The 114814-nt window shown below is 53.0% G+C and carries 105 protein-coding genes, 1 tRNA gene and 1 pseudogene (1 of these 107 running past the window's edge); 61 read left to right on the forward strand and 46 right to left on the reverse strand.

Translation table 11 applies throughout. The features are described from left to right. The 4 genes from ACZ52Z_RS20225 to ACZ52Z_RS20240 all read right to left on the reverse strand — a co-directional run. Positions 1-788 carry the 5' end (the start) of an SdrD B-like domain-containing protein gene (locus tag ACZ52Z_RS20225; protein ID WP_464268576.1) on the reverse strand. Its footprint begins 10717 nt before the window's first position, so the window shows 788 of its 11505 coding nt (coding positions 1-788); its start codon is at positions 786-788; its stop codon lies off the left edge, out of view. Positions 789-967: 179 nt separating this feature from the next. Then, positions 968-3256, reverse strand: coding sequence for a CHASE2 domain-containing protein (locus ACZ52Z_RS20230; RefSeq protein ID WP_464268577.1), 2289 nt, complete (start codon positions 3254-3256; stop codon positions 968-970). 18 nt (positions 3257-3274) lie between these two features. After that, complete coding sequence (locus tag ACZ52Z_RS20235; RefSeq protein WP_464268578.1) at positions 3275-4972, reverse strand: FecR family protein; 1698 nt, start codon at positions 4970-4972, stop codon at positions 3275-3277. Positions 4973-4975: 3 nt separating this feature from the next. Further along, complete coding sequence (locus ACZ52Z_RS20240; protein ID WP_464268579.1) at positions 4976-5701, reverse strand: response regulator transcription factor; 726 nt, start codon at positions 5699-5701, stop codon at positions 4976-4978. 299 nt (positions 5702-6000) lie between these two features. Between ACZ52Z_RS20240 and ACZ52Z_RS20245 the strand changes: the two genes are divergently transcribed. The 7 genes from ACZ52Z_RS20245 (at position 6001) to ACZ52Z_RS20275 (ending at position 14118) form a co-directional block, all read left to right on the forward strand. Continuing rightward, the gene (locus tag ACZ52Z_RS20245; protein ID WP_464268580.1) at positions 6001-7263 is read left to right on the forward strand and encodes a glycosyltransferase; all 1263 of its coding nucleotides are present in this window, start codon (positions 6001-6003) and stop codon (positions 7261-7263) included. A 66-nt stretch (positions 7264-7329) separates the two neighbouring features. Further along, positions 7330-9081, forward strand: coding sequence for a sugar phosphorylase (locus ACZ52Z_RS20250; RefSeq protein WP_464268581.1), 1752 nt, complete (start codon positions 7330-7332; stop codon positions 9079-9081). A 37-nt stretch (positions 9082-9118) separates the two neighbouring features. Then, entirely contained in the window at positions 9119-9502 is a 384-nt protein-coding gene (locus ACZ52Z_RS20255; RefSeq protein ID WP_464268582.1) for a phosphomannose isomerase type II C-terminal cupin domain, read from the forward strand. Further along, entirely contained in the window at positions 9499-10662 is a 1164-nt protein-coding gene (locus tag ACZ52Z_RS20260) for a zinc-binding metallopeptidase family protein (RefSeq protein ID WP_464268583.1), read from the forward strand. The genes ACZ52Z_RS20255 and ACZ52Z_RS20260 overlap by 4 nt, the downstream gene beginning before the upstream one ends. After that, a complete protein-coding gene (locus ACZ52Z_RS20265; protein ID WP_464268584.1) occupies positions 10649-11635 on the forward strand; it encodes a glucosyl-3-phosphoglycerate synthase in 987 nt (328 codons plus the stop codon). The genes ACZ52Z_RS20260 and ACZ52Z_RS20265 overlap by 14 nt, the downstream gene beginning before the upstream one ends. 146 nt (positions 11636-11781) lie before the next feature. Next, positions 11782-13239, forward strand: a complete 1458-nt coding sequence (locus ACZ52Z_RS20270; RefSeq protein ID WP_464268585.1) for a glycosyltransferase family 4 protein — start codon at positions 11782-11784, stop codon at positions 13237-13239. Between the two features lie 3 nt (positions 13240-13242). Continuing rightward, positions 13243-14118 (forward strand): HAD family hydrolase, encoded by an 876-nt coding sequence (locus ACZ52Z_RS20275; RefSeq protein WP_464268586.1) that lies wholly within the window; start codon positions 13243-13245, stop codon positions 14116-14118. On the opposite strand, the gene ACZ52Z_RS20280 is transcribed toward ACZ52Z_RS20275, so the two are convergent. The 10 genes from ACZ52Z_RS20280 to ACZ52Z_RS20325 all read right to left on the reverse strand — a co-directional run bounded on the left by ACZ52Z_RS20280 (position 14094) and on the right by ACZ52Z_RS20325 (position 21520). Beyond that, the gene (locus ACZ52Z_RS20280) at positions 14094-14975 is read right to left on the reverse strand and encodes a cytochrome b N-terminal domain-containing protein (protein WP_464268587.1); all 882 of its coding nucleotides are present in this window, start codon (positions 14973-14975) and stop codon (positions 14094-14096) included. The genes ACZ52Z_RS20275 and ACZ52Z_RS20280 overlap by 25 nt on opposite strands. Further along, complete coding sequence (locus ACZ52Z_RS20285; protein ID WP_464268588.1) at positions 14972-15424, reverse strand: QcrA and Rieske domain-containing protein; 453 nt, start codon at positions 15422-15424, stop codon at positions 14972-14974. Before ACZ52Z_RS20285 ends, ACZ52Z_RS20280 begins: the two co-directional genes overlap by 4 nt. Then, positions 15421-15951 carry a pantetheine-phosphate adenylyltransferase gene (gene coaD / locus ACZ52Z_RS20290; RefSeq protein ID WP_464268589.1) on the reverse strand — a complete coding sequence of 177 codons (531 nt, stop codon included), beginning with the start codon at positions 15949-15951 and terminating at the stop codon, positions 15421-15423. Before coaD ends, ACZ52Z_RS20285 begins: the two co-directional genes overlap by 4 nt. Continuing rightward, entirely contained in the window at positions 15948-16547 is a 600-nt protein-coding gene (gene rsmD, locus ACZ52Z_RS20295; RefSeq protein ID WP_464268590.1) for a 16S rRNA (guanine(966)-N(2))-methyltransferase RsmD, read from the reverse strand. Before rsmD ends, coaD begins: the two co-directional genes overlap by 4 nt. 111 nt (positions 16548-16658) lie before the next feature. Then, on the reverse strand, positions 16659-17303 hold the full coding sequence (locus tag ACZ52Z_RS20300) for a phosphatidylserine decarboxylase family protein (RefSeq protein ID WP_464268591.1): 645 nt from the start codon (positions 17301-17303) through the stop codon (positions 16659-16661). Between the two features lie 40 nt (positions 17304-17343). Next, a complete protein-coding gene (ilvN, locus tag ACZ52Z_RS20305; protein ID WP_464268592.1) occupies positions 17344-17829 on the reverse strand; it encodes an acetolactate synthase small subunit in 486 nt (161 codons plus the stop codon). 84 nt (positions 17830-17913) lie between these two features. After that, a complete protein-coding gene (ilvB, locus tag ACZ52Z_RS20310) occupies positions 17914-19614 on the reverse strand; it encodes a biosynthetic-type acetolactate synthase large subunit (protein ID WP_464268593.1) in 1701 nt (566 codons plus the stop codon). 57 nt (positions 19615-19671) lie between these two features. Beyond that, positions 19672-19884: a hypothetical protein gene (locus ACZ52Z_RS20315; RefSeq protein ID WP_464268594.1), complete on the reverse strand. Its 213-nt coding sequence runs from the start codon at positions 19882-19884 to the stop codon at positions 19672-19674. Between the two features lie 56 nt (positions 19885-19940). Continuing rightward, positions 19941-20510: a tetratricopeptide repeat protein gene (locus ACZ52Z_RS20320; protein ID WP_464268595.1), complete on the reverse strand. Its 570-nt coding sequence runs from the start codon at positions 20508-20510 to the stop codon at positions 19941-19943. Positions 20511-20695: 185 nt separating this feature from the next. Further along, positions 20696-21520: a class I SAM-dependent methyltransferase gene (locus ACZ52Z_RS20325; protein ID WP_464268596.1), complete on the reverse strand. Its 825-nt coding sequence runs from the start codon at positions 21518-21520 to the stop codon at positions 20696-20698. Positions 21521-21603: 83 nt separating this feature from the next. On the opposite strand from ACZ52Z_RS20325, the gene rpmB reads away from it, so the two are divergent. Together rpmB and ACZ52Z_RS20335 are read left to right on the forward strand one after the other, a co-directional pair. Continuing rightward, positions 21604-21798 (forward strand): 50S ribosomal protein L28, encoded by a 195-nt coding sequence (gene rpmB, locus ACZ52Z_RS20330; protein WP_464268597.1) that lies wholly within the window; start codon positions 21604-21606, stop codon positions 21796-21798. A gap of 101 nt (positions 21799-21899) precedes the next feature. After that, the gene (locus ACZ52Z_RS20335) at positions 21900-22154 is read left to right on the forward strand and encodes a hypothetical protein (protein WP_464268598.1); all 255 of its coding nucleotides are present in this window, start codon (positions 21900-21902) and stop codon (positions 22152-22154) included. Between the two features lie 63 nt (positions 22155-22217). On the opposite strand, the gene ACZ52Z_RS20340 is transcribed toward ACZ52Z_RS20335, so the two are convergent. Then, a complete protein-coding gene (locus tag ACZ52Z_RS20340) occupies positions 22218-23045 on the reverse strand; it encodes an SDR family NAD(P)-dependent oxidoreductase (RefSeq protein ID WP_464268599.1) in 828 nt (275 codons plus the stop codon). Between the two features lie 280 nt (positions 23046-23325). On the opposite strand from ACZ52Z_RS20340, the gene ACZ52Z_RS20345 reads away from it, so the two are divergent. Beyond that, a complete protein-coding gene (locus ACZ52Z_RS20345; RefSeq protein ID WP_464268600.1) occupies positions 23326-26196 on the forward strand; it encodes a M16 family metallopeptidase in 2871 nt (956 codons plus the stop codon). 9 nt (positions 26197-26205) lie between these two features. Here ACZ52Z_RS20345 and ACZ52Z_RS20350 read toward each other — a convergent pair whose 3' ends face one another. Both ACZ52Z_RS20350 and ACZ52Z_RS20355 read right to left on the reverse strand, forming a co-directional pair. Further along, on the reverse strand, positions 26206-27132 hold the full coding sequence (locus ACZ52Z_RS20350; RefSeq protein WP_464268601.1) for a universal stress protein: 927 nt from the start codon (positions 27130-27132) through the stop codon (positions 26206-26208). Positions 27133-27440: 308 nt separating this feature from the next. Beyond that, a complete protein-coding gene (locus tag ACZ52Z_RS20355; protein ID WP_464268602.1) occupies positions 27441-28403 on the reverse strand; it encodes a hypothetical protein in 963 nt (320 codons plus the stop codon). A 98-nt stretch (positions 28404-28501) separates the two neighbouring features. Between ACZ52Z_RS20355 and ACZ52Z_RS20360 the strand changes: the two genes are divergently transcribed. Continuing rightward, positions 28502-29677 (forward strand): RtcB family protein, encoded by a 1176-nt coding sequence (locus ACZ52Z_RS20360; RefSeq protein WP_464268603.1) that lies wholly within the window; start codon positions 28502-28504, stop codon positions 29675-29677. Between the two features lie 55 nt (positions 29678-29732). On the opposite strand, the gene sppA is transcribed toward ACZ52Z_RS20360, so the two are convergent. From sppA to ACZ52Z_RS20375, 3 genes are all read right to left on the reverse strand, one after another. Further along, positions 29733-31592 (reverse strand): signal peptide peptidase SppA, encoded by a 1860-nt coding sequence (sppA, locus tag ACZ52Z_RS20365; RefSeq protein ID WP_464268604.1) that lies wholly within the window; start codon positions 31590-31592, stop codon positions 29733-29735. A 125-nt stretch (positions 31593-31717) separates the two neighbouring features. After that, positions 31718-33649: a hybrid sensor histidine kinase/response regulator gene (locus ACZ52Z_RS20370; protein WP_464268605.1), complete on the reverse strand. Its 1932-nt coding sequence runs from the start codon at positions 33647-33649 to the stop codon at positions 31718-31720. A 176-nt stretch (positions 33650-33825) separates the two neighbouring features. Further along, positions 33826-35964, reverse strand: a complete 2139-nt coding sequence (locus tag ACZ52Z_RS20375; protein WP_464268606.1) for an HDOD domain-containing protein — start codon at positions 35962-35964, stop codon at positions 33826-33828. A gap of 340 nt (positions 35965-36304) precedes the next feature. Between ACZ52Z_RS20375 and ACZ52Z_RS20380 the strand changes: the two genes are divergently transcribed. Genes ACZ52Z_RS20380 through ACZ52Z_RS20395 form a run of 4 tightly spaced genes read left to right on the forward strand, consistent with a single transcriptional unit; the run spans position 36305 to position 38844 of the window. Next, on the forward strand, positions 36305-36655 hold the full coding sequence (locus ACZ52Z_RS20380) for a hypothetical protein (RefSeq protein ID WP_464268607.1): 351 nt from the start codon (positions 36305-36307) through the stop codon (positions 36653-36655). 3 nt (positions 36656-36658) lie between these two features. Beyond that, the gene (locus ACZ52Z_RS20385) at positions 36659-37057 is read left to right on the forward strand and encodes a hypothetical protein (protein WP_464268608.1); all 399 of its coding nucleotides are present in this window, start codon (positions 36659-36661) and stop codon (positions 37055-37057) included. A gap of 57 nt (positions 37058-37114) precedes the next feature. Further along, positions 37115-38209, forward strand: coding sequence for an S-methyl-5-thioribose-1-phosphate isomerase (gene mtnA, locus ACZ52Z_RS20390; RefSeq protein ID WP_464268609.1), 1095 nt, complete (start codon positions 37115-37117; stop codon positions 38207-38209). After that, positions 38209-38844: a class II aldolase/adducin family protein gene (locus tag ACZ52Z_RS20395; RefSeq protein ID WP_464268610.1), complete on the forward strand. Its 636-nt coding sequence runs from the start codon at positions 38209-38211 to the stop codon at positions 38842-38844. Before mtnA ends, ACZ52Z_RS20395 begins: the two co-directional genes overlap by 1 nt. 60 nt (positions 38845-38904) lie before the next feature. On the opposite strand, the gene feoB is transcribed toward ACZ52Z_RS20395, so the two are convergent. The 6 genes from feoB to gltX form a co-directional block, all read right to left on the reverse strand. After that, complete coding sequence (gene feoB, locus ACZ52Z_RS20400) at positions 38905-41085, reverse strand: ferrous iron transport protein B (protein ID WP_464268611.1); 2181 nt, start codon at positions 41083-41085, stop codon at positions 38905-38907. 122 nt (positions 41086-41207) lie between these two features. Next, positions 41208-41390 carry a FeoB-associated Cys-rich membrane protein gene (locus tag ACZ52Z_RS20405; protein WP_464268612.1) on the reverse strand — a complete coding sequence of 61 codons (183 nt, stop codon included), beginning with the start codon at positions 41388-41390 and terminating at the stop codon, positions 41208-41210. 39 nt (positions 41391-41429) lie between these two features. Next, on the reverse strand, positions 41430-41756 hold the full coding sequence (locus tag ACZ52Z_RS20410; RefSeq protein ID WP_464268613.1) for a FeoA family protein: 327 nt from the start codon (positions 41754-41756) through the stop codon (positions 41430-41432). Between the two features lie 320 nt (positions 41757-42076). Continuing rightward, positions 42077-42307: a FeoA family protein gene (locus ACZ52Z_RS20415; protein ID WP_464268614.1), complete on the reverse strand. Its 231-nt coding sequence runs from the start codon at positions 42305-42307 to the stop codon at positions 42077-42079. Between the two features lie 40 nt (positions 42308-42347). Then, positions 42348-44042 carry a glutamine--tRNA ligase/YqeY domain fusion protein gene (locus ACZ52Z_RS20420; protein WP_464268615.1) on the reverse strand — a complete coding sequence of 565 codons (1695 nt, stop codon included), beginning with the start codon at positions 44040-44042 and terminating at the stop codon, positions 42348-42350. Further along, entirely contained in the window at positions 44039-45544 is a 1506-nt protein-coding gene (gene gltX, locus ACZ52Z_RS20425) for a glutamate--tRNA ligase (RefSeq protein ID WP_464268616.1), read from the reverse strand. Before gltX ends, ACZ52Z_RS20420 begins: the two co-directional genes overlap by 4 nt. A gap of 626 nt (positions 45545-46170) precedes the next feature. On the opposite strand from gltX, the gene ACZ52Z_RS20430 reads away from it, so the two are divergent. From ACZ52Z_RS20430 to murA, 14 genes are all read left to right on the forward strand, one after another. Continuing rightward, positions 46171-46491: a DUF1844 domain-containing protein gene (locus ACZ52Z_RS20430; protein ID WP_464268617.1), complete on the forward strand. Its 321-nt coding sequence runs from the start codon at positions 46171-46173 to the stop codon at positions 46489-46491. Positions 46492-46518: 27 nt separating this feature from the next. Beyond that, positions 46519-47424 carry a 4-(cytidine 5'-diphospho)-2-C-methyl-D-erythritol kinase gene (gene ispE, locus ACZ52Z_RS20435; protein WP_464268618.1) on the forward strand — a complete coding sequence of 302 codons (906 nt, stop codon included), beginning with the start codon at positions 46519-46521 and terminating at the stop codon, positions 47422-47424. A gap of 31 nt (positions 47425-47455) precedes the next feature. Further along, positions 47456-47530, forward strand: a tRNA-Gln gene (locus ACZ52Z_RS20440). A gap of 87 nt (positions 47531-47617) precedes the next feature. After that, positions 47618-48556, forward strand: coding sequence for a ribose-phosphate pyrophosphokinase (locus ACZ52Z_RS20445; RefSeq protein WP_464268619.1), 939 nt, complete (start codon positions 47618-47620; stop codon positions 48554-48556). Between the two features lie 49 nt (positions 48557-48605). After that, positions 48606-49163 carry a 50S ribosomal protein L25 gene (locus ACZ52Z_RS20450; RefSeq protein WP_464268620.1) on the forward strand — a complete coding sequence of 186 codons (558 nt, stop codon included), beginning with the start codon at positions 48606-48608 and terminating at the stop codon, positions 49161-49163. 77 nt (positions 49164-49240) lie between these two features. Next, positions 49241-49840: an aminoacyl-tRNA hydrolase gene (pth, locus tag ACZ52Z_RS20455; RefSeq protein WP_464268621.1), complete on the forward strand. Its 600-nt coding sequence runs from the start codon at positions 49241-49243 to the stop codon at positions 49838-49840. A gap of 191 nt (positions 49841-50031) precedes the next feature. Beyond that, positions 50032-50511 carry a CarD family transcriptional regulator gene (locus ACZ52Z_RS20460; protein WP_464268622.1) on the forward strand — a complete coding sequence of 160 codons (480 nt, stop codon included), beginning with the start codon at positions 50032-50034 and terminating at the stop codon, positions 50509-50511. A 121-nt stretch (positions 50512-50632) separates the two neighbouring features. After that, the gene (locus ACZ52Z_RS20465) at positions 50633-51514 is read left to right on the forward strand and encodes an RluA family pseudouridine synthase (protein WP_464268623.1); all 882 of its coding nucleotides are present in this window, start codon (positions 50633-50635) and stop codon (positions 51512-51514) included. Next, positions 51511-52113 (forward strand): dephospho-CoA kinase, encoded by a 603-nt coding sequence (coaE, locus tag ACZ52Z_RS20470; protein WP_464268624.1) that lies wholly within the window; start codon positions 51511-51513, stop codon positions 52111-52113. Before ACZ52Z_RS20465 ends, coaE begins: the two co-directional genes overlap by 4 nt. Positions 52114-52518: 405 nt before the next feature. Beyond that, entirely contained in the window at positions 52519-53766 is a 1248-nt protein-coding gene (gene rho / locus ACZ52Z_RS20475; protein WP_464268625.1) for a transcription termination factor Rho, read from the forward strand. Between the two features lie 95 nt (positions 53767-53861). Next, complete coding sequence (gene rpmE / locus ACZ52Z_RS20480) at positions 53862-54071, forward strand: 50S ribosomal protein L31 (RefSeq protein ID WP_464268626.1); 210 nt, start codon at positions 53862-53864, stop codon at positions 54069-54071. Positions 54072-54146: 75 nt separating this feature from the next. Continuing rightward, positions 54147-55217: a peptide chain release factor 1 gene (prfA, locus tag ACZ52Z_RS20485; RefSeq protein WP_464268627.1), complete on the forward strand. Its 1071-nt coding sequence runs from the start codon at positions 54147-54149 to the stop codon at positions 55215-55217. 26 nt (positions 55218-55243) lie between these two features. Further along, positions 55244-56095, forward strand: coding sequence for a peptide chain release factor N(5)-glutamine methyltransferase (prmC, locus tag ACZ52Z_RS20490; RefSeq protein WP_464268628.1), 852 nt, complete (start codon positions 55244-55246; stop codon positions 56093-56095). A gap of 94 nt (positions 56096-56189) precedes the next feature. Further along, the gene (gene murA / locus ACZ52Z_RS20495; RefSeq protein ID WP_464268629.1) at positions 56190-57473 is read left to right on the forward strand and encodes a UDP-N-acetylglucosamine 1-carboxyvinyltransferase; all 1284 of its coding nucleotides are present in this window, start codon (positions 56190-56192) and stop codon (positions 57471-57473) included. Here murA and ACZ52Z_RS20500 read toward each other — a convergent pair. Both ACZ52Z_RS20500 and ACZ52Z_RS20505 read right to left on the reverse strand, forming a co-directional pair. Further along, positions 57463-59169, reverse strand: coding sequence for an ATP-binding protein (locus ACZ52Z_RS20500; RefSeq protein WP_464268630.1), 1707 nt, complete (start codon positions 59167-59169; stop codon positions 57463-57465). The two genes, murA and ACZ52Z_RS20500, sit on opposite strands and share 11 nt — an antisense overlap. Before the next feature lie 69 nt (positions 59170-59238). Continuing rightward, positions 59239-60621, reverse strand: a complete 1383-nt coding sequence (locus ACZ52Z_RS20505) for a sigma-54-dependent transcriptional regulator (protein WP_464268631.1) — start codon at positions 60619-60621, stop codon at positions 59239-59241. 299 nt (positions 60622-60920) lie between these two features. On the opposite strand from ACZ52Z_RS20505, the pseudogene tatC reads away from it, so the two are divergent. The 3 genes and pseudogenes from tatC to ACZ52Z_RS20520 all read left to right on the forward strand — a co-directional run bounded on the left by tatC (position 60921) and on the right by ACZ52Z_RS20520 (position 64335). Next, a pseudogene (gene tatC / locus ACZ52Z_RS20510) lies at positions 60921-61621 on the forward strand (twin-arginine translocase subunit TatC). Between the two features lie 380 nt (positions 61622-62001). Further along, positions 62002-63282, forward strand: coding sequence for a class II fructose-bisphosphate aldolase (locus ACZ52Z_RS20515; RefSeq protein ID WP_464268632.1), 1281 nt, complete (start codon positions 62002-62004; stop codon positions 63280-63282). A gap of 42 nt (positions 63283-63324) precedes the next feature. After that, complete coding sequence (locus ACZ52Z_RS20520) at positions 63325-64335, forward strand: NAD-dependent epimerase (protein ID WP_464268633.1); 1011 nt, start codon at positions 63325-63327, stop codon at positions 64333-64335. 212 nt (positions 64336-64547) lie between these two features. On the opposite strand, the gene dxs is transcribed toward ACZ52Z_RS20520, so the two are convergent. Genes dxs through xseB form a run of 3 tightly spaced genes read right to left on the reverse strand, consistent with a single transcriptional unit; the run spans position 64548 to position 67582 of the window. Next, positions 64548-66455 (reverse strand): 1-deoxy-D-xylulose-5-phosphate synthase, encoded by a 1908-nt coding sequence (gene dxs, locus ACZ52Z_RS20525; protein WP_464268634.1) that lies wholly within the window; start codon positions 66453-66455, stop codon positions 64548-64550. A 10-nt stretch (positions 66456-66465) separates the two neighbouring features. After that, entirely contained in the window at positions 66466-67359 is an 894-nt protein-coding gene (locus ACZ52Z_RS20530) for a polyprenyl synthetase family protein (protein ID WP_464268635.1), read from the reverse strand. Then, a complete protein-coding gene (gene xseB / locus ACZ52Z_RS20535; protein ID WP_464268636.1) occupies positions 67349-67582 on the reverse strand; it encodes an exodeoxyribonuclease VII small subunit in 234 nt (77 codons plus the stop codon). Before xseB ends, ACZ52Z_RS20530 begins: the two co-directional genes overlap by 11 nt. Positions 67583-67704: 122 nt before the next feature. Here xseB and xerA point away from each other — a divergent pair, with 122 nt between their 5' ends. From xerA to ACZ52Z_RS20555, 4 genes are all read left to right on the forward strand, one after another. Further along, positions 67705-68631, forward strand: a complete 927-nt coding sequence (gene xerA / locus ACZ52Z_RS20540; protein ID WP_464268637.1) for a site-specific tyrosine recombinase/integron integrase — start codon at positions 67705-67707, stop codon at positions 68629-68631. 133 nt (positions 68632-68764) lie between these two features. After that, a complete protein-coding gene (hslV, locus tag ACZ52Z_RS20545) occupies positions 68765-69298 on the forward strand; it encodes an ATP-dependent protease subunit HslV (RefSeq protein ID WP_464268638.1) in 534 nt (177 codons plus the stop codon). A gap of 1 nt (position 69299) precedes the next feature. Next, a complete protein-coding gene (gene hslU / locus ACZ52Z_RS20550) occupies positions 69300-70697 on the forward strand; it encodes an ATP-dependent protease ATPase subunit HslU (RefSeq protein ID WP_464268639.1) in 1398 nt (465 codons plus the stop codon). A gap of 14 nt (positions 70698-70711) precedes the next feature. Beyond that, on the forward strand, positions 70712-71260 hold the full coding sequence (locus tag ACZ52Z_RS20555) for a zinc ribbon-containing (seleno)protein DG (protein WP_464268640.1): 549 nt from the start codon (positions 70712-70714) through the stop codon (positions 71258-71260). A gap of 98 nt (positions 71261-71358) precedes the next feature. On the opposite strand, the gene ACZ52Z_RS20560 is transcribed toward ACZ52Z_RS20555, so the two are convergent. After that, the gene (locus ACZ52Z_RS20560) at positions 71359-71637 is read right to left on the reverse strand and encodes an RNA recognition motif domain-containing protein (protein ID WP_464268641.1); all 279 of its coding nucleotides are present in this window, start codon (positions 71635-71637) and stop codon (positions 71359-71361) included. Between the two features lie 95 nt (positions 71638-71732). Beyond that, positions 71733-73445 carry a DEAD/DEAH box helicase gene (locus ACZ52Z_RS20565; RefSeq protein ID WP_464268642.1) on the reverse strand — a complete coding sequence of 571 codons (1713 nt, stop codon included), beginning with the start codon at positions 73443-73445 and terminating at the stop codon, positions 71733-71735. Positions 73446-73496: 51 nt separating this feature from the next. Between ACZ52Z_RS20565 and ACZ52Z_RS20570 the strand changes: the two genes are divergently transcribed. Beyond that, positions 73497-73631, forward strand: a complete 135-nt coding sequence (locus ACZ52Z_RS20570) for a hypothetical protein (RefSeq protein WP_464268643.1) — start codon at positions 73497-73499, stop codon at positions 73629-73631. Positions 73632-73844: 213 nt separating this feature from the next. Here ACZ52Z_RS20570 and dnaE read toward each other — a convergent pair whose 3' ends face one another. From dnaE to ACZ52Z_RS20610, 8 genes are all read right to left on the reverse strand, one after another. Next, positions 73845-77372, reverse strand: coding sequence for a DNA polymerase III subunit alpha (dnaE, locus tag ACZ52Z_RS20575; protein WP_464268644.1), 3528 nt, complete (start codon positions 77370-77372; stop codon positions 73845-73847). Positions 77373-77441: 69 nt separating this feature from the next. Further along, positions 77442-78365 carry a pentapeptide repeat-containing protein gene (locus tag ACZ52Z_RS20580; RefSeq protein WP_464268645.1) on the reverse strand — a complete coding sequence of 308 codons (924 nt, stop codon included), beginning with the start codon at positions 78363-78365 and terminating at the stop codon, positions 77442-77444. A 115-nt stretch (positions 78366-78480) separates the two neighbouring features. Beyond that, positions 78481-79320 carry a motility protein A gene (locus ACZ52Z_RS20585; protein ID WP_464268646.1) on the reverse strand — a complete coding sequence of 280 codons (840 nt, stop codon included), beginning with the start codon at positions 79318-79320 and terminating at the stop codon, positions 78481-78483. A gap of 21 nt (positions 79321-79341) precedes the next feature. Further along, positions 79342-80421, reverse strand: a complete 1080-nt coding sequence (locus ACZ52Z_RS20590) for an OmpA/MotB family protein (protein ID WP_464268647.1) — start codon at positions 80419-80421, stop codon at positions 79342-79344. 88 nt (positions 80422-80509) lie between these two features. Continuing rightward, positions 80510-81412: a sugar phosphate isomerase/epimerase family protein gene (locus ACZ52Z_RS20595; RefSeq protein WP_464268648.1), complete on the reverse strand. Its 903-nt coding sequence runs from the start codon at positions 81410-81412 to the stop codon at positions 80510-80512. A gap of 67 nt (positions 81413-81479) precedes the next feature. Continuing rightward, positions 81480-82286, reverse strand: coding sequence for a 4Fe-4S dicluster domain-containing protein (locus tag ACZ52Z_RS20600; RefSeq protein ID WP_464268649.1), 807 nt, complete (start codon positions 82284-82286; stop codon positions 81480-81482). A 58-nt stretch (positions 82287-82344) separates the two neighbouring features. Then, positions 82345-84561, reverse strand: coding sequence for a molybdopterin-containing oxidoreductase family protein (locus tag ACZ52Z_RS20605; RefSeq protein ID WP_464268650.1), 2217 nt, complete (start codon positions 84559-84561; stop codon positions 82345-82347). After that, positions 84562-85167, reverse strand: a complete 606-nt coding sequence (locus ACZ52Z_RS20610; protein WP_464268651.1) for a TorD/DmsD family molecular chaperone — start codon at positions 85165-85167, stop codon at positions 84562-84564. Positions 85168-86089: 922 nt separating this feature from the next. Here ACZ52Z_RS20610 and ACZ52Z_RS20615 point away from each other — a divergent pair. The 3 genes from ACZ52Z_RS20615 (at position 86090) to ACZ52Z_RS20625 (ending at position 87930) form a co-directional block, all read left to right on the forward strand. Continuing rightward, positions 86090-87181, forward strand: a complete 1092-nt coding sequence (locus ACZ52Z_RS20615) for an MFS transporter (RefSeq protein WP_464268652.1) — start codon at positions 86090-86092, stop codon at positions 87179-87181. After that, on the forward strand, positions 87084-87398 hold the full coding sequence (locus tag ACZ52Z_RS20620) for an MFS transporter (RefSeq protein WP_464268653.1): 315 nt from the start codon (positions 87084-87086) through the stop codon (positions 87396-87398). The genes ACZ52Z_RS20615 and ACZ52Z_RS20620 overlap by 98 nt, the downstream gene beginning before the upstream one ends. A gap of 151 nt (positions 87399-87549) precedes the next feature. Further along, the gene (locus ACZ52Z_RS20625) at positions 87550-87930 is read left to right on the forward strand and encodes a thioesterase family protein (RefSeq protein ID WP_464268654.1); all 381 of its coding nucleotides are present in this window, start codon (positions 87550-87552) and stop codon (positions 87928-87930) included. Positions 87931-88017: 87 nt separating this feature from the next. Here ACZ52Z_RS20625 and ACZ52Z_RS20630 read toward each other — a convergent pair whose 3' ends face one another. Beyond that, the gene (locus ACZ52Z_RS20630; RefSeq protein ID WP_464268655.1) at positions 88018-88566 is read right to left on the reverse strand and encodes a TSCPD domain-containing protein; all 549 of its coding nucleotides are present in this window, start codon (positions 88564-88566) and stop codon (positions 88018-88020) included. Between the two features lie 108 nt (positions 88567-88674). Here ACZ52Z_RS20630 and ACZ52Z_RS20635 point away from each other — a divergent pair, with 108 nt between their 5' ends. The 17 genes from ACZ52Z_RS20635 to ACZ52Z_RS20715 all read left to right on the forward strand — a co-directional run bounded on the left by ACZ52Z_RS20635 (position 88675) and on the right by ACZ52Z_RS20715 (position 103972). Beyond that, positions 88675-89268 (forward strand): TrmH family RNA methyltransferase, encoded by a 594-nt coding sequence (locus ACZ52Z_RS20635; protein WP_464268656.1) that lies wholly within the window; start codon positions 88675-88677, stop codon positions 89266-89268. 333 nt (positions 89269-89601) lie between these two features. Next, positions 89602-92412 (forward strand): isoleucine--tRNA ligase, encoded by a 2811-nt coding sequence (gene ileS / locus ACZ52Z_RS20640; RefSeq protein ID WP_464268657.1) that lies wholly within the window; start codon positions 89602-89604, stop codon positions 92410-92412. Between the two features lie 13 nt (positions 92413-92425). Next, positions 92426-92902 (forward strand): signal peptidase II, encoded by a 477-nt coding sequence (gene lspA / locus ACZ52Z_RS20645; RefSeq protein ID WP_464268658.1) that lies wholly within the window; start codon positions 92426-92428, stop codon positions 92900-92902. A gap of 17 nt (positions 92903-92919) precedes the next feature. After that, positions 92920-93867 (forward strand): ACP S-malonyltransferase, encoded by a 948-nt coding sequence (fabD, locus tag ACZ52Z_RS20650; protein ID WP_464268659.1) that lies wholly within the window; start codon positions 92920-92922, stop codon positions 93865-93867. 137 nt (positions 93868-94004) lie between these two features. Further along, positions 94005-95354, forward strand: coding sequence for a signal recognition particle protein (gene ffh, locus ACZ52Z_RS20655; protein WP_464268660.1), 1350 nt, complete (start codon positions 94005-94007; stop codon positions 95352-95354). Between the two features lie 81 nt (positions 95355-95435). After that, positions 95436-95693, forward strand: coding sequence for a 30S ribosomal protein S16 (gene rpsP, locus ACZ52Z_RS20660; protein WP_464268661.1), 258 nt, complete (start codon positions 95436-95438; stop codon positions 95691-95693). Further along, on the forward strand, positions 95694-95924 hold the full coding sequence (locus ACZ52Z_RS20665) for a KH domain-containing protein (RefSeq protein WP_464268662.1): 231 nt from the start codon (positions 95694-95696) through the stop codon (positions 95922-95924). Positions 95925-95926: 2 nt separating this feature from the next. After that, on the forward strand, positions 95927-96463 hold the full coding sequence (rimM, locus tag ACZ52Z_RS20670; protein ID WP_464268663.1) for a ribosome maturation factor RimM: 537 nt from the start codon (positions 95927-95929) through the stop codon (positions 96461-96463). A gap of 10 nt (positions 96464-96473) precedes the next feature. Further along, complete coding sequence (gene trmD / locus ACZ52Z_RS20675; RefSeq protein WP_464268664.1) at positions 96474-97232, forward strand: tRNA (guanosine(37)-N1)-methyltransferase TrmD; 759 nt, start codon at positions 96474-96476, stop codon at positions 97230-97232. Continuing rightward, on the forward strand, positions 97229-97831 hold the full coding sequence (locus ACZ52Z_RS20680; RefSeq protein ID WP_464268665.1) for an RNA methyltransferase: 603 nt from the start codon (positions 97229-97231) through the stop codon (positions 97829-97831). The genes trmD and ACZ52Z_RS20680 overlap by 4 nt, the downstream gene beginning before the upstream one ends. Positions 97832-97955: 124 nt before the next feature. Continuing rightward, complete coding sequence (gene rplS, locus ACZ52Z_RS20685) at positions 97956-98303, forward strand: 50S ribosomal protein L19 (protein ID WP_464268666.1); 348 nt, start codon at positions 97956-97958, stop codon at positions 98301-98303. A gap of 208 nt (positions 98304-98511) precedes the next feature. Further along, positions 98512-99225 carry a ribonuclease HII gene (locus ACZ52Z_RS20690; protein ID WP_464268667.1) on the forward strand — a complete coding sequence of 238 codons (714 nt, stop codon included), beginning with the start codon at positions 98512-98514 and terminating at the stop codon, positions 99223-99225. A 168-nt stretch (positions 99226-99393) separates the two neighbouring features. Continuing rightward, entirely contained in the window at positions 99394-99783 is a 390-nt protein-coding gene (locus tag ACZ52Z_RS20695; RefSeq protein ID WP_464268668.1) for a YraN family protein, read from the forward strand. Then, the gene (gene pdxA, locus ACZ52Z_RS20700; RefSeq protein WP_464268669.1) at positions 99780-100817 is read left to right on the forward strand and encodes a 4-hydroxythreonine-4-phosphate dehydrogenase PdxA; all 1038 of its coding nucleotides are present in this window, start codon (positions 99780-99782) and stop codon (positions 100815-100817) included. Before ACZ52Z_RS20695 ends, pdxA begins: the two co-directional genes overlap by 4 nt. 2 nt (positions 100818-100819) lie before the next feature. Beyond that, complete coding sequence (gene tmk / locus ACZ52Z_RS20705) at positions 100820-101422, forward strand: dTMP kinase (RefSeq protein ID WP_464268670.1); 603 nt, start codon at positions 100820-100822, stop codon at positions 101420-101422. Further along, the gene (locus ACZ52Z_RS20710) at positions 101415-103163 is read left to right on the forward strand and encodes a tetratricopeptide repeat protein (RefSeq protein WP_464268671.1); all 1749 of its coding nucleotides are present in this window, start codon (positions 101415-101417) and stop codon (positions 103161-103163) included. Before tmk ends, ACZ52Z_RS20710 begins: the two co-directional genes overlap by 8 nt. Beyond that, positions 103160-103972: a hypothetical protein gene (locus tag ACZ52Z_RS20715; protein ID WP_464268672.1), complete on the forward strand. Its 813-nt coding sequence runs from the start codon at positions 103160-103162 to the stop codon at positions 103970-103972. The genes ACZ52Z_RS20710 and ACZ52Z_RS20715 overlap by 4 nt, the downstream gene beginning before the upstream one ends. Positions 103973-103979: 7 nt before the next feature. Here the strand turns inward: ACZ52Z_RS20715 and ACZ52Z_RS20720 are convergent, their stop codons facing one another. After that, entirely contained in the window at positions 103980-104969 is a 990-nt protein-coding gene (locus ACZ52Z_RS20720) for an AMIN domain-containing protein (protein WP_464268673.1), read from the reverse strand. 127 nt (positions 104970-105096) lie between these two features. Between ACZ52Z_RS20720 and ACZ52Z_RS20725 the strand changes: the two genes are divergently transcribed. The 4 genes from ACZ52Z_RS20725 to ACZ52Z_RS20740 all read left to right on the forward strand — a co-directional run bounded on the left by ACZ52Z_RS20725 (position 105097) and on the right by ACZ52Z_RS20740 (position 111513). Further along, entirely contained in the window at positions 105097-107634 is a 2538-nt protein-coding gene (locus ACZ52Z_RS20725; RefSeq protein WP_464268674.1) for a TIGR03960 family B12-binding radical SAM protein, read from the forward strand. Between the two features lie 221 nt (positions 107635-107855). Beyond that, on the forward strand, positions 107856-109199 hold the full coding sequence (locus ACZ52Z_RS20730; RefSeq protein WP_464268675.1) for a TrpB-like pyridoxal phosphate-dependent enzyme: 1344 nt from the start codon (positions 107856-107858) through the stop codon (positions 109197-109199). A 24-nt stretch (positions 109200-109223) separates the two neighbouring features. After that, a complete protein-coding gene (locus ACZ52Z_RS20735; protein ID WP_464268676.1) occupies positions 109224-110480 on the forward strand; it encodes a D-alanyl-D-alanine carboxypeptidase/D-alanyl-D-alanine-endopeptidase in 1257 nt (418 codons plus the stop codon). Positions 110481-110580: 100 nt separating this feature from the next. Continuing rightward, positions 110581-111513 (forward strand): DnaJ C-terminal domain-containing protein, encoded by a 933-nt coding sequence (locus ACZ52Z_RS20740; RefSeq protein WP_464268677.1) that lies wholly within the window; start codon positions 110581-110583, stop codon positions 111511-111513. A gap of 69 nt (positions 111514-111582) precedes the next feature. Here ACZ52Z_RS20740 and ACZ52Z_RS20745 read toward each other — a convergent pair whose 3' ends face one another. The 3 genes from ACZ52Z_RS20745 to ACZ52Z_RS20755 all read right to left on the reverse strand — a co-directional run bounded on the left by ACZ52Z_RS20745 (position 111583) and on the right by ACZ52Z_RS20755 (position 114762). Continuing rightward, positions 111583-112764 carry an aminotransferase-like domain-containing protein gene (locus ACZ52Z_RS20745; protein ID WP_464268678.1) on the reverse strand — a complete coding sequence of 394 codons (1182 nt, stop codon included), beginning with the start codon at positions 112762-112764 and terminating at the stop codon, positions 111583-111585. Between the two features lie 48 nt (positions 112765-112812). Further along, a complete protein-coding gene (locus tag ACZ52Z_RS20750; protein ID WP_464270831.1) occupies positions 112813-113349 on the reverse strand; it encodes a 3-isopropylmalate dehydratase small subunit in 537 nt (178 codons plus the stop codon). A 129-nt stretch (positions 113350-113478) separates the two neighbouring features. After that, a complete protein-coding gene (locus ACZ52Z_RS20755; RefSeq protein ID WP_464268679.1) occupies positions 113479-114762 on the reverse strand; it encodes a 3-isopropylmalate dehydratase large subunit in 1284 nt (427 codons plus the stop codon). Between the last annotated feature and the right edge of the window lie 52 nt (positions 114763-114814).

The following is a 114814-nucleotide window of genomic DNA, read 5'->3' on the forward strand; positions in this document are numbered from 1 at the left end:
GTTCCCCAGGCGCTGATTTCCTCGGCATGGCTGGGTAGGGTAGCCGCGTTAATGACGCTGTCGCCTAAAAAGAGGGTGTTATCTGCCCCATAGGAAAAGATATGCACGCTCTCCAGGTCGGAGTAGTCGGCCAGGGTGGTGGAAATCTGCTCGATCTGGTCCCCATTCCCATCCAGAATGACGACGCTGGTGTTGTGGGCTCTTACGGTTTCGTGTTCGGTGGCGGCTGATTGGTCGTCAGCGTCAAGGTCCTGTTGCAGGCCGTCAACCAGCGTTGCATGGTCGCTGACCGTACTGTCGACGAACACCACCCGGTTGATTTCTTCTGGTTCAGCAGCGGCAGCTGGATCATCTGCTCTTGTCGTGGATTGTGGTTCACTGTCAAGGTTCGCGGCGGGAGATTCAGCCTCAGCAGCTAACTCCGGTGCCTGCGCGGTTGTTGGTTCTATTTCCCCTGTTTCCGGGTCGCTTTCATCGCCACTGCGAACAGCTGGTTGGACGGCATCCTCGCCCTGATCATGGAGGCTGCTGCCCGGGACTTTCAGCTGCTCTTCATCGGGAGTATCACCACTGTTAGTCGTGGATTGCCGGGGGACCTCTTTAACTGTTTGGGGAGGAGCCGTTTCCACAGGGGAGGGCGTGGGCTCTAGGGTTGGCGCCTCGTCAGCGAGCGGGAGCGGGTCAGGATCAACAGGCGCCTCGCTAACCGTTGCTAAGGGGTTGGCATCCAGGAAAATACGTTCTTCAAGCTCTTCAAACAGGAGTTGTTTTTTACGGGGATATTTCATTACAAACCTTCAGGCGTAAGAAGAAAACAGGTGCCATTCCTAGCTGGATGGAGAGGATAAGATTCCCCTTGTAAGGAGGAAGTTTAAACTGGATGCAATTATATGCAAGTAAATATACGGTAAGCTTTGGGTGAATTGTTATGTGATGTCAAATAAGTATCTTTTTTCGTTCGATTGTATCAACTGCTTTTGGGGGTGCTGTGTTTTGGGGGAGTATTTTTTACCGGCAACGCTTTGGGAATCAGCAGGGTGAAGATCGTACCGCCGTTGGTTTCAGGATGGATGGTGACCTGCCCAGAGTGACGTTCTACAACTTCCTTCACTAGGCTCAGGCCGAGGCCAAACCCCTCCTGTGTCGGTTGTTTTTCTCCCCGGTAAAATTTGGTGAAGATGGTGTCTCGAAGTTCCGGTGCGATGCCTGGTCCCTGGTCGGTGACGGCAAAGGCGAAATGGTCGACGAGTTCTTCCAAGGAGACGGTGATGGTCGAAGAACAGGGGCTGAATTTCACAGCATTGTCCAGCAGGTTGATGAGTGCCTGGAGAAGGAGCAGTTCATCACCCACCAGGGGTGAAGTCTTTTTCGGCAGGGTTGTGGTGATGGAGATATCTTTCTTGTCTGCTGCCGGGGTGGCACTGTTGATGGCATCGCCGATAATGGCAAGGGGGTGGAAGGGAAGAGGGTGAATCTGTTGCTTACCGCTTTCGATACGGTTGATATCAAGAAAGGCGACAATAAGCTGATTGAGTCGCTTGGCTTCGGCGCATATTGCCTCGGCATACGGTTGCTGATCCTTTTCCACAATATCTGCCAGCATTTCACCGTAGCCGAGAATGGTCGTCAGGGGGAGTTTGAGTTCGTGAGAGACGATGGAGACAATTTCGCCTTTCACCCGTTCCAGTTCGCGGAGCTTGGTCACATCATGGAGAATGGCCATGATGCCCTGAAAAGGAGGTTCTGTGACGGTAAAGTGATGGATGTCCACCTGAAAATATTGCCTGCCGCTACTGCTCAGGGTGTGTATTTCAGTACGGAGCGGACGATGGGTACCTGGGGCGTTGGGAGTGGCATCGTCTTCGTCTGTCAGGGGGCTGGAGAGGGCAAGGTGGTCGCTAAAGGACTGGTAATCGGGAAGAGATGCGTCGGCGTTTTGCTGCTGCTGCCAAAAGTTGCGGAAGTGAATATTGGCAAAGATAGGGCTGTTGTCGGCTGCATCCCAAAGCACGAGCGGCGGCAACTCGTTGTGAAGCAGGTTGTCAAGAAAAGCGTGCTGCATTCCCAGCGCCCTGGAGGCCTGCTGCAGCTGGTTGATATGCTCTCCTATGCCCAGGGCATCTGGCAGGCTTTGCTGCTGTTCAACGTTAACCCGGTAGTGAGGGGACTGGCTGTAAATCCGCTGCAATCCCTTGTCTAGGCGTTTGTTGAGAAAACGAATTTGCCTGTACATTGCTCCGGCTGTCCAGAGGGCTTGCAGGAGAAGGTGGAAGAGGTAGGCTGAAAAAAGGGCGACCATAAACGACGAAATGTCAATAAACAGCGATGCCCGAAAACAGAAGTAGGCAAGCAGGATGGCGGCGCCTGCTGCCGTCAGAATGACAGAGACATTGAACCGTTCTCCCATGGATTGCCAGAGAGCAGCAATAACGGTGATTAGGCTTGCTGCGAGCAGCAGGGACATTTGCGGAGCAGAGCGAATGAGACTGTCTTCGAGCAGGTTGCTGAGGATGGTGGCTTGAATCTCCACCCCCGGCATTACCCGGGTGCGGCTCAACGGGGTAATGAAGGTGTCGTGCAGCCCGATGGTCTCAGCACCGATCAACACCAGACGATCGGCAAAAAAACCCCGGGGTATTTTCCCCTTTAACACGTCAATGTAGGAGAGAAAGAGAAAGGTTTTTTCCGGACCGTAGTAGTTGATGTACAGCGTTTCGGCATCAGGCGTTGGACCCTGCCAGCCGCTGGCGCGCAGTATGGTCAACGCAAAGGGAAGCTGACCGACGGGGTGGTGCATGTCTATTTTGCGTACCATGCCGTCCCCGTCAAAAAGGGTCTCCACATGGCCGGTTCTCGTGACAGAGCGCAGGCCTGGTGCCGGGAGTAATAATCGGTTGTTCGAGGCGGTGGCCGTGGCGAGTACCACTGGCGGAGCGTGTTTCAATTGCCTGCTGAACCTGAGGTCGTCGTCGGTGGTCTCGGAAAAAAGAAAATCGAAGCCAATGGCCCTGGCCTCAGACAGGCGCTCAAGGAGGCGGGCATGAAACGCTCGGGGAAACGGCCAGGGACCAAGGTGTTGCAGGCTCGGTTCGTCAATGCCGATGATCACCACCTCCTGTGGTGGATGGAGCGGCCCTCGCAGGCGAAACAGCAGGTCCATGGTTGTATTGGTCATCCGGGGCGCAAGTCCGCTGAGGCTGAGGAGCAGAAAACAGCATAAGCCAACGGTCGGAGGGAGGAGGCGCTGGATCAACACGGGAGAACCGATGCGGTGCTAGAGGAACAGGATACCGACCATGACAACACCGATCAGTATCTCTTTCCAGCCGGGAGGCGGTTGTTCCATAGTCAGGCGCTGCGGGGAAGTCCACGGCCCAGGGGGGGCTGAGCCGATAGTCGCTCGCATACGAACAAAGTAGGTGCCAGGCAGAAGGGGCGCTTCCAGGGTGTGGGAGGTCGTAGTAAGGCCCCGTTTTTCCAGGACCAGCTTGCCAAAGGAGCCATCCTCGGCAATCTGCAGATCATAGGCGTTTGCTTCCGCCACTGCGCTCCATTGGAGGGTCGGCGTGGTTGCCGGAGCAATGGTCATGTCCTCCATTGCCGGCTGATCGACCCGTTTCCAGGCGATAGTCGGGGAAAAAAACGAGGTGAATCCATCAGGAGCGATAGCCTGTACGCGGAAAAAATATTTTCCGGCAGGAAGTGGCATGGTCTGCAGCGCAGGGTTCGGTGTCTGCTGTTCATCGATAATATCAGAGAAGGTGGGATCGGTTGCCAGTTGATAGTGATACTGCTCGACCTGTTCGCCCTGTAACCAGCGAATCGTGACCTGTTTCTCCCAAAAAAACTGCCCGGGCTCGGGAGAGGCAATGAGCGGTGCAACGGGGACGGTTCGGACGCGCAAGGGAAAAGGACCTGCTGGAATACTTTCAAAGCCTTCCTGGTCTGTGGCGGTGAGGAAGTAAAAGTAGGCGCCGTCTTTCACACTGTCGAGGATGAAATCCGAGCCTGGCTGGCAAAAAAGTTCTTTGATGGATTCCGTGCCCGCTATGTCCCTGGTTATCCGCATTTTAAACGATGCGGCTTGCGCATGCTCAGGCGCAGGTATGACGGCGGGGAGGCCCCTGAAGACGGGTGGGTGTTGAAGCTGGACAGGAGCCGCGGGAAGAGCGCGCGGGGGTATCGGTTGCCTGCCGGGCTGGATCCTTGTTCCCTGGTTGCGCTGCAGGGTCACTGCCCCGCCGGCCGCTGCGACCGCTACTTTCCCTGCAAGGGTTTCCACGCTGCTGTCTTGGCCGGTTTTGTTCTTTATACGATAGCTGGTACCGCGTATGCCCGTAATCGCGATCGGAGTGCGAGCACGATGGCTGTCGTTGGGGTGCAGGCGTTTTTTAATACGATTGAGAATGCGTCCTCGAGAGAGGGTGAAATCAATTTTTATACTGCTGTCGGCAAGCCTGATCAAATAGTTCAGGCGCAGGGTTGAGTCGGGTTCAACATGCAGGTATCGCTGGTCAGGGAAGACCACATGGGCAAAACCATGGGGGCCGGTTGTCAAGGTTTGGCCTGCAACAAGGACCATCCCCCTGGTAACCGGTTGACTGGTCGTATCCTGCTGGACCCCAACCCCACCGTCGAGTGCAGCAAGAGTTGCCTGGAGCGGTTCATGGCGAAGCAGGCTAAGCGGGACGTCCAGGGACGACTGCTCCCTGATGAGGTAAGGAGGGAGGAGCCCGTTTATTCGGGCAATGGTTTTCCAGTCCGTCCTGCGGTGACAGAAGTCACGGGCGAGGTGAATCAGGTTGGTGCCTTTTTCTACATGGAGTGGTACCAAAACCTCACTGGTTGCAGTACATGTGGTTGCCGGAAAAAGCAGCACAAGGAGCAGGAGAAAGGGGAACATCAACCCCGGCAAGGAGTCGCCGCTCGGTTGAGCTGATCCAGCATTGAAGGCGTAACGAGCGTATCCCATAGATTATCCTGTTACTGACCGGTTGGCTGAGTGGATTTTGTATCCTACCCCTGCAACCGCAGTGATGAGGATGCTTTCCGGGACAGCCTGTTCGAGTTTTTTACGGAGGTTGGCTATATGCATAACCAAGGCCTTGGTTTCAATCTGCGGATCATACCCTAGGACTTCCTGCAGCAGTTCACCATGGGAAATGACCGATCCTTGCCGGGCGGCAAGGTAGGCGAGGAGGTCGAATTCGGTTTTGGTCAGTCGAATCGCGCTGCCGTCTTGATGGGTTACCTCGCGGCCTTGGGGGTCTATCTGCAGTGGTCCGAGGTCCAGCGCTGCCTGGTCATGGTGGGTGCGGCGATTGGATACCCGCCTGAGCTGTGCTGTAATTCGGGCATGCAGCTCCCGCAGACTGAATGGCTTGGTTTGGTAATCGTCGGCCCCAAGTTCGAGTCCCCTGACTTTGTCATCCACCCGGTTCTTGTCGGTGAGAATGATTATTGGGGTCTCGTTGCCCTCGGCCCGTAGGTGCTCCAGAATTGTGAAGCCGTCCTGATGCGGCATGACGATGTCGAGCAGGATTACATCCGGCCGGGTGGTATCAACGCGGGAAGAGGCATTTTTGCCGTCAGCAGCGGTAACCACTTTGGTAAACTGCTTTTCAAAATAGAGCTGCAGCATGACGCGTATATTCGGGTCATCTTCAAAGATCAGCAGCGTGCAATCGGTTTTTTCGTTCATCAGAGGCTCCGGGCAAGTAACGTTACCATGTAAAATTACATTTGATTGTCTGTCTGTACAAGTGCTTTATGCCTGCAGGACGGTGATTCCTTATGCCTAGCTTGCTGAGAAGATAAGCAGCAACTCCTGCGCTTTGCGGTAAAGAAGTGGTAAGCAACAGGCGGGGAAACCAGCGTTCCAGGAGTACGTCTGCTTGACTTAGCGAAGATGATTATATATACTTGATAGCAATATCTTTGAAATTACAACGTTTTGTTGCAGCTCAATAGATGGTCCCTTTATGCCTGGACGGTCAAGCTATGCCAGAACGAATCGGTTTTCTCTCTACCCGTTTTGCCGGAACGGACGGTGTGTCCCTCGAATCTGCCAAGTGGGCTGAAGTGCTGTGGCAGGACGAGCACACCAGTTACTGGTACGGCGGTATTCTTGATCGAAGCCGCGGCGTTTCCATGTGCGTACCGGAAGCCTATTTCGGGCATCCGGAAAATGAGTGGATCAACCAACGTATCTGGGGCCATACCCACCGTGCACCGGAAGTTACCCGACGCATCCATAACCTTGCCGAATACCTCAAGGGAACCCTTTACGAATTTATAAAGGCGTTCGACATCTCGGTTCTGCTGGTGCAGAATGCCCTCACCATTCCCATGCATCTGCCGCTCGGGTTGGCCATCACCGAGTTCTTGGCGGAAACAACCATGCCCGCCATTGCCCACCACCATGATTTTTACTGGGAGCGCAGCCGGTTTCAGGTCAACAATGTTCCTGATTTTCTCGACATGGCCTTTCCCCCCAAAGACATTCTGCTGCAGCACGTCGTCATTAACCAGGCTGCCCGTGAAGAACTGGCGTTACGCAAGGGGATTGCCTCGATGCTGGTGCCCAACGTTTTTGACTTCTGCAACCCTTCCGGTGCGCCGGACGAATACAGCCTGGACGTACGAAGCGCCATTGGCATCGAGCCGGAGGATAAATTGATTCTCCAGCCGACCAGGATTGTTCCTCGAAAGGGCATCGAGCATTCCATTACCCTGGTGAAGCGATTGAATGATTCCCGGTGCAAGCTGGTCATATCCCATGCAGCCGGAGACGAAGGCAACGACTATCCGGAGCAGATCGCTGAACTGGCGGAATCAGAGGGCGTTGATCTGCGTTTTTTCGGTCACCGTGTCGGCGACCGGCGCCACATTAACGGTGATGGAGAGAAGATGTATGTCTTACATGACCTTTATCCGCATGCAGACCTGGTGCTGTATCCATCCATTTATGAGGGTTTTGGTAATGCCCTGCTTGAGGCTTTTTATTTCAAGGTGCCCATTGTGGTGAACCGCTATCCGGTGTGGGTTCGTGATATTGAGCCGAAAGGGTTTCGGGTGCCGATTATGGACGGTTTTGTCAATCGTGCCGTGGTCGCTGAATCCGCGAGGTTGCTGGAGGATTCAGCGTATCGTGAACAGATGGTGACCCACAACTACGAGTTGGCAAAACGGTTTTACGGGTACCCCATCCTGCGATACTGCTTGCAGACATTGATCAGTAATATTGCGTATGGCATCTGGTAGGGCAGCGGTGAGAAAGCTGTAAACAGGGGGGCAGTTCAGAGCAAATCGTTAAGGAGCGAAATGGGTATGTGGCGATTGACCAATGTGTTTAAGGAGGCCCTGCGCAAACGGCTCTGCGCACTGTATGGCGAGCAGCCGGTTGATAGGCTGCTGGAACGCATCGCTCTGATCGCGGGAAGGTACAATTATCTGGAAGAGCGGTGCAGTGATGAGCAGCCCTGCTGGGACCAGCAGAGTTGCGTGTTCATCACCTACGGCGATATGATTCGCTGCGAGGAAGAACCGGGACTGGCCACCCTGGAAAGGTTTGCCCGGGAATACTTGCATGGGTTGGTGACGGTTATTCACCTTCTTCCCTTTTTTCCATCCAGTTCTGATGGCGGGTTTTCGGTGATCAATTACCGGGAGGTGGATCCGGCACTTGGATCGTGGGATAATGTGGAAATGCTTGGTCAGGAGTTTCGTTTGATGGTTGACCTGGTGCTTAACCACGTTTCCAGTCGCTCCAAATGGTTTGAAGATTACCGGGGGGCAATTGCTCCGGCCAGGGACTATTTTATCGAGGTTGATCCGGAGACCGATCTTTCCCAGGTGGTCAGACCGCGTACTTCTCCGCTGTTGACGCCAGTGACAACGGTCAAGGGAGAAAAACACGTCTGGACTACGTTCAGTGAGGATCAGATCGATCTCAACTATGCCAATCCGGATGTATTGCTGGAGATGATGGACATACTGCTGGGGTATATTAACCGGGGCGCCGTTATTGTGCGGCTGGACGCCATAGCCTACCTGTGGAAGGAGATCGGCACCCCCTGTATCAACCATCCCTGTACCCATCAGATAGTAAAGCTGTTGCGTGACCTGTTTGAACATATCACTCCCGGAGCCCTTCTGCTTACGGAGACCAATCTTCCCCATGCGGAAAATGTCAGCTATTTTGGGGATGGTGATGAGGCCCACATGGTCTATCAGTTCAGCCTGGCGCCACTGCTGCTCCATACTATTCATTCCGGGTCCGCCGCCCATTTGACCAGGTGGGCCAGATCATTGTCATCGCCCCCCCCGGGCTGCACCTTTCTTAACTTCACCGCTTCACACGACGGAATAGGGATCCGCCCGCTGGAAGGTCTGCTGGATCCGCAGGAGATCGATCACCTGGTAGCCGTTGTCAAACAATGCGGCGGGTATGTTTCCAGTCGCTCCGGTAAAGGGGGGGAGGAGGTCGTCTATGAGCTGAACATAACTTATTTCGACGCACTTCAGGATCCGGAGCGGAGCGATGACATCCCCTGGCATCTGCATCGGTTTTTTTGTTCTCAGGTAATCATGCTCGGCCTTAGAGGCTTGCCGGCAGTCTATTTTCACTCCCTTGTCGGTGGCAGAAATAATGCAAGAGAGGTCGCGGAGACGGGTATCAAGCGAATGGTGAACCGTGGTCGGTGGAAAGATGACGAACTGCGCCGGCTGTTGAATGACCCGCAGAGCCTGAATGCCATGGTGTATTCGAGGTATGCGGAGTTGCTGCGCCGACGCTCGACCTTGGCGGCCTTTCATCCGGATGCCGTCCAGGAGGTGTTTGATGGGCCGGAGAGCCTGTTCGTGTTGGGGAGAAGAACTCTCTCCGGGTCCCCATTGTTCTGTGTGCACAACGTGACGGGTCGCGCCCAGCTGTTTGATCCGGGAGAGGTTGTTGGGCTGGGGGGGACATCCACCACCTTTCTCGATCACCTTTCGGATCAAACAGTCACAGCTACAGTGGAGCTTGAACCGTATCGCTGTATGTGGCTCGAACCCTTGCCTGAACAGACAACAGGATGAGGGAAAAAGGCGGGAGCCTGCTGCAAAGAGGAAAAATATGGAAAATACCACCACTGCCACCTACCAGCAACTGACCGATCATCGTCCATGGGGAAGTTTTACTCTTCTCTGCGACGAGCAGGACCATAAGGTCAAGCGCATCGTGGTGAAGCCCGGGCAGCGGCTTTCGCTGCAACGGCATCGTCATCGTCGGGAACACTGGCTGATGGTCAGCGGCACTGCGCTGGTTACCCGAAATGACGAGCAGCTCACCCTCACTGCAGGAGAGGCCGTGGATATCGCCTTGGGGGACATCCATCGGGTGCAAAATGAAGGAACCGAAGAGGTGGTCTTTATTGAGGTGCAACTGGGCGATTATTTTGGCGAAGACGATATAGAACGACTTGAGGATGATTATGGCCGGATGCCGGACGTTTCGTGATGAGAGGTGATGGTGGAATCAGACGGCACCTGGCCATGTTGCCGGGACTGGTCCAAGCGCTTGAACCCTACCGGGAGATGCTGCTTGCCAATGTGATTATGATTGGCGAAATTCCGGCGCCTACTTTTGGCGAGGAAGAGCGGGTCAGTTTTATCAAACAGCGGTTTACCGAGTGCGGGCTTCAGAGTTGCTCCAGTGATGAGGTTGGCAACGGTATGGGTATTCTCCCCGGATCCACGGGAGAGGGGACCATTCTGATCAGTGCTCATGCCGATACCCCTTTTGCCGCCGGGGATAATCACACTTTCACCATTGAACCCGGCATCCTGCGCGGACCGGGCGTGGCGGACAACTCTTTGGGACTCGCGGTGCTTGCCACGCTGCCGACGGTCCTGGAAAAATTGCGACTGCCTCTGAAGAGCGACTTACTCCTGCTGGCATCGACCAGGAGTCGTGAGCAGGCAAATCAGCAGGGGATACGTTTCTTTCTCGCCAATACCCTGCTTCCTATCACCACCGGAGTGATACTTGAGGGCGCCCCTCTTGGCCGTCTCAATTACCGTTCCATGGCCTCTCTTGGCGGCAGGATCTCGTGCCATGTTGACCATAAGGCATGTCAACTCAGTGCCATTGAGGTGCTTAACTCACTGATATCAAGCATTCTGTCTATTGCTATGCAAGCCGAGACTAATACGGCTCTGGTTCTGGGCGCGATGCAGGGTGGTGTGACCTATAAGTTGCCAGCCCGAACGGCTGAGCTGAACTTTCAGGTGCGCAGCGATCTCGATGATCAGGTCAGTGCCATGCATGGCAACATCATGGACATACTCGATGAGGCTTCCAGAAAGAAGGGGGTTTTCGCTCATCTTGAGGTAATCGCCCGAACCCGCTCCGGAGGTCTTCATGGTGACCATCCGCTGGTTCTCACGGCCAGGCGAATCATGAGTACCATTGGCATCAGCTGTACGGCCAGTGTCTACTCCTCCACCATTTCGCCCTTTCTTGAGCATGCTATTCCGGCTGTGTGTGTTGGTCTGTCAGATGGAGACAATATCAACTATCCTGATGAATACGTGGAGATAGGTCCTCTGTTAACCGGACTTGCCCAGGTGATCGGGCTATTGCTCTGTATTGATGGAGGAGAGTATGCACAACATTAATGTCTGGCTGGAGAGCAACACTTTTCATCACAGTCAATTTTGGGACCTGTTGCGGCTCATACGAAAAAAGCAGGAGCAGGGGATCACGATTTCCCTGTGTATTCCAACCCTGAATGAAGAAAAGACCATCGGCAAAGAAGTGGTGCTGTTCAAGTCGGAATTACAGGACCGCTACCCGTTGCTTGATGAAATTGCTGTAATCGACTCCGGCTCTACCGACCGGACTCTCGAAGTAGCGGCATCTTTTGGTGCCGATGTCTATTCTGCGGCGGATATTTTGCCCGAACGAGGGTTTAAGCGTGGAAAGGGGGAGAACCTGTGGAAGGCAGTCTATCAGTTGCAGGGGGATATAGTCGTTTATGTGGATGCCGATATAACCAATATCCATCCGCGGTTTGTTTATGGGCTGGTTGCGCCGCTGATTTTCAGGCCAGAGGTGCACTATGTCAAATCCTTTTATGACCGTCCGCTGGCCCTGTCTAAGGACATCCGCGCCTCCGGGGGCGGGCGGGTCACGGAGATATTGGTCAGGCCGCTCTTTTCGCTTTTTTTTCCTGAACTGACAGCTATCATACAGCCCCTTTCAGGAGAATACGCCGTTCGACGCCAGATCCTGGAAAAAATACCGTTTCCCATCGGATACGGCGTTGAAACCTCTCACCTGATAGACGTCTACACCCAATATGGCCTGGAAGCCTTTGCCCAGACCGATCTTGACCGGCGGGTGCACCGGCATCAGGATACCAGGGATCTGGGAAAGATGGCATTCGGGATATTGCAGACATTTATCCGGCGGCTTGAGGCAGCGGGCATGGTGGCTGATCTGTCGCAGTTGACAACCAATCTGCGTCAGTTTCAGGTCCGAAACCATCGGTACGAACAGATTATTCATGAGATTGTTGAAGAGGAGCGCCCGCCGATGGAGCACCTCGCCGCCTACAGGGAAAAATTTGCCTTGGGTGGAGACCGGTGAGCCGGTATTGTTCCTGCTTTCGGGGTGTGAGAACCGGCGTATGTGGACCGTGGATGCAACAGGTGTGGCTGTGCAGGGCTGCTTTCCTCCCGTGGAAGGGGCCTGGCAGGGTTAAGGGCAAATGTGACAGGCGGGACAAGTGAACAATGCGGGTAGCTATCGTCCATTACCATCTCCAGCCTGGAGGCGTCACTCGGATTATTGAGCACTGCCTCAGGGGGCTGGCGGATAAGCCTGTCAAAGTCGTGGTGTTGACTGGCCGGCGGCCTCCATCTTCCTTTGTCGGTGCATGGAGAGTGGTCAAAGGGTTGGAGTATGAACAGTACAGACCCTCGATTTCGCCCGCCTCACTGGCAATGGAGATGCGGGCTGCTGCCAGAGAGGCACTTGGAGACAGTCCTGACTTGTGGCATGTTCACAATCACAGTCTGGGGAAAAATACAGTGTTGGCAGGGGCCTTATTGTCGCTGGCAAAAGCAGGTGAAGCTCTGCTGCTGCAGTTGCATGACTTTGCTGAAGATGGACGGCCGGCCAATTACCGTCTGATGCTCAGAACCATGGCTCAAGGGAGGAGAATTGCTCTGGCCAAGCTGTTGTATCCCCTTGCAGACCATGTGCACTATGCCTTACTGAACAAAAGAGATTTCGGTTTTCTCCTTGATGCGGGAGGCCTCCCCGGAAATCTCCACCTGGTGCCCAATCCTGTGGAGCTGCATGCCGACTGTTCGCACCCCAAAGCCAAGCAAAGAGAGGAAGAACTTTTCTGGCTGTATCCGACAAGGGCAATACGTCGGAAGAACATCGGTGAATTGCTTCTCTGGGCAGCTTCCGCACCTCCCCATCATCGCTTCGCCACTTCGTTGGGTCCGGACAATCCTCTCGAGCGCCCCCGGTATGAGCGCTGGAAGGCCTTGAGTCGAGAGCTGGGATTGCCGGTCGCCTTTGAGATTAGCTCCAGTCCGGGAACTGATTTTGTGGAGTTGCTGCGTCAGGCAGATATAGTGGTAACTACCAGTGTGGCCGAGGGCTTCGGATTGGCTTTTTTGGAGCCCTGGCTCGTGGGACGGCCGGTGAGCGGAAGGATTCTTGAGGAAATTACCCAGGAGTTTTGCGAGGCCGGAGTACAACTGCCGTGGGGATATCATCGTCTCGATGTTCCGCTTCCCTGGTTCGGCAGGGAAAGGGTTATCGCTGCAGCCAGAAACGGGCTTCTTCGGAGTATGGACGCCTACGCACGCGTCCCGGCACCGGGGGACCTGTCGCGGGTATTGGACGCCTGGATTGCCAATGACATGGTGGATTTCGGTCGATTGGATGAGGCTTTGCAGGAAACAGCCATCCGCAGGGTCGTTGACCGGGGCGGTGAAGACCTGCCATTTATCCCTTCAATCCTTTCCTGCCCTGAAGATGCGCAAGCGGTGATTACCAACAACTGCCATATTCTTCAGCAGCACTATTGTTTGCGGGAGTATGGTAATCGGCTGTATGCCCTGTACCTTCAAGTTGCCGCGACTTCGTCCTCTTCAGTTGAGGCACTGGATGGAGAGATCCTGCTTGATCATTTTCTCGCTCCTGAGCGGCTGCACCTGCTTCGCGTGGATTGAATCATGGTCATGGATGCTGTTGAGCGACGAATGTTGGCACGCTTACTGGGGCCAATGTCCATTGTGCATACCAGCCTCCCTCTCCGGTGGAGGCCAACAACGGCAAAGGTAGTGATTTTTGATGTGTATGGCACGCTGCTTTCCTCCGCTGCCGGGGATGTGGGGTCAGAGGTTGCAGGTGACGACGGTGAGACGTTCGTTTGTGCGCTCAATGATGCCGGAATTATTGGCACTCCTCTCAATTCTCGTCTCTGCAGTGGGCTGATCGAACAAACAGTTCAGGAAGCGCGTAGAGCGCGGATGGCGCAGGGAGTGGATCATCCGGAAGTGGATATCCTGGAGGTCTGGCGCTGCGTACTAGACCGGTTGGGAATGGATGGCGTCGATCAGTCCACGCTGCGATTGGCTGCCCTTGCCTATGAGTGTCGGGTGAACCCGGTGTGGCCCATGCCCGGATTGTCCATGACTCTGGATGCACTTGCCGGTGCGGGGGTGGAGATGGGAATCCTCTCTAATGCCCAATTTTATACGCCGCTCCTGCTTGAGTACTTTTTGGGAGGTTCGCTTCAACATATTGGTTTGTGCTCCGACCTGCTCCGCTGGTCTTACCTGGAGGGGGTTGGCAAACCTTCTATGGAATTCTTTGTCGGAATGCAGCAGCAGGTGACTCAACGAGGGGGGGCTCCCCATCATGTACTCTATGTGGGCAATGATATGCGCAAGGATATCCTGCCAGCTCGACAGGTTGGGTGGCAGACGGTCCTGTATGCGGGAGATACCCGGTCATTGCGGCTTTTACCTGATTGTTCTGCCCGAGCTGGGCAAGAGCCTGACATGGTTATCCATCGGTTGGATCAACTCATTGATATTCTCACGTAGCTGATCGCCGAGATGAGTGCATAGGCAAGCAGCCAGGAGCCGATTGCCCAGAAGTACATGGGGCGCCGTGGAGCCTCCTCCGGGATGAGGTAAAGGAAAAGCATGGGCAGCAGGGGCAGCAGGACGCCGGCAATAAAGGTCGACAGGAAGCGAAGGAGTTCCTGCAGGCCCAGGAAAAACCAGGGGCCGGCTATATGGAGGAGCCCGATACGGTCCGGTTCTGCCGGGGTGGGCAGAAAAACGGCGATCGCCACGGTCGCCAGCAGCAGGGCGATATGATTTCGCCACAGGGCGGGGTAACGCTTGAGGTGCGGCCACAGGGTGTACGCGCCTGCGGCAACCAGCCCGATCACGTGGTGCAGATAGACTTTTCTCAGGCCGCTGTCCTGAATATCAAAAAGCAGGTCATTTGTCCACTCGCCGATCAGAGGAATGGAGAGACAGATATGTTCTGCGATCGCTCCCGCTGCTTCACCTGTGGCATCTCCACGCAGTACGTAGCCGGTAAAGAGGAGCAGTACCGCCAGCGGCAGCGATGAGCAGAGCCTGATCCAGGCTTTGCGCGAAGGGATATCCGTCCGATTCCAGAGGATGGCGACAACGTGGCCGAGCAACAGTAAAAAAAACAGCTGGCTGGAGTAGTAGTGCAGTGCTCTCCAGAAACGGCCATACGGAATAACAAGTTCTATCGTCGCCGTGGAGTAAAATGCTTCTGCAGGATCGTACTGGAGGGCCAGAACGATCCCGGAGAGAAGCGAAACATACAGACTGATCAGGGACTGACCGCCCCATCGGTTACCGAGAAAGGCCGCCTTGAAGCGACTCGGAGAGAGGAAGCGGAGACAGCGGTTGATCATATGAGTTCAACCACGTACTTGGTCACCTCGCCATTGATATCGCGTTTGATCTCCACAGCGTAGGTGGGCAGGTTCCGTTCCGCAGGGCCGGAAAGCCGCTGGCCCTGGCGGGAAAACCTGCTTTGGTGGCAGGGGCATTCAATGAAGTCTTTGTCTTCAAGAAAATTGACTCGACAGCCCAGGTGGGTACACGTGCGTGATACGGCCTGGGCTGTATCGTGGGCGGCAAAGAGGATGAAGTCCCTTTCGGCATAGTACCCGCTGAGGGGCAGTGGCGCGTCAACAGAGACATATCGGGGCTTGGGCTTCACCTTGAACTGCGTATACCGGAGCAGCGGATACCCGATTATCGCGGTTGCGGCTGCGGCAGACCAGGCAAATACTCGACGCAACCACGTACGGCGGGTTATTCGTTGCGTCAATGGCGGAGGGGGGGGCTGCGGACTCATGAATGGAACTTATCCTTGAGCGCCTTTTCAACATGCGCCGGAACCAGTCCGGTTATATTGCCTCCGCATTTGGCGGCATCCTTGATGCTGGTGGAGCTGATATAAATCCAGCGAAAACCGGTCATAAGGAATACCGTCTCCACCTCGCGCTGCAATCTTCGGTTCATCAGGGCGAGCTGAAATTCATAATCAAAGTCGGAAAGTGCCCGCAGTCCGCGGATGATGGTGGCGGCATTGTTTTGCAGGGCAAAATCCACTATCAGGCCGTCGGTGCTGGCAATGGCCACCCGATGGTCCAGGTCGTTGAAGGATCGATTGATCAGGTCAATGCGCTCTTCCAGGGAAAAGAGCGGTTTTTTTTGGGCATTGATTGCCAGGGTGATAATGATTTTGTCAAAAATATTCAGTCCCCGCTTGATGATATCGATATGCCCGTTGGTAATGGGGTCAAAGGTGCCCGGGTATACCGCAATAGTAGGTGAGAGGGCCGAGGCGTCTGGCAGCTGGTGGTGGTTGTGATCGGTCATTGGAGGTTGATAGGTTGTAGGTCTGGTCGCAGCGAATACATCCATATGCCGGTCTCTCCGTACCGGCGCTGGTCGCTCAGGGTGAGGGTACGGGTCGTGCGGGGCAGGGCGACGTTATGGTGTTCCTCTACGATTACCATTCCTCCCGGCGCGAGCAACTCGGCCTCTTCAATCATAGCCAGGGTACCGCCAACCAGGTTTTTTCTGTATGGTGGATCCATAAAAATGAGGTCAAAAGAGCACCCGGGAGCCAGTTTTTTTTCCAGCAGCAGCCGCAGACGAGGGGATGGCAGTCGCTGCCGCAGCAGCAGGGCCTGGGGGGCGGGAAAGCAGGCGCAGAGGTTGGAGTGGATAATGCGGCTGGCTTCCCGTGATTGCTCGACCAGAACGACAAGTTCTGCTCCTCTGCTCATGGCCTCGATTCCCAGGGCGCCGCTCCCGGCATAGAGGTCCATAACCCTGCTTCCACTCACCTTGTTCCCGAGAATATTAAACACCGCCTCCCGTACCCGGTCACTCGTCGGTCGGATGATTTCACCGGCACCTTTCAGGGTGGCGAGTTTCCGCCCCCGTTTTGCGCCTCCGGTTATCCGCATGCCTCGCTGTCCTGTTGCAGTGTATCTGTCGCTTTTCCGTCTGCCATCGTCGGTCGCCGGTAACTCGTACTGTCTCCATGGCTCAGAAGTTGCTGTATAGTTGTGGGGTAATTAACCAAGCTGGCCGAGCAGGCTCTCTCCTCCTTTCACGGTGTCGCCCTCTTTGACCCTTATCGTTGCATCAAGCGGCAGATAGAGGTCGACTCTGGAACCAAAGCGGATAAGGCCGTAACGTTCACCGGCGTGGATGGTATCATCTTTTGCAGCGTGACAGACGATACGCCTGGCGATTAGCCCGGCAATCTGGACGACACAGTACTGTTTGCCGCTGTCGGTGTTGACAGTGAGGGCGCAATACTCATTGTGGAGCACGGCCTTATCTTTATCGGCAGCATAGAATCTTCCCGGCTGGAAGGCCACACCGGTCACTTTGCCGGAGAGGGGTACCCTGTTGACATGCACATTGAACACATTCATGAAAATGCTGATTTTTTTTACCGGTCCCTGGAGAAAACGACTGTCTTCGGTTTCCTTTACGACGATGATCTTGCCGTCGGCCGGACAGATGATCGCATCCTTTTCTTCGGGCAGTACACGCGCTGGGTCACGGAAGAACCAGGTGGTAAAACCGGTGAGAACCAGCGCGGCGAGGGCAGGAAGCGTAAGACCGACCAGAGCGAGGATCAGCGAGGTAAATGCGCTGAAAAGAATAAAGGGATAACCTTCAGGGTGTATGGGGATGGCTGCTTTTTTCATTGTGTAGGCGGTGATGGGTGGAGGTATGGGACGCAGGGGTCTATTTCGTTTTTGGAGCCCGAGACATGGCAACGGTGCCGGTACGGATGATTTCCTTGATGCCAATGGGTTTGAGGATGTCGATAACCGCTTTGATTTTGGAAGCTGAACCAGTTACTTCCACCGTATAGGAATTTGCGCTGACATCGACCACCTTGCCTCGGAAAATATCAATGATGCGCAGGACTTCTGCTCGGCTTGAAGCATCAGCCTTTACCCGAATCAGGACCATTTCTCTTTCGACATATTCGGTTTCGTTCAGGTCTGTGACCTTGATCACATCGATCAACTTGTGCAGCTGTTTGATGGCCTGTTCAATGACCCCCCGCTCACCGCTGGTCACCAGGGTCAGACAGGAGACTTCCTTGTCGATGGTTTCCGCAACACAGAGGCTTTCGATGTTGAAGCATCGACCGCTGAAAAGACCTGTAACATGGGACAATGCTCCTGGTTTGTTCCGTAGGAGCACGGAGAGGGTATGCTTCATGTCAGTTCGGTTCCTTGGAGTGTTTTTAAGGTGAGGTGGTGCGTTTTGGGGGCTACCAGAGGCCGCGATTGCGCCCCTGGGCGATTAAACCAGCAGCATTTCTGTTGTCGGTGCTCCGGCCGGTACCATGGGGAAGACTCCTTCCTCCCGACTGACTGTAAAGTCCATGATTACCACGTTATCGGTTTCCAGGGCTTGCCGTATGACTGGTTCGACCTCTTCTTTGGTTTTGGCACGAAGTCCCACAGCCCCGTATGCCTTGGCAAGTTCTACAAAATCGGGAGTGTGCTCCATCACTGTGGAGGCATAGTGACGATTGTAGAATAATTCCTGCCACTGCCGTACCATTCCCAGGTACCTGTTGTTGAGGATGGCGACCTTGACGGGCATGCCGTATTCCTTGGCCGTTGCCAGTTCCTGGATGTTCATCTGAATGGAGCCGTCGCCTGCGATGTCGACCACGGTTTTGTCGGGAAAGGCAAATTGTGCGCCAATGGCGGCCGGCAGACCGTACCCCATGGTTCCCAGGCCGCCTGAGGTCAGTAACTGGCGAGGCTGGTTGAAGCGATAGAACTGGGCCGTCCACATCTGGTTTTGGCCGACTTCAGTGGTAATGATCGCATCGCCGCCGGTCAGTGCATTGATGGTCTCGATCACAAACTGGGGTTTGATGATGTTGCCCTCTTCGTGATAAATAAGCGGGTGTTTTTTATTCCAATCCCAGACCTGTTCCACCCACTGGTGATTGCGGCTATGGTCTTGCATCTCTGCGATCTCGGGGGCGGTGTCCATCCAGTTGTTCATGGCCACCAGCGCTTCCTTGCAGTCGGCGACAATGGGGATATCCACAGCCACGTTTTTACTGATTGAGGTGGGATCGATATCGATATGGATAATCTCAGCATGGGGAGCAAAAGCCTCAATTTTACCGGTGACACGGTCATCAAAGCGTGAACCGACAGCAATAAGGAGGTCGCTTTTGGCTACTGCCATGTTGGCAGCATAGGTGCCGTGCATGCCCAGCATGCCCATGGAGAGCGGATCCGTCCCCGGGTAGGCGCCGAGTCCCATGAGGGTCATGGTGACAGGGATGTTCAAACGCCGGGCAAAGCGGGTTAATTCTTCACTGCCGTTGGCGAGAATAACCCCGCCGCCTACGTACAGGACAGGTTTTTTTGCTTTGAGACAAGCCTTGCATGCTTTTTCAATCTGCCCTGGATGCGGTGCAGTATTCGGCTGATAGGTGGGCATTTTTGCCTGCTGTTTTGCCGGGTAGGCAATCTGGGCGCCAATTACATCTTTGGGCAGGTCGACAAGTACCGGCCCGGGGCGTCCGGAGGCCGCCAGATAGAAGGCTTCGCGCAGGGTCGGTATCAATTCTTCCGGATCATTGACCAGGTAGTTGTGTTTGGTGCAGGGACGGGTAATGCCGACAATATCAACTTCTTGAAAGGCATCGTTGCCGATCAGTGCCCGGGGTACCTGGCCAGTGAGGACGACGAGCGGGATGGAATCGCAATAGGCGGTGGCGATTGCCGTTACCCCGTTGGTGGCACCGGGGCCAGAGGTCAATATGGCTACGCCCACCCTGCCCGTTGCTCTGGAAAATCCATCTGCTGCATGCACTGCTCCCTGTTCGTGACGGACAAGAACATGCTTGATATCTGTTTTGCACAATTCGTCATAGAGTTCAATAACGGCTCCGCCCGGGTAGCCGAAAACAAGATCAACGCCTTCTTCTTTCAGGCACTTCATGATAGCCTGAGAGCCGGTTATCTTACTCATTGGATTCCTCTTTCCTGTGGTTTGACTGGTCCGCGCAAAGTGCTGGTGGGGACGATATTAGCAGAGGGAGTTGTTTCTTTCCGGTGCGGGCTTTACCTGTACAGCATCCCGATTCGGTCGAGCCCGCTTGCTCCGAAGTTTTTTTCCGGGAAAATTATTGAATATATAGACGATAAAATTAGCTGTCAAGGAGGAACGCCCTGCCTGTAGGCGGCCAATGGGATATTCCCACTGCTGGTTGAGGGAGACTGAAGCCTGCGAGGTGGTCATGCGTGGGGCCGATCAATGACCAGCACCATTGCAGGCTGCATTTTCCTGCATGGAGCTTACTGCTGCTGCTCCAGCTGGCTGATGATATCCGAAACCAGCGTACCTGAGGGGGTGCTGGCCTCAGGATTCGCAGAAACAAGCCGCTTCCACTCCATGATGGCCCCTTTTCGATCATTGAGGTCATTGAGCAGCACCACCCCTTTATTAAATCGGGCCTGCTCATGCGCGGGATCAACCTGAAGGACGTTGTTGAACATTTCCACAGCTTTTTGGGGTTGTCCGTTTCTTCTGTACATGACACCGAGATCGGTCATGACATCTGTATTGCCCGGTGTGAGTGTAAGTGCCTGTTGATAGGCAGAGATTGCTTTTTTCGGTTGGTCGGAGTCAAAATAGGCGTGGCCCAGTTGCACCCATGCCTGGACATCTTCCGGGGTGCTGCTGGTTTGCTGCTCTAGCTGCATTATGAGGGCAGCGGCGTCTTCATGGTTGTGCTCTCCGGTGGAGACAGGCGTTGGCGTCTGCAACGCGCTGTACAGCACACCGCAGACAAAACCAATAAGCAGAGAGGCGGCTATGCTGATGTACAACGTTTGTTTTTTAACCTTGTGACTGGCGGCTGGCATGGTACTGGCTCCGGAGTGATGATTAGGCTCGTGTGATGTTACTCTTGCATGGCACACCTGACGGTATGCGGTGAACGTCGGTGAGCTGGACGTTTCTCCTCAACATTCATACCCACTCGGTAGGAGCCCGTCAAGGGAGGCCAGCGAGAAACGGCGGAGAAAAGGAAAAGGCCTTTGGTAAAGGGTTACTGCAGTTCCACGGTAAAGCAACAGCGATCGGTTCGAGGGCCACAATGGCCACAGCGATGGACAGCGACCGATTGCAGAACTTTCCCGGCCTCTATGCAGGCGCGGGTTATCACCTCAAGCACCGGTCCAGGGTCCCGGTTGGAAACCATGGCGTAGTAGTGCAGCGTGCCGCCGGAAACGATTGCAGGAAGTGCATGGGTGAGGAGGGAGCCGTCTCCGGTCGGCAGAACGGTGACCAGACGATCGAACTGCAGGCCCAGCCCTGGCAGCTCCTGGCGGGCATCGCCGAGCTGGAGACGAACGGTTTTTTCAGCCTTGTTCAATTGAACATTGCAGAGGGCGAACTGATGAGCAGATGGATTTTTCTCTATTCCGACAATCAAGCGGGCATTACTGTGCCGGGCCATGGTAAGTGGAAAAGGACCGACCCCCGAACAGAGGACAGCCACCCGCTCACCGTCCTTCACCTGTCGCGCCAGGCGCAGCCGTTCGCCGGCCAATCGTACCGAGTAATACATCTGGTCGAGATCAAGGGCCAGGCGGACACCATTTTCCCTGTGTACGGTGTGGGTTCGGTTTTCCCCGGCGATAACCACGAGGCGACGGGTTCTGAATTCGCCCTGATGTCCCCCGTTTCTTCTGGCGACCACTTTAACCCCGGGGTGGAGGGTCATATAGATGTTGCCGATCCGGGCCGCCTTGTCGTGTAATGCATCGGGAAGGGTGGTGATCAGGATGTCGCCAATACGGTCGTAACTCCATATCATGGCGTTCATTTCGCTCTCTGTGAGGACGCTGGCCATGGCCTTGTGAATTTGCATGATGAAAATCCTTGCATATTTCATTGTCGCAGGTATTATATACCATTTTTGAATTTTGAATACCTGATTAAGGAGAATATACCATGGCCCGTGTATGTGAAATTTGTGGAAAAGGTCCGGTTACCGGCAATAATGTGAGCCATGCCCATAACAAGACTCGTCGTCGCTGGCTTCCTAATCTGCAGAGAGTAAGGGCAGTGAGCGAAAATGGCAGCACTGTTCGCATTAACGCATGTACCCGATGTATACGTTCAGGTGCGGTTGTTAAGCCCGCTTGATGTAGAGGGTTCTTTCTGTGCAGGGCGAGTGGAGATTCTCTTCTCGCCTTTTTTTATTGGTAGAATGCCCCAAAAACACCAGTCATTGCGGAGCATGTTAAATGAGTGAAGAGATTCGATTCCTTCCCTATGAGCAAGCAGCGAATCTGGTTGCTGCCATCCAGGAAGAAGAAAATGTTCGTCGTCCGAATCACCGGGTATTAACGGTGTATAATCATGCCGACAAAGAGATTTGCTGGTTTGATTATGAAGAGGTTATGCAGGATCTCGGCATTACAAAAAGTGACGAGGAATCAAAGGCTAAGCTTACCGAATATATTCTGCACCGGATTCCGGACTGGGCAGTCGATATTTGACACCGACCGTGTGGCCCTCTCAGCCGGGGGTGGTGGGCTGTGGTGTCAAACCCATTTCAGCATTTAAATCACCCCTGCAGGCATATCCGGCACCTGTTCGCCGCCAAGCAGGTACCCTCCATCCAGCCTGATGACAGTACCTGTCATATAGTCTGCCTTTTCCAGAATAAACAATACCGCAGCCACCACCTCTTCCGGCCGACCAGTTCTCTGCAGGAGGATATGGTCGAGTAGTCTCTGCTGTTCAGCGGCCGTCAGTTCTTCCCAGCCCCTTGTTCCGGGGCCGTGCCTGGTGTCAAAGAAACCGAGCATGATTTCATTGACTCGGATTTTCGGTGCGCCCATCCTGGCCCATGTTTCGGTGAGGGAGCGAATCCCTCGATTGGCGGCAGCATATCCATCATTGAACAACAGACCGGCTGGTCCCGTTCTCCCAGTGCAGGCGGCAATGGAGGATATGTTCACTAGCGCTCCCTCCTCACTTCGCTGCAGCAATGGCAGACACTGGTCAAAAATCTGCCATTTTGCGTGGAGAGTTGTTTCCATCTCCACCTGCCACTGCTCCCTGTTCACCTCCCGACTATAGGCGCCATGGACAATTGGCATGCCTCCTCGTTCGATGTTGTTGATGACAACATCCAGGTGTCCGAAACGCTGCTTGATATTGTCGGCCAGCCTTTTGACGGCGTCAGGCTTTCGCAGGTCTGCCTCGATGAGCAGGTGCCTGTCCCCGTGGGCTTCAAAGCGCGAGCACATGGCTGCCGCATCCTCAGGCCAGTCGAACCAGGGGAGCGCCAGGCGCGCACCTCTGGCAGCCAGCGCCTCGGCAATAGCCTTGCCGAGGCCTCTGGTCGCTCCGGTCACCAGGCAATATTTGTCGCAAATATTCATGTCATCTCCACTTGATCGGTATTACATTAACCTGAGCTTGCAAGCGTTCAGGAGCGGTGCGGGGACGAGGACAAGGCGATATCCTAGCTGATAATACTTCAATGCATCGCCGGTAGATGTACCGTTTTTGTCGTCCCTCCGGGGCGGCATGGTAAGCCTGAGCTTGTATGATCCATTGCATCTTTATTTGAAAAATAAAGACAGTATACAACCCAGACCTAGAGTCGTCACGGGTTCAGGAACAAAAAGAGTTGAACATTATCACCCACAGGACACCCTAATGCTGGATACTCGATTCTCATCTTATTCCCGCCGCCTCACAGGATGGCTGGCGGCGGCAATCAGTCTTTTTTTGCTTGTTGCCTGTGCTGCAACACCACCAACGTTGCACAATTCTGCATCCGAATGCCTTTCAACAGTATGGCCTCATGAGCAAAGTGATCTGGATCCCGATCCGGCATTGATTTTTGGTCGGCTTGAAAACGGCATTCGCTATGTGCTGATGCCCAATGCGGAACCAAAAAATCGGGTTGGCATTTATCTCAATGTGCAGGCAGGCAGTCTGCACGAAACCGAGAAACAGCGGGGCCTGGCCCATTATCTGGAACACATGCTTTTTAACGGGACCACCCATTTTCCCCCCGGCACCCTGGTAGAGTATTTTCAGTCCATAGGGATGGGTTTTGGGGCAGATACCAACGCACATACCGGCTTTGACGAGACGGTTTACAAGCTGTTGCTTCCTGCGGGTGATCCGGCCACCATTGACCAGGGGATGCAGGTGCTTGCTGATTATGCCGGGGAAGCATTGCTTCTCAAGGAAGAGGTCGACAGGGAACGGGGTATAATTCTGGCTGAAAAACGGTCCAGAGATTCGGTAGCCGCCAGAGTGCGCAAAGCGCAGCTCAGGTTCGATTTTGCCGGCACCCTTGTGGCGGAACGTGACCCCATTGGCACGGAAGAGGTTCTTCTTGCAGCAGACAACAGCGACCTGCGGGGGTATTATAGCACCTGGTATCGACCTGAAAATATGGTGGTTGTGATTGTCGGCGACATGCCAGTCAAGACGGTGGAGGCCCTGGTTGCAAAGCATTTTGATGGATTGACCGCTGAAGCACCGCCTCCGCAGTGTCCCGAGTTCGGCAAGGTCAGGGAAACAGGGACCACTGTCCTTTCACTCCATGAACCTGAGCTGGGATATACCAGGGTGTCTTATGGGGTCGTGTATAACCAATCGCCGGTTCCTCCAACACGCGCGTGGGAGGAACAACAGCTCCATCGGTTTGTGGCGGCTACGCTCCTGAAAAACCGACTTGACCAGCTCACTCATGAACAGGGCAGTCCTTTTACCAGTGCTGATTCCTATTCCGGTTTGTTTCTGCGCGCCTTCGGCTATGGCACCGTTACTGCTGCCACAGACGAGGAACAGTGGCCCGTGGCACTTGCAACCCTTCGAGAGACCGTGAATCAGGCATTGCATACCGGTTTTACCACCAGCGAACTGGAACGGGTAAAAAAGGAGATACTTGCCTACCTGAAGAAGCAGCAGCAGACTGCTGCGACTCGAAGCAGTCAACGCATTGCCTCAGGGATCATTCGCAAGCTCAATAGCGGGGAAGTCATTCTTTCGCCGGCGCAGGAACTTGCCCTCTATGAACCGATGCTTGATACGATGACCGTGGAGGATGCCAATAATTCCTTTGCCCGCCAGTGGCAGCGTGACCGACGCCTTGTCCAGGTGGTCGGAACAGCAGAGCCTGGTACTGCTGGCAGCCTACCCGAGCACCATATCCTGCAGGCGCTTGCCCAGCCCGGTAGGGGGGCTGCCAGACAATGGGACGCGCACCAGGAGGTTTTTCCTTACCTGGAACGACCGACAACAACCGGTACTATCCTTGAGCAGAGTTATCATCAGGACGTAGGGGTGGAGAGTATTGTTCTTGAGGGAGGCGTTCGGGTCAATATCAAGCGTACGCCTTTTCAGCGCCGCCAGGTGAAAATTGCCGTGCATTTCGGCCAGGGTAAGCTGTCGGAGCCATCGGCAGGCTTGGCCCAGATGGCGAGGAACGTCATACAGGAAAGCGGGTTTGGCCGGCTCAATCGGCAGCAGTTGGACCAGGTGCTGGCAGGGAAAACAGCGACACTGAGTTTCAACGTGGGGCCGGAAAGCTTTTCCCTGACCGGTGAGGCCTTGAGTGAGGAGCTTGAGCTCCTGTTGCAACTGGTCTATGCCCAGTTGCATGATCCGGCGTTCAGGCAAACGGCCTTTGACCACGCCCGCCAGCGGTCGGAAAAAATGTATGAACAGTTGCACAACACTATCGAGGGGCAGGAACGTTTGGCCGGGATGCGATTTTTTACCGGAGACAATCCATCATACGCCATGGCTGGCCGGGATCAGGTTCTGGGTGTCCAATTGGAACAGATCATTCAGTGGCTGGAACCGGTTTTTGCCCGAGCACCTCTGGAAATTAATATAGTCGGCGATATCGACCCCATTGCAGCAGCGGAACTCGTGGAACGGTATTTCGGCAATGAATCCCGCATCGCCGAAAGCCAGATGCCCCGACAACCGGTTACATTCCCCACCGGAAAGCAGCATCACCTCCTTGTACAGACCTCGGTGGACAAGGCGGTGATTTCTGTGGCATGGAAGACTGACGACTTTTGGGATATCGGCAAGACAAGGCGATTAAACCTTCTTTCGTCTGTGCTGGATGATCGGCTGCGAGTGAAAATTCGCGAAGAGCTGGGGGCCACCTATTCCCCGGTCGTCTACAATCAGTCAAGCCGTACCCATAAGGGGTTCGGTCTGCTGATGGGACGAATGACCGTAGCTCCTGAGTTGGCCGACAAGATGGTGGAACTGGTGAAGACAAGCGCCGCCGCCCTGGGAAGCCGGGAAATCAGCAAAGAGGAGCTGCAGCGGGCGCTCTCGCCGACCCTCACAGCCATCAGGGACGCCAGGCGAAGTAATGGTTACTGGCTGAATGCTGTATTGGCCTTGTCCAGCAGGCATCCGGAGCAGCTGGAGTGGCCGATGACCATTATCGACGATTTCCAGTCAATAACAACCGCCGACATCCGGGGCTTGGCAGCCAGTTACCTCCAGCCGGAGACTGCTGCAGCAGTAGTGGTGCAACCACAATAACCGTCAAGCTCAGCCGACCAGCCAGACGGCGATATTCTGTGCCTGTTTGATGGTCTGGTCAGAGGCGCCCTTAATGAGCCCTTTTCCTGCCTGGCGACCACGTCGACCGATAACAATGGTTCCGCAGTTGAATTTTTTGGCCTGCCGCAGCAGGTCGGCCCCCACGTTGAGGTGCATCTGGGCTGGAAGCTGGGTAATCTTATTTTTGGGGATGCCGCTGTCGATCAGTACCTGCGCATGAGCGTAAAACAGGAAATTTTCCAGGTCCAGGTACTGTTCGCACCAGGCTCTTCCCCACTGGGCGTGAAAGTCCTCGGCCTGCGCCGGCTGCTGTTTCCCGAACATGGTGTTGGAATGGTAGAGGCAGATTTCAACATCAGGATGGTCCTTGAGCATAAAGGCGAGATGGTCTGCAGCCATGAGTGATTCCGGACGACTTTGTACTGCCAGCAGAAAACGTTGTGAACTGATTTCGCCGTCAATGATCCATATGGGGGTTTCGTGGCATTTCTCGATGAGTTCGCCCGAGGTGCTGCCGAAGAACATGCCGCCAACTGTACCTATCCCCCTGCGTCCAATGAGGATGGCATCGTACTGCCCCTGATTGGCTTCCTGATGCAGGCACGTGGAAATACCTACCGAAGCGGTCTTTACGGTGTAACTGACCTGTTCTTTGGTCAATCCATTGCGAACGAGCCTGGCTTTGGCGTCTTTCAGGTAACGATTGGCCACCCTTGATCGCTTCTCGGCTGCCGGTGTGAGTTCGCGCATGGGGTCAACATCAAACATCCAGTCCTGGCCGGCCCCGCTGGCAGAAACCACGCTGGTCAGGTGGACATGCAGGTTGGCGTCTTTGCCAAATATTTTCAGAAGGTAATCGAGGCTGTTGGAACTGTACACCGAGCCGTCGATGGCAACCAGCACAGATTTTTCCATGATCGCATGTCGGAGAGAAGATTGAAGGGGAAGCGCTATGTATTACACCTTTATTCCATCTGCATCAGTGACCGGGGCGAGTCTGCGCTGTATCCTTTGTCTGTTCTTGAAATATACACCCGCACGTGGAAGGAAAACACAGACTCGCCACGTTGTCTGCAAGACATCCTGCAGGGGCAAATATGCACAGTTAAGTACGTATTGCTCTATTCCCGTATCGCCCAACACGTTGCCGCCTTGCCCTGTAGCGTTTATATATTGAACACTCACTGATCGGTTATAGTGTACCACGGACGCTGCACGAATGTCTATAGCGTGATAAAATAGTAAAAGATGGTCATGCAGGCAATGCTCACGGTGCGAAAACTCTGGGAGAAAAAAATAAGCTGAGCGGCCAGCGCGGGTTTGAAAATTCCCGCATAGTAGGGAAACTGGTGCCGTACCGCCCGTATGGGGGACGAGAGTACATTGCCTACCAGCAGGGCAAGGATGATATCGCGCGTACCCATACTGCCGTCGGCAAGCATTGCACCGGCTGCGGCCAAACCAGCAGAAAATTCGGCGGCAACATGGAGGACGATAATGGACATGGACTGGGGAGAAAGCCAGGCAAGCCAGGTGAAATGGGTCGCCATATACCCTTCGAGTACGTCAAACAGGCCGATCTGATTGAAAAAATAAAAAAGAATATAAATAGGGACAGTGAAGCGGATAATTTTTTTCATCCGCGTTTTAAATCGTTTGAGGGTCTTGTCCACGGCACTGCCCATAGTTGGCCGCTCAGCAGGTTTGGCCGATGATTGCAGGGAGGAGGAAGCAGGCGGCAGTAGAAAATGGGCCAGGAGGGTGATGCACAGGGTGCGGAGAATGGCAGCACCGAAGGTCAGCCCCACATATACGACTGCCGCGCCTTTGATGAGCGGTGCTGTAATGAAAAAGGTTGTCGGGAGATGGAGAAAATAGGTAGGCAGACTGTTAAAGAGATTTGCCAGAATAAGCTCTTTTTTGCTGATGGTCCGTTGGTCATATCCCTCTGACAACATGGTATTTGCGGCCACCCCTGAAAAAAAGGCCATGGAAAAGGACGCGCCCGTCAGCGAAGAGAGGTGACCGAAGCGAGTCAGCGGCTTTGCCAGGACGGCAATTTTACGCGTCCAGTTCAGGGCCTCGATGAAGTTGGCCACCAGCAGGCCAAGGGCTATGAAGCAGAGAAGCCGAACAAGGGGCCAACCAAGCCCTGTCCACAATTCTGAAAGGAGGTCTGCTGACATGAAAACGGCGTCCTGGTCGAAGAAAAGGCAGAAAAGACGATGCCCGATTGCAATGGGTGACCACTATAATCCCATGGAGAAAAACAGCAAGAGCTGTCATGCGTAAGCGAATAGAAACTGAACGAATTCCGTTGTTGCTCTGGCTCGACGACCTTGATCCAGAGGCCATGCAGCAGGCGATGAACCTGGCGAATCTTCCCTTCGCCTTTCATCATGTTGCCGTTATGCCGGATGCTCATGTCGGATATGGAATGCCCATCGGCGGGGTACTTGCTACCAGGGGTGCGGTCATTCCCAATGCCGTCGGGGTGGACATCGGTTGTGGTATGTGCGCTGTGCGAACGGGATTCAATGAAACAGCAAGTGAGCAATTGAAAAAGGTTCTGGGGCGCATACGCCAGGCGATCCCTCTCGGGTTTAAGCACCATCGCGCTCCAATGCCTGCGGCACTGATGCCCGATATCCCTTCAGGAGAAATGGAAAAGCGATTGCCGATTGTTGCCCGCGAGTATGCCAGTGCCAGGCACCAGCTGGGCACCCTGGGCGGCGGTAATCACTTTATCGAGATCCAGCGGGGCAGTGACAACCGCATCTGGTTGATGGTGCACTCAGGCAGCCGTAATCTGGGGTATAAGGTGGCAGCCCACTATAACAAGCTTGCCCAGAAGCTCAACAAGCGTGCAGGCTCCACCATACCCAAAGAGTGGCAGCTGGCCCACTTGGTTCTCGGTACCGAGGAGGCGGACTGCTACCTGTCGGAGATGCAATACTGCACTGCCTTTGCCAAGGCAAATCGCCGGGTGATGATGTTCGCTGTTCAGGAGGTTTTTTCCGAAATAACGGGGTGTGATAACTTTGATCCGATCGTCGACGTGGCCCACAACTATGCCGCTGCTGAGGACCATTTTGGAGAGCGGGTGCTTGTTCATCGAAAAGGGGCGACCCGTGCGTATGCGGGGGAGGCCGGGATTATTCCAGGTTCACAGGGAAGCTGCAGTTATATTGTTCGCGGACTTGGCAATCCTGATTCCTTCGCGTCCTGTTCCCACGGTGCCGGTCGCGTTCTTGGCAGGAAACAGGCTCAGCGTACCCTGGACCTGCAGCACGAGATTGCGCAACTGGATCAGCGTGATATTCTTCACGGACTCCGAACTCGAAAGGACCTGGAGGAGGCTCCCGGAGCCTATAAAAACATTGATCAGGTCATGGAAAATCAGCGTGATCTGGTTGAGGTGACGGTGCAGCTCTCTCCCCTGGCGGTGGTGAAAGGATAAGCAGATATGCGACAATGTGCCCAGCTGTTGTGACACGAGTGCCGGACAATGGGCCTTAAAAGGTGAATAACGCCTCATCAAGCAGGCTATGGGCATAGAGATCGTGTGGGTCGGCACTGCTCTTGATCGAGAGGAAGTCGGCCGATGCAATGAACGCCTGATTCAACGGCCCTGGCAGGATGGAAACCAGGGTTCGTTGCAGGCTGCCGTTTCCGTACTGGCTGAACAAGCCCATCCAGCCGCTGCCAGCAGGAGTGACATAAAGGGCGTTTTCTGCCGGAATACCAGCAAGATCAGCAGCTGCGGCAATAGCGTCTTCCAGGGTGCCGAGCCGATCGATCAGGCCAAGGCGCATGGCAGTTTTGCCGTCCCAGACCCTGCCCTCTGCAACCATGTTCACTTTATCCAGCGACATGTCTCTTCCCTCGGACACGATGGAAAGGAATTGGTTGTACCCGTGCTCCACGCTTAACTGGTGGTACTGTATCTCGTCTTCGCTCATGGTTGTGGCTGGATTGCCGAACAGAGCGGTTTTCCCTGTGCCTACGCCATCGCCATGGACCCCTATTTTTTTCAGCGTCTGTTCAAAGGTCGGCACTGCGCCAAAGATGCCGATGGAGCCGGTGAGCGTAAATGGTGATGCCACAATAAGATCGGCATCCGCTGCCAGCCAATAGCCGCCTGAGGCGGCCATGCTGCCCATGGAAATGACCACCGGTTTACCGGCCTGCTGTACCGCAAGCAGCTCCTGGCGGATAAGCTCCGACGCAAACGCCGAGCCACCGCCGGTGGATAGGCGAAGAACCAGAGCTTTGATCCGCTGGTCCTTTCTGGCTCTTTGTATTTGCCTTGACAGGGGGGTCGAGCCAATCTGGTTGACAGCGCCATTGCCATAAAGGATGTTGCCGGTGGCCGTGATAATACCGACCAGTCCATCGGCATCCCCGGGTACAGAGGTGTATGAGCGGGGCAGAATCCTTAGGTAGGTGGCATAGGAAACCAAGGATGTTTCCTTCTGTTCGCCTGTCTCCTGGGACTGTTCATTGAGGAGTTTGTGCAATTCCTGCCTGTCTTTTACGCCGTCAATCAGGCCGTTGTTCAGCGCCATCTGGCTGGCGTTTCCTTTGGCAGCGGCAAGAAGAGACGGGAAATTGTTCACCACATTCTTGAACTCGGCCGCTGTCATGCCGCGGTGTTCGGCAATATCCGTGCTGTAGACCTCCCAGAGCGCATCAAGCCAGGTTTTGTTAGCCGCCTTTGCCGGTGCTGACATGTCATTTCGGGTGAGCGGCTCAAGAGCAGACTTGAAGGTTCCTACCCGAAAAACATGAAAATCAACAGAGAGCTTTTTGAACAATTCGTGGGCGTAGAGCCGAAAGACGCTGAAGCCTTTTACCTGTACCCTCCCCATGGGATGCAGATATATTTTGTCAGCCCATGAAGCCAGGTAGTACTGGAGTTGCGTATAACTGTCGGCTGCGGCGATAACCTGTTTGCCGGCGGCTTTGAAATAGGCCAGAGCGTTTCCTATGGCTCTGACCTGGTTGAGCCCTGCTGCATTGATCTGGTCGGGGTCAAGCAGGATGGTATCTATTTTCGGGTCATCGGCTGCAGCGTAGATACAGTCGAGGAGGTCTTGCAGGAGAATGCTTGTCTCTACAGGTACCCCTGCCAGGTTATTCATCAGATGAGTGAGCGGGGCTGCAGGAGAGCGTTGTTCAACGATGTCGCCCTGGGGAGCAATGACCAGCGTCGCCCCATCCGGTATCTCAGGCGGCTGTCGGTTCAGCAGGGCTGAGCCGACAAGTAAGAGCGAGGCCAGGAAGAGAAAACATGCACCCAGTGCCATGCCTACGGAGAGTAATTTCCACAGCCAGCGGAAGGGGAGCCAGAGAAGGGAAAGGAATTTTTTCATCGGGATGCGTTCACAAAGAGAAATGCCGTTTGGCGTTTGAGAGTCGGATGGTTTTTTATCCCTTCACGGTACCGCCAAATCCCTGCAAAGTCAATTTTCAGTAAACAGCGGGCAACCTTACTCCACTAGTGCAGGGAAAGCCCGAACAGTTCGTCCTGAAGGGCTTGGCCAAGCTCTTGTAGCGAATAGGGCTTTTTTATGAATTGGGAGACACCGAGTTCTTTGACCTTGAGCAGGTCGGCGCTGGTAGAATATCCGCTTGTGATGATAGCCTTCTGTTTCGGCACGTGTTCGAGAATGAGGCGATAGGTCTCGCACCCGTTGATGCCCGGGTCCATCAGCATGTCCAGCATCACCAGGTCAACCGGATGCTGTTTGATGTACTCAATGGCATCTTCGCCTGAGGGAACCGCTATTGGCTGGTAGCCGAGGCGTCGGAGAAGACGGGTGGCTATTTCCCGTTGACTTTTCTGGTCGTCTACGACGAGTATCCGTTCACCTTTCCCCTTATAGGTGGGGTTCGCCCTTGGTTGTCGTATCCGGTTGACATCACGTTTACTTGACGGAAAATAGAGGGAAAAAGTGGTCCCTTCTTTGCTGCTCACCAGATCGACATACCCGCCATGGTCGTGGACCGTGTTCCACACCACCGCCAACCCCAGGCCGGTACCGCTTCTGCCCATGATTTTTTTGCTGTAAAACGGGCTGAATATTTTGGCAAGATCATCCGGTGAAATCCCCGAACCTGTATCCTCCACCGTGATGACAGCATATTCACCAGCCTCAATGGTCTCGTATCCCATGTAGCTTTCGGCAAGAGTGACGTTTTTGGTCGAAATGGTGATTGTTCCCTTGCTATCTATTGCCTCTGCTGCGTTCAGTACCAGGTTCATTACCGACTTGGACACGTGCATGGATGAACAGGCGACATTGAACAGTTTTTCCTCCAGATAGGACTCGATCACAACATCTGGAAATCGTTGTCGAATAGTATTGTATTCGACTGAGCTGAAATAGCTGGAGATAATAATATTGACGTTCTGGATTTCCTTCTTGCAGGTGGCGCCGCGTGCGACGGTCAGCAGGTCATCCACCACGGCAGCTGCCCTTTTTCCGGCGTCGCGAATCATGGTGATTTCTTCGCGGTATTTAAACGATTCATCCAGGTCAAGCAGCAGCAACTCCGGATAGGTGATGATGCCTGCCAGGATATTGTTGAGATCATGAGCAACAGATCCCGCCATTAGACCAAGGGATTCCATGCGCCTGGCATCGGCGAGTTGTTCCTGAAGGGATATTTTCTGCTGCATGGCCAACTCGCTGACCGTCACGTCGCGGATTGCAGCCACCTGGACTTGCTGAGCCTTATAATCGATATGCTTGACCCGTATTTCCACCGGGAACTTTTCTCCATCTTTCCTGATCCCCCTTGCCTTAAACGGGCCGATGGTGTCCGGATCGGTTTGAAGATGCAGTGTCTGGATGGAATCCCTGTCCAGCAACACGTCAAAAACCTGTTTACCTAGCAATTCTTCTCTGCTGTAGCCAAACATCTCACACAGTTGATTGTTGGCCTGGAGCATGGTGCCTTTATCGTAAAGGATAATCCCCTCCCAGGTCGCCTGTGAGAGCTGGCGAAAGCGTTTTTCACTGTTTTTGAGGTCGTTTTCCAGTTGCTTGTGCCGGATACCGAGGGCAATGGTTCGAGTGATCCTGTCCGGGGAGCAGGGTTTACGCAGAAAATCATAAACCCCTTTGCGTAGCGCCTGTACCGCATTGTCCACTGTGGCGCTCCCGGTAAGAATGACCACTGCTGTCTCAGGGTGGGCGCTGGTTGTGTGTGCAGCCAGCTCAATGCCATAGATATCAGGGAGTCCAATATCAATGATTGCCGCGTCATAGGTGAAATTATTCAGGTAAAAGAGTCCTTCTTTGCCTGAACTTGCCGTTTGCACTTCATACCCCTCTTTTGCAAACAATACCTCAAGACTTTTACAGAAATGAGGCTCGTCATCAATGAGTAGTATCGAGTGACCCATGGATCTGGAGAGAATCAAGAATTATCTGAACATTCCGGTGCGCCGGCACCAGTCAAGGAAGGATATGAGGGGTAGTGCAGGGGAAAGAAAAACATGGCTGCAATCTCTCTGGTTGTAGAGTTAGCATTTACAACATTGAAACTGTTTTGTTGCAAGAAGTCCAATGAAAACATGTAATTTGCGGAAAATTGCTGTTATTTTTCATGTGCTGGTAGCGAAACACTAAATGTTGTGCCCCTATTGTCCGTGATGCACAATATTTCTCCGTTCATATCCTCGACCAGTTTTTTGATTATTGCAAGTCCAAGGCCGGAGTGACCGTTGTGTTTGGTGGTGAAGCCAGGCGTGAAGATTTCGTCTTTCTGACTGTGGTCAATCCCCGGGCCGTTGTCCTTGACAGTGATAACTAATCGATTGTTTTCAGCCGCTGTTTTCACATCAATTTTTCCCCTCGGCCCAGTCGCTTCCATGGCATTGTTCAGCAGGTTGATCATGATCTGGCGTATACTGTCCTGGTTAACGCTGGCTTCAGGCAGATGCTCACCGGGGGTGTAGATGATTGTCGGTGCCTCGTCATGTCCCGGCAGCGAGCGATATAGATCCAGAATAGTGGACAGGAGTTCGTTCATGTCGGTTGGTTCCTGGGGTCTTGGCGCCTGCTGCACGGCAAGATCCCTCAGTTGGTCCGTTAACTGTCCTATTCTATTCAGTTCTTCGTCAATAATCCCTAACTCGGAAATGATATCTTCGCCTTCCTGATGCTTGAGACGCAGGATGTGCGTATAATTCTTAAGAATCGCTACCGGGTTATTAATTTCATGGGCGACTTTTCTCGCCACCAGAGAGGCCGCGTTGATCTGCTCCTGCAGCAGCTCTTTGGTACGGCGCATGCGCAGTTGTTCAAGGTAGAGGGCAATAGCTGCATGTTGTACAAGCAGATGGATGGGCGTCAGTTGACCGAGAAAACTCTTTACCCCTTTCTGCTGAAGGCCGATGATAAGGATGCCCTGGAGTTCTTTACGGTGTACCATGGGGATGGCTGCAAAACCCTCTCGCTTGAGGAGGTGGGAGAGCTGTTTATCGAGCAGCGTCGGCAGGGTGGAACAATCCGGTGAATCGCAGAAGGAGTGGACCAGGCAATTTTTACGAACTGCCTGGTCGAGAAGGCTGTTGCCGTCGGTGGCAATACTGAAGTGGAAACGGCCTGCGTCGTCAGCAAGCGGATTTTCAGGCGATGTATGGCCCTCAAGCCGGGTGTGGGAGTTGTCGGCCCAAAGAAAAAAAAGACAGTTTTCCTCATTAAAGAGAATCTTCAGGCTTCGCTCTGCCGCCAGCATGACCTGGTCAACATCTGTTGCTTTCAGCAGCTGTTCAAGCGCCCCGATAAGCTGGGAAATGTCTCTGACTCGGCTGATGAGTCCCAGTGAGACCTCCTTGTGCACCTCTTCACTGCTTTTTTCCTGCTCCATTGAGCTTTGAGACGAGACAGGGACGCGAATATTCAGCTTTTCGGCAACCTCTCCCACCTGGGTGTCGACTTTTTCGACAATGGCTTTTGTCTGTTCCGGGCGTAAGTGCAGCAACTGTCCGGCTGCTTTCAGTACATCGTCACTTGTGCCGTCATCGTGACTGATCATGTCGGCAAGGGCTATGATCTTTGTCAGTGTCAGGGCCTGTGCGATCTCCTCCACAGGATGATGATGATAGCGTATGGCATCTGTCAGGATTGTCGGGAGGTGCCATTGTTCGCAGAGCCAGGCGCCGGCCTCGCAATGATCGATGTCGAGTTTTTCTTTTTCCAGAAAGGCGAGTCGGGCTTCGTGGCAGCGAATGCCTTTGAGCAGAAGGGGAGCATATTGTCCGGGAAAGGCCATCCACAGGATTAACTTGCCGATATCATGAAGCAGGCCGGCAAGGTAGGCCTCGGCAGGGGAGGGAAAGGAAATGGATTCAGCAATGGTCTGGGCGATCAAGGCATTTTGAAAGCTGTGGTACCAAAATCGATCCAGAGAGAGCAGTCCATTGGTTTCCACCCGTCGGAAAACCTGTTGAACCGAAACACTGATGGCAAGATTTTTTATGGCATCTGCACCGAGAAAAATTACTGCCTGGCCGACATCGGTAAATTGTTTTCGACTGCCGATAAAAGCGGAATTGACCAGTTGAAGGATTTTTGCACTCAAGGGTGCATCTTTGCCTACAATAAGACTGACTGCGTTCAGGTCAACTTCCGAGGCATGGCAGGCGTCAATGAGCTGCACCAGAACTTGCGGCATGCTGGGCAAGTTGCCCGATGTCTTTAAGCGCTCAAGTTCCTGGTGTTGATTATTCATCTGTACAGTTCAGCCTGCATAATGCATAAGGGAGAGAGAAGAAGACGCTGGCGTCGCATCCGCGCTAGGTAGAAATACCTAGTTAGCAGATATAAAATTTTTAATCAATACATTTGATTGTATAAAAAATTGTATTTTGCTTGTCAGGGAAATGCTCTTTTTGGGTGGGCTGATTATTTTTGCTTGGCTGTAAAAAAAAAGGCGTCATCGTGAAATGTAAATATACCTTGACCCATTATTTACAGGTTGGGTAGTGTTGCCCACAGAATAGCCGTTGGCTGGAAGCGGTCAGTGAGCCGCCTGCTTTTTATACACTAATGCTACAGAGGAAGAAAAACGAATGCGAATATCAAAGAAAGTACATCTGCTGTTTGGCCTGGCCTGCATTGTTGCCGTCAGCGGATCTTATGGATGTGCCAAACAAAAGACATTTGGTGCCGTGAAGTTCACTAGTACCCCGCCCGGAGCCGAAGTCGTCAATCTCAAGGATGATGCAACCCTCGGAACGTCGCCGGTCGTTGTAACCTGGGAAGGTGAAGACGGCAAGCCCGAATATGTGACCGTGCAGATGCGGAAAAGCGGGTATCGGGAGGAGATCACTTCGTTTTGGGTCAATAAACGGCATCCATCGAGGGAAGAGGCCCAGGAGCAGGCACAGCAAATTAACGTGGATATGATCAAGAGGAAATAAGACATGCGACAAAAAATAGCAGGAGCAATGAGTGGCATCAGGCAAGGCATTCTGCTTGCGTTGGTCGGGGGCGCGGTGATCATGGCTGGTTGTTCAAGTAAAACGGCGAGCGTACGCTTTAAGGTCAACTCAGAACCCGAAGGGGCACATGTGCTCTACAAGGCTACCGGCAAGAACCTTCCCTGTGGCGACCGGTGGGTTTACCTGGGAAACACCCCCTTGCGCGGGGTACACCAGTTTAATGAGAAGGAGCTGGAGGATACCAAAAAAATCACCATGAAAGTGATGCATAATGGTTATCATGAACAGCAGATTGAATGGGATGGGCCCAGCTTCTGGGAAGAAGCTGAAGGGCGCGGCGTCATTTTCTGGACACCTGAGATGATACCCGTTTCCGAGTAAAAGATTTACTTTGTTCGGTTGCCTGTTTCCTTTTCCCTCAAGCACGGTACATCGCTCATGCAGATAAACGGTCAATCTTATCGGTCCATTTGGCTTGCGCCGGACGGTCGAACCGTACAGATTATTGATCAGACCAGACTTCCCCATGCCCTGGTAACGCGTGACCTGCATACTGTCAACGATGCCATTACCGCCATTGCGGACATGCAGGTCAGAGGCGCGCCGTTGATAGGTGCGACCGCAGCGTACGGCATATGTCTTGGACTGCGGGAGGAGTGTTCAGCCGCCCAGCTGGACCGTCTTGTTAACCGGCTCTTAGAAAGCAGGCCAACGGCTGTTAATCTCCGTTGGGCGGTGGAACGTATAAAAGGCGCACTGGTCGGCCAGCCGCCCGACGAGTGGCTTTCGCTTGCCTACCGGGAGGCTGCCAGACTCTGCGATGAAGACTGTACAGTCAATGAGGCAATCGGCAATCATGGGTTGGCGATTATCGAGCGAATATGGCGAGCAAAGCAGCAGCAGGGAAGGATAGATGTCCTGACCCATTGTAATGCCGGCTGGTTGGCCACCGTGGACTGGGGTACCGCCATTGCACCGATTTATAAAGCGGCAATGGCCGGAATACCGATCCATGTCTGGGTTGATGAGACCAGGCCCCGCAATCAGGGCGCACATCTTACTGCGTGGGAATTAGAGGCAGCGGGCATCGACTATCACCTGATTGTGGATAATGCCGGTGGGCACCTGATGCAGCGGGGCATGGTCGATCTGTGTATAGTCGGTACCGATAGAACGGCAGCCAATGGCGATGTGTGCAACAAGATCGGCACTTATCTCAAGGCACTTGCCGCAGCAGACAATCATGTTCCCTTCTATGTAGCTCTTCCCGGGTCCACCATAGATTGGTCGGCCAAGAGCGGTATTGACGATATTCCCATCGAGGAGCGAGGCGCTGAAGAAGTGCTGTCCGTTCAGGGGATGGGGAAAGAGGGCGAGCTTGCGGTGGTAAGCATAGCCCTTGATGGCACCCCTGCCTTTAATCCGGCCTTTGATGTGACCCCGGCTCATCTGGTGACAGGCCTGATTACCGAGCGAGGTGTTGCCGAGGCCTCTCGCCAAGGCTTACTTTCCCTCTTTACGGAGAACGGGTAATGTCGACCACCCAGTTACGGTCAGCATTGGTCGCTGTTGCCCGCAGCATGAACAGCAGCGGCTTGAATCAGGGAACTTCCGGCAATGTCAGCGTGCGTTGCGGCGATCGCTTTCTGCTTACTCCATCCGCGCTGCCCTATGAAGCATGTGGTCCTCAGGATATGGTTGACATGGGGATGGACGGCAGTTACCTCAGTGGGGGGCGTAAACCCTCAACAGAGTGGCGAATTCATCGGGATATATACACAAACCATCCCGATGCGGGCTGTGTACTGCATGCCCACTCCGTATGGTGCACCACCCTGGCATGCCTGGAGGTCCCCATCCCTGCCTTTCATTACATGGTCGCAGTTGCCGGTGGCGACAGTATCCCTTGTGCACCTTATGCTCCATTCGGCAGTCAGGAACTCTCCGATGCACTCCTCCATTCGCTGGATGGCCGACGCGCCTGCCTGCTTGCCCATCACGGAATGGTCTGTTTTTCCAGGAAACTTGACAACGTGTTGGCACTGGCAACGGAAATAGAAGCCTTGGCCAAAATGTATGTTCATGCCTTGCCAATAGCGCCTCCGCCTTTGCTCTCCCAGAGCCAGATGGCAGAGGTGCTTGATCGGTTTGCCGACTACAAGCCCTGATCACACGGGGCTACAAGGGGAGTGCGCCGCTCACTTCCCCTTTTCCATGGAGGTGCTCCATCAATAGAGCAGCATCCCAATCTGGTACACCCCTGCAGCCAGGAAAAAGGCAAATCCGGTATTAAAGGCCATGGAAAAAAAGGCCCACTTCCAGGATCCCGATTCTCGGGCAATGCAGACAACTGTCACGAAGCAGGGAGCATAGAACATGATAAAAAGAAGAACTGCCAGAGCAACCACCGGATTCCAGGCAGGGTCGGATGCCAGACGTTGGGTAAGGGAAGTGGATTGTTCAGGGGCCACGTCCCCGAGAGAGTAAGCTGTTCCCAAGGTGGAGACGATGACCTCTTTGGCCGCAAAACCCCCGACAAGAGCGATATTGGTGCGCCACTCAATCCCTGCCAGCTGGCTGATCGGTTCAAGGGCAACACCAATACGGCCGGCGATGGAGTTTCTGAGGCCTGCTGCAGCCTCCTCTTTCTGCAGGGCTAGCAATGTCCGGCTAATTTGCTTTTTTTCCTCTTCACTGGTTGCCGCCGCAGCCTGCTGCTGCAAGTGCTGCCGCTGCTGGTGGTAAACGACTGTATTTTCTTCGGGCAATTCAGGATAGGTCATCGCTGCCCAGAGAAGAATAGAGATGCCGAGAATTACCGTACCCGCCTTCTTGATGTACTGCCATGTCCTTTCCCAGGTGTGAATGAGCAATCCTTTGAAGGTGGGGAGCCGGTAAGGGGGGAGTTCCATAACAAAGGGCGTTGACTCTCCTTTCAGGACGGTCATCCGCAGGAATTTTGCCGCGCACAGGGCTACGATCCAGGCAAGGACGGTGGCAAAAAACATGTAGCGCGCCTGATGGTCGGCAAAAAAGGCACCGATGAGCAGGGTGAGGACCGGCAGTTTTGCACCGCAATTCATGAAGGGCACTGTAAGCAGAGTAGCCATTCGCTCTTTCGGGGAGCGGAGTGTTCTGGTCGCCATGACTCCGGGAACTGCACAGCCCCCTGCAATGCCACCGGAGATGATGAAGGGCATAACCGACGAACCGTGGAGTCCGAAAGCGTGGAAAATACGATCCATCATAAAGGCGACTCGTGCCAGGTATCCACTGTCTTCGAGCACGGCAATACCGAAAAACATGAACATGATGATGGGAACGAAGCCCAGCACCCCACCCACGCCGTCAATAACGCCTGAAATAAGCATGGATTTAAGCGGACCGTCTGCCAGAAGCAAATCCACGGTGCTGCTCATGATGGCGAAGACCATATCGAGCGCATCAACCAAAAAGCCGCTGGTACTGAAGGTGAACGCGTACAGACCAAACAGGATGACAGCCATGATCAACGGGCCTAGCAACCGGTGGGTGACAACTTTATCGATGCGATCCGAGGTGTAAAGCCTGTCACCGACAAATTTGCTGGTAACGATTTGCTGACGCATAATCGATTTTATGAACCCGTAGCGGTGATCGGCGATAACTGCTTCGGGATACACTCCCGCCGTCTGTTGCAGGTGATTGGCAACTGCCTCACACCTCTGCAGCAGGTCCTCGGTCAGTTCCGCATTGGCGGCAGTAGCTTTCTCCACAACCTGTTCATCATTTTCCATCAGTTTTACCGCCGTCCACCGGGGCGGATAGGTTGTCGTAAGAAGGTCGTTGCCTACGATAAGCGGGATCATTTCTGAGAGTGCCTCATCGATATCCGAGCCGTAACGAAGGAAAGCCGGCTTCGGTGGGGGCGCCGTGTCCACTGCGGCGAAAACCGTATCAAGCAGCTGATCAACTCCCTTTCCGGATCGGGCGATAATGGGGACGACAGGAACGCCGAGCATCTCGCCCAGCTTTTCTGCGTTCACCTGTAACCCTCTGTTTTCGGCCACATCGATCATGTTGAGCGCAATGACTATGGGCACACCGAGTTCCAGAAACTGGCAGGTCAGGTAGAGATTGCGCTCGAGATTGGAGGCATCGACAATGTTAACCACCATTTCCGGCCGCATGTTGACCAGGTAATTGCGAGCGACAAGTTCTTCTGAGGAGTAGGCTGTCAGGGAATAGGTCCCCGGCAGATCAATGACCGTCAACCCCTGCTGTTTGTGGAGGCAGCATCCTTCTTTATGCTCGACAGTGATTCCCGGGTAGTTGCCTACATGTTGGCGGGAACCGGTGAGATAGTTGAACAGGGTGGTTTTTCCGGCATTGGGATTGCCAGCCAGAGCAATGGTGATGACGTTGTCCATGAAAAGCGTACCAGCGTACAAAGGTAGAGGGTTGCCCCCTGCACCCTGTGGCGAACGGGGGGAGTGATGATGTCCTTACTGCTGCCGAAGCGGTAAGCACGCCCGGGTGAGCGACGGACCGATCAGTCGGTTGATTGACGGGTGCACCGTGGGAGAGTTTTCAGTTCTTGGGGTGTATCGCAATCCGTACAGCTGCAGCCGCAGGAAGTACTGCCTCGTCCCTGAAAGGTTCTTAAGAGACGTCGGCCGGTAAAAAATGCGGCGAGCGCAAGAAATAGGCAAACAATGATGGATTGTGCGTTCATGAGGCTTCACGAGAAGGGTTGGCGGTATGCGGGGTTAGGTCAGGCCGGCGTTACCAGGATGCTGGCAGCGGAAAGCTCGTCAAGGCTTATGGTGCCGCCGTTGATCTTTACCAGGCATTGCCTGCCCCCCCCGCCTTTGCACAGCAGTTCGATTTCATTCCCCGGTATAAGTCCCAGGTTGGTCATCCTGGCGCATGTTTTCCTGTCGCCTTTGACCGAACATACCTTTAATTTCCCGCATGCGCAGGTAGCCTGATGCAAAGGGTAGGAGGCTGTGCAGCGGTTATTTTGAAGCTTTCCTTGCATGCATCGTTGCTTCATCCCGTGGAGAAGGCAGCAGGTCTTTTTAAGGTGCTTTTTTTTCATAAAACCTTCATGGATACGAGAAGGGGAGGGGTAAAGGCGCCATCCCATCAGTACTCCCTTGAATGGAATCGGTTGTCGATGCACTCCAGGGAGGCGGCTCGTAAAATATTTGTGTTAGGTACACCAAACAATGAGCACTGTCAACAATTTTGCCAAGCGAAAAACGTACGCCATGGCCGGTAAAAGGGGGAGAGACGCAAAGCGCTTTTGGCAAAGGAAAAAGGCGGCAGGATGCCGTGGTCAGGAGAGGGGGAGAAAGAGCGCCTGCCCGTCCCGATCACCGTTCGTCGGTGACCGGGAGGTGAGAGTGGGGGGAATAGTTATATTTCTACTTCAATATAGTCTGCTTCATTGTTGCGAAGGGTCAGGGTGCTACCCATCACCCGAAGGGCAACAGGGTCGTTTAACGGTGCCCGCTGCTTGATGGTGATGGTTGTTCCTGGTACCAATCCCATTTCACGGATTCTTCTGCCAAGTTCGCCTCCGGCTTTGACCGAGACAATCGTACCGCTTTGGTTGATCGCCATTTTTCTCAGATTGATAGTTGCCATAAGTACTCAGCTGTGTGCAGTGGAGAGATGGTTGATTCGGCTATTGTTTCTTGGCAAGTTTTGCCCAGCTGTCGCGCAGGGTGACGATGCGATTAAAAATCGGCCGCTTGCTTGTGCTGTCTTTGGAATCAATGCAGAAATAACCTTGGCGTTCGAATTGAAACCTTGTCTCCTGGGTAGCTGTCCCAAGTTGGGGTTCCAGGCGACAGCCGCGTAGTATCTGTAAGGAAGAGGGATTTAAAAATTCCTTAAAGTCCTTCTTCTTGTCTGCATCGGGAAATTCAGCGGTAAAGAGCCGGTCATACAGTCGTACATCGGCACTGATTGCGTGGGCAGCAGAAACCCAATGGATAGTGCCTTTGACCTTGCGTCCATCGGGAGCGTTGCCTCCTCTGGTTTCCGGGTCGTAGGTGCAGTGTAATTCCGTCACCTCCCCGTTGGCATCCCTGATGACCGAGTGGCAGGTGATGAAGTAGGCGTAGCGCAGCCGGACCTCCCTGCCAATGGATAGGCGAAAGAATTTTTTGGGCGCATCCTCCATGAAGTCCGATCGCTCAATATACAGCTCCCGGCTAAAAGGTAAGGAACGGGTGCCCAAATCCGGATTTTGCGGATGATTGAGAGCTTCCAGCGTTTCCACCTGTTTTTCCGGGTAGTTGGTGATGACGACCTTGAGCGGATCGAGAACTGCCAGGGCCCGGGGCGCATGGGTGTTCAGGTCTTCACGGATCGCATTTTCCAACACCCCCATATCAATCCATGATTCACGTTTCCCCACTCCAATGCCACTGCAGAAATTCCTGATCGATGCCGGAGTGTACCCCCGGCGCCGAAGCCCTGATATGGTGAGCATGCGTGGATCATCCCAACCAGATACATGCCCCTCTTCAACCAACTGCAGCAATTTGCGTTTGCTGGTGACGGTAAAGTTGATGTTGAGGCGTGCGAATTCGATCTGGCGGGGATGGCAGGGCGTCTGGAGGGTTTCAAGTACCCAGTCGTACAAAGGGCGGTTGTTTTCAAACTCCAGAGTGCAGAGGGAGTGGGTAACGTTTTCCAGCATATCGGACAGGCAGTGGGTAAAATCATACATCGGGTAGATGCACCACGAATCTCCGGTTCGATGATGGCTGGTTTTCATTATTCTGTAAAGAACAGGGTCCCGCATGAGAATATTGGGCGAAGCCATGTCGATTTTCGCCCGCAGGGCACAGGTACCCTCCTCAAGTTCGCCATTTTTCATCTGTGCAAACAGGCGTAGATTTTCCTCAGGGCTTCTATCCCGGTACGGGCTAGGCTTTCCCGGTTCGGTCAGTGTCCCTCGATATTCGCGCATCTCGTCGCTACTCAGGTGGCAGACATAGGCCTTGCCCATCTCGATCAAACGTACCGCAAAACCATGGAGTTGATCAAAGTAATCAGAGGCATAATAGAGGTGCTGCTCCCAGTCGAACCCCAGCCATCGCACATCCCGTTTGATGGCTTCAACGTATTCGGTTGATTCTTTATCCGGATTGGTGTCGTCAAAGCGGAGGTGACAGGTTCCGTTGTTTTCCGCTGCGATCCCGAAATTGAGGCAAATGGATTTAGCGTGCCCGATGTGCAGAAATCCATTTGGTTCCGGAGGAAACCTGGTGACAATCTGCGCATGTTTGCCGGTTGCAAGGTCATCAGCGATAATCTGGCGAATAAAGTCCAGCGGCTTTTCACTGGCAGGAGGCGTTGCTGCTTTCATGTGTTGGTATCACCTTTTTCAAGTGTGGGAAACAGGTGGCTGATGTCGCTGAGGCGGGCAACAACCGTGTCCTGGCCAAGGGTGGCCAGTATATCAAACATGGAGGGGCCTGCCAACTGTCCTGTGAGTACCGTCCGCATCCCGTTGATGAGGATGCCGGGTTTGATGTCCAGTTCCTCGGCCATCTCTCGGGTTGTCTGCTCAGCAGTCTCCTGATTAAACTGGGGCAGCGCGGAAAAGCGTTGGCTCAGTTGCGGCAGCCACTTGATGAGGTCAGGATGTTTAAGGACATTTTTTTTCAGTGGTTTTTCCTCCACTGTAAAGGTGTCGGCAAAATAGGCTCTTCCCGTGGTCGTAAAATCATCCAGCGTATGAAAACGGTCGCGGATAAGGTCAAGGGTCGCCAGGTACCAATCGCGTCGTGTCGTTGTATACGCTGGATCCCAGAGGTCGGCCTGCTTGAGGCGTTCTTCGACCAAATCGCCGAGCAGTTCAACATCCAGTGTCCGCAGATAGTGTTCGTTGATGGCGATCAATTTGGGATCGGTGAAAAATTTTTGATCCCCAGCACGGTAGTTGAACACCGAGTTGACTTTGCTGATGCGCTCCAGGGAAAAGAGATCAATAAGTTGCTCACGGGAAAAGAATTCCTGCTCAGTGCCGGGATTCCAGCCGAGCAGGATCAGGAAATTACAGAGAGCCCAGGGAAGGAACCCTCTTTCTTTGTAAAATTGTACAGATACAACTTCGCCGTGGCTGCGTTTGGATATCTTTCTTTTTTTCAGGTCGAGAGTGAGCGGTATGTGAGCAAACACCGGCATTGGCGCGTCCAGTGCCTCGTAGAGAAGAACCTGACGCGTTGTATTGGTCATGTGGTCCTGGCCCCTGATAACATGGGAGATTCTATCTCGTATGTCATCAACCACATTGCAGAGCAGGTAGAGCGGTTTGCCGTTGGAACGTACAATAACAAAATCCTCCATTTCACTGTATGCCCGTTCAATAGTTCCCAGCACTGTGTCATGGTAGACGAGCGTTCCTTCCCGCCGGGGCACTTTAAAACGAATGACGGAGGGCAGCCCTTGGCTTTCCTTGGCCGAAACCTCATCGGCGCTGAGATGACGGCAGGTGCCGTCGTATCCTACAGCACGCTTCTCCGCCATGGCCTGTTCGCGTTTGCGGTCAAGCTCTTCCTTGCTGCAGAAACACTTGTAGGCCTGCCCGGATTCAAGAAGCTGGCGGGCGGCACCAAGGTGATCGTCGGCATATTCGGTCTGGAAATAGGGCCCTTCATCCCACGGCAGGTCAAGCCATCGTAGTCCGTCAAGGATGCCGTCTATGGAATCCTGGGAGGATCGATCGGTATCTGTATCCTCTATTCGCAGGATCAATTTGCCGTTATGTTTCTGGGCAAACAGCCAATTAATAAGTGCTGTTCGGGCGCCACCGATATGTAGGTATCCTGTTGGGCTGGGTGGGAAGCGAACGCGAACATCAGGCATGGATATACTCCTCTAGGGTTGTATGAAATTGAAAAAAAGCAGGGTAGGCCAAGGCGGCGGTTTTTTTTGGAATTCGAGCGAGAATCAGGGAACCGCCGTGTTTGGGGTACCGTGTCTTTGTCGAGGCTGGCCGCAGTCGGAGTCGAAGTATTGCTTCCAGGTTTTTCCATGAGTAGGCGAAATGTCATGGTTAAAAAGTAGGGATGACCAGGGGGATGGTATTCAGGAGGCCTCAGGGATCCCAGGGATTGATGCGCAGTACAAAGAGGAACAAAACCCGTCAAATTATTCGTGAGAGCCAACTGTCAACGACATTCACACGCAACAGTGGAGCCGCTGCGTCCTCTGATAAACGGTTAACCAGGGAAGAAATCGAGTACGTATAGCGTTTCCGCAGAAAATCTTCAAGAATAAGGTGAGGGAAACACCATTTTCCTCTTTTTTCCACACCCTGTTGAAGGCAAGGCACGCAAAATTTTTTAGGAGTTGTTCCATGGGGTGTTACGCATTATACTGTAAATTTGCTTGAATAACATTGGCAGCGATCCTCCTTTCAGGCCGGGAGGTTGCATGATTGTCGTAATTTTTTGTTGCCTGGAAGAAGAAGGAAGAAGGAAGGGGTGGTTATGATAGATAATTTGTCAAATTGCGATGAATGTCCCGATGGGATGGTGAAGGATGAATCCGGCCGTTGCGTTATGCCGCAGGTCACATTTACCTCCTTTATTTTGTCCCTCAATACCTCAGCCCTTTTCCACATGGGTGAGCTGCCGCACCCGGAAAGCGGTCAAAAGGTAATTGATGCAGGCCTGGCCAAACACACCATTGACACCATCGATCTGTTAAGAGAGAAAACCTCAGGAAACCTGGATCCTGAAGAGCAGGAACTGGTAACCAGGGTGCTGTATGACCTGAAACTGAAATATGTCAATTTACAACGAGCCTGAACGGTTCCTTTTTCTGCGGGAAAAACCTTGAGCTGTTTCGGATCGATTCAGGTTGAAGCGCCTGCAAAGGTGAATTTTTTCCTGAAAATTACCGGGAGAAGAGCAGACGGGTATCATACGCTGGCCTCGCTGATGCAGAAGGTCCGTCTCTGCGACCGAGTTGTCATGCACCTACGAGATACCGAAGGCGTACGTCTGTCGTGTCCGCAAAGCAATCTTCCGGAAGATGAGGACAATCTTGCCGCAAAGGCTGCATACGCCTTCCTGGATCATGTAAAGATGCTTGATGACCGTACTGTTTGCGGCGTGGACATTCTTCTCCTTAAGAGGATTCCTGTAGCTGCAGGGCTTGGTGGGGGAAGCAGTGACGCGGCAGCAGTGCTGTCCGGTCTCAACAGGCTCATGGGGCAACCCCTTGCTCCGCAGGAACTGGCAGCGATCGGTGTCCAACTTGGGGCAGATGTTCCTTTTTTTCTGGATTCGAGTTCTGCGTGCTGGGCCGAAGGGATTGGTGAACAGCTGACATCTGTGCCTACCATCTCCAGTCTCCCGTTGGTGTTGGTGAACCCAGGATTCGGTGTCTCTACCAAGGCAGTTTATGAAAAATATGCATTGACAAGGGGCAGGGATAGTATTAACCTAGAAAATTCGCGTATTGAGTCGTGGAAGCGGGCGTGGGTCGAGTCAATATCGCGTCAAGAGTTTCCAGCGACTGCATTGCTGAATGACTTGGAGCCGGTAACGGCCTCCATGCATGCTGAAATTAAGAATATTAAAACAAGGTTGATGGCCTGTGGAGCGGAAGCGGCGATGGTATCCGGCTCCGGGCCGACAGTTTTTGCTGTATTTGCTGATTCGCAACAGGCGCAAAAATGTTGTCAGGCGTTGAAGAAGCTGTATCGTTCGGTTTTTTTCACTTCTCCCGCCAGTTGAGCCGAAGTGGGAAGCAGTAGTGTGATTAGGCTGGGGCGTCGTCAAGCGGTAAGACACAAGGTTTTGATCCTTGCATTCGGGGGTTCGAATCCCTCCGCCCCAGCCAGCTCGCTTTCAGTGACATCCCGCAAACCGAACGTCGCCTCTTTTTGTCGTCGACCTGCTCTCCGGCAGATTTACGCGAGAATGCATAATGCCCAATATAATGAAAATTTTTACAGGAAATGCCAATCCGGCGATTGCCCGGGAGATATGCGATTACCTCGACATGCCACTTGGCAAGGCTGAGGTAAAACAGTTTGCTGACGGGGAAGTCTCCGTGGAGATCGGCGAAAATGTTCGTGGGACTGACGTCTTTGTCATTCAGCCGACCTGTCCGCCGGTGAATGACAGCCTGATGGAGCTGGTCATTATGGTGGATGCCCTGCGCCGTGCCTCTGCTCGCAGGATCACTGCGGTGATGCCTTACTACGGCTATGCCCGACAGGACCGAAAAGTACGCCCCCGAGTTCCTATCAGTGCCAAGGTCGTGGCTGAGATGTTGATGGTTGTCGGAACCCGAAGGGTACTGAGCATGGACCTCCATGCAGGGCAAATCCAGGGGTTTTTCAATATTCCGGTGGATCATCTCTATGCTGCCCCGGTACTGCTGGAGTATATCCGCAACAGATTCGAAGACGTGGTACTGGTTTCCCCTGATGCCGGTGGAGTCGAACGGACGAGGGCGTTTGCCAAGCGGCTGGATGCCTCACTTGCTATCGTCGACAAGCGAAGAGAGACGGCCAACGAATGTGAAGCCTTGCATGTTATCGGTGACGTAGCCGGTAAAACGGCAATTCTTCTTGATGATATGGTGGACACCGCCGGTACCTTATGTGGCGGCGCAGAGATTCTGCGGGAAAAAGGTGCAAAAGAGGTACATGCCTGCTGCTCGCATGCCTTGCTTTCAGGGCCTGCGATTGAACGCCTTGAGCAAGCACCGATAAAGTCCATGTTGGTGACGAATTCCATTCCATTGAGGGCTGAGGCAAAGGCATGCGATAAAATTACAGTGCTGTCGGTTGGACCATTGCTTGGTGAGGCAATACAACGCATCCACAATGAAGATTCCGTCAGCTATCTTTTTGTATAATCCAAGAGTATTACTTTTTATATCAACCCGGAGTTAGGGGAGGCTTTCCATGTTACAAGTCGATATGGCGGCTGATATCCGTACGGTGTTCGGCAAAGGGCCGATGCGGCAATTACGGATGAAGAATATTACGCCGGCAAACCTGTACAGTAGCGGAAACCCGGCTGTTTCACTACAAATAGATGCCGGTAAGCTGTTTAAAAAACTGCTGTATATTCACGGTCGCAATGCCGTTATAACCCTTGACGTCGAAGGCGACGACAAGGATAAACGGCATGTTATGGTTCAAGAAATCCAAAAAGAGCCGGTAAGTGGAAAGGTCATGCATGTGGATTTCCTCGAGATCGAGCTGGATCAGCCGCTGGAATTTACCGTGCCTGTAGAATATACAGGAACAGCCAAAGGGGTTGACCTGGGGGGTGAACTGCAGGTGTTCAAGCATACCATCAGGCTGAAGGGGCGTCCCATGGACGTGCCTGACAGTATCCAGGTAGATATCACCCCGCTCGAGCAAGGAGGCGCAGGTATTACCTATGGCGACCTCCCTGTTCCTGAAAATCTGACCATGCTGGAAAAACCCAAAACAACCTGTGTTGTTGTCTATTAAAGGCAGCTTTTTTCTCAGAACATCATCTGCCTGTCGGAGCCGGCTTTAAAGCCGGCTCACTAATTTCTGCCCTCCTCATGGCCGTTTCGCCCTTCCTCCTCGTCGGACTTGGTAACCCCGGTGTAAAATATTCGACAACCCGCCATAATGTTGGGTTTATGCTGTTGGATTATCTGGCCGAAAAGCATGGTTTTCATATTGGAAAAAATAAAATGCAGGGCCTGTACGGCACTCACCGTCTTATGGGTAAACAGGTTGTATTCCTTCAACCCCAGACGTACATGAATCGTTCCGGGGGATGCGTACGGCAATTTGTTGATTATTTTGATATCCCGCTTGCGCACCTGTTGGTTGTTCACGATGATATTGATCTGGACTGCGGAAGGATCAAGGTCGTTGCCCGTGGTGGTGCCGGAGGGCACAACGGGATTCGATCCATAGGGCAGCATATGGGAACCCTTGATATCAGCCGCATTAAGGTCGGTGTCGGTAGGCCTGGGGACGGGAAAAGTAATACCAGACAACCGGTTGATCGGTATGTGCTGTCTGATTTCACCTCGCAGGAGCTGTCCCTGATTGAAGAAAGGTCGGCTATTGTAGAGGAGGCTGTTGAAGTTTTTCTTGAACAGGGCATTGCTGCCTGCATGAATGTGATCAACTGTAAAACATCTCGTTAGCTGTTTTCTCTTTGCCGGCCCGCTGCATTGGTGGGTGTTTTTCAGCATGTCAAGGTAAGGAGAATTGCGACATTTTCCGCAGCGTTCTTTGCTATTCAGGAAAAATATGGTAGTATAGTATTTTGTTGTTATGCGATAATTGGCGCATTTCCTGTCTGTATCCTGCATTACTTCTTATTTCGGAGGGTTCCGTGTTTTCACAAGGCGATATGGCTGTATACCCTGCCCACGGTGTTGGACTGATAGAAGCCATTGAAACACAATCAATCGGCGGTGTAGATCAAAGTTTTTATGTCATGAAAATTCTTGATAATGACATGACCATCATGATTCCCACTGCAACCAGCGAAAACGTCGGGCTGCGGGCAATCATTTCCAACGACGAGGTGAATAAAGTCATCGGGATTCTCAAAGAACGCGATATCAAAATAAACGCACAGACCTGGAATCGTCGATATCGAGATTACATGGAAAAAATCAAGACCGGATCGGTTTTTGAGGTCGCGGTTGTTTTACGCGATCTGTTTCTTCTTAAAGAAGATAAAGAACTCTCCTATGGCGAGCGTAAAATGCTTGATACCGCCAAAAGTCTCCTGGTAAAGGAGCTTTCGCTTGCGCAGAAAACCGATGAGGAACAAATAGAAAAACAGATTGAAAAATTGTTTATCTAGTCACAGCACCTGTAATTGTACTGGTGATCAATTACAGTTTCTCCAGGAAGGCAATCTTGCCGCTTCTTCAGAAGTGCAGCAATTCGAACATGTTGTTCAGCCTGACGAGGAAAAGCTTCGTTTGGATCGCTACCTCGTACGAAAGCATCCTGATTTCACTAGATCGTACATAACCAGGCTCATTCAATCCCGGGACATTCATGTTGATGGAAGGGTGGTCAAGCCTGGTCACAGGGTGCGAGGCGGTGAACGCATTTCCGTTCGGATTCCCGTATCGTCTTCAACCGAGTTGCTGCCTGAACCTGTTGCTTTTTCCATCCTTTTCGAGGATGAGGATATCACGATAATCAGCAAACCTCCGGGACTGGTCGTGCATCCAGCTGCAGGTCATCAAGGTGGTACCCTGGTGAACGGTTTGCTTCATCATTATCAGCAGTTGCCTCAGCTTGAACAGGGCAGGCCGGGGATTGTGCACCGGCTGGATAAGGATACCTCCGGAGTTATGCTGGTGGCCAAAAAAGAGCCGGCACTGCGCAAATTGGCTCAAGCATTCAGGGAAAGAAGCATAACCAAAATTTATTTTGCCGTTCTGCAACGCTCTCCCAACGAGGAGCAGGGAAGGATTAATGCCCCCATCGGCAGGCATCCAGTTCATCGGAAGAAAATGGCTATTCGACAGAATGGTGGCAGGTACGCTGTCTCCAACTATCAGATAGTGGAACGGTTTAGCAACGGCATGTGCCTGGCACGTGTGCACATCGAGACCGGAAGAACCCACCAGATTCGCGTACACATGGCGTCTCTTCATGCACCGATCGTTGGCGATACACTGTACGGTCATGGAACTAGCCGAATTGTCCAAGAAATGCCGGGTCGCCAATTGCTGCACGCTTCTTCCATCGAGTTCGTCCATCCTTCCCACGGACATCCGATTCACTGTACCGCGCCCCTTTGGCCGGATATGCGTAACTATATTTCCCATCTGCGAGAGGGGGCAGGATGAAGCCGCTGACCATTGGAATCACCGGCGGTATCGGTTCCGGCAAAAGCAGCGTCAGCAAGCTGCTGGCGAGCTACTGCAATGCTCCGCTCATTGATATCGATAAGCAGTGCAGGGAGTTACTTGAGCCCGGCCACGCCGGTTGGCTGTCCTTAGAGCGCACCTTTGGTACCACTTTTTTTGATGCAGGGGGGAGGGTCGATCGGCCATTGCTGCGCAAACGTCTGTTTGCTGAACCGGCGTTGAGAAAACAACTTGATGATATGCTCCATCCTCTCGTTCGTACCCAATTGAAGGCGGAAGTGGCCAACATCAAGAAAGGACTTATTTTCATAGATATCCCCCTGTTGTTTGAGGCAGGATGGCAGGAGGATGTTGATTATGTCGTGGTTGTTTATGCGGGACGGGCCACCCAGCGTGACAGGGTGGTGAAAAGGGACAGTGTTTCTCCTCTCCAGGCAGAAACCTCTGTCGATGCGCAGATGGACCTGGGAGAAAAAATGCAGCTGGCCGATTTCGTCATTGATAATGACGGTGCCTGGAAAGCCACCAGGAAAAAGGTGTGTCGACTGGCAGAGCAGCTGGAGAGTCGTGGCCAGTAGCCTTTTTTCCAGAAAGTGCTTGACAGCCGTTCTAGAACCCAATAAGTACGTAATTGCATTTCAACGAAGCAGTTCAATGTCCTGTTGATTTCTTGTCAGATATTTCACAGAATTAAAAATCGTGTTTATGTACCGTTAGCAGGGTAATGCTATCGGCTTGTAACGCTGGATAATACAAGATCATTCCAAGCCTATTCCCGCCATTTTTTCCAACTGACTGTCCTGTTCTTGTAAATTACTCTTACCTGCCCACAGGGCTTTAATATTTTACCGTTTGTTGCAGAATTGGCGGTCCAACAACATATTGATAAACCATTTTTGCCTGTGCCCTTGAGCGTCCCGGTTCGTTGCAGTGGGACCGCATAGCAATATCACCCTATGACCACACGGAGGAAGGACCGGTCAATGAATCCAACTGAGTTGAAAAATAAAAAAATTAAAGAACTTGTTGAGCTGGCAGCTTCTCTAGGTATCGAAGGCTACAGTAGCATGAGAAAGCAGGAATTGATTTTCGCTCTTCTCAAGGCCCAGGCTGATGACGACGGAAAGCTGCGAGGCAGCGGAGTGCTTGAAGTTTTGCAGGATGGGTTCGGTTTTCTTCGTGCTCCGGATTATAACTATCTTCCCGGTCCGGATGACATCTATGTCTCTCCCTCGCAGATTCGTCGGCTTAATCTACGGACCGGCGATACGATTGAAGGAGAGGTGCGGGCGCCAAAAGATAATGAGCGCTATTTTGCATTGCTGAAGATCGATAGTATCAATTACGAAAAACCGGAAGCAGCGAAAAACAAAACCGCCTTTGTCAACCTGACTCCGCTGCATCCGGAAGAGCTTATTGATTTAGAAACCGAACCCGATGAAATGTCCATGCGGGTGCTCAATATTACCGCTCCGTTGGGCAAGGGACAGCGGGGGTTGATTGTTGCCCCGCCGAGAACCGGCAAGACCGTGCTGATGCAGAAGATCGCCAACTCTATCGTCCGCAAGCACAAGGAGGTACACCTGATCGTCTTGTTGATTGATGAGCGCCCGGAAGAAGTCACAGATATGAAAAGGTCGGTGGATGCGGAGGTGGTGAGTTCTACCTTTGATGAGCCTCCCCAGCGCCATATTCAGGTTGCTGAAATGGTTATTCAGAAGGCGAAACGGCTGGTTGAACACAAGAAGGATGTGGTAATTCTGCTTGACTCTATCACTCGATTGGCCCGGGCATATAATACCGTTACCCCAGCTTCTGGAAAGATTCTTTCCGGAGGTGTGGAGGCCAATGCCCTGCAGCGGCCGAAGAAGTTTTTCGGTGCAGCCAGAAATGTAGAGGAGGGAGGAAGCCTGACCATTCTTGCCACTGCACTCATAGATACAGGGAGTAGAATGGATGAAGTCATCTTCGAGGAGTTCAAAGGAACCGGTAACATGGAGATCGTGCTGGATAGGAAAATGGCGAATAGACGCATTTATCCGGCCATTGATATTCTGAAGTCCGGTACCAGGAAAGAGGACCTGCTTCTGCCGGTTGAGGACCTTAACCGTATTTGGATTCTGCGCAAGCTGCTGTCATCCATGAATCCCGCCGATGCCATGGAGTTTCTGCTGGACAAGATGAGGCAGACCAAAAATAACCAGGATTTTTTTGCCTCGATGAACAGGTAAAAAGTTCTTTAAAAAAAACGGAAAAAGGTGTATTTTGCCAATCTTTTGTCTTACTTTTCATATAAGTGCTACATGTTCAGAAGGAGTGAAAACCTATGAAATCTGATATACATCCCGAATACAATAAAATCAAAGCAGTTTGCGCCTGTGGTAACGAGTTCGAACTCGGTTCCGTTGACAAGGAAATGAAGGTTGAGATTTGCTCTGCCTGCCATCCTTTTTTCACCGGAAAGCAGAAACTTGTCGATACTGCCGGTCGTATTGAGAAATTCAAAAAGAAATATGCGAAGCATCTAAAGAAGTAAGAGCTCCCTTTCCCTCGAAATCCACACGCCCATCAAGCGGTCGTGTGGATTTTTTTATTGTGAGTTTCTCCGGTTATGTTTGAAAATCTTCGTGACATTGATGAGCGGCTGAGTGTGTTGGAACACCAACTTTCCGATCCCCAGCTTGCAAACAATCAGAAAAAATTTCAGGAGGTCGTGCGGGAACATGCAACTGTTGCCAAACTGGCGGCACTCTACGGAGATTACTGCGGATTGCTCGATGAGTTGGATGAGCACCAGGCCTTAATCAGAGATGAGGGAGAAGATCCCGAGCTTGTCGAGTTGGCCAAGGCCGAGGTGGAGGAGGGGAATCAACGGCTTAAAGAGTTGAAAAACGCGATTCAGGTCCTGTTGCTGCCCAAGGACCCTAATGACGAGAAGAATATTTTTCTTGAAATCAGGGCTGGCACCGGTGGTGACGAAGCGGCACTTTTTGCGGCGGACCTGTTCAGAATGTACAGCCGCTACGCCGAGTCCCAGGGATGGAAGGTCGAGGTGATGAGTTCAAATCCCATTGGTATTGGCGGATTTAAAGAGATCATCGCCCTTATCAAAGGAAAGAACGTCTACTCCAGGTTGAAGTATGAGTCCGGGGTGCATCGGGTGCAACGTGTACCGGACACGGAAACTCAGGGGCGAATCCATACCTCAGCAGTAACGGTGGCCATCATTCCAGAGGCCGAAGAGGTGGACCTGCATATTGAGGCCAATGAATTGAAATTCGATGTTTACCGTTCTTCCGGTCCTGGAGGCCAGTCTGTTAATACGACCGATTCTGCTGTTCGGGTGACCCATCTGCCGACGGGCCTGGTGGTGACTTGCCAGGATGAAAAGTCCCAGCATAAGAATAAAGCCAAGGCTCTGCAGGTGCTCAGGGCTCGCCTGCTGGACAGAATGGAACAGGAGCGACAGAGCAAAATATCCCAAGAGCGTAAGAGTCAGGTAGGCACCGGCGACAGGAGTGAGCGCATTCGGACCTATAATTTCCCCCAGGGACGTGTTACCGACCATCGCATAAACCTTACGCTGTATAAACTTGAGCACGTCATCGGCGGTGGTCTGGACGAAGTCATTGTACCGGTCGTTACCCATTACCAGACGGAAGCCTTGAAGATTGCGCAATAATAACTGCGCATTCGCCATCATGCGCGATGAACATTAAACAGCTCCTGGAAGAGGCCTCCCGCCGTTTGCGGCAGGCGGGTATCGCCGACTATTCCCTGGATTCCCGTCTGTTGCTGCAGTTTGTTACCCGGAAAACGCCAACTCAACTGCTGCTTGCCGCGGAGACGGTGCCCGGGCCGTTGGTGGAACAGATCTATTTCGATCTGGTAGAACAGCGCTGCGATCGCATCCCTTTGCATTATATTACTGGTCACCGGGAATTCTGGTCGCTTGATTTTCTTGTTTCCCCCTCGGTACTGGTTCCCCGGCCAGAGACCGAATTTTTACTTGACCACGTACTTTCAACGTTTCCGTTTCCAGAAGAGGATTGCAGAATTCTGGATATGTGCACCGGGAGCGGGGTGATCGCCGTGGTCCTTGCCAGGGAACTGAATTGTTCGGTTACGGCGGTTGATATTTCACTGGCAGCACTTTCCATTGCAGGCAGGAATGCACGTCAACACGCCTGCGATCATCGGGTATCTTTGGTGGCGAGTGATTTTTTTTGTGGCCTTCAACCGGGACCTTCATTTGATCTTGTCGTCTCCAATCCGCCATATATTGCCGATACAGAGCTTCCTTTGCTTGAACCGGAAGTAAATCGGCATGAACCGTTGCTTGCCCTTTCCGGAGGCGAAGATGGGTTGGCATGTATTTCTCAGATAGCCGATAAGGCCAAAGACCATTTACGGCCTGGTGGTTGGCTGTATATGGAAATCGGTGCCGATCAGGGGGAGAAGGTGCGTGCGATGCTGGCTGGCCAAGGCTATGCGCAGGTGGCCGTCGTTGCTGACTGGGCTGGTCGAGATCGGGTAGCACGTGCCATGTGGAAAGGCTAAAACCGATACCAAGCAAAGGATCAGCTCTGCCTTCATTGCGGGGGAACACCTTGGGGAAATCTTTCAATTTCAGTAGTAACCAACACGAGGAGAGATGGATAAGATCAGAATTGAGGGTGGAAATCCCCTCCATGGGACTGTGGCCGTCAGTGGAGCGAAAAATGCTGCCCTGCCATTGATTGCAGCCACCCTGCTTGCCCCGGGGTGGCATACTCTGCATAATGTCCCCGATCTGCGCGATACCCGAACCATGCTTAAGCTCCTGGAAATATTGGGAGCCAAGTGGATGCGCGAAGGAGCGGTCGTCAGGGTAGATACCACCGATCTGACCGGTGCCGAAGCTCCCTATGAGTTGGTAAAAACCATGCGGGCGTCAGTATTGGTTTTGGGGCCGTTGCTTGCTCGTTTGGGAGTCGCACGAGTCTCTCTTCCCGGTGGGTGTGCCATTGGTGCCAGGCCGATTGATTACCACCTCCATGGATTCAAACAGCTTGGTATCAGTACCCGATTAAACGAGGGATATGTCGAGGCCGTTGCCGAGCGGCGGTTGCAGGGCGCCAGTGTTTACCTGGACCAGCCTTCGGTTACCGGAACAGAGAATATCCTTATGGCAGCAGTGATGGCCGATGGGGTGACGGTGATAAAAAATGCCGCCCGTGAGCCGGAAATCGGCAATCTTATCGACATGCTCACCGCTATGGGGGCGGAGATAGAGGGCAAGGACAGCGATCGTCTTACAGTGCGCGGCGTCTCCCGCCTCAGTCCTGCAGTTTCCACGATTATTCCAGATCGGATAGAGACCGGAACCTATATGCTCGCTGTTGCCGCCACCGGCGGCGAGGTGGAAATCACCCACTGCATCCCGGCGCACCTTCCAGCCCTAACGGAGAAATTACAGCGGTGCGGGGTCGATATTGCAGTGAGCGACCGCTCCATCCAGGTACGTTGTCCGCTGGAGCAGGGTATCAACAGCTGTGACCTGCAAAGCGTTGACGTGACTACCTCTCCCTATCCAGGCTTCCCGACAGATTTGCAGGCCCAGTTCATGGCCCTGATGACCTTGGGCAATGGTGCCGCGGTTGTTCATGAGACCATTTTTGAAAACAGGTTCATGCATGTAGCCGAACTCGTGCGAATGGGCGCTGATATTAAGATTGATGGTGCTACTGCGATTGTGCGTGGTGTCGGTCGCTCAGGCCTGAGCGGGGCTCAGGTCATGGCAACGGATCTGCGTGCCTCCGCCTCGCTGGTTATTGCCGCCCTCGCAGCGGAAGGGGCTACCGAAATATCGCGAATATACCATCTGGAACGAGGTTATGAAAACATGATCACGAAGCTGGCGGCGCTGGGAGCCGATATTTCACGAATCAGGGAGTGACAAGCTCCGGATAGGGGAGAAAAAGACGGATGATGCATCCATACCTATCATTGCGGTCTATTTCCAGCTGTCCGTTGTGGTTGTCGACGAGTTGTTTAACGATTGCCAGTCCCAATCCAGTCCCATCTTCCCGGGTGGAGAAAAACGGTTCAAAGACCTGCTCCTGCAATGATTCAGAAATGCCTGGCCCTGTATCACAGACTTCGATGCAGGTAACGTTTTTACCATCCCTGGTAGATTCATAGGCGTTCACCACCACTTGCACCGGCTCATCGATCCCTGGTATGGAACGGGTATTTTCAAGAAGATGCGTGAGGATCGTTTGCACCTGTTGTCGATCTCCCCAGCAGTGTAAATGGACCTCGATATGCTTGGCAAAACGCTGCTGCTCGAGTTGTTCATAGAGGGGGATGGTAGTTTCTATAACCTCGCTAATCAGTCGGTTGAGATCAAACCATTTGGGAGCAGCAGCTTCCGGGCGGGCGAACTGGAGGAAATCGGTAATGGTTTTGGCCATTCGCTGCGATTCGCGAAGGATGATGCCTACCAGGCTCTTGACAGTGTCTTTATCCTCCTGCTCCTCCATGGCAAGAATTTGCGCAGAGCCTGAAATGGCAGCCAGCGGGTTGCGAAAATCATGAGCGACCGAGGCGCTTAATTCGCCGATGGCCGCCATTTTTTCCGCTTCTCGTACCTGTCGTTCCATCATCTCAATTTTGCTTATGTCCTGCAGGGTCACCACCTTCCAGTGGGCCTTTTGATCGGTGATGTCGGTGGCGGCGGGCATTCCCAGGCGGGAGAAGGAATAGCCCACCCGTATACGTTTCCCATCCTCGCGTTCCAGATCGCAGACGTTTCTTTCCCGGTCACCAATATAACTGATTTGAGGAAAAACCTGGCGCAGTGGTCGTCCAACGACGGTTGCCGGTGGATATCCTGTAATGCGTTCCGCCGCGTTGTTGTAGGAGGTGATGATGTTGTGGTCGTCAGTGGTGATGATGCCGGTGGATATGTCGTCAAAAATCTGTTTGTACAGCAGGGAGAGGCGGTCGTATTCGAGAACCGTTTGTGAGAGCTCTTTTTCAGCTTTGCGCAGGCGTCCTGCAAGCTGGCCGCTGATAATGGCAATGACGAAAAAGGTCACTCCGTAGGCGGCAAAGAGATTGGAGGCCGCGTAGGGGTCGGTGAGCGGCTCGTAGGCGGTATGCACAAAATAATCTGGCGTAAGCCTGAAGTACTCAAGCCCCAGGATGCCTCCATAGGCAAGAGTGGCAGCGGCAGCTGGTATGAGGCCCCCTATCTTATAGAGGATCAACCCGCCAGCGATAATGGGGAAGATGAAAAGCGGGGTAAATATGGATTGGCTGCATCCGCTGCCAAAAACCAGCAGCGAGGTGAAAACAATATCCGCCAGCAGTTGGATAAGCCCGAAGCGGCGTATGGAGCGCTGTTTTTTTTGCAGGATGATGCCCGATCCTACGGAAAAAGCAACCAGGACCAGGAGAAAAACAAGAGTGGTTGACTGGCTTGCGAGGATTAGCTCATGGCCGGTGGAGCGAAAAATGAGGGGAATGGTGCATAAAAGGGTAAAGAGGCATACCCGAATAAAGAGCAGGGTGAGAATATGCCGCTTGAGTGCCTGTGCGCTATCCTGCACACGCGCGAAGGTGTGCAGCCAGTCTGGAAAAGGAATCACGGTGACTGTCGATGCAAAAGAAAAGAGGGAAGAAGGCTGCCTGCGAGATCCTGCTTGGCTGCAGAGGCATTAGTCGATTTCATATTTTTTCGTCTTGTATCGCAGGCTGCGGAAACTGATTTTGAGCAGATCGGCTGCCCGCATTTTTGAATTTTCAGCCCTTTCGAGGGCGTGAAGAATCATTTCTTTTTCCAGTTCATAAAGGACCTCTTCCATTCCGCGTTCAAATAGTTCATTTTCATCATGTGCGGCAATAAAGAGCGGTTGAGCGGTATCGGCGACTGGGACAGGAGGCGATTGATGCTTTCGATGCAGGGACAGGACCAGGTTTTCCGGAAGAATAATATTTGATGATTCAAGCGCGACCCCCCTTTCGATGATGTTCTCCAGTTCGCGAACATTTCCCGGAAAGTCATACTCCATCAGGACTTCAAGTCCGTAAGAGGAGATGGTCTGCACTTCCTTGCCCAGGAGCGCGGAATATTTTTTCAGAAAATGATCAACCAGGAGCGGGACATCTCCTTTGCGTTCGCGCAGGGGAGGGACCCGAATAGGAACCACTGCCAGCCGGTAATAGAGGTCTTCGCGAAATTTACCGGAAATTATTTCCTCTTCCAGGATGCGGTTTGTTGCCGCAATGATGCGTACATTCACCTGTCTGGTTTTGGTTGAACCGACCGGCATAAATTCGCGTTCCTGAAGAACACGCAGCAGCTTGGTCTGAATTATAGGGGTAAGTTCCCCTATCTCATCAAGAAAAGCGGTGCCTTGGTCAGCGAGCTGGAACAGGCCGGGCTTGTCGGCAATGGCACCGGTGAACGAACCCTTGACATGGCCGAACAGTTCACTTTCCAGCAAGCTTTCCGGGATAGCGCTGCAGGTGATCGGAACAAAAGGCTTGGCCGCCACCCGTGAGTGGTTGTGTATTGCCTGGGCTACCAGTTCCTTGCCGGTGCCTGATTCCCCGTATATGAGTACGTTCGCCGGGGTTGGAGCGATTTTTTTAATCAGTTCAAATATCTTCAGCATTTCTTGACTTTGACCGATTATATCCGGAAAGGTGCTGCTGTGTTCTCCTTGTTCCTGTTTGCCTTTCCTCTCCAGTCCGGAACGGATTACCCGCTTGATTTCATCAACATTAAACGGCTTGGTGATATAGTCAAAAGCACCATTTTTCATTGCGGTCACCGCGTCCTCCGGGCTGGCGAACGCAGTGATCATGATCACGCCTATATCACTGTTGCGTTGTTTGATCCCGGCAAGTAGATCCAGTCCGCTCATACCGGGCATGCGTATATCGGAGATGACCAGATCCACTGGATGCTCATCGATGCATGTGAGGGCAGAGGTGGCGTCGGCAGCGGTGAGTACGGCATACCCTTCTTTTTCAAGCAGGATTTTCAGAAACTCGCGCATGCTCAGTTCATCGTCAACAACTAGGAGGGTTGCCATACATAACCTATAAAATATCCACTATTTCAACGTATTGTGCCTTTCTTCAGTTTAGCCCCATTGTGGGCTAATAGTCAAATGTTATCCACTCTACAGGAGGAGCGCCCTGACCCTGGCAGCAGAGGTGGACCTATCCATGCTGGCCTGCTCTTAATCGGTTTACATTCATGGATGGATGCGGTAGGTTTGGGTGATTTTCTCATTTAAAACAGGTAGGAGTTGTGGATACACAGCAAAATTTTGATAAACAGACATTAACGGAGCATCTCGCTGAACTCCGTTCGTGCCTTATCGTCGCAATGATTGCCGTTGGCGTCGGTTTTACGGCCGCCTACATGTGGATACGGCCCATCGCTGACTGGTTTTTTCGTCCATTGGTTAAGGTCCTGCCGGATAAACAGCACCTTATTTTCATTTCATATCAAGAAGGGTTTTTTTTTACCTAAAATTAGCCCTGGTGTGTGGCCTGTTGTTGGCAAGTCCGGTCATTTTCCACCAGGTGTGGAGATTTGTTGCCCCGGGGTTGTACCACCATGAAAAAAGAGTACTGTTGCCCTTTACCATGGTTTCCTCCCTCTGTTTTCTCGGCGGGGCGGCGTTTGGTTATTTTGTTGTTTTCCCTCCGGCCTTTCAATTTTTACTCGGCTACTCAAGTGCTTTTCTTGAACCGATGCCGGCAGTAAGTGAATATTTTTCCCTGGCGATTCGGTTGTTACTGGCTTTTGGCTGCGTATTCGAGCTACCCGTGTTTATGGTTTTTCTGGCCAAGATAGGCGTCGTAAACCAACCGTTTTTGCGCACACACCGAAAATATGCCGTCTTGATAGCCTTTGTTATTGCGGCAATTCTCACCCCCACTCCGGATATTGTGAACCAGCTTTTAATGGCTGGTCCGTTGATCATTCTGTATGAAGTCAGTATTGTCGCAGTCGGACTGTTTGCCAAATCGACCTTTGTCGGGTTTACCGAAAAAAAGGAGTCTGATTCAACACCGTCTTGAATGTGTGACATAACGTGTTAGAATAATATGTCATTGAGGGCAATAATGGAAAGGATTTCCCTGCCGGCATATCCAGCGGTTAGCGGAAAAGAGTATTGGGTCGGCCAGGCCGCACCTGCATTGTTGTGTATTTATCACCTGAATCCGTGACGGCTTACAGCCTGAATCGAGCTCATATTCTGTTAGAATAGAAACTGACCGATATGCATACAAAATCCTGGCTTATCAACCGTTTTTTGGGGCGTTCATGAACGGCACACCGCTGTGTTGGCAACCTATTGATATACTCCAGTATAAACAATTTACCGCCTTGCACCTGCTCCATTCTTGAACGCTCACGGAGTTAGGTATCATTAACCAGTACCTTCAGGAGAGTTGCAATGACATACATTTCTGATTTTGAAAAGGCCCTGGAAATTGGCAGGCCGCCAAGCATTTGTACGCTATTTCCCCATTCCCGTGCACTTATTGTGAGTGGCAAGGTGGTCGATCGGGCCATGCTTGCCAAGGGCGGAGCCATGACCATCGCGGCCAACGGACGAAGCAATATCGTTATTCGCGGTGCCCTCCAGGCCGCGCAGCGTGCCCGCGCTGCCATTATTATCGAGATTGCCCGTTCCGAGGGAGGTGCCTCTGCCTATTGTGCCGTCAATTACTGGAACATCGCTCGTCAGGTGGATGCCCTCTGCAATGAACTGGGGATTACCGTTCCGGTGGCTATCCATGCCGACCACTACGGCATTAAAAATACTGGCGACATACCGTTTGCAACCAGAGAAATTCCATCTCTGTTTGATGCCGGAATTACCTCCATTGCTATCGATGCATCGCATATGCCTGATGACGATAACTTGTTGGCCAGCATAGAACTTGCCGGATATGTACCGACCTGGGCCGGTTTTGAAACCGAGGTTGGTGAAATTAAGGGTGCACTTGGACTTTCATCCAAGGAAGAGGCATTGTTTTTGATCCAGGGGCTGAATGCGCATAATGTATTTCCGGATTGGATAGCCCTGAACAACGGAACCACCCATGGTATTGAGGCTTCTGCCCAGGGAATCCAGGTGGAGCTGACTGCAGAGATACATGAGGCGTTGGCAAAGTATTGCGTTTCGGGTGCTCAGCACGGAACTTCCGGAAATAATTCCGATAGGTTGCGAGCTATTGCCGAGCAGACCAATTCCACCAAGGCGAATGTGGCTACCGCCCTGCAGATGATCTCCTGGGGGCTGTCGGTGAATGACTATGGAAATGCCAATCTTGATGATAACGGAGAGTTCATTAAGGAGCCGGGAGAAGGAGTGACTGAGGAATTGTGGCAGGAAATGCAGGCATATGCAGCCGATAAAGGATGGAAAAAGGGCGATTATAAAAAACTGAATCTTCCGTTTGAGAATAAAATTCTCGGTCAACCGAGAGCCGTGCGGGAACGGATGGCTCGCCGGGTGGAGGATTTTATCTATACTCTGCTGGTAGAGGTTTTTCATGCTGGTGATACGGCCAGGTATGGGGTGGAAGCCATACTTGATGCCGGAGGCTATGATCTCGGGCCCAAGACCGGGCGTGTCGAATCGATTGAGGACTGGACCGAGGCCAAAATCCGCAAGCGTGCGGCAGCGATGGATACCGATAAGGGACCTGCCGGTGATTTTGACGACTAATTGGACAGATTTACCCCCCGTACACTACGTTACCAAGGAATCATGAACACTCTTCTCATTACTGGTGCGGCCGGTTTTATCGGTCACGGGTTGGCAAAACGTCTTCTCCAACAGGGGCGGACGGTATTTGGATTGGATAATCTTAATGATTATTATGATCCGCAGCTGAAGCGTGATCGATTGGCCCAACTCACCTCCTTCCCTGCCTTTACCCATGTTGGGTTTGACATGGGCGACAGAGAGAAGGTGGCTCGGCTTTTTGGCGAACACCAGTTTGATGCGGTCGTTAATCTTGCCGCCCAGGCCGGGGTGCGTTACTCGCTTGTCAATCCCCACTCCTACGTGGACACCAACCTGGTAGGTTTTGTCAATCTGTTGGAAGGATGCAGGCATGGTGGGGTGAAGCACCTGGTTTACGCTTCCTCCAGTTCTGTGTATGGTGCCAATACCAGCATGCCGTTTTCCGTCCATGACAATGTCGACCACCCGGTTTCCCTGTATGCGGCGTCAAAAAAAGCCAACGAGCTGATGGCCCATACCTACAGTCACCTTTTCAACCTGCCAACCACCGGCCTGCGTTTTTTTACAGTATATGGACCCTGGGGGCGCCCGGATATGGCATTGTTTTTGTTTACCAAGGCGATAGAGGAAGACCGTGCCATCGATGTGTTTAACAATGGGAATATGGAACGTGATTTTACTTATATAGATGATATCGTCGAGGGTGTTTTGCGAGTGATAGATCACGTGCCCCAGCCTAACCCGGACTGGAGCGGCGATGCTCCAGATCCAGCTACCAGCTATTGTCCCTGGAGGGTATACAACATTGGTAACAACCGGAAGGAAAAATTAATGCGGTACATTGAGGTGTTGGAAAAATGCCTCGGTCGGGAAGCGAAGAAAAATTTTCTGCCCATGCAGGACGGGGATGTTCCTGCGACATATGCTCAGGTTGACGACCTGGTACAGGAGATAGGGTTTAAGCCTCAGACGACCATTGAGGACGGTATTGCCCGCTTTGTTGATTGGTACCGGGAATATTATGGGGCATGACCCCGAATAACCTACCTTGTGGGGGGAAATTTGATCAGGGTGCCTGTCGGAAAGTGAGCGGCAGGCGCCCTTTTTTTGTTATTTTTTCTGAAGCGTTGGGTAGTTTGGGGTACTCCAGAGCCAGGGTAGCTCGGCGTGCCTGAAGTATTCGTTTCTCTTGCGGTTTTATCTGGAGAGAACTAACGCTTGGCAAGCGCCAGGACCCTACCTCGTTACTGGTTGAGCTTTTCCTGCAGTTCCAGAGCGGCCCGGACAATGCCTGGGGTATCTATCCCGGCATTTTCCCAGAGAATGGACTGTGGACCGTGTTCTACAAAGGTGCTGGGGTAGCCAAGGGAACGCAATGGAACATGGATCGATTCCTGGTTAAGCATCTGGAGCACCGTGCTGCCAAATCCTCCCTGCGTACAGTTGTCCTCTATGGTAATGACCGCGCCGGTGCGTATAGCCCATGTGCTGATGAGCTCACTGTCAAGTGGTTTGACGAATCGGGGGTTGAGCACTGCCGCCGATATACCATATTGCTGCAATTCTTTGGCTGCTCGTAATGTGGGATAAACTCGGTTGCCGACCGGAAGCAGCAGCAGGTCTTTTCCCTCTACGAGGACCTCACCTTTGCCGATGGGCAGTGAGGTAAACCCAAGGTCCAGCGGGACGCCTTCACCTGCCCCGCGAGGATAGCGTATCACTACCGGTCCGTCATGACAGGAGGCGGTGTAGAGCATGTGCTGCAATTCGTTTTCATCCTTAGGCGCCATGATGGTCAGGTTAGGGACAAAAGAGAGAAAGGAGAGGTCAAAGATACCATGGTGGGTCGGTCCGTCGGCACCCACCACGCCGCTTCGATCAAGGGCAATGGTCACCGGCAGGTTTGGCAGGCAGACGTCATGCACCAGCTGGTCAAGCGAACGTTGCATGAACGTTGAGTAGACGGCAAAAAACGGACGCATTCCCTCCAGTGCCAGGCCGGCAGCAAAGGTGATAGCATGCTGTTCGGCAATACCCACGTCGAAAAAGCGTTCGGGAAAATCCCGGCAAAATGGCTGCAGTCCGGTTCCACCCGGCATGGCTGCCGTTATAGCGGCTATTTTTTTATTTTTTTTCGCAAGCGCACAGAGGGTGGTGCCGAAAACCTTGGTATAGGAAGGCGCACCTACCGGTGTTTTTTTCGGTTTGCCTGTTTCGATCGTGAACGGGCCAACACCATGATAAGCGCCAGGGTTTTTTTCTGCAGGTGCATACCCTTTTCCTTTGGTGGTCACCACATGTACCAGCACCGGCCCATGGTTGTGATCACGGACATTGGACAAGGTCGCGATCAGATTTTCCAGGTCGTGCCCGGGGATGGGGCCGACATACTTGAATTTGAGCGCTTCAAACAGGATTCCGGGCGTGAGGAAGGCCTTGAGGCTTTCTTCGCTGCGGCGTAGAATGGTGAGAATATTTTCACCAACCGAAGAGAGAGCCATCAATCGTTCTTCAATATGATCGCGTACTCTGCGGATGGTTTTGCCGGTCATTTTTCGGCTGAGAAAACTGGAAAATGCTCCTACATTGGGGGAAATCGACATCTCGTTGTCATTGAGGATGACGATCAGGTTCTTGTCCAGGTCGCCGGCATGATTCAACGCTTCAAAGGCCATGCCGGCGGTCATTGAACCGTCGCCGATGACGGCAAGAACCCTGCTCTTGTCCTGCTGCAGTTCCTTGGCCACAGCCATTCCCAAGCTGTAGGAGATGGAGGTGGAGCTGTGACCGGTTTCTACCGGGTCATAGATGGATTCGGACCGCTTGGGAAAGCCGCTGAGTCCTTTGTACTGACGCAGAGTATGAAAATGCGTTCTTCTCCCGGTAAGAAGCTTGTGGGCATAGGCCTGATGGCCCACATCCCATATGAGCTTGTCTGCAGGGGTTTGAAACACATAGTGCAGGGCGATGGTCAGCTCAACCACTCCCAGACTCGGCGCCAGATGCCCGCCGGTTTCAGCTACGGTAGATATGATGGCATCGCGTAGTTCTCCTGCCAGTACCTGGAGTTCAAGAAAGTTCAGGGATCGAAGGTCCTGAGGGGATTCGATGAAGTCAAGAATCTTTTGTTGCTGATCCAGCTGGGTATTCATTATGAGCATATCAATATGTTCGTTCGATTATATACGTCGCAATCGCCCGCAGCGGGTCGGCATGATGATCAAAGACCGTAAGCGATTGCAATGCTGATTCAACAGCCTGGCTGGCCATTGATCGGGATTGTTCTATACCAAAGAGGGAAGGGTAGGTGGCTTTGGCCGCTGCCTTGTCGCTGCCGACCGGCTTGCCCAGTTCTTCCGTGGTGGAGACGACGTCAAGTAGATCGTCAATGATCTGAAAGGCAAGTCCGATGCTATTGCCATAGTCGGTGAGGGCGTGCTCCTGTCGACTGTCGGCCCCGGCAGCGAGTCCGCCACTGACAACCGAAGCGGTAATGAGGGCTCCGGTTTTACTTCGGTGAATGGTTTGCAGGGTTGCATAGTCGATGGATTTCCCTTCGTAAAGCATATCCAGTGACTGTCCGCCAACCATCCCGAATGAGCCGGCGGCACGGGCAATGAGGTTGATTATGCGCAGGTTGACTGTAGGATCCATTCGGGCGGAGGGGCCGCTCAGCAGTTCAAAGGCATAGGTTAATAACCCGTCTCCGGCAAGTATGGCGCCTGCCTCGCCATATATGGTGTGGTTGGTGGGCTTTCCCCGTCGCAGATCGTCGTCATCCATAGCCGGCAGATCGTCGTGGATGAGCGAGTAGGTATGAATGCACTCCATGGCACCGGCTATGGGCAGGATATCGTTAGGATCACATGCGCCTGCACTGACGGCCTGGGCTCCCGCCAGGCAGAGAATGGGGCGAACCCGTTTGCCGCCTACAAAGAGGCTGTAGCGCATCGAGTCAAGATGACTGGCAAAATAGCCTTCAGGAGCAGCGATTGCTTCATGGAGATACTCTTCGACAATCCGCCGCTGTTCGTTCAGGTAGGCTTTAATCTCCAACAGATGATTCCTCAAAGGGCACACGTTCAAACTTGCCGTCTTTTTTCAGTAGGATATCGACCCGGCTTTTTGCCTCTTCCAGCTTTGTACTGCAAAAATCAACCAGTTGAATGCCTTCATCAAATTTTTTAAGACTTGTCTCCAGCGGTAACTCACCGGTTTCCAGTTCTTGCGTTATCTTTTCCAGTTTGGCGAGAGCGCTTTCAAAAGTTTTTTTAGCCATGAGCGGCTCCATGAACATTCGGGAAACAAGGGCACCACAGGTTGCTGCTTGCCCTGCAGGTTGTACGAGGGTAAACTGGCAGTTTAAACATAAACCGCCCACCTTTCAATAACTGTTTGGCAATGATTAAGAATATTGAGCACTTTATTTCCTGGTTGACCGTGGAAAAGGGGTATTCCCTGCATACTGTCAACGGATACCGGCGTGATGTAATCGAGTATTCACGTTTTGCGGGGAGCCCTGAAACCCTTGATGCGTGTACAGGGGAAAGCGTGAAAGCTTTTGTCGCTTCTCTGTATAGTGTAAACACAAGTGCAACGATTTCCAGGAAGCTCTCCTCGCTTCGCGCTTTTTTTCGTTTTCTGGTACGGGAGGAAGTGCTTGCTGCCGATCCGTTGGCCGGGATCAGTAACCCCAAGGTTGGTCGTCACATCCCTCATTTTCTTACTGTTGATGAGGTCTTTGCCCTGCTTGAAGCTCCATCCAGGCAAGATTCCTATTATCTCCGAGACCTTGCGATAATGGAAATGCTCTATGCAACCGGGATGCGCGTATCTGAACTGGTGAACACCGATATTGCTGATTATGACCCAAGCGCAGAAGTGGTCCGCGTGCAGGGAAAGGGGCGCAAGGAGCGGATTGTCCCTTACGGCAAACCGGCCGCCGAGGCAATGGGGGGGTATCTGGTGCAGCGTGAACAAATGGTGAGCGCAAGAGTCCTTCGTGGATACCCAGCAGAACGTGAGGCAATGTTTCTTAACAGTCGCGGAACCCGTTTGACCGTTCGGAGTATAGAGCGTCTGATGCGTCATTACGGCGAGCGGGCAGGGATCGCCAAGACGGTTACCCCCCACGCCCTTCGCCATTCTTTTGCCACCCACCTGCTGGAGATGGGCGCGGATCTGCGCACGGTCCAGGAGCTACTCGGCCATGTCAGTCTTTCCACGACCCAGAAGTATACGCATGTCAATGTGGAGCATCTCACACGGGTCTATGACCAGGCGCATCCCAAGGCCGCATCGACTCCCTTTTCCGGTGACCGCGGTTGAGGAGGAAGGGGGGGCCGGTGGAGGACTCCTGACGAGCATTTACCAACAGGGATTGACTCCCTTCAGGGCAATGCTTAACGTTGGCCATCACTGCAGATGATACCTTACATCGAATACAGCATTACAGGCACTCATGAAAAAAATACGCTCCACTACCATACTCGCCCTGCGTCATCGCGGGGAGGTTGTTGTCGCCGGCGACGGACAGGTCAGCCTCGGTGCGACTGTTATCAAACATCAGGCCAAAAAAGTTCGCAGGCTCTACCATGACAAGGTGATTACCGGTTTTGCCGGTGCGACAGCCGATGCCTTTACCCTCTATGACCGACTTGAGCAGAAGTTGGAGCAGTTTAACGGTAACCTGATGCGTGCTGCCGTCGAACTGGCCAAGGACTGGCGAACCGATAAAATGCTGCGTCGGTTGGAGGCAATGCTGGTGGCTGTCGATAGCCGGTATTCCCTGCTTCTTTCCGGCACCGGCGATGTGATTGAAGCGGATGATGGGATTATAGCCATAGGATCAGGAGGTCCCTATGCTCAAGCTGCGGCCAAAGCTTTAGTGATGCATTCTGATCTTGATGCATCTGCCATAGCCACGGCTGCATTGGAAATTGCGGGATCGATCTGCGTGTACACTAACTCCAGCATAGTTGTTGAAAAAATATAAGATGAAAGGAATCAACTCGCTTACCCCCAGGCAGACAGTAGCAGAACTTGATCGCTATATCATCGGGCAGGCCGACGCCAAACGCTCGGTAGCCATTGCCCTGCGCAACCGTTGGCGACGGCAGCAGGTAGATCCGCCCCTGCGTGAGGAAATTGCACCGAAAAACATCATTATGATCGGTCCGACCGGCGTCGGAAAGACCGAGATCGCCCGTCGTCTGGCGCATCTTGCCCAGAGCCCCTTTCTTAAGGTGGAGGCCTCCAAGTTTACCGAGGTTGGCTATGTGGGGCGGGATGTTGAGTCCATGATCAGGGAGCTGACCCAGTTGGCCGTCAATATGGTGACCAAAGAGGCCGAGGCCGGGGTGTACGAACAGGCCGAGGCCCAGGCGGAAGAGCGGTTGCTTGATTTGCTTCTGCCGCGCACCGCCAGCCCCCCCTCTTCATCCACTCCTCGGGTGGTCAATCTGGGATATGATGGCGATTCCGCGGTCAGTGAAAACGACAGCTCAGCCTCTACCAGAGAACGTTTTCGACAGATGCTGCGGCGTGGCGAGCTTGATGAGCGTACGGTTGAGCTTGACGTGGCCGCGTCTTCCGGGGCACCGATGGTGGAGGTCTTTTCCGCCAGCGGCATGGAGGATATGCAGAATTCACTGCAAGACGCCTTTTCCAAGTTTTTTCCCAAAAAGAAGCAGAGTCGTCAGGTCAATGTTCCAGAGGCTTTAGAGCTGTTGAAAAAAGAGGAAGCTGAACGGCTGGTCGATAACGAGAGTATCACCGAAAAAGCAGTACGGCGCACAGAACAGTCAGGGATCATTTTTCTCGACGAAATCGATAAAATAGCTTCTCGGGGCAATAGCGGCTCCAGCTCGCCGGAGGTATCGAGGGAGGGGGTACAGCGTGATCTGTTGCCCATTGTCGAGGGGGCGACGGTCAATACCAAGTATGGTCCGGTCAAGACTGACCATATCCTGTTTATTGCAAGCGGTGCCTTCCATGTCTGCAAGCCATCGGACCTGGTCCCTGAACTGCAGGGTCGCTTTCCCATACGCGTCAATTTGAACGCATTGGGCGAGGAAGAGTTTTTTCGGATCCTCACCGAGCCCCGGAGCGCGCTGGTTAAACAGTACACAGCTCTCCTGGCCACAGAAGATATTGAGCTGGCTTTTGAGGAGGAAGCAATTCGCGAAATGGCGAGAATTGCTGTTCAGGTCAACCAGAAAACCGAAGATATCGGGGCGCGACGTCTGCACACAATTATGGAGCGGGTGTTGGACAAGGTGTCCTTTGACGCCCCGGATCGTGAGGAGCTGAGGTTTTCGGTAACAGCTGCCTATGTGCGGGAACAATTGGCCGATATCTCAGACAATGAAGATCTCAGCAGATATATTCTGTAGCAGGGAGGAAAGGGATGAAGAAGTGGGCGGAACGGTTTGAGCAGCTGGAGCCTGAGTGCCGATACTGCCTTTACTGCGAAGAAGAATATCGCCCAGAGATCATCCATTGTGCCACCTGCGGTGGTGAGCTGACCTCAGGGAAAGAGGTTGCAGAGATGGTAAGGGCGTACAGGCAGCAGCTCCTGCAGCGAGCCCTGCCTATTGTTGAGGGCGAAGAGACGGTCACCATACGCCAGGGCCCTTCCTTGCAGGTACGTCAGCTGCAGGCGCATTTGCGGGAATATTCTTTACCGTCGCTGGTGATTGCACCCCCAAAGGGTGCAGGAGGAAAAGGGTGCTGCGGGACCGAGTTGCTGCTGCAGGTCCGTCGGGATGACCTGGATGCCGTGCTTGCAGTTGTGGAAGAAGAGTACCGCAAGAGCACGGGGCTCGCAGAGTTCGATACGACCCATGCAGATGCAGTGTACGACACTGGGAAGGAACAGGCAACCTGTCCGGCATGCGGCTGTACTTTTCCAACCCAGTCGACCACCTGTCCGGACTGTGGACTCTGTTTTACTTGATACCTGGCAGCCGGCGGCGGGCTAGAAGCAGAAAGAACCCATCGTGCAACCGGTAACATCGGCAGCAATGCATCCGGTTGATCAGCAGGGAAAACGGCTTAATAGCGTGAGCGTCTTCTTGAGTTTTTATTGCGTTTATTGGGTTGAACCTGGTTGACTTTTATTTCCCGGCCTCGAAACATGGTTTTATTCAATGCCTTAATTGCCTGATCCGCTTCTGCGTTATTGGGCATTTCCACAAACCCATATCCTTTGGGTCTGCCTGAGTATCGGTCGATAATCAGGTTGGCACTCGCCACTTCACCATAAGCAGATAAGAGTTCTGCGAGATCAGTTTCCTTGACATCAAACGGTAATTGGCCGACATAGATTTTCATGTTTTTCCTTTTGTTGTTGATTGTATTCCCCTCACGCAAAGCACAACAGGAGACGGAAGGAGGGGACATTGGTTGCTCAGTGCCAATCGGAAACCTTACGATTTCCTGCCTGGATTGAGGTTGTTTGATCGAGGCCCTGTTTTCCCTCCTGAAGATGATTTTTTGCGCCGTTGTTTTGGAGCCACCTCAATGGCGACCGGCTTGCCGTTGATAATGACATGGCGAAAGGCCTTGAGCACCTGGGGAATACAGTTACTGTCAGCCTCGAGCAGGGCAGACCTGCGTTGGATTTCAATTCTCCCCACCTTGACCTTTTTTCCTCCCGGTGCCTCGTTGATGGTGCCGATCAACCGTTGCGGCATAACGCCGTCCTGCCGGCCAACGTTCAGAAAAAAACGGGTAAACTGCGGTTGCGGGCCGGTTGGTCGTTGCCGCTGATTCTGCTTGGTTCCGGCATGGTGCCTTTTATGGTCCTCTTTGTGACGTACATTGATATCCGGGGCGTTGCCGTAAGCGTTGAGGAAACGGTTGTAATGCAGGGAGAGAAACGTATGGATGAGGTCCTCTTTCTCGTAGTCTGCCAACAGGGAAGCCGCCTCTGCATAAAGCTGATCTGCGGGTGAAGGCACGACCTTATCCTTGGAGACCTTTTCGACCAGATGGTGCAGCTGATTGTGGCAGATCTCTTTTCCTGTGGGGACAGCGCAATGCACAAATTTCTGTTTGATACTTTTTTCCAGTAGTTTGATTCTGTACAGTTCCTTCGGGGTGATGATCGCTGCCGACACGCCACTGCGGCCTGCTCTTCCTGTACGGCCGCTTCGATGCGTGTAATTGGCGGTATCATCCGGAAGAGAGAAGTGAATGACATGAGAGACGTTGTTAACGTCCAGGCCACGAGCTGCAACGTCGGTCGCGACCAGCAGGGTAATCTGCCTGGCGCGGAATTTGTCCATAACCAGGTCCCGTTGTGCCTGGGAGAGGTCACCGTGTAGAGCCTCAGCGCTGTAGTTTTCTTCGATTAATTGGGTGGCAAGATTTTGCGTATCACGCCTGGTTCGACAGAAAACAATGGAGTAGTTATCAGGAGAATTATCAAGGATGCGCTTTAAAGCCGAGTAACGGTGTCTATGCGTAACAGTGTATGCCTCGTGCCGAACGGTATCTGCCGCTGCGTTGCGCCTGCCCACCGTCACTCTTAACGGGGTACGCATATATTTTTCAGCAATAGCCTCAATCTTTTTCGGCATGGTTGCTGAAAAGAGGAAGGTGTTCTTTTCCTGTGGAACACTCATCAGGATCCTATCGATTTCCTCTTGAAAGCCCATCTGTAGCATTTCATCAGCTTCGTCGATGACAAGTCGTTGAATGTGCGATAGATGAACTTTTTTACGTTCAATGAGATCGATGAGTCGGCCAGGGGTCGCCACCAGGATCTGTGCTCCTCTGCGTAATGCAGAGATTTGTTTATCTATTCCTGTCCCACCGTACAGTGGGAGAACGCGCAGACCGCCGATATGTTTGCCATAGGCCGTTAGATCACCAGCAACCTGGGCACATAACTCCCTGGTCGGGCAGAGCACCAGTGCATGAGGGTGTGGTTTCTCTGGGTCTGCGTGCATGAGCAGCGGCAGCCCGAACGCAGCGGTTTTTCCGCTTCCTGTCTGTGCAAGGCTTATCAGGTCGCAGGGATGTTCTAGTAGCTGGGGAATAATTTTTTCCTGGATAGGAGTAGGGACGACGATGTCCATATCCTTGAGGCTTCGTACGATAGCCTGGTCGACGCCAAGCTCCTGAAATGTTGTCATGAAAATACAAAGTAAAGGTGAATAGGGTGCCTGTCGCCCGGCGAGCAGGGTATGCAGACCAAAAAGGCCCTGCCGATGCGGCAGGGGACTGTGCACATCAAAGAAATGGAGGAACGGCCGCTAAGTCCATATACTGCTGTGCGGCCGTTGCTGTCGTCAGCCACAACGGTGAGACTGGTTGCCTGACAGGCTGTCCTGAGTCTGCGGCTGTATGGTCAGCGAGAAGCGGAGCATCGAATGAAAAGAAAAAACCGTCCGGCCTCTGCGCGAGGATTGGACGGTTTTAGTGGCAATCTCTCAAAATACAAGACAACTAGTAAACAAGAAAGAATACTCTATTACGGAAAAAACGCAAGCTTTTTTAACATGGGGCGCCATATAAAAATACCGCTGCGCTGCTCAGCCGGTAGCAGCTCTGCCACCGAATCTTGAATTTCCGTTATTCCTACGTTTTACCTCCGCGGTTTTCATCTGCAGAGATAACGCCCCATCTCCACATAACCCTCGAACATCCTGTATAAACCCTGGACAGGATTTAATGGTCAGGTCTTTGAGGATGTCGATATCGACCTCTCCTCTTCCACCAAAATACAGGGTCAGGTGCAGTGGCGTGACACCATGGTACTGATACAGGAGCTCCTTGAGCTGGACAAGGTGTTGGCGGGAGGTTGCCTCCGCATGCAGGGTGATAACCGCTTTCTCGGTGTACTTTTCCATCGCCTGTTCCAGCAGGCTGATCTCCTGGGCAATTATTTTTGCTCCGCGCTCACCCTGTTGGACGGTCCCTACCACTATCAGCGGAAGATCGCTTTTCAGGATTTCCGAACACTCGGCAAAGGTGGAGGGGAAGACGATCACTTCTACGGCAGCGCTCATGTCCTCGATGGAGATAAAGGCCATGCGGTCGCCTTTTTTGGATTTGTGGTCCTTGTAGCTGGAAAGCAGACCGCCGATGCGGACGGCCTGGCCATCGCGCCAGGTGGCAACATGTTCAATGTCCGTATCGGTGATCAGGCTGATCTGATCGCTCAAGCCTTCTAAAGGGTGACCGGTAAGAAAAAAACCAACGGTTTCTTTTTCACCGGCAAGCTTTTGCAGTTCGGGCCACTCCTCGATCTCCGGCATGGTGATATCGGCGGCAGGGGCAGCAGCCTCCCCCGTTCCCCCCAGGCCAAAGAGACTCATCTGTCCGCTCATGCGATCTCGCTGCACCGCTTTTGCCTGCTCCAGGGCCTGATCGAGCACCTCCATCAGTTGGGATCGCCTGACCTGCATCGAGTCAAAGGCCCCAGCCTTGATCAGGCTTTCAATAACCTTGCGATTGACCTTGCTGCTGTCAATGCGGTTGCAGAAATTGCTCAGGCTTTGAAAAGATCCATTTTCCTTACGTTCAGCGATGATTGATTCTAGCGCGGCTCCGCCCACATTTTTTACCGCAGCCAGACCAAAACGGATACGATCATTGATAACGGTGAAGTCGTTGAACGACTCGTTGATATCCGGAGGCAGCACATCAATGTTGTTCTGGCGGCATTCGGCGATGTATTTGACGACTTTGTCGGTGTTGTCCACATCGCAGGAAAGCAATGCAGCAAGGAATTGAGAGGGGTAATGGGCCTTGAGGTAGGCGGTCTGGTAGGCGATGAGGGCGTATGCCGCGGAGTGTGATTTATTGAACCCATAACCGGCAAATTTAGCCATAAGGTCAAAAATGTATTTGGCCTTGTCTTCAGGGATATTTTTTTCCCGTGCCCCGGCCATGAATTTTTCCCGCTCCTCTTCCATTACCTCGGGAATTTTTTTGCCCATGGCTCGCCGCAGAATATCGGCATCTCCCAGACTGTATCCGGCGAGAATATTGGATATCTTCATGACCTGTTCCTGATAGACGATAACCCCGTAGGTCTCTTCAAGCACTGACTTGATTTGCGGCAGGGGATAATCAGGGAGCTGGCGGCCGTGCTTGGTTTCCACAAAGGTATCAACCATGCCGGAGTCGAGCGGCCCCGGGCGGTACAGGGCCACTAGGGCGATGAGATCGGTAAACTGTTCGGGATGCATTTTTATCAGCAGCTCCCGCATACCGTCGCTTTCCAATTGGAAAACCCCAAGACTGTCTCCCTTACAGAGCAGCGCGTATGTCTTGGGATCATCCATGGGGATTTTGCTGAGCTCAACCTCTTTTCCCACGTCATAGGCAATGAGTTTTAAGGCGCGATCTATGACGGTCAGTGTTTTCAGCCCGAGAAAATCGAACTTGATCAGTCCGGTTTTTTCGGTGTATTTCATGTCATACTGGGTGAGAATTTCTTTGTTGGGTCCGATGCAGACCGGCAGATAATCGACCAATGGCGTGGGAGAGATGACCACGCCTGCCGCATGGGTGGATTTATGGCGCGACAGTCCCTCAAGGGTTTGCGCCACGGTCAGCAGTTCCCGGACCTCGTCGTCCTTCATCGCCTCACGGAGACGCGGTTCCTTGTCGATGGCTTTTTTCAAAGTGATTTTGAGTTCGTCCGGTACCAGTTTGGCGATCCGGTCAACCACCGGTAAGGGTATTTCAAGGACCCGTCCCACGTCTCGCAGTACAGCCCTGGCTTTCATCGAGCCATAGGCAACAATCTGAGCTACAAAGTCATCGCCGCCATATTTGCCCCGTACGTACTCAATAACTTCGTCCCGACGATCCTTGCAGAAGTCGACATCAAAATCCGGCATGGACATCCGTTCAACGTTAAGGAATCGTTCAAAGATCAGACCGTAGGGAATGGGATCGATGTCGGTAATGTACATGCAGAAGGCGGCCAGGCTGCCCGCACCAGAGCCGCGCCCGGGGCCTACCGGAATCTGCTGGGCCTTGGCCCAGGTGATGAAGTCGGCGACAATAAGGAAGTAGCCGGAAAACCCCATTTTTTTGATGACCTCAATCTCCATGGTCAATCGGTCGGAATAGGTTTTTTCCAATTCGGGACTGACCTCTTGGAGCTCGCGAAGGTGATCCAGCCTCTCGGTGAGTCCATCCCAGCAACTGCGCTCAAAGACGCTCTCCAGGGTGTCGTGTTCCGGGATGGGAAAGATGGGAAAATGGTGGGCGCCGAAACGTAGCTCTAGGTTGCAGCGTTCGGCCACTTCCAGGCTGTTGGCTACCGCCTCGGGACAATAGCTGAATTGCTGCTGAATTTCCTCGGCAGATTTGAAGTACAGGTCCTGGGTGGGAAAACGAAATCGGTTGGGATCTGTAATTGTTTTTCCCGTCTGGATGGAGAGAAGCACCTCGTGAGCATAGGATTCTTCCTTGGTGAGGTAGTGGCAATCGTTGGTCGCAACCAGTTTGATCCCGAGTTCTTGGCCCAGCTGCATGATCCCTTTATTGGCTATGGTTTGTTCAACAATGCCGTTTTCCTGGATCTCGAAATAGAGTCTGTCACCGAAGACCTGCTGGATTTCCTGGGCCTTTTTTCTGGCGCCATCCATATCATTGTGGGTGATTCGCCAGGGGATTTCACCGTGAAGACAGGCAGTGAGGACAATGAGACCCTCATGGTGGTGGTAAAGAGTTGGGAAATCTATGCGGGGCTTATAATAAAACCCCTGGCGCTGGGCAATGGACGCCAGCTTCATCAGGTTGCCATATCCTGTGGCATCAGCGGCAAGGGCCACCAGATGAAAGTTGTGGCCAGCGGATCGGTCGTGGATCGTCATGCCGTTTTCAGCCATGTAAAATTCACACCCGACGATGGGTTTGATACCTGCCTTGTTTGCTTTTTCATAAAATTCAAGCGCACCATACATAGCGCCGTGGTCGGTAACGGCAACAGCAGGCATTTCCTGTTCAACCGTTTTGTCGATAAGGTCCTTGATACGAATGGCCCCGTCGAGCATGGAATATTGGGTGTGTACGTGGAGATGAACAAAAGGAGCTGACATATGCTGGTAAACGGTAGATGGTTGAAAAAATATGGTCAACAGTTCTGGTGGGTTACAGCTAAAGACCGATTAATGAAGCCCTGTGGCACCCTCTATAAGCGTGCCTTCCAGGTTGACTCCGCGCAGGTCCGCCCCGGTAAGGTCGGCTCGGATAAGGTTGGCTCCCTGGAGGTCGGCATTCCGCAGATCAGCCCTTTTGAGGTTGGCTCCAGGAAGGTTCGCATAGGTAAGGATCGCATCGCGCAGGTCAGCGTCTTCCAGATTGGCGCGGCGCATGTTGGCCATGTGCAGGTTGGCTCCGGAGAGGTTGGCGCCGTTCAGCCTGGCTTCGACCAGGTCGGCCTTGGCCAGATCCGCTCCGGCCAGGTTGCATCGCGGACAGTCCTTGGCCATCCACTGAACGGTAGCCTGATTGTCCTGGGCTGCCTCAGTTGCCGTTCTCGCGGATGCGTACTCTCGATCAGTTGTCGTTTCCGAAGCAGGGGCAGATGGTTGTACAGGCTTTGGTTCCTCAGACTGGTGATGGGCCGATTGGCGTGATTTTCGGTAGCTCTGTCTTTTTTGGGGGATGGGCTGGTAGAGGTGCTGCGCGTCCCCCTGAACAAAGTCTGCCCTGTAATCGATCACCTGGGCTGAATTGGCAAGGTAGAGTCTGTCCCGGTCTCCTTTCATCAGCGTCTGAAAACAGCGAAGATCACCATACCACCATGTATTCATGCGAAAACAGAGTTGACCATCTTCACTTACATCCCACTTGCCGATATCCCTGTTGCCATAAATATCCTTGCCGAAAGCCCTACCCGAGGTGTGTAAAAAGAGGTAGGTGTCTTCTTCGGTGGAGTGGAGAAAGAGGGTGTTGTCCTCCACTACTTCAAGAATCGCCGCCGGCCCGAGGGGCGTTGCCCCCTCGTTTTCAATCACTGTGTCGACAGTGGCTGGCGAGCAGCCAGTCAGCAGGGCAAGGACGATGAACCAGGGAATGAGCTGAAGCATAGTGATGTGGCGATTAGGCGCATGCGATTAAAAAGGGCGGTCTTTTGATGAGACAGGTGCTACGCGATCCATCATACACGCACCTAGCTTTTTTGGCTATCCCTTCTCGTTCAATTCACTCTGACGTGAGATCGTTCTCCTGGATGGCGGGAGTAGTGTCGATGTTGAACCGTTGTCTGATCTTTGCCAGCGGTACCAGATCGGCTTCTCGGGCTGAAGGGGTAAGAAATGAGAGCAGCTTGGTTTTGAGAATGGTGGGGTTGAGCTCGCTTTCAATGGCAATGATTCCCTCCATGATGATTTTTTGCAGCAGCAGCTCATGGTTGGTTCGCTCTCTGAGGTTGGCGGCAAAGGGAACGAAGAAAAAATTGGCAAAAACTAGGCCATAAAGGGTAGAGGTCAGGGCCACGGGGACAGTCTTGAGAATGACTGAAGTGTCGCCGATGCCGGCAAGCATGGAAATCAGTCCTACCACTGAGCCGATGATGCCAAAAGCCGGAAAAAAGTCACCTATGGTCCGCAGTATCCGTTCGCTGTCTTCCCGGCGAAGCTTGAAAAAATACATTTCGGTATTGAGAATATCCCTTATTTGGTGGGGGGCGTAATTGTCCACCAAGCAGCCCAGGCCTCTACGGAGAAAGAGTATCGAGGTTTCATTTTCCTCCTCCTGGAGTGAGAGCACCCCTTCTACCCGGGATTTAATGGCGAGATTAATCAGGATATTGACAATATCTTCTTCGGAAATGGTTCGCCGGGTAAAGGAGGCACGAACGACTTTAAAGACAATCACCAGCCTGTGCAGCTGAAAGCTCAGCAAGGCAGCAGCCAAACTGCCGCCAACAACAATCAGCAGACCTGCAACATTGAAATAGAGGCCTAGGTTGCCTTTAATCAGAAAGCCGGTCAGGAAAATGAGCAGGCACAAGATGAATCCGATAAGGTTGTTTCGTCGCATAGCGGTTCTTTTGTAAACTGTTTACTGATTAAAAATGGCAGGTCGGGTTGGTGGAGGTGGCTCCTTGGAAAGGATAATCTCAACCCTTCTGTTTTTTCGTCTGCTCTCTTCAGTGGTGTTGGGGCTCACCGGTCGGAAATAACTGAAACCTGACGCAACCACCTGCCTGCCGGGAACCTTCATCTCTTCAATCAGGAAACGGGCGACCCTACTGGCTCGGGCGACCGACAGTTCCCAGTTGGTTGGAAAGCGTTCGGAATGCATGGGAACGGAATCGGTGTGTCCAACAACATTTATCATGTAGGGCGTCTGGGCAATGATCTTTGAGAGTTTGCGGAGTGAATTCTGCGCTTCGGAGGATAATTCCGCCTTGCCCGAGGCAAAGAGCAGGTCGCCCGCAAGAATAATGCGGACGGCCTGGTCAGGAACCAGTTCTACGGAGGCAAACTGATCGAGCTTTTCCTCGGAAAGGGTTGTCCGTGAGAGATCGTAGATCTCTGTAAAGATGGTTTGTTCCGGAGTGGCTAATGGTTGGGGAAGCGATTCCTCCCTTTGCAGGGAGTCTTCGATCACCAGCTCGCGGGGGACCACAGAGCTGGTGGGAGGTTCCTCAGGAGAAAGGGGCGTGGGCTGTTCCTCCGCGGGAATGGGAGAAATGGGTATGGTGCTGCGGTCAAGGGAAGAATCCAGATCGTTTTCGTCCACCTGTTCAACACTCTGAAGAGGGCGGGAATCCTGTTGCGGCGCCTGTGGGAAGATAGGATAGAATGGAACGGCTGGGTCAGGTGAGGGTGGCGGCAGCGAAATAACCGATCCTGCCACCACCTCGACACTGGTAGGGTCGAGAAACTCACGTTTGGCGAGCTGGTAGACAAACAGGGTCAGAAAAAGGATGAACATGGTCATCATCAGATCGGACCAGGCAATGGACCAGTGGACCGGCTTGGGGGTGCGTGAGCGAAAAAAGGAATCCTCAACCACAAACGTCGGCTGAGTGGTTGCCCGGTGCCAGTCGACGGGCGGTCGCATGCCCTGCTTGTGGTCAGGGGAATTCTCGGTTGGACGCTTTTCAGCATGCGGTGGTTGGTTTTGGTCGCTCATATTTTTCTATCGACAGTAGCTTTGAATTTCACAAGCTAATTATATAATATGCCATAAGAATATCTATAAGAGAGTTGTACTTTCCGCATTAAAGGCTTGTTCTGCGAAGGAAGTCGACGAGGTGCCAAGGGGGCCATGCACGCAAGGAGAGGGCCTTTTGCTCAAGAGGATGGGGGGAGAGAAAAGTGGTGTCCTGATGGTGGAGAAATTCGAGACTGGCAGTGAGGTCGGCCTCTGTTCGCTGTTCCAGGGTGCACAACAGTTTGGTGCTGCCACCATTGACGGCGTGGAAAAAGCCGGTGAAATCAAAATGCCCTGTACCCAGTGCCTGATGGGCGTCGCTGCTGCCATCATTGTCATGAAGGTGAACCTGCCCCAGCCACGGCTGCATTTCGGATATCCACCGTTGCCAGGGGCTGTGGCTGAAAGCGAGCACATGGCCGGTATCCAGACAAAATCCAGGAGTAAACGGCTGGAGTCGTTCCAAAAGCGCTTTATGTATTGCAGGGTCAGGTTCATAGGTATTTTCAAACATCACCCGAACGTTCGCTTCAGCGGCTATGGGGAGCAGGGGGCTCCACGTTGCTGTGCTCACGTCCAACCATCGTTCAAGATCATGACCATGTTTGTACGGTTCAAATCCCAGGTGGCAGACAATACTCTGGGGGCGGAAAAGTGGAAGCAGGGTAAAAGCAAGCGAGAGTTTTTCCCTGGTCAGCCGAACAAAGCGCCGATCAAAACCTCCCGGGGTCAGGTCGTGGAAGGGGGCATGCAGGGTGCAGCCAAGTCCATGGCTCTGAAGCGTTGCCGCCAGGTCTGCATAGAAAGAACGTGGTGCGGTCCAGAGAAAATCTCCTTCCAGTCCAATTTCCGGTTGCAGACGGTGCGCGAGAAAGAGTTGGAGCAGGTCATCGTTGAGACGCTCCAACGGGGCATTGATAAAACAGCGGGAAGTGATAGGGTGGTACTTTTCCAGCGAAAGTGGGTGCATAACCTATAAAAAAACCCGCCACGTGGAGGTGGCGGGTTGGTGGGAATGGATTGAATCGGACAAGCGACTATTCGTCGTTGTCCTTTGACGTGAGGGTTCCGGCAAGCAGACTGCCGGCAAGGCCGATCAGGCCCAGCTCCTTAATCTGTTTGACTGCCGGTTGAGACATTTTAGCCAGCATGATCCGCCGCAGCGATGCCTCGGGCATTTCCTGAGGCGCACTTTGCATCAACAGCTCCATGTCAGCCTTCTTACTGCCAAAGTAGCGACTGTTGGGACCAAGCTGTACAGCCTCTGAACTGAGCCCGACCGCGCCTTTTTTCACATACTGGGCAACCGCTGAGTTGGGATCATCCAGGTCGCCGAAGATGCGGGCTCCGGCGAGGCAGGTCTGCACGCATGCCGGTTCGAGCCCTTCTGCCAATCGTTCCACACAGTAGGTACATTTATCTGCCTTGCCGTAGCTTTCATCGTCGGCAAGGTCTTCATTGATGTACCTGGCGTCATACGGACAGGCGTCAGCGCAGGCGCCGCAACCGATGCAGCGTTCCTTGTCGATCTGAACCGTCCCGTTAAAAGGGTCTTTCCAGGTAGCCGCTACCTCCATGGTCACGGTTTTTCCGGTTTTTGCATCCTTCATGGTCATGCTTACGGGATCTGCAGGACAGACATCGACGCAGGACGGCTTGTCACAGTGATTGCACAGACCCGGGTAATAGGTATAGGCCATTCCGGCAGAAGTCATTGCCGGGCCGAGGCGATGGACCCAGTTGCGACCGAACTGAGCAGGAACTTCCCACTCAGCCTTACAGGCAATTGTGCAGGCATGGCAGCCAACACATTTGTCAATATCGATAATCATGCCATATTGCATTTATCTTTCCTCCACAGGATATCTTGAATGATGGCTGGAAGCGTATCGCCTTGAGCCATCAGCTGACTTTCACAAGTTTGACAAAGTTATTGCGCATGCCATGACAGCCGGTTTCCGGATCGACCGCCAGTCGGGTGATCAGGCTGGTGTCATCGATACCTTTGTTGTGGCCGATGGACAGCTCCGGATTCATTGAGCCGAAGCCGTGATAGATATAGACAGCGTCTTCACGAATCCCCGGGGTCACCTTTACGGTTGCAGTCGTGCGGGATTTGACCCCGTCCTGGTTGACCATACTGACGGTGTCGCCGTCGTTGAGTCCCAATCTTTTTGCGACCTGGTCGTTGAGCCATACCGGTGTACTGTCCGCCTCAGCCATCAGCCAGGCATTGTTCTGGGTGCGGTTGAAGGTATGCAACGGCGAGCGCCCGTAAAGAAGCCGCATGTATCCCTCTGGAGCTCTTTCCACCGGAATGTAGGTGGGGATGGGAGGATAGCCGGCATCTTCCAGGTCTTCGTTGTAAAAATAAACGTACATGTCGTCGGGAATGCCGTAGGGGTCTTCCCCTGGCTGGAGATGTATCCCGCCCTCTGCCCGTATTTTGTCAATGCTCAAGCCAACGCCGGCAAGGCGTTTGTTGACCATTTCCACCTGGTCCTTGACGGGAATGTATTCACCATATCCCATCCGCTTGGCTATTTCGTTGGTGATCCAGATGCCATCCTTCCGTTCAAATTCGGGATCAACCAGCGGCATTCGCGGAGCGATATATTGCTGCTGTTCATCGGCAAAGTCCCACTGGGTGCCTGTCTTAATGTAATCGTAACGCTCAAGATAGGAGCATTCCGGCAGCAGGATATCAGCAAACATGGTGATGTCGGTTGGCATGATATCGGTGCACATGACAAAATCCATCTGCTTAAGCATCTGGATGGTTTTTTCCTGGTTGGGAATGGTTTGAATCGGGTTCTGGCCCCATATCACGCATCCCTTGATTGGGTAGGGCTCGCCGGTAATGGCGGCGTTCCTGATCAGGTCAGTGGGTGTTCCCGGAGGGGACCAGTCATGGGAGTTGTCGGCGTAATCATTCAGCCGGTCAGGCTCATGGTCCCCGTGGGGCCAGCCAATCTTTTTGATGCCTTTGGGGCCCTTAGGCGGGACAAAAGAACCTTTAACGCCAAATGCTCCCAGCACAGCAGTCAGGCAGGCAAGGGCTCGCTGGCGCTGGAAGTCATTTCCGTACCAGGACACATGGCGACCAGGATGGATGGCCACGTTCGGCATATTGGCGGCAAGCAGGTCGGCTACTTCCTTGATCTGGGCGGCAGGGATGTCGCACTCTGCAGCCGCTTTTTCAAGGGTCCACTCCTTGATGCCCTCGGCAAACTCATCAAAACCATCACCATATTCATCGACAAAATCCGCATCATACTTGTCGTTTTGGATAAGGTAATTCATCATGGCCAGCAACATAGCGGTATCCGTACCCGGCCGGATGGGTACCCAGATATCGGCTTTGGCGGCAGACGCGGAAAAGCGAGGGTCAACGACGACGAGCTTTGCCCCGTTTTCCAGCCCCTTCAGGTAACGCTTCAGGTGGGAAACGTGGACGTTTTCGCCGAAATGGCCGCCCAGGAGGAAGAGCACCTTGGTGTTGGGCATATCCACATTCTCTCCCGGCGGCTTTTCAATGGTGGCCAGGTAGGCCATGTCACGAATACCGCGGCATTGGAAGAAGGAGGCTTCCGACACATTGGGGGTTCCTACCGTGTGCTCGAAGAAATGAAACGGGTAACTCGCCGAGGCGCCATGGGGAAAAATCGCCAGGGCTTCGGGGCCAAGTTTGTCGACCACTTTCTTCAGCTCGGTAGCGCAGGTGTCCAAAGCTTCGTCCCAGGAAATGCGCTGCCATTTCGGAGCGCCTCGCTCCCCGACATTTTTCATGGGGTATTTAAGACGGTCCGGGTCGTAAAGCATTTTCACCCCGGCATTACCTCGGGCACAGATAGATAGGCCGTTATCGATGGACTTGGGATTTCCCTCTATTTTTACAAGGCGGCCGTCTCGTACTTTTCCGACCAGCTGGCATCTCCAGAAACACATTTCGCACACACCGCCGACAACAGTTTGGGTGTCCTTGAAACTGCCCTTCGGCACCAGTGGGGCTTTGCTAACTCCGGATTCTGCTTTTGCCACTACCTTGGATAATGGCACGGACGCAGCGGCAATGGAGGCGGATTTGAGGAAATTCCGCCTGGAAAGATGTATTGCCATTTACTGTTCCTCCTTGGTGAAAAAATCAATTAACTGTATCGCCACCCGGTAAAATGGATGACGAGCTTCGTGTATACTCTGATGATAGAAACTTTCAAACCACGGGCGAAAATACGTGCGGAGAAAATAGAATTCTTCCTCCTTTTTTCCTTCCTTGGCGAGTGCTGCCAGAAATTCCAGCTCATGCTGAATATGATCGGGCGGTTCCAGGCTTTCAGTGACGGCATATCCGCACTGGCGATAGAAGTCCTTGATTTTTTCAGTGGTTTTCCCCTGAATGCACCCGTCGCCGTCGACATACACAGAGGCATATGGGGGGATGGCTGCTCTGGGAGCACCATTGATAAACAACCTGGTATATTCAATCTGGAGATCATCGAGGATGTTTGCTGTTGTTTCGCGCCACTTTTTGAGAGTTGCCAGGTCTTCCTGCCAGGCGAGCGAATCCAGCAGATTTTCATAGGCATCAAGAAACTGGTTATCGCAGAACCCAGAGTTCGGGAAGCGCATGGTGAGGGCGAGAAAGCCGTATATCTGGCTGAGGAACGCACTTTCTGCAGATGGATGGCTGCCTGAAACAGGATGAGGTGTCTTGCTGGTATGCATGGAACAGAAAAGTGGAATTAATCGGCAACGAACGCACCATCAACCGACGCCTTGGCTGCTGGTCGTGCGGAAAAGCCGCAGGCGGCTGTTCTTGAAGGAAGGAAGTATTTCATGGGGATCAACACGGTAGACCTACCATACGTAAAAATACTGATCATATCCACACATCGTAGCACACTCTCTCTGATTATACAACAACCGTCTCCAGCTTCACGGCCTGCGCGAGAAAATATGCCCTATTACTCACACTGCGGTTGCAGGTTGATTGCTGGAGAGCGATGATCGTTCAGTGGACTACGAGAAAGTCACGTGCAGCGATGCTGCCATTGCCAACCATGACTGTGATTGTGTGCAAGCCGAAGGAAGGGAGGATGCAGGGAAAAAATGAAGAGGAGACAAAAAAAAAATAGGGAGGTTTGTGGGTCAGGTAGCATGCCTGCAGTGTCGGTTGCATTGTTTTGAGAAGTGGTCGACGGCCTGTTGAAGTTACCCATGGAAAGCAAAAAATAGCCGTGGCAATTCCTGCTGTCCTGAGGTGAAAGAATAGTTGTTTTTAAGGCAAATATTAGTGAATGCTTATTCATTCTTTTGTTGCGGAGAAGAAGTGATGATTAAAAATAGGCTGCAAGTGCTTGCCAGTGGAATGCAATTTTGGTATAGTCGTTAGTTTACCTGTATATCTCTTCGTTTTTCTTGCATTTTTCGTGCCCGTCTTCTCTGGTGGCTCGCCATCGACCCCGTCTGTTTTTTTTCGATTTTTTTAACGCTTGACGCGCAGATTGCTGATTGTTATAAGGGCAAGACTTCAATTCATTATTCTTGCTGAAGTGGTTGTATTGATTGCGTTGTCCACAAACGGATACAGGGAGTCAACTCTGTATCCGGCTACAATAGTAAATCATACAAGGGGGAGGTAAGTTTTATGAGTCAAGACAAAGTGCCTGTACAAGCCTGGGTAACTACTTTCGCGGGTACGGCGATCAATGCATGTCTGGGAATTCTGTACGCCTGGAGTGTGTGGGGGAAGTCTCTGGTTAACTTAGAGCTTGCCGGTCAACCAATGGAGGGGGTCAATGCCGGTTGGACCTACTTGACCAATGCTCAGGTTGCAACACCGTTTTCCATCTGCATTATTTTCTTTGCGCTTACCATGATCCCAGGTGGGAAGATTCGTGACGCATTTGGGCCGAAATTCGGTGCAACCCTTGGCGGGTTGCTGTTGGCTATCGGTTGTATTATCGCTGGATTAATGAAAAGCTATACTGGCCTGATGATTGGTTTTGGTGTTTTGGGCGGTACGGCTATGGGCATCGGCTATGCCTCTCCCACCCCGGCTGCGCTGGCATGGTTTGGTCCCCATCGTCGCGGCGTTGTCGCCGGTCTGGTTGTTATGGGCTACGGTGGTGCGGCACTCTACATTGCACCGCTTGCACGCTACCTGATTGACAAGTTCGGTATTTCCGGTAGTTTCATCGCGCTCGGTATATTCTTTGCCGTAGTTGTGATCGTTGCCGGACAGTTGCTCCTCACTCCGCCTGCCGGTTACACGCCGCCTGCCGCAGTGGTCAAGGAAGGTGCGACCCCGCCGAAAGTTGCCGTGGCTACCAGTAAGAACTGGAAATGGCAGCAGATGATCAAGACCCCGCAGTACTGGATGCTGCTGATCATGTTCATCCTGGCCACCCAGTCTGGCCTGCTCATCATCGGTAAAGCCGCCGGTCTGCTGAAAGTTACGGCCGCGTCCATTCCTTTCCTCGCCGCCAATGGCTGGATTCTGGCCTCCTACGGTGGTATCATGAATGCTGCCGGTCGTCCTTGCACCGGTATCTACTCTGATGGGTGGAGCCGCATGAAAGCATACATACGCCCTCAACAGCGGCGTTGCTGCGCTGGCACTTGCCTGCATGCCGATGATCATGAAGTCCCAGAACGTTTTCTTGCTGTTCCTGTGCGTTGGTATCGGTTACTGGCAGTATGGTGGACTGCTGTCCCTGATGCCTTCCTTTATCGCTGACTTCTTTGGTCCGAAAAATCTGGGTATGAATTTCGGCGTCGTTTTCTTCGGTTGGGGCATTGGTGCATTCATGCCGCGACTTGCCGGAACCATTCAGGATAAAACCGGAAGTCTGGATACCGCGTTTTATCTGTCTGCAGCGCTGCTGGTGCTGTCAGTGGTGATTTCCCTGATGCTGAGAAGGCCTGATGATTCTCATATTCCGGCAGATCAGTAACATGTAGTAGCTGTGCCTCTGTAGAGGTGTACAGCAGAGTAGAGGGAAAGCGTGGATATGCATTCAGCATATCCACGCTTTTTTTATTGCCTCATTTTTTACCGGATTGGTGGAAAGTGAACGGAAAACGTACAACAAGGTGCATGTTTAAATGGAATTACAGATTGAACCCGGAGTAAAGGGAAAGGAAGAACTGGTGGTCACTGCAGGGGATACGGCTGCTCGATATGGAAGTGGACTGGTGGAAGTGTATGCAACTCCTGCCATGGTGGCGTTGATGGAAAAAACCTGCCTTAATTCCGTTTTGGCCGCCCTGCCTCCAGGCTACGGTACGGTTGGGGTAAAGGTGGATATTACCCACAGTAAAGCGACTCCCGTAGGTATGCGGGTGGTGTGCGAATCAGAGCTGGTGGAAGTGGATCGGAGGCGATTAGTGTTTGAAGTTGTTGCTCGGGATGAGGATGGGGAGATCGGAAGAGGCCGTCACGAACGTTTTGTTATTGATACCAAAAAATTTATGGCCAAGCTGTAACTGGATAGGCGGTTGCGGTCGCAGGCAGACAGAAGAACGTTCAGGGCAATGTTGGTGCCTGCCTTGTCGGCTGGTGTCTAGGTATGGCTATTTTTTATCTGTCGGGGTGTTGTACTTGCTGAGCACGCCGTAGAGCATATCCGGAAGGTCGTCCTGCTGACGTGAGCTACGCTTGAGTTGTACCAGGCATTTGTCCAGGGTCAGCCGTTCTCCCAGGACCACATGGCGGAGAATAAGGGAAATTAAACGGGTAATAGTGGTCAGGTTGGATATTCTGGATTGAAGCTGGTGGTCCCGTTCAAAGGCGGTAGAGGCAAATATTTCCACCGGACTACCGTCAATTTCACTCACAGAAAGATACCATTTGTTGAATTCCCGGTCCACGGCTCGATATCGTTTGCCGTCGAGCACCTCTGGCAGTTCGACTTCAGTATCCACCTGGGGAGGCTCGGGTTTGAGCAGGATCGGCTCATCCTGGTAGGTGCGCCATAATTCTTTGACAACCTCCGGCGTTTCCCGTATGGATTGTACGACTGCCAGACAGCGGGGGCAGGTCAGGCGTCCATCCTGGAGAAGCAGTGGTTGGTCGGGAAGATTGCACAAGCTGCATGTGCCGTTGTTCTTTGGATCCTTCAAAGCGTTGCTCCTGGGTGGTGGTAAGTATTCAGGCGGATAAGAAATGTGTATACCCTGCCTGGTATATCCAGAAAAGAAAAAAAAGAATTCTGAACGGAAAAAGAAAGCATGCGCAGCCGATTCAATCGTCGTCAGGATATGGAAACCCGGTACCTGAAAGCCAGCAGAAGGAATAAGGTATGGGCGCAACCAGGGATTCACCAATGCATCCTCATTCTTGACGGCCTCAAACCGGACTTCAATATCGGAAAGATTATTCGGTCAGCGGATGCCTTTGGTATACGGGAAGTACATCTCGTCGGGGTCGATCATTTTGACCCAGAGCCGGCCAAAGGCTCCATGCGCTGGGTAGTGTTACGGCATCATAGCGATTTTTCTTCATGCTTTGCCGAAGTTGCAGGGGTGGGATTTGCCTGCTACTGCCTGCAGCCGGAGGAGGACAACATCCTCGGGACGGTACCTTTCCCCGAAAAAACAGCGTTTATCGTCGGGCATGAAGAGTTTGGTATAAGTTTCGACCTGGCGCATTATCCGGCAATCCGGCCTTTGGCCATACCTCAGTGGGGGCATGTGCAGAGTCTCAATGTCAGTGTTGCCGCTTCAGTGGCAATGTATGAATACACCCGCCAGCATGGAAAACCGCTGGAAGGCAAAAGCCCTGTTGCAGGTGAACAGCCTTGCGAAGTTGCGGGGAGACGATAAGTGTTGAAAATGCATCCAGTCCTTGACTGGCTGGGGCACGGGGACGGGCGTTGGTTCCTTGGAACTGTATTCGGGCGTGGGGACGTGGCAAGCTGAGCCTGTCGCTTTGCTTGCGGAGGTGGGCCGTATCAATACCCCCTTGACAAAACCTGCGATTCGAGCAGAGCTGGCGCTTGGGATTACAGGCTACGCAGGGCAACCCGTATCGGTGGCATCTCCTATTCTCCGGTCAGGGGTTCTTTTCTCTTGCATTGTGATTCGGAGTTGGTAACATTTACGGTTTTTTTATCTTCACTGCTTACGTTTTGATAACTACCTATTTTGAGAGTAAAAATGGATTATAGGGATACGCTCAACCTGCCGAAAACAAACTTCAAGATGAAGGCCAACCTCACCCAGAAAGAGCCGATGATGCTCAAACAGTGGGAAAAAGGTGGGCTGTATGCAAAGTTGCAGCAGCAGGCAGTAGATCGGCCGAGCTTCATTCTGCATGATGGACCGCCCTATGCAAACGGCAACATTCATCTTGGCACGGCCTTCAATAAAGTGCTCAAGGATATTATTCTTCGTTCCAAGCGGTTGGCTGGATTTAATGCTCCCTATATTCCGGGTTGGGATTGTCATGGTCTGCCCATTGAACACAATGTGGATAAGGAGCTTGGCAGCAAGAAAAAGGAGATCTCCATTCTCGCCAAGCGCGGTGCGTGTAGGAAATATGCCGAAAAGTGGATCAAAACCCAGAAAGCACAGTTTAAGCGGTTAGGTGTGCTCGGTGACTGGGATACTCCCTACCTCACCATGAATTATGCCTACGAGGCCGCGATAGCCACCGAATTTAATAAATTTTTGCTTTCCGGTGCAGTTGTTCGATCAAAAAAACCGGTCTATTGGTGCTCCAGTTGCGGTACAGCCTTGGCGGAAGCGGAGGTGGATTATGCGCCTCATGCCTCTCCGTCGGTTTACGTTAAATTTCCGGTTGTAGACGATTTGAGCAAAGTGGCGGCCGAAATGAAAGATAAGGCCGTGAGCGTGCTCATCTGGACCACCACTCCCTGGACCTTGCCGGCAAACCTGGCCATAGCCTTGCACCCTGATGTCACCTATGCCGCAGTCGCCGTAGGCGAGGAAGTGTGGATTTTGGCTCACGATCTCGTCGAACACTGTTTTCAGGAATTTGGCCGGGAAGAGTACCAGGTGCTGACTACCTTTTCCGCTGCAGGACTGGAAGGAAAACATTGCCGACATCCCTTTATGGACAGGGATTCTCTTATAGTACTGGCAGATTACGTCACCACTGATTCCGGCACCGGTTGCGTCCATACTGCTCCCGGGCATGGCACAGATGACTATCTGACAGGCCTGCGCTATGGGTTGGACATTCTTTCTCCTGTCGATGACTCCGGCCATTTTACCGAGGAAGCCGGCAGGTATGCTGGGTTGGCAGTACCTGATGTCAATCGCCAGATTGCCGATGACCTGTTGAGCGAGGGTTCCATGATTATGGAAACTCGCATTGAGCACAGTTACCCCCACTGTTGGCGGTGCAAGCAGCCAGTTATCTACCGGGCTACGGCCCAGTGGTTTATTTCCATGGAAAAGCTTGATCTGCGCACCAAGGCAATGCAGGCGATAAAACAGGTGCGCTGGACCCCTTCATGGGGCGAGCAGCGTATTCTGGGCATGGTCGAAGCCAGACCAGACTGGTGTCTTTCCCGGCAGCGGTCGTGGGGTGTGCCGGTAACGGTGCTGACCTGTGTCGATTGCGGAGAAATTCTCAAGGACGCAGAGGTTTGCGCACGAATTGAAACTCTGTTCCAGCAGGAAGGGGCGGATGCCTGGTTCAAGCACGAGGCTGCTGATTTTGTCCCGGAGGGGAAAACCTGTTCCTGCGGATGCGCCAACTTTGCCAAGGAAACCGATATCCTGGATGTCTGGTTCGACTCGGGAACCAGTCACGCCGCGGTACTGGAACCCAGGGAGGAACTCCACTCACCCGCCGACCTCTACCTGGAGGGCAGTGACCAGCATCGCGGGTGGTTTCAGTCTTCTCTGCTCACTTCCGTTGGTACCAGAAATCGGGCTCCATACCAAGGCGTTCTGACCCATGGGTATGTTGTCGACGGCCAGGGAAAGAAAATGTCCAAATCCGTGGGCAATGTGGTCGCCCCGCAGGAGGTAATTGACAAATATGGGGCTGAGGTGCTGCGTCTGTGGGTAGCGAGCGAAAACTACCAGGATGATGTCAAGGTTTCCGATGAGATCCTTAAGCAGGTATCCGACGCCTATCGCAAGATACGCAATACCATCCGTTTTCTTTTGAGCAATCTCAACGATTATGACCCTGAACTCCATAAGGTCGCACCAGAGGCGTACACGGAACTGGATCGCTGGGCTCTTGCCAGGTTTGCCTCGCTTACCCGCCGAGTGACTGCTGCTTATGAACGGTATGAGTTCCATACCGTCTACCATTCCATTTTCAACTTTTGCGGCACGGTAATATCCAGTATCTACATGGATGTGCTCAAAGACCGTCTCTATTGCTCGGCGCCTGATGCCGCTGAGCGCAGAGCCGCCCAGGCTGTGATATCCAGGATACTGGATGGACTGCTCAAACTCATGGCCCCCGTGCTCTGTTTTACTGCGGAGGAAGCATGGGCTTCCTTTCATGCGCTTCCGCAAAATCCACCGCTGGAGGATACCATCAGTTTTACCGGTTTTCCTGACGTGGAGGATATAGCGGTTGATAAGGACCTGCTTGAACGGTGGGACACCCTTCTTGATCTGCGTTCTGCAATCACCCGGGTGCTTGAAGGCGCGCGAAGGGAGAAAACCATTGGCCTCTCTCTTGATGCAGAGGTCGTTCTGCGATCAGGAGAGAAGTGGCAGGCGTTTCTTTCGGAGCACAGGAAGCAGCTGCAGGAACTCTGCATCGTCTCTGCGCTGACGATCGTTGATGAACAGGAAACCTGTGATGTTGCATTTGTGGAGGATGATAATTTTGCCGGCGTGCAGATCGGAGTACGTCAGGCAAGCGGCGAGAAATGCGAGCGATGCTGGATTATCTCGCCCACCGTCGGCTCTGATGCGGAGCATCCGACAATTTGTGAACGGTGTGCTGCAGTTGTGCACTCGCTAACGAGCTAAGACGCTGGACTGCATGCGCGCTTTTCTGATAGTACTCACGGTCGTCGCCGTTGACCAGGCGACAAAAGTTTGGGTCGTCAACGCTTTCAACTTGTTTGAAACCCGGGAGGTTATCCCGGGTTTGTTCAACCTCACCTACCTGACGAATAACGGTGCCGCCTTCAGCATGCTTGCTGGCCAACCAGCGCTGTGGCGACAACTTTTTTTTATTGTTGCCGCCCTGATCGCCTTGGTGTTTATCGCCATAGCCTATAGAAGCTATGCCCGGGTAAGCAAATGGTACAGCCTCGGGCTGGCCCTTATCGCCGGTGGGGCGCTCGGCAACCTTATTGATCGCGTGCGGTTGGGTTATGTTATTGATTTCTTGGATGTATATATCGGCACCTCGCACTGGCCCGCTTTTAATGTGGCTGACTCGGCTATTACAGTGGGGGTGATATTGTTTATTGTTACCAATCTCCTGCTTGAACGGGCAAAGAAGAGGGGATGAGGAAAAAAGAAGTACCAATGAAGAAAACAGCAGTAATTTTTCCCGGTCAGGGGTCTCAGTATATTGGCATGGGGCAACAGTTGCTTGAGCAGGACAAAGCTGCCGCCGAATTATTTGCACTGGGAAGCGATATATCCGGTTTTCCTTTGCAAGAGCTCTGCCTTAATGGCCCCATGGAGGAACTGACCAGGGTTCTGCACCTCCAGCCGGCGCTGACGGTTATCAATCTTATGTGCTGGCATGGACTGCTTAAACTCCTTCCGGGCTTCACCCCTGCCTGCCTCGCCGGGCATAGCCTTGGTGAGTATTCAGCCTTGCACGCGGCAGGCGCGGTATCCGCCGAAGATACTCTGCGGCTGGTCACCAAGCGTGGCGAATTGATGGAGCGTGAAGGGGAAGCCAATCCTGGGGGAATGCGTGCAGTTGTCGGTTTGTCCCTGGAAACCGTTGAGGCATTGCTCGACTCTTTCAGTGGCCCTGGGGTTGCAGTAGTCGCCAATCACAATACCCCTTCACAAATCGTTATCTCCGGGGACGCTCAAGGGCTTGATGCTGTGGGAGCCCTCTGTCAGGAAGAGGGGGGCAAGGTTATCCCTCTTGCAGTAAGCGTTGCCAATCATAGTCCTTTGGTTGCAGGGGCAGTAGATGATTTTGCCAGGTTCATGGAGTCCGTCACCTTCCATGCACCATCGGTTCCAACGTATTTTAATGTAACTGCAGGTGTCCTTGAGCAACCCGAGGAGATTCGTTCGGTTATGGCCCGACAGATCGCCTCGCCGGTTCGTTGGGTGGAGATCATCGACACCATGGTTGCCGACGGGGTCGAGGTTTTTGTTGAGCTGGGACCGAAGAATGTGTTGACCGGGATGATGCGGAAAATAATCCCGCGAAAGTCCGGCATCACCTGCCTGCAGGCTGATTCTCCGGAAGGACTGGAAAAGGTTGCGACAGCTGTAGCTGGCTAATAACCGCCTGGAACGCCATGCTTTTCTTCCTGCTTGACAAGGATTGTTCTATGGAGTATTAATTTGAGTTTTCCGTTTGCAAAATTAATGGCGCTTTCCGCAAACTTGCAGGATGCGCCTTTTCCTATAGACAGCATATGTTTGAGAATCTAACTGATCGACTTGACGGCGTATTTAAAAAGCTCCGCGGCCATGGAAAGCTGACTGAAGAGAATATTCAGGAGGCTATGGGCGAAGTGCGTAAAGCCCTCCTCGAAGCGGATGTCAACTTTACGGTGGTCAAGGGCTTTATTCGTACCGTCACTGAAAAAGCGGTTGGTCAAGAGGTTCTGACCAGCCTGTCCCCCGGGCAACAGGTCATCAAGGTGGTACATGATGAATTGGTAGACCTGCTGGGCAGTCAGGCAGAACCCCTTCATCTGGATGGCCCTCAGCCGGCAGTGATCATGCTGGCCGGACTGCAGGGTTCCGGAAAGACTACTACTGCCGCGAAGCTGGCAAAGCAGCTGAAGGCAGACGGCCGGAAACCGCTGCTTGTCCCGGCTGATGTGTATAGGCCGGCAGCCATAGATCAGCTGCATGTACTGGGTCAACAGGTTGACGTCCCGGTTTTTGGCTCTACAACGGATCAGAAACCGGTTGAGATCGCCAAAGCCGCTCTAGGCGAAGCCAGGGCCGGCAGTATCGATACCGTCATTATTGATACGGCTGGTCGACTGCATGTTGACGAAGCCCTAATGACTGAGTTGCGCGAAATAACCGACGCTGTCGGGGTCTCCGAGACCCTCTTTGTCGCTGACGCCATGACCGGCCAGGATGCGGTTACCGTTGCCGACAAGTTTAACAGTGATCTCGAGATCACCGGTGTTATCCTGACCAAGATGGAAGGGGATGCACGGGGTGGGGCGGCCCTGTCGGTCAAGAAGGTCACCGGCAAGCCCATCAAGTTTGTCGGGGTAGGGGAGAGCGTCGACGCCTTGGAGGTTTTTCATCCAGATCGGACAGCCTCCAGGATTCTCGGCATGGGCGACGTGCTCACGCTGATCGAGAAAGCCGAAGCGGTAGTTGACCAGAAGAATGCCCAGAAACTTGCCAAGAAAATTCAAAAGAATGAATTCACCCTGGAGGATTTTCTCGATCAGATTCAGCAGATCAAAAAGATGGGGAACCTTGAGCAGTTGATGGGGATGATTCCAGGTATCAACAAGCTCAAACAGGTGCAGGATGCTCCCAAGCCGGATGAAAAAGAGCTGGCCAAAACCGAGGCGATCATCCGTTCCATGACCGCCAAGGAAAGACGTAATCATAGAATCATCAACGCCAGCCGCAGACAGCGCATTGCCAAGGGCTCGGGTACTTCGGTTGCCGAGGTGAATCGGGTTTTGAAGAGCTATACCATGATGCTGAAGATGATGAAAAAACTCAAGGGTAAATCCGTCATGCGCCGTGGCAAGCGTCGCAAAATGCCCAAAGGGCTTGCCCGGTAAGAGAGCAACAGCAATATTTTTCTTCTCAGCAGGGCGCCATACTTGCTGAGGGTGTTATTATCCACAGGAGGATACCAAAAAATGGCAGTACATATTCGATTGACCAGAAAAGGCCGTAAAAAGAAACCCTTTTACCGAATCGTGGTTGCCGATAGCCAGTCACCTCGTGACGGTAAGTTTCTTGACATTGTAGGTACCTACGATCCGATGCAGGAGCCTGCAGCCGTTTCCATTGATAACGAAAAACTCGATGGCTGGCTGAAGCAGGGCGCTAAACCGTCTGTGACCGTTAAAAGCCTGATAAAAAAACATGCCGGTGAGCCTGTCGCTGCAGCATAAATGAAAGAATTAATCGAGTTTATTGCGCAACGGCTTGTGGACAAGCCGGATGAAGTGCAGGTCTCTATGCGTGAAGAGGATGACAGCGTCATCGTTGAGTTACGCGTTGCCCAGGAGGATTTGGGGAAAGTCATCGGCAAGCAGGGGCGAACAGTGCGGGCGATGCGTACTGTTCTCTCATCAGCACTTGCCGATGAAAACAAGCGCTCGCGGCTGGAGATACTGGAATAGGCATGACACGTGCCGGGGCGCAGGAAGACCACTATGTCCTGCTGGCAAAAATTGTCAAGCCGCACGGTGTGCGAGGCGAGTTGAAGGTCTTGCCATTTACGGCAAGTCCTCAGGGGCTCGAAAACTACGCGCGTCTGTTTCTTTCAGCCGATGAGGGTGCCAGCTTTGTTGCGGTAACTCCGCTTAAGATTCGAAGCCAGGGGAAATTTGTTCTCCTGCAGCTGAAAGAGTGTCTCGATCGGACAATGGCAGAGAGCCTGACCGGCCGTGGAATATGGGTGGATGCAGCGCAGCTGCCGTCCATTGCAGAAGATGAATTCTATCTGCATGCACTGGAAGGCAAAGAGGTATCCACCGACGACGGGCAGGTGTTGGGAGTCGTCACCCGTGTGCTCATTGGTGGGGCGCAGGATTTACTCACCGTTCAGGGACATGACAAAGAGTATCTTATTCCGCTTGTACCGGAATTCATGGTCAAGCAGGAAGCACAGCAGATTGTCTTATCGTTACCGCCGGGATTGTTAGAGATAAACAATTGAGTCGCGGCGTATGATTTTTGACATTCTCACCATTTTTCCCGAGTTCTTTGACTCACCCCTGCAGGAAGGCATCCTGCGACGGGCGCAGAGCATGGGAAAGATCGGGGTGCACATACATAACATACGTGACTATGCCCTGGATCGCCATAAAATGACCGATGATCGGCCTTTTGGCGGTGGCGAGGGGATGGTGATGAAGCCTGAGCCACTGGCAGCCTGTATCGAGGGGATACGCGTTCGTCGGAAAGAATGCAAAATAATCGCCTTATCTCCCCGAGGCCGCCTGTATAACCAGCGGGTTGCAGAAAGGCTGGCAACACTTACAGGGATAGTTTTGGTCTGTGGCAGGTATGAGGGGATAGACCAACGGTTCACCGATGAGTACGTTGATGAAGAAATCTCCATAGGAGACTACGTACTGACCGGAGGAGAGTTGGGGGCCATGGTAATGGTGGATTCCATTACCCGGCTACTTCCCGGTGTGCTTGGGTGCAGCGATTCAGCGGCCAACGATACGTTCAGTCGAGGGTTGTTGAAGCATTCTCAGTATACCAGGCCCAGACAGTTCCACGGACGATCGGTTCCTGCACCGCTGCTCACCGGCAACCATGGGACGATCGAGAGGTATCGTTTTGTTGAGTCGGTAAGGCTGACGCTGGAGAGGCGCCCTGACTTGTTGATCGGCACAACATTCTCCGCTCGGGAGGTTGCCCTCCTCCAGGAGGCGGGGTTGTATGATTCTGTGAGTGGCGCCAGGGAAAACGTATGACCACAGCGGAAGCGGTGCAGATTGATGTCGCTCTTGTTCATGCACCGGTTGTGAATCGCAATGGAGAAGTCATTGGGTCAGCTGTAACCAACCTCGACCTGCATGACATTGCCAGGGCAGGTAAAACGTATGGAGTTGATACCTATTGGGTGGTCACTCCGTACAGTGAACAGCAGACACTGGTACGGCAGATTATTGAGCACTGGACCCAGGGGCATGGGGCCAAATCCGCCACTGACAGGGCAGCCGCACTTTCAATCGTGCAGGTTGTTCACGATGTGGAAACAGTCATCGCCCGTTCTACCCAACGTTTTGGGAGGCGGCCATTAGTACTTGCTACCTGTGCTGCCGAAAAGGATAACCAGCTTCCCTATGGGACGGTAAGAGAGCGGATGTTGGAGGGCGAACCAGTGTTATTGCTCTTCGGCACAGCCTGGGGCCTTGCCCCGCAAGTGATGGAAGTTGCTGACGCAGTGCTGCCCCCCATTCGAGGTGTGGGTGCGTTTAACCATTTATCCGTACGTTCGGCCGTGTCAATAATTCTTGACAGACTGACTGGAGAAGGTATTAAGCAGCAAACAGCTTTATTAACTAACTGAAACAGAACCATTATACCTACAGTATCTGGTATGAAGAGTCTTAGAGTGGATGATTTGGAGGCATCCTTCGGGTGAACCTGCTTTTTCCAACAGCAGCACTGGCCCGTAAATCACAAAGATGGCAATGAATATTTTAGATAAGATTGATATGGAGCAGATGCGCTTTGACATCCCCGAATTTCGCCCCGGCGACACGGTCAAAGTACACATTCGTATTGTCGAAGGAACCAAAGAGCGTGTACAGGTCTTTCAGGGCGTGGTAATCAAGCGCAAGCGTGGAAAAATGAATGCGACCTTCACGGTAAGGAAAATATCCCACGGTGTGGGCGTGGAAAAGACCTTTGCCCTGCATTCGCCCCGACTGGAAAAAATCGAGGTTGTCACCCGCGGCAGGGTACGGCGCTCACGCCTCTACTATCTGCGCGCCCGTCGCGGCAAGGCTGCACGTATTCGTGAGCGAGGCATTGTTTAATAAGCCTTTACTCTCCCACCCATACTCGAGGTTTGTAACTGTATTCGTCCTGCACCGCCTCTTGTCGTGCAGGACGAATGGTTTTCCTCAGGGTTCATTTCAGCTGCCCGCCGATGCCGTTGCCGAAACAAGCATTGGCCCGCCGTGTACCGGAACGGCGGGCATCGGCTGGTCTGTTGCACAAAAGTGAGGTGAATGGAGAAACGCTATGCGCTGCCCTTCATTACCCTCGCTTTTTTCTTTCCCCCCTTCTGTTGAAGGCGATCCGTGGCAGTATGAGCGATTTCTCCATGCCCATGGTGTGGGCACGGTTGCCGGGGTAGACGAGGCCGGAAGAGGACCGTTGGCCGGTCCGGTCGTGGCCGCCTGCGTTGTGTTGTCCGATCAGGACCCGTACATCCCTTATCAAGACTCCAAAGCCCTTACCGCTGGTCAACGTGATCAACTCTATGGAGACCTGCTCCACTCCTCTGCTATTTTCGGGATTGGCATCGCCGATCCCCGCGATATCGAACAGTATAATATTCACCAGGCGTCGTTGCGGGCCATGCGGTCAGCGGTTAAGGTCTGTCAGGAGAAGCTGGCCTCTGAGGAGATAGGTTTCTTGCTGGTGGACGGAAAATTTGAAGTGCCGTTCCCGGTACCGCAAAAACCGCTTGTAAAAGGTGAATCAAAAAGTTGCTCCATCGCTGCGGCTTCCATTGTAGCCAAGGTGACCCGGGATCGAATGATGGCCTCCTTCCATGAGCAGTATCCCCACTATAATTTTATCCACAACCAGGGATACCCTACCAGGGAGCATCGCGAGGCTATTCGTCGGTATGGTATCACTCCCCTGCATCGGCGAACCTTCAAGGGGGTTCGTGAGCACTGCAGGGAAAAGATGTCGCTGCAATCGCCTGAGCAAAACAGATTGTGGTAGGCTTATGCACACCATTTGGAAAGGTTCAGCAAAAGCCGTTTGTTCACTGTCCCAATGGACTGGCCATTGTTTTGATCTCTCCCGATGGAAGCCATTTTCGACCTCCACAGGAGAGGCAACATGGTGCTCAGCCGTTGCTGCATACCATCCCAGATCAGAGGGTGCAGTATGAAATTTTTACGATCAAAGCTGAACACCACCCACTTCGGTCGTCGGGGAGAGAGGATTGCTGCTGAATTTTTGCGCCGTCAAGGGTATGCCATCCTTGCCCAAAATTATCGGAAGCGCTGCGGAGAAGTGGATATTGTTGCCCGTGATGGTGATACGTTGGTGTTTGTCGAGGTGAAGACCCGCTCTTCAACCATCTTTGGTAAAGGATACGAAGCGGTGGATTACAGAAAACAGCGAAAGTTGACGCGCATTGCTGAGGAGTATCTCGTGCGCCATGATCTCTGCACAAGTCCTGCCCGTTTTGATGTCATATCAGTACACCTTGCTTCTGGCGGGGATTCCACGGTTCACCATATTCCCAATGCATTTGAAAGTACGTCACTATGAAGACCTATGACGGCCCGCCTCGGAGGCCAACTCAGCCGCTCGCTCTTACCATGGGGTGCCCGGTAGGCATCGGGCCCGAGTTGGTTGTCCGCTGTGTGACCGGAAACAAGCGCCCGCAGCAGCAACGGATTGTCGTGGTGGGCGATCCGCATATCCTTGCCGGGACGGCGAGGGACATGGGCGTCACTGCGGAATTTCGTGTGTGGAAACCAGGCGATAGATTTCCCAGCGGCGTCGTGCCGGTATTTTCGGTATCGCAACTCCGCTATGATTCTGCGCGATGGGGGCAACCCGATCAGTCAACCGGTGCGGCTACTGCACAGTATATCGAAGCAGCTGTTCGGCTAACCCTGGATGGACATACCTCGGCCCTGGTTACCTGCCCCATCTCCAAGTATAGTTTACACCTTGCCGGTTACCCTTTTCCTGGTCATACGGAGATGTTGGCCAGCCTGACCGGCACCAGCCGATACCGAATGATGATGGCCGGGTCTCGTTTGAAAGTGATACTCGTGACAATCCATGAGCCCCTGGAGAAGGTGCCATCGCTGCTAACCCAATCCTCTGTCATCGATTGTATTGCCATGACCGTCGACGCGCTGACGCGTGATTTTGGGATGAGCCGTCCTCGTGTTGCCGTTGCTGCCTTAAACCCTCATGGCGGAGAAAAAAATATGTTTGGCGATCAGGAGCAGCACATCATCGCACCAGCGGTGGAGGCAAGTAGAAATCTGGCAGAGGTGACGGGACCCTGGCCGCCTGATACTGTTTTCCATATGGCTGCTGCAGGGCATTTCGATGCGGTTGTTGCCATGTATCACGATCAGGGGTTAATTCCTTTCAAGCTCCTCCATTTTGAGGATGGGGTGAATGTGACCCTGGGCTTGCCACTGGTTCGAACCTCTGTTGATCATGGCACGGCCTATGATATCGCAGGCAGGTGGAAGGCTGATCCACGGAGTCTGACTGCTGCTATGGACATGGCAGATGAAATTGTCGGTCATCGCCGCAGGTTCCAACAGAGACAGGGATAATAATGTTGATTGCAATTGAAGGAATAGACGGAACCGGAAAGACCAGCCAGGTTCAATCTCTTGGGGCGTATCTGCAGGCGAAAGGAATGGAGGTGGTCGTCACCAGGGAACCCACAGATGGCCCCTATGGTCAACGAATCCGGGCATTATATACCAATCGGCAGGCGGCGAGCCCTGAGGAGGAACTGGAACTGTTTATCGCCGACAGGCGGGAGCATGTCGCTGATTGCATCCAACCGGCACTCAGTCGGGGAGCGGTGGTTGTTACCGATAGATATTACTACTCCACTGCTGCCTATCAAGGAGCGAGGGGTGCTGATCCCCAAGAGATATTCCGGCGCAATCGTTTTGCCCCTGTCCCTGACCTGGTCCTTTTGCTTACCCTGGATATTGAAAGCAGTCTGCGTCGGATCCGGGAGCAGCGGCAGGAAACGCTCAATGATTTTGAGCGTGCTGAGCAGCTGGCAAAGGTTGCAGCGCTTTTCTCCGCTTTTGATGATCCGGCAATCGTGCGTATCGATGCCTCAGGATCGTTCGAGGAAGTTGAGCAGCAGATCAGGAAAACGGTTGATCAACGGATAAATCGCTGCCAGGAGCATGCATGAGCTGATGGGCGCTGGTATTTTCCGAACATTTTTCTGCGGACTCTGCATGCTGTTGCTGTTGCTGCAGGCAGGATGCTCGTCCATTGGCCGTTCAGTTTCGTCTAGCGGGACGACTCCCGAACAGCCGGAAGTGGAGGAGGCGGATTACGGGTGTGCCTACTTTTATTATCTCTGGGGACGCTATGCGGAATTGAATCTCCGCTTTCCCGAAGCTCTTGCCGCTTATGAAAAGGCGCTTATCTGTGATCCCGGCGGGGACTCTATCCGCAATAAAATTCCTCTGCTGCTCCTCCGAATGGAGCGTTATGAAGAGGCAATTGCCTTGCTAGAGACCTACCTGGCAGAGACACCGAACAGCCTGGAAATGTGGCAACTGCTTGCCAGGGCCTTTTTACGGCAGAATAAAAGGGAGCAGGCCATCCAGCAGTACACCTCCATGATCGATCGTTTTCCGGAAAGTCCTGTCCCCAGGTTACTCCTTGGCGAGGTATATTATTCCAGCAAGCAGTATGAGCAGGCCAAGGTTACTGTTGCACCCGTACTGGACATGGCAACCGGGACGCTGCGTGCTCATCTGCTGCTGGCTAGGATTAACCAGCGTCTGGAGAATAATCAGCAGGCAATTCTGCATTATACCCGAGTAGTACGTGAGCAATGGTCTGCTGAAATAATGATGGAGATCGGTAAGCTGCATCTGCGTGAACATCAATATGCCGAGGCAACAGCAGCCTACCAGCAGATTCTTGACCGGGACCGGGGAGACAGGGATGCACTGGTTGCCCTGTTTCATCTCTACCAGTTGACCGACAACAAGGAGATGGCCGTACAGGTTTTGGAGACTTTGCGAACTGTTTCCGAATATCCCTGGCGGGTTGACCTGACCTTGGCAAGGGTTCTTATGCAGCAGGAACAATTTTCCGAGGCGGCTGTCCTGCTGGAAAGGATTCTTACCGTGGAGGAGCTGGCCGAGGCGAGATATCTTCTCGGGCAACTGTATGCACGAGAGAAAAAATATCCGCAGGCTCTTTATCAGCTGGAGCAGATACCGTTGCCTGATCAGTATGGAACCGATGCGTTGTTGCTCAAGGTCCATGTTTATCAGCAACTAGATCGCATCAAAGACGCTGTGGAACTGATGGAGAACATGGTTGACCGGCCTGAAGTCCGTTCAGCGGAGTTGTTTGCCGTCCTTGCCGCCCTGTATGAAATAGAGGGAGACCAACAACAGGTTGCGGTGACATATCGGCGGGGTATAGCCGCCTTTCCAGAGAGTGATGTCCTGTTGTATGAATACGGTATTTTTCACGAGAATACTGGCGATCGTACTGCTGCGCTCAAAATGATGCAGGAAGTGATACGCCTCAATCCCGAGCATGCAGCTGCGTTGAATTTTGTCGGTTACACCTGGGCCGATGATGGAACCAATCTGGAACAGGCCTTGGAGTACATCCGCAAGGCCGTGGAGCTTCAGCCTGATAACGGCTATATTCGTGACAGCCTAGGCTGGGTCTACTTTCGAATGGGTGACATCCGTCGGGCGATCGAGGAGCTGGAAAAAGCGGTGACCCTGTCGCCCGACGATCCAGCAATTTACGATCACTTAGGTGATGCCTATGCTGCAAATGCTGAGGAAGACAAAGCGATACGTGCCTATATGCGAGCGGTGGAGCTTTTTGACGACCAATCGGAAGAGCGGGATAAGGTCCAGGAAAAAATGGATCGCCTACAACAAAGACAATGATGCAGCGGTGGGTTGAGCGAAGTGTGGCCGGGGTGCTGCTGATGCTGTGCCTGTGGGGGTGCGGTCCCAAGGTCGTCCCTCTCCAGCCCCTTGACAGTGTGAGCCGAGATTTTGCAGACCGACTGTTGGCGCGATATAAGGAGCATGCTCAGCCACGCGCGGTTGACGCGGATATTCATCTGCGTTGGTCGGCCTGGACCAAGAGCGGCAATGTGGATGGAACCCTGCAGCTTGCTCCTCCCGCATCGCTTCGTTTAACGCTCCTTGATCCGCTTGGCCGCCCGGTGATGATACTGGTTGCCGACGGGCAGAATTTTACAGCAACAGACATTGGTTCCGCGACCGTTTATCATGGGCGGACTGGTTCGAAGACTTGGAGCAGGTATGTTCCGGAATCATTAAAGCCACAGGGGATGATTCCTCTGCTGGGAGGACATCTTCGTACCAGGGAATTGGAGTACGTCGGAGTCGGACGCACCGCTGAAAAGGGCGAAATCTGGTATCGCTTCAAGGAGAGGGGCGCAGAGGTGGAGCATCGGTTGCTGCTTGACCGTGAAGAGGCGCTCCTAAGGCGCTATCTGCTGCTTGATCGTTCAGGTGTGGCGGCAGTGGAAGTCGTGTATGAAAACTATCTTTCCCTCGCCCAAGGCCCCTACCGTTGGCCGCAGCGAATGACTGTCTCCGGTGACCAGGTCAAGGGAACGGTATCCCTGGAAGTGCAGCACGTACATGGTGTTGATGTGCTTGCGTCCGGGGTGTTTTCCCCGCCTCCATCACCGCCCCATTTTGACGTGGTGGAACTCCCATGACCTATTGCTATCCCTTTTCAGGGGTGGGAGGAGTGATGGTGTTGACGATAATAACAAAAAGGTTTTCCTCCTTGAAAAACACCTGCTGGAGGTCGTAATTGTTGTTCGGCTCCAGGTCAAGCACTACTCTGATCTTGTCCGGTTCTGTATGTTTGCCTACCCTGATTGCCTTGACATATTTCCCTTGGACATTGTTGATGCTGTTGACGCCATCTGCTAAACGCGTGTTGGAAAAATCGCACACAGCTCTGGGGAGCCCTTCTTCGACCCCGCGAACGATGGGCGGATAAAAGCCGTTGAGCTCAAAGAGAACCATTTCCCCTTTGTCTGAAGAAGTATCGAAAGATATTTTTTTCAGTAATGGCCCGGCAGATTGCTTCCTCTGATTGTCCTCGGCCTGTCGCTGCTGTGGGGCGGCTTCAGCCGATGGAGGTGAGTCGGGAACTGTTGGTGAGGCAGGAACTGCAGCCTGTTGGGCAGCTACAGGTTGCGTCGTTGCTTTTTCAGGGGCTGGAGAAGACTGAGGTTGCGGACTCGTCGCAGCGGGTGTGGCTGTTGCCTGTAGGGCCTTTTCCTCAAATGGGCTGGTGGAAACAGTAACAACCAGGTCGGACCCCTTTGACGCCCATTGTTGATCGAGAAAGATTTGGTCCGAGGTTGCCAAATCAAAAACCACCCTGGTCTTCGGAGCATCTCCCTTGTGCACCCCAACCCGGATACGTTGAATGATAGGGCCATTCAGGGTCGCCACTTGGTCAATGGTGCCGGTTGGAAAGACATTGGGGAAATCAAAGACCACCCTGGGCTTTTCACCTTTTAATGTGAATACTTTTGGACTATAGGGACCGGTGAGTTTGAAGGTGACCTGGTCTGCGCTTGATGACAGGTAGAGGTAATCAATGCTCGTGAGCAGCTGTTTGTCCGCTGCAGTTGCACTCTGGGGGGATGCCGGAACAAGGCAGCAGCAGAGAACGATGAAGGCATAAAAAATATTCATAATCATAGTCAGGTGACGTCGTTCTGCATTCGGTTGTGCACTATAAATCAACTAGGATAGCTCCCTTTTCTTTGTTTCTCCCTTTTGCGAGGTAGAGGAATTACAGCCTATAAAAGTTATAATGTCAATGAATAAACAGGTTAACGTTGAACAGATTCTTCCCCTGGTTCGTAAACCGGGGAGGTATATCGGTGGAGAAATCAATGCAGTCGACAAGCCCTGGTTGCCTGAGCAGCTGCATTATTGTCTACTCTTTCCAGATCTCTATGAGATTGGTATGTCGCACCAGGGACTGCAAATTCTCTATCATATTCTCAACCGACGGGACGATGCGCTTGCCCATCGATGCTTCATTCCTGATATCGATATGGAAGAGCAGTTGAGAGGGACAGGTATTCCTCTCTTTTCCCTGGAGCAGCGACGTCCTGTTGGTGCGTATGATGTCGTCGGGATTACCCTGCCATACGAATTGTGTTACACCAACATCCTGACCGCCCTTGACCTGGCCGGCATACCGTTTTATTCCAGGGATCGTGATGCCCGTTATCCGCTGGTTGTTGGTGGAGGTGCCGGTGCGTTCAATCCTGAGCCGGTGGCAGATTTTTTCGATGTCGTGGTCCTGGGGGACGGAGAAGAAGTAGTAGAGGAGTTGACAGAAGTGTTGCTCCGTTGCCGGAAGCGAGGAGATGATCGTGAGGCGGTACTGCAGGAGTGCATTCGGGTTCCAGGAGTGTATGTCCCTGGGTTGTTTCAGCCGCACTATCAGGGCGATACCCTTCAGCGGGTAGAGCCGCTGCAACGTGACTATACCTCGGTTCAGCGGAGGGTGCTGCCGTCTATGCAGTCCCCTGCACTTTTCGAAAAACCCTTGGTGCCGATCGTCAAACCGGTACATGATCGGCTGGCACTGGAAATTGCACGGGGCTGCACCCGCGGATGCCGATTTTGTCAGGCCGGTATGACCTATCGGCCCGTTCGCGAGCGTTCTCCGGAAGATATTCTTGCCATGGCTGAAGCCGGCATCAGGAACAGCGGTTTTGATGAAGTGGCGCTGCTTTCCCTGTCCACTGGAGACTACTCCTGCCTGGGAAGCCTGATGACCGTTCTCATGGATCGATTTGCCGAAGAATATGTATCTGTTTCCATGCCGTCCATGCGGGTCGGTACCCTGACTCCGGAAATTATGGATCAGATTAAGCGGGTACGGAAGACCGGGTTTACCGTCGCACCGGAAGCCGGAACCGATAGATTGCGCGAGGTGATCAACAAGGGTATTACCGAAGCAGACCTCCTTGCCACCTGTAGAGATGCCTTTGCTCTGGGGTGGAACCTGATAAAATTCTATTTCATGATCGGACTCCCCACCGAAAATGACGAAGACGTTGAAGCCATTGTCGAGCTTGCAAAAAAAGCCAGATTGGAGGCCGATGAAGGGAGAAGGAAAAAGGTAAACATTAATGTCAGTATAGGTACCTTCGTACCCAAGCCCCACACGCCTTTTCAGTGGGAAGAGCAGATATCGCGTGAGCAGTCGCGGGAAAAAATTAATCGGCTCAAGGAGATCCTCCCACGCAAGGGGTTTGCCCTCAAGTGGCATGAGCCCGATCAATCCTACCTGGAAGGCGTTTTTTCCCGTGGTGATCGGCGGCTGGCCGAGGTTATTGAGCAGGCCTGGCAAATGGGGGCTCGTCTTGATGGGTGGTCTGAACATTTCGATCTTGAACAATGGCAGGCAGCCGCTGCCGAGTGCGGCATCAATCTCGATCAGTACTTGCGGGCCCGCAGCCTGGAAGAGGTCCTGCCCTGGGATCATCTGCACAGTGGGGTTGATCGGCATTTCCTTGAACAGGAACTGACCCTGGCCAAACAGCAAAGCTACACCGAAGACTGCAGGAACACCGGGTGCAGACAATGTGGTCTGTGTGATTTCAAACAGGTCATGCCCCGGGTATACACCGGGCCGACTGAGAACATCTCTGGCAAACCGAGACAAGCACGCCGGAGGCTGGATGGTCCTGAACAGCCATTTATCTACCGGGTTCATTACTCCCGCCTTGGGGACAGCAGATTTTACGGGCACCTGGAAATATTACAGCTGCTTTTTCGTGCACTCCAACGAACAGGATGGCCGGTGCTTTTCTCCAAAGGGTTTAATCCCTCACCCAAGGTTTCTTTCAGCCCGGCCCTTCCGGTTGGGATCGAAAGTCAGGCCGAATATTTTTTCGTTGAACTTGGTGCCCCGCTTGGTTCGCTCTCCCAGGCAGTGGATGAGTTAAACAGGCAGCTGCCTCCGGCCATGGAAATACGAAGTATTGTGCAGGAGAAAAAGGTGTATCAGGCGAGTTGCCGCGCTACCTATACCATTATCGTGCAGGGTGTGAGTGGAGGGGAGCTCCGGCAGCGGGTCAGCAGCTTTCTTGCCAGGGATCGGGTGGTGGTCGAGCGCGTGCGCAAGCGGCGGCGAAGAGAATTGGATCTGCGTCCCCTGGTGGCATTGATGGAGGTGCAGGATTCCAGGCTGAGGGTGGATCTGCTGCATTACCACGGTCGGGCAGGAACTAATCCCAGAGAGATTCTTGAGCACGGTTTGGGGTTATCCCCTGACGTGGCGCTGCTCGCCCGGGTGTGCAAGCAGGCGGTGGAGGAAATCGAGACCCCGGCTTGAGAAATTGCTGACCATGTTGTACATTTGCCTTCTGCATTGGCGGATGCCGTCGTTGTGTTGCCGCGCGTCGGTCGGTGGGAAAACGATCTGCAGGCAAACGCAACCGCGTTGACCAGGAGTCGGCAAGCCCCATTTTTCATTCCGTTCATACTCAAGAATCAGTGAGGAATCCGCTTCTGCGTGGTCACTGATTCTGGATACTTTCATACTAAGGAGACGTCATGAAGAAGGTTGTCCTGCGTGAAGATGAGATGCCGACCAGATGGTATAATGTAGTTCCGGATATTCCCAATGGGCTGCAGCCGCCTCTAGACCCGGAAACCCTTGAGCCCATGGGACCGGAAAAGCTTTCAGCGGTTTTTCCGATGTCGCTGCTGGAGCAGGAGATGAGCCAGGAACGGTTCATCGATATTCCCCAGGAGGTGATGGAGGTGTACAAGATCTGGCGTCCCTCCCCCCTGGTGCGGGCAAGGAAACTTGAAGAGGCCCTCGGAACAAAGGCGAAAATCTTTTTTAAGAATGAAGGCGTTTCCCCTGTGGGCAGTCACAAGCCTAATTCTGCCGTGCCGCAAGCCTATTACAACATGCGCGAAGGCGTAAAGCGATTGGCCACTGAAACCGGAGCGGGCCAGTGGGGATCAGCGCTTTCTCTGGCTACGTCAAAATTCGGACTGGAGTGCAAGGTGTACATGGTCAGGGTCAGTTACGACCAGAAACCATACCGAAAGTTCATCATGCAGACCTATGGAGGAGAAATCGTCGCCAGTCCCAGCCAGGACACCCAAACCGGCAGGGCGATCCTTGCCCAGGCACCCGATTCCGACGGTTCACTGGGGATTGCGATTTCCGAAGCCCTGGAAGATGCGGCTACCCATGATGATACCAACTATGCACTCGGATCGGTTCTCAATCACGTGGTGCTGCACCAGTCCATCATCGGGCTTGAGGCAAAGAAACAGATGGAAATTGCCGGGGAATATCCGGATGTCATAGTCGGCTGCTGTGGTGGCGGATCAAATTTCGCAGGGTTGTTGGCGCCGTTTATCCCGGACTACCTGGAAGGAAAGAAGATAGAGTTTGTCGGGTACGAACCGGCTTCCTGTCCCACCATGACGGGCGGCAAGCTGGCATACGACTCAGGCGATGTCGCCATGATGACTCCGCTTTTGTATATGTATACCCTTGGGCATGATTTCATGCCGCCGGGCATTCATGCCGGCGGGTTGAGGTATCATGGGATGGCGCCCATCGTTTCCGCTTTGGTGAGAGACGACATCATCATTCCCCGCTCAGTACATCAGCTGGAATGTTTCGAGGCCGGGGTGCTGTTCGCCAAGACAGAGGGCATTATTCCTGCCCCGGAAACGACCCATGCCATACGTGGGGCGATTATCGAGGCCATGAAAGACCCTGAGGAACCTAAGACCATCCTGTTTAATTTTTCCGGACACGGACTGATAGATATGGCTGCCTATGACAATTATCTCACTGGTAAACTGCATGATTACGCCTTTCCTCAAGACGCCATAGACCAGTCTCTTGCAACCTTGCCCAAGGTCGAGTGACAGGGAAGAGCGTAGGTGGTATCGGTGGGGAATGTCTCGCTTGCGATTTTCCTGAGCCTGGGGCTGGTGTTTTTCTCTGGTTCCAGGCTGGCCTTTTCCGGTGTCTGCCGGGAATATGCGGAACTCATCACCAACGGCAGCTATGGCATTGCCGATCAGGAGGGTAACGTCATTGCCGGCTGTAACCTTGACAGTGCCTATATTCCCGCAAGTCTCATTAAAATTGTCACAGCATTGGCATCATTTCGTTTACTTGGAGCTGATTATCGGTTCGTGACCGAGTTTTATCTGGGCAAGGGAGGAGAACTGTATATACAGGGACGTGGCGATCCCCTGCTGCTTTCTGAGGATGTGAACGCCATTGTCAATGAGCTGCAGGCGCTGGGATTGCGCCATGTCAATGGACTGTATGTGGACCAGTCCCTGTTTACTCTGGATGGGCTGCCTCCCGGCAGTACCAACAGCGATAATGCCTACGATGCGCCGATTGCTGCTACTGCGGTTAATTTCAACAGTCTGCCGCTTCGCATCGGCAGCAGTGGTACAGTTGCCTCCGCCGAACCGCAAACGCCTTTTCTGCCCATGATGAAAGCAATGGCCAAAGGAAGGGGGCAGGGGAAGTATCGGCTCAACATCTGTACAGGGGGATGCCGACCGGCAACAGTTGCCGGTCGCTATGCCATCGAATTGTTTCAGGCGTTCATGAATGCTGCCGGAATAACGATAAGCAACGGCAGCGGCCTGAAGACTGTTCCGGCTGATGCGACCCTCCTATTCCGTTACCGCAACCCCCGTAAACTGGACGCCGTGGTCAGGAGTATGCTGCACTACTCCTCAAACTTCATTGCCAACCAGTTGTTTCTTACCTGCGGTGCTCAGGTTTTCGGTTACCCGGCAACCTGGGCAAAAGGTGAACGTGCTGTTCGCTCAACGCTTGCCGCAGCCTTAAGCGACGAGGGAACCTGGCAGATGGCAATTGTTGATGGTGCCGGGTTGTCAAGGCAGAACAGGGTGTCCGGACGGACCATGCTTCGTATTCTGCGCGTTTTCGCGCCCTACAGATCGTCGTTCAGAAGCTACAAAGGCGTCCATGCCAAGACCGGAACGCTTCAAGGTGTCTATAATTTTGCCGGTTACTTTGCCAGTGGCGACCCGTATGTGATCCTCCTTAACCAGGAACGCAATACCCGTTCACGCCTGCTCGATTGTCTGAAGAACAGACATCTGCACCCTGAGCTGACCGTATATCAGCGTGGTACAAAGAATGTACTCGACCACTAATCCCCGATAGACAATCTCGACATCAGGCTTATATTTTCACCATCAACATGCACGGTTAAGCACGACACATTCATTTAGGAACATAGAGTCAATACACGATATGGAGTACTATTCGACACTCGGAGTGGCAAAAACCGCCACTGCCGATGAAATAAAAAAGGCCTACCGAAAACTTGCCCTGAAATATCACCCGGACAAGAATCCGGGTAATGCTGAAGCAGAAAAAAAATTCAAGGAAATTAGTGAAGCCTATGCAGTGCTTTCTGATGCGGAAAAAAGGAAGCAGTACGACACCTTCGGGGCAACGGGTTTTCAGCAGCGCTACAGCCAGGAAGACATTTTTCGAGGGTTTGATGTCAATGATATCCTGCGGCAGTTTGGCTTTGGAGGTGCATCCTTTGGCGGCGGCGGATTTCACCAGGCCCGGCAAGGAGGAACCCCTTTTGAAACTTTTTTTAATTCCGGCAGACGGGGAGGGTGCGCAAATGGTGGCTGCGCTCCCCAGCCCGTAAAAGGACAGGACCTGACTTTTGAACTCTCTATTTCGTTGGCTGACGTGCTCAATGGTGCGGAAAAGATTATCAGCCTGCGTCAGAATGGTCGTCCCCGCAATGTAACGGTAAAGGTGCCCCAGGGGATCGAGGCCGGGAAAAGGCTGCGTCTCTCCGGAAAGGGCAATCCCTCCCCCAGCGGCGGACCTGCCGGGGATCTGTACCTGAAAGTGAATGTCGAGCATCACCCATCTTTTACGCGCAACGGTGACGACTTGATCCTGGAAAAGCGGATACCGTTTAGTCAGGCGTGTCTTGGAACAACCATCGAGGTGGAATCGCTGGAAGGCAAGAAATTCAACGTTAAGGTGCCTTCTGGAGTGCAGCAGGAAGCAAAGTTGCGCATCAAGGGGTATGGGTTGCCCAGCGGTCCGGGGGGCATAAGGGGTGACCTGCTCGTGAAGATTGCCATTCAGATTCCCAAACAACTTAACAAGGAACAGGAGGAGCTGATAAAAGCCCTTGCAGCCGTCTCCCTGTAAAAGCAGGTTGAGGAAAAAAGAAAGCGAGTAAAAGCGCCCTCTCTTTGGATAAAGGGGGGGCGCTTTTTTTTAACGGCTCAGCCGTTCAATGGCTTTTCCCAGGCGCCTGATGCCGGTGCGGATAGTTTCCGTGTCCATGCAGGAGAAATTAAGACGCAGGGTGTTGGTGTCCTCTCGGTTAAGATAGAAGGGCGTCCCTGGGACAAAAGCGACCTTTTCCTTCAGCGCCTGATGAAAGAGGGTCATGGAGGACATTTTTTCCGGCAAGGTTATCCAGAGGAACATGCCGCCATCGGGGTTGGTGTAGCGCACATCCGACGGAAAAAACTGGCGGATGCTTTCTACCATGACCTCTTTCTGGCTCCTGTAGGCGCGAATAATTTTTTGCACATGGGCATCCAGGTCATTTTCTCTCAGGTATTCGCACAGGATGCGCTGAGCAAGCGCATCTGTATGCAGATCCGCTGCCTGCTTGGCTATAAGAAGTTTTTCCATTTTGGATGGCGGAGCAACCAGCCACCCTATTCGCAGGGACGGGGCTATGGTTTTGGAGAAAGAACCAAGGAGAATGCATTGCTCCGGCAACAGCCGCAGGAAATTTTCACCCGGGGCGCCGGCAAAACGAAGATCACCGTAGGGGTCATCCTGGATAAGTGTGCACTGGGAGCTTGCGACACATTCGGCTACCTCCCTGCGATTGGTGGGGCTGTAAGAGATACCTGCGGGATTCTGAAAGTTGGGTACGGTGTAGAGCAGTTTGGCGCTGGCGGTGGCAAGAACGGCAGCCAACGCGTCACAATCCATTCCTTCTTCGGTGACTGTGACCTCATGAAAGCAAGGGCGATAAAGGGAAAACGCCTGGATGGCCCCCAGGTAGCCCGGGGTCTCGATAACCACATCGTCGCCACTGTTGATAAAGGTCTTGCCCAAGAGATCGAGCCCCTGCTGGGAGCCGGTGGTGATAAGGATATTTTCCGGAGGTACATCCAGTCCCTGTTTGGCGCGGTATCTTGAAGCGATATATTGTCGAAGGGGGAGGTATCCCTCGGAACTGGCATACTGCAGTGCATCCCTTCCGGCGGTGGTGAAGACCCGGTCGGCCGCCTGCCTGAGCTCTTCTACCGGAAACAGGTCGCGATTGGGCAGGCCTCCGGCAAAGGAGATGATGGAATCGTCCAAAGTGACTTTGAGTATTTCACGTATGAACGACTGGGGAACATCTGCTATTCTATCGGAAAAAAGAGTGTTCATGAGCGGTTTTGAGCTGGGGCTGTGCAGTGTAAGTGAAATTGGTGCAGGTCAATAATTTTTGTCGGCAAAGGTAAGCCAACCGCCGGCCTCGACCAGTTTTTTATCGAACGCGTTGAGGGTAAAGGAACAGTGCAGATCAGAAGTGCCTTCCGCATCACTGACCGCTGTCAGTTTTTCCTGTTCAAGGTCAACTGTTACCGTTACCGTTCCCGGCAGGGCGAAAAGCGCATCCAGGTCGGCTTGACCCAGTTCAACGGCAAGAATGCCGCAGTTGAACATATTTTGCCTGAATATACGGGCAAAGCTGCTGCCGATGACAAGGTTGATATCATTTACCTCCAGAGCCCATACGGCATGTTCTCGAGATGAACCGCAGCCGAAGTTGGAACGGGTGACGAGCACTGCCGCATCCTCAATTTCTTTCGCATGGGGATCAAAACGTTGGTTTTCGAGATGCAGGTCTTCGAGTAGGTGCGGTTTAAGGGCCTGCTTGGTGATTTCCGTCAGATATTTTGCCGGGATGATCTCGTCGGTGTTGATATCATCTCGATCGATAAAGGTTGCCTGGCCGCCAAAGCGTTTCATAGTCATATGCCTCATTGAGGTGAAAAGGATGGAGTTCTGCCCGATTAAATAACCGGGCTCAATCTGGTAAACGAGCAGCGAGCGAACAGGCCGCTGTCGTTTCGGGGCAACTGGTGATCGTGGTCGTTACTACCCAAGCTCCCGTGGATCGGTGATAACACCTGTTACCGCTGCGGCTGCTGCACTGGCCGGACTCATCAGGTGCACCATTCCGCCTTTGCCCATGCGACCGTTGAAGTTGCGATTTGTTGTTGAGGCACAGACCTCGCCTTCGGCAAGAACGCCACTGCTCATGCCAAGGCAGGCTCCGCAGGTTGGGTTGAGCACGCAAAAGCCGCTGTCCATGAATATTTTTATCAACCCTTCTTCCAGTGCCTGGGAATATATTGCCGGTGTCGCAGGCGTCAGGATGCCGCGAACACCAGGAGCAACGGTTTTACCCTGGAGAATGGCCGCCGCTTCACGGAGATCCTCAATCCTGCCGTTGGTGCAGCTGCCGATATAGACCTGATCGATTTTCGTGCCGGCAAGTTCGGCGATGTCCTTTACGTTGTCCGGCCGGTAGCCAAAGGTTGCCTGAGGCGTCAGGTCAGTGACGTCAATCTGCAGTTCCCCCGCGTAGCGGGCATCAGGGTCGGAGTGCCATTGGGCAAAGTCGTTGACCGCTTCTTCCTGGGAAGAATATTCGTTCTGGATAAACGGCCAGAGATAACGGGCTGTCTCCCCGTCGGGCATGCATATGCCGGAGGTAGCGCCGGCCTCTACGGCCATGTTGCACAGAGTCATCCGAGACGACATATTCATCTCGCCGACCACTGGTCCGCAAAATTCCATCACCATATCGGTCGCCCCATTGACAGACAGTTCCTTGATGATGCGGAGGATGATGTCTTTGGCAACCACTCCCGGCTGCAGGGTTCCGGTGATTTCAACTTTTAGTGACTGCGGGGCTCTGAAGGCGCACACGCCTTTAAGAATGCCTACCTCCAGATCGGTAGTGCCCACGCCGGCGGCAAATGCCCCGAATGCCCCGTGAGTGCAGGTATGGGAATCACCCATGATAACGGTATAGCCTGGGCGGATGAATCCTTTTTCTGGGAACAGCGCATGGCATACCCCGTTTTGGCCGACATCGAAGAAGTCCTCGATGCCGTGCCTCAGCGCCCAGTCACGCATGATTTTCCCCTGGGTTGCGGTCTTGCTGTCTTTGGCCGGCGTAACGTGGTCAATGACCGCCTTGATCTTTTTGGGATCACAGACCCGGTCCATTCCCTTTTCCATGAGGTCCATAATGGCTATGGGCGTGGTGATCTCATGGCACATGATCACGTCAATATCCAGCACCATGTTGTCTGGAGTGGGAGTGTCCCGTTTGTGGGCGGCAAATATTTTTTCAGTGATGGTTTGTCCCATGTGTATCTCCTGGAAGAATAGCGAAAAAAACTGTGCCCGCGAACGTTGAAGG

The sequence above is a fragment of the Desulfogranum aggregans genome (assembly GCF_055398265.1).

What these genes read in the sequence shown, in the direction of transcription:
- ACZ52Z_RS20235 (WP_464268578.1), bottom strand. Translation starts at nt 4,972, where the DNA reads ATGGGATACGCTCGTTACGCCTTCAATGCTGGATCAGCTCAACCGAGC.
- ACZ52Z_RS20240 (WP_464268579.1), bottom strand. Translation starts at nt 5,701, where the DNA reads ATGAACGAAAAAACCGATTGCACGCTGCTGATCTTTGAAGATGACCCG.
- ACZ52Z_RS20245 (WP_464268580.1), top strand. Translation starts at nt 6,001, where the DNA reads ATGCCAGAACGAATCGGTTTTCTCTCTACCCGTTTTGCCGGAACGGAC.
- ACZ52Z_RS20250 (WP_464268581.1), top strand. Translation starts at nt 7,330, where the DNA reads ATGTGGCGATTGACCAATGTGTTTAAGGAGGCCCTGCGCAAACGGCTC.
- ACZ52Z_RS20255 (WP_464268582.1), top strand. Translation starts at nt 9,119, where the DNA reads ATGGAAAATACCACCACTGCCACCTACCAGCAACTGACCGATCATCGT.
- ACZ52Z_RS20265 (WP_464268584.1), top strand. Translation starts at nt 10,649, where the DNA reads ATGCACAACATTAATGTCTGGCTGGAGAGCAACACTTTTCATCACAGT.
- ACZ52Z_RS20270 (WP_464268585.1), top strand. Translation starts at nt 11,782, where the DNA reads ATGCGGGTAGCTATCGTCCATTACCATCTCCAGCCTGGAGGCGTCACT.
- ACZ52Z_RS20275 (WP_464268586.1), top strand. Translation starts at nt 13,243, where the DNA reads ATGGTCATGGATGCTGTTGAGCGACGAATGTTGGCACGCTTACTGGGG.
- ACZ52Z_RS20280 (WP_464268587.1), bottom strand. Translation starts at nt 14,975, where the DNA reads ATGATCAACCGCTGTCTCCGCTTCCTCTCTCCGAGTCGCTTCAAGGCG.
- ACZ52Z_RS20285 (WP_464268588.1), bottom strand. Translation starts at nt 15,424, where the DNA reads ATGAGTCCGCAGCCCCCCCCTCCGCCATTGACGCAACGAATAACCCGC.
- coaD (WP_464268589.1), bottom strand. Translation starts at nt 15,951, where the DNA reads ATGACCGATCACAACCACCACCAGCTGCCAGACGCCTCGGCCCTCTCA.
- rsmD (WP_464268590.1), bottom strand. Translation starts at nt 16,547, where the DNA reads ATGCGGATAACCGGAGGCGCAAAACGGGGGCGGAAACTCGCCACCCTG.
- ACZ52Z_RS20300 (WP_464268591.1), bottom strand. Translation starts at nt 17,303, where the DNA reads ATGAAAAAAGCAGCCATCCCCATACACCCTGAAGGTTATCCCTTTATT.
- ilvN (WP_464268592.1), bottom strand. Translation starts at nt 17,829, where the DNA reads ATGAAGCATACCCTCTCCGTGCTCCTACGGAACAAACCAGGAGCATTG.
- ilvB (WP_464268593.1), bottom strand. Translation starts at nt 19,614, where the DNA reads ATGAGTAAGATAACCGGCTCTCAGGCTATCATGAAGTGCCTGAAAGAA.
- ACZ52Z_RS20315 (WP_464268594.1), bottom strand. Translation starts at nt 19,884, where the DNA reads ATGACCACCTCGCAGGCTTCAGTCTCCCTCAACCAGCAGTGGGAATAT.
- ACZ52Z_RS20320 (WP_464268595.1), bottom strand. Translation starts at nt 20,510, where the DNA reads ATGCCAGCCGCCAGTCACAAGGTTAAAAAACAAACGTTGTACATCAGC.
- ACZ52Z_RS20325 (WP_464268596.1), bottom strand. Translation starts at nt 21,520, where the DNA reads ATGCAAATTCACAAGGCCATGGCCAGCGTCCTCACAGAGAGCGAAATG.
- rpmB (WP_464268597.1), top strand. Translation starts at nt 21,604, where the DNA reads ATGGCCCGTGTATGTGAAATTTGTGGAAAAGGTCCGGTTACCGGCAAT.
- ACZ52Z_RS20335 (WP_464268598.1), top strand. Translation starts at nt 21,900, where the DNA reads ATGAGTGAAGAGATTCGATTCCTTCCCTATGAGCAAGCAGCGAATCTG.
- ACZ52Z_RS20340 (WP_464268599.1), bottom strand. Translation starts at nt 23,045, where the DNA reads ATGAATATTTGCGACAAATATTGCCTGGTGACCGGAGCGACCAGAGGC.
- ACZ52Z_RS20345 (WP_464268600.1), top strand. Translation starts at nt 23,326, where the DNA reads ATGCTGGATACTCGATTCTCATCTTATTCCCGCCGCCTCACAGGATGG.
- ACZ52Z_RS20350 (WP_464268601.1), bottom strand. Translation starts at nt 27,132, where the DNA reads ATGGAAAAATCTGTGCTGGTTGCCATCGACGGCTCGGTGTACAGTTCC.
- ACZ52Z_RS20355 (WP_464268602.1), bottom strand. Translation starts at nt 28,403, where the DNA reads ATGTCAGCAGACCTCCTTTCAGAATTGTGGACAGGGCTTGGTTGGCCC.
- ACZ52Z_RS20360 (WP_464268603.1), top strand. Translation starts at nt 28,502, where the DNA reads ATGCGTAAGCGAATAGAAACTGAACGAATTCCGTTGTTGCTCTGGCTC.
- sppA (WP_464268604.1), bottom strand. Translation starts at nt 31,592, where the DNA reads ATGAAAAAATTCCTTTCCCTTCTCTGGCTCCCCTTCCGCTGGCTGTGG.
- ACZ52Z_RS20375 (WP_464268606.1), bottom strand. Translation starts at nt 35,964, where the DNA reads ATGAATAATCAACACCAGGAACTTGAGCGCTTAAAGACATCGGGCAAC.
- ACZ52Z_RS20380 (WP_464268607.1), top strand. Translation starts at nt 36,305, where the DNA reads ATGCGAATATCAAAGAAAGTACATCTGCTGTTTGGCCTGGCCTGCATT.
- ACZ52Z_RS20385 (WP_464268608.1), top strand. Translation starts at nt 36,659, where the DNA reads ATGCGACAAAAAATAGCAGGAGCAATGAGTGGCATCAGGCAAGGCATT.
- mtnA (WP_464268609.1), top strand. Translation starts at nt 37,115, where the DNA reads ATGCAGATAAACGGTCAATCTTATCGGTCCATTTGGCTTGCGCCGGAC.
- ACZ52Z_RS20395 (WP_464268610.1), top strand. Translation starts at nt 38,209, where the DNA reads ATGTCGACCACCCAGTTACGGTCAGCATTGGTCGCTGTTGCCCGCAGC.
- feoB (WP_464268611.1), bottom strand. Translation starts at nt 41,085, where the DNA reads ATGGACAACGTCATCACCATTGCTCTGGCTGGCAATCCCAATGCCGGA.
- ACZ52Z_RS20405 (WP_464268612.1), bottom strand. Translation starts at nt 41,390, where the DNA reads ATGAACGCACAATCCATCATTGTTTGCCTATTTCTTGCGCTCGCCGCA.
- ACZ52Z_RS20410 (WP_464268613.1), bottom strand. Translation starts at nt 41,756, where the DNA reads ATGAAAAAAAAGCACCTTAAAAAGACCTGCTGCCTTCTCCACGGGATG.
- ACZ52Z_RS20415 (WP_464268614.1), bottom strand. Translation starts at nt 42,307, where the DNA reads ATGGCAACTATCAATCTGAGAAAAATGGCGATCAACCAAAGCGGTACG.
- ACZ52Z_RS20420 (WP_464268615.1), bottom strand. Translation starts at nt 44,042, where the DNA reads ATGAAAGCAGCAACGCCTCCTGCCAGTGAAAAGCCGCTGGACTTTATT.
- gltX (WP_464268616.1), bottom strand. Translation starts at nt 45,544, where the DNA reads ATGCCTGATGTTCGCGTTCGCTTCCCACCCAGCCCAACAGGATACCTA.
- ACZ52Z_RS20430 (WP_464268617.1), top strand. Translation starts at nt 46,171, where the DNA reads ATGATAGATAATTTGTCAAATTGCGATGAATGTCCCGATGGGATGGTG.
- ACZ52Z_RS20445 (WP_464268619.1), top strand. Translation starts at nt 47,618, where the DNA reads ATGCCCAATATAATGAAAATTTTTACAGGAAATGCCAATCCGGCGATT.
- ACZ52Z_RS20450 (WP_464268620.1), top strand. Translation starts at nt 48,606, where the DNA reads ATGTTACAAGTCGATATGGCGGCTGATATCCGTACGGTGTTCGGCAAA.
- pth (WP_464268621.1), top strand. Translation starts at nt 49,241, where the DNA reads ATGGCCGTTTCGCCCTTCCTCCTCGTCGGACTTGGTAACCCCGGTGTA.
- coaE (WP_464268624.1), top strand. Translation starts at nt 51,511, where the DNA reads ATGAAGCCGCTGACCATTGGAATCACCGGCGGTATCGGTTCCGGCAAA.
- rho (WP_464268625.1), top strand. Translation starts at nt 52,519, where the DNA reads ATGAATCCAACTGAGTTGAAAAATAAAAAAATTAAAGAACTTGTTGAG.
- rpmE (WP_464268626.1), top strand. Translation starts at nt 53,862, where the DNA reads ATGAAATCTGATATACATCCCGAATACAATAAAATCAAAGCAGTTTGC.
- prfA (WP_464268627.1), top strand. Translation starts at nt 54,147, where the DNA reads ATGTTTGAAAATCTTCGTGACATTGATGAGCGGCTGAGTGTGTTGGAA.
- prmC (WP_464268628.1), top strand. Translation starts at nt 55,244, where the DNA reads ATGAACATTAAACAGCTCCTGGAAGAGGCCTCCCGCCGTTTGCGGCAG.
- murA (WP_464268629.1), top strand. Translation starts at nt 56,190, where the DNA reads ATGGATAAGATCAGAATTGAGGGTGGAAATCCCCTCCATGGGACTGTG.
- ACZ52Z_RS20505 (WP_464268631.1), bottom strand. Translation starts at nt 60,621, where the DNA reads ATGGCAACCCTCCTAGTTGTTGACGATGAACTGAGCATGCGCGAGTTT.
- ACZ52Z_RS20515 (WP_464268632.1), top strand. Translation starts at nt 62,002, where the DNA reads ATGACATACATTTCTGATTTTGAAAAGGCCCTGGAAATTGGCAGGCCG.
- ACZ52Z_RS20520 (WP_464268633.1), top strand. Translation starts at nt 63,325, where the DNA reads ATGAACACTCTTCTCATTACTGGTGCGGCCGGTTTTATCGGTCACGGG.
- dxs (WP_464268634.1), bottom strand. Translation starts at nt 66,455, where the DNA reads ATGAATACCCAGCTGGATCAGCAACAAAAGATTCTTGACTTCATCGAA.
- xseB (WP_464268636.1), bottom strand. Translation starts at nt 67,582, where the DNA reads ATGGCTAAAAAAACTTTTGAAAGCGCTCTCGCCAAACTGGAAAAGATA.
- xerA (WP_464268637.1), top strand. Translation starts at nt 67,705, where the DNA reads ATGATTAAGAATATTGAGCACTTTATTTCCTGGTTGACCGTGGAAAAG.
- hslV (WP_464268638.1), top strand. Translation starts at nt 68,765, where the DNA reads ATGAAAAAAATACGCTCCACTACCATACTCGCCCTGCGTCATCGCGGG.
- hslU (WP_464268639.1), top strand. Translation starts at nt 69,300, where the DNA reads ATGAAAGGAATCAACTCGCTTACCCCCAGGCAGACAGTAGCAGAACTT.
- ACZ52Z_RS20555 (WP_464268640.1), top strand. Translation starts at nt 70,712, where the DNA reads ATGAAGAAGTGGGCGGAACGGTTTGAGCAGCTGGAGCCTGAGTGCCGA.
- ACZ52Z_RS20560 (WP_464268641.1), bottom strand. Translation starts at nt 71,637, where the DNA reads ATGAAAATCTATGTCGGCCAATTACCGTTTGATGTCAAGGAAACTGAT.
- ACZ52Z_RS20565 (WP_464268642.1), bottom strand. Translation starts at nt 73,445, where the DNA reads ATGACAACATTTCAGGAGCTTGGCGTCGACCAGGCTATCGTACGAAGC.
- ACZ52Z_RS20570 (WP_464268643.1), top strand. Translation starts at nt 73,497, where the DNA reads ATGCAGACCAAAAAGGCCCTGCCGATGCGGCAGGGGACTGTGCACATC.
- dnaE (WP_464268644.1), bottom strand. Translation starts at nt 77,372, where the DNA reads ATGTCAGCTCCTTTTGTTCATCTCCACGTACACACCCAATATTCCATG.
- ACZ52Z_RS20580 (WP_464268645.1), bottom strand. Translation starts at nt 78,365, where the DNA reads ATGCTTCAGCTCATTCCCTGGTTCATCGTCCTTGCCCTGCTGACTGGC.
- ACZ52Z_RS20585 (WP_464268646.1), bottom strand. Translation starts at nt 79,320, where the DNA reads ATGCGACGAAACAACCTTATCGGATTCATCTTGTGCCTGCTCATTTTC.
- ACZ52Z_RS20590 (WP_464268647.1), bottom strand. Translation starts at nt 80,421, where the DNA reads ATGAGCGACCAAAACCAACCACCGCATGCTGAAAAGCGTCCAACCGAG.
- ACZ52Z_RS20595 (WP_464268648.1), bottom strand. Translation starts at nt 81,412, where the DNA reads ATGCACCCACTTTCGCTGGAAAAGTACCACCCTATCACTTCCCGCTGT.
- ACZ52Z_RS20600 (WP_464268649.1), bottom strand. Translation starts at nt 82,286, where the DNA reads ATGCAATATGGCATGATTATCGATATTGACAAATGTGTTGGCTGCCAT.
- ACZ52Z_RS20605 (WP_464268650.1), bottom strand. Translation starts at nt 84,561, where the DNA reads ATGGCAATACATCTTTCCAGGCGGAATTTCCTCAAATCCGCCTCCATT.
- ACZ52Z_RS20610 (WP_464268651.1), bottom strand. Translation starts at nt 85,167, where the DNA reads ATGCATACCAGCAAGACACCTCATCCTGTTTCAGGCAGCCATCCATCT.
- ACZ52Z_RS20615 (WP_464268652.1), top strand. Translation starts at nt 86,090, where the DNA reads ATGAGTCAAGACAAAGTGCCTGTACAAGCCTGGGTAACTACTTTCGCG.
- ACZ52Z_RS20620 (WP_464268653.1), top strand. Translation starts at nt 87,084, where the DNA reads ATGAAGTCCCAGAACGTTTTCTTGCTGTTCCTGTGCGTTGGTATCGGT.
- ACZ52Z_RS20625 (WP_464268654.1), top strand. Translation starts at nt 87,550, where the DNA reads ATGGAATTACAGATTGAACCCGGAGTAAAGGGAAAGGAAGAACTGGTG.
- ACZ52Z_RS20635 (WP_464268656.1), top strand. Translation starts at nt 88,675, where the DNA reads ATGCGCAGCCGATTCAATCGTCGTCAGGATATGGAAACCCGGTACCTG.
- ileS (WP_464268657.1), top strand. Translation starts at nt 89,602, where the DNA reads ATGGATTATAGGGATACGCTCAACCTGCCGAAAACAAACTTCAAGATG.
- lspA (WP_464268658.1), top strand. Translation starts at nt 92,426, where the DNA reads ATGCGCGCTTTTCTGATAGTACTCACGGTCGTCGCCGTTGACCAGGCG.
- fabD (WP_464268659.1), top strand. Translation starts at nt 92,920, where the DNA reads ATGAAGAAAACAGCAGTAATTTTTCCCGGTCAGGGGTCTCAGTATATT.
- ffh (WP_464268660.1), top strand. Translation starts at nt 94,005, where the DNA reads ATGTTTGAGAATCTAACTGATCGACTTGACGGCGTATTTAAAAAGCTC.
- rpsP (WP_464268661.1), top strand. Translation starts at nt 95,436, where the DNA reads ATGGCAGTACATATTCGATTGACCAGAAAAGGCCGTAAAAAGAAACCC.
- ACZ52Z_RS20665 (WP_464268662.1), top strand. Translation starts at nt 95,694, where the DNA reads ATGAAAGAATTAATCGAGTTTATTGCGCAACGGCTTGTGGACAAGCCG.
- rimM (WP_464268663.1), top strand. Translation starts at nt 95,927, where the DNA reads ATGACACGTGCCGGGGCGCAGGAAGACCACTATGTCCTGCTGGCAAAA.
- trmD (WP_464268664.1), top strand. Translation starts at nt 96,474, where the DNA reads ATGATTTTTGACATTCTCACCATTTTTCCCGAGTTCTTTGACTCACCC.
- ACZ52Z_RS20680 (WP_464268665.1), top strand. Translation starts at nt 97,229, where the DNA reads ATGACCACAGCGGAAGCGGTGCAGATTGATGTCGCTCTTGTTCATGCA.
- rplS (WP_464268666.1), top strand. Translation starts at nt 97,956, where the DNA reads ATGAATATTTTAGATAAGATTGATATGGAGCAGATGCGCTTTGACATC.
- ACZ52Z_RS20690 (WP_464268667.1), top strand. Translation starts at nt 98,512, where the DNA reads ATGCGCTGCCCTTCATTACCCTCGCTTTTTTCTTTCCCCCCTTCTGTT.
- ACZ52Z_RS20695 (WP_464268668.1), top strand. Translation starts at nt 99,394, where the DNA reads ATGAAATTTTTACGATCAAAGCTGAACACCACCCACTTCGGTCGTCGG.
- pdxA (WP_464268669.1), top strand. Translation starts at nt 99,780, where the DNA reads ATGAAGACCTATGACGGCCCGCCTCGGAGGCCAACTCAGCCGCTCGCT.
- tmk (WP_464268670.1), top strand. Translation starts at nt 100,820, where the DNA reads ATGTTGATTGCAATTGAAGGAATAGACGGAACCGGAAAGACCAGCCAG.
- ACZ52Z_RS20710 (WP_464268671.1), top strand. Translation starts at nt 101,415, where the DNA reads ATGCATGAGCTGATGGGCGCTGGTATTTTCCGAACATTTTTCTGCGGA.
- ACZ52Z_RS20715 (WP_464268672.1), top strand. Translation starts at nt 103,160, where the DNA reads ATGATGCAGCGGTGGGTTGAGCGAAGTGTGGCCGGGGTGCTGCTGATG.
- ACZ52Z_RS20720 (WP_464268673.1), bottom strand. Translation starts at nt 104,969, where the DNA reads ATGAATATTTTTTATGCCTTCATCGTTCTCTGCTGCTGCCTTGTTCCG.
- ACZ52Z_RS20725 (WP_464268674.1), top strand. Translation starts at nt 105,097, where the DNA reads ATGAATAAACAGGTTAACGTTGAACAGATTCTTCCCCTGGTTCGTAAA.
- ACZ52Z_RS20730 (WP_464268675.1), top strand. Translation starts at nt 107,856, where the DNA reads ATGAAGAAGGTTGTCCTGCGTGAAGATGAGATGCCGACCAGATGGTAT.
- ACZ52Z_RS20740 (WP_464268677.1), top strand. Translation starts at nt 110,581, where the DNA reads ATGGAGTACTATTCGACACTCGGAGTGGCAAAAACCGCCACTGCCGAT.
- ACZ52Z_RS20745 (WP_464268678.1), bottom strand. Translation starts at nt 112,764, where the DNA reads ATGAACACTCTTTTTTCCGATAGAATAGCAGATGTTCCCCAGTCGTTC.
- ACZ52Z_RS20750 (WP_464270831.1), bottom strand. Translation starts at nt 113,349, where the DNA reads ATGAAACGCTTTGGCGGCCAGGCAACCTTTATCGATCGAGATGATATC.
- ACZ52Z_RS20755 (WP_464268679.1), bottom strand. Translation starts at nt 114,762, where the DNA reads ATGGGACAAACCATCACTGAAAAAATATTTGCCGCCCACAAACGGGAC.